Below are 110,774 nucleotides of genomic sequence, written 5' to 3' on the forward strand. Positions count from 1 at the left end.
ATCTGTTCTCGCCAGTTGAATGCAGAAACTACTTCACAGCAGCAGGGTATGGACTCACTTGAACGTCCGATGCTCTAGGAACGGCGGTGACCTGCATGTTGAGGTGGTTGGCAACGTCGCGCAGCGTTAGTTGGCGCTCGTAGTAGCCTTGGAACACCAGACGGGTGAAGTTGCGGCCGAGTTGGCTGAGTACGACTAGATGACGCTCAGGGCCGCCGCTACTCTTTTTCTCCGCCAGCGCGTCATATTCCGCCTGGAAGCTGACCCGGCGGCTTTCGTAAAACGCTCTGGTGGTCCGATTGAGCGTCAACAGCCGGCGCAAAATGACCTCACGGCTAACTCCGAAGCGGGCGGCTAAGGCCACCAACTCATCGTCGGCCCAGGTCATGTCCTGGCCTTTGGCGCGGACCAACGGCTCGCCAAGCAGCCAATCACTCGGAACCAGGGTGGCGGCGGCGACGGCGTTGCAGAACTGCTCGACCTCCGCGCTGGCTGGCTCAGGCGCGACGAAGTCGAGGCCGCTGATGCCGCTAGCCCTCACAACCAGATGGCAGAACTCGTGCAGCAAGGTGAAGGTCCGCCCATTGGTGCGGTCCCTGGAGTTGATGAGAATGATGGGCAGTTTGGTTTCGGCGATAGCAACGCCGCGCATCTCGGTGAGCGCCAGGCGAGGGACCATGAACACCAGCACATCCTTGGCCTCGATGGCCGTGCGCCAGTTGTCAAACGCCTTGGCCCGCCAGCCTTGCTGGTCGGTCTGCTTGACGCCGAGATAGGCACGAATGGCTGTAGAGAGCTTCTCCACGTCGTCGTTGATGGTTGCCTGAAGCTTGAAGTCCCGCACCGGCTCACCCACGTCGTTACGCAGCTCAAGTGCCAGTTCGCGGCGCTCACGCGCCTGGCGAATGGCCCACTCCAAGCCGGACTTGAAGGCATCCTCGGGAGTTTCACGTAGTCGCCGAAAATCCTGAATCGGCTGAAAATCGTGTGGTGGCTCATTGAGGTAGAAAATCGCCGGGGCGCGTTTGTAGAAATTCGCGGCCGCCAAAAATTGCGGGAAGGTCAACTGCTTCTCTCCGGCTTCGCAGGCCAGGAGCTTGTCCAAACTCACACCCATGCCTTCGGCCACCACCTCGGGGCTGAGGCGGGCCTGCTCCCGAGCCCATCGCAGAATGGCCGGGTTGATGTAGGCGAGGGTGCTCTTGGTCATGGTCGCTTTTACTCTAACACACAGCTGTCAATATGGCCGCCGCAACTCTTCATCGGGTTAATGCGCTTGAGGGCACGGGCGTTGCATCGGGTCGTCTACTCGTATCGACCGGAACGGCGTTTCTTGTAGGTAGGGTCGCGCTGCCGCGAATGCTCTGGCTTGAACGACCAATGCCTGAATTCCGCAAAGATAAGATTTGCCCGTCTTGTGGCTATGAACCAGCGCCGAACCCCGAGTGGCTGAGTTCACGGCGGAATTCTGATTTGAAAGCGCTTCCGGTACCTACGGACCAAATGTCCGCTCCCCTCCGGTTCAATCAATTTCAACACACCCACCACTCCTGCTGAAAAATCAGATCTTCTGGTCGTGCGGCAGCGGTGCGGTTGCCTTTTCCAGCCACGCCAGCGTCTCGCCATCGAGCATTGGTCCGATCTCGGCCAGCACGCGGGCGTGGTATGTGTCGAACCAATGCAGCTCGTCGCGCGTCAAGAGGTCCGATCGCACCAGCCTGGTGTCGATCGGCGCCAGCGTCAGTGTCTCGAAGCCGTGCATGGCGATGTCGCCGCCCTCTATCGGCTCGGCCGGTGTCACCAGAATGAGGTTCTCGATACGGATGCCGTAAGAGCCTTCTTTGTAGTAGCCCGGCTCGTTGGAGACGATCATGCCTGCCAGCAGCTTTTCGGTGCCGGTCTTTGCGATCCGCTGCGGGCCCTCGTGCACGGCCAGATAGGAGCCGACGCCGTGGCCGGTGCCATGGGCGAAATCGCAGCCATGTTTCCACAGAGCCAGGCGCGCCACGGCATCGATCTCCGAGCCGCGCGTGCCCGGAGGAAAGCGCAGCATGGAAATGCCGATCATGCCCTTCAGCACCAGCGTGAAGCGTTCGCGCATTTCCTCGGTCGGCCTGCCGATCGGCACGGTGCGGGTGATGTCGGTGGTGCCGTCCTGGTACTGTCCGCCGGAATCGAGCAGGAACAGCTCGCCAGACTGAAGTTTTCGGCTGGTGGCGCGGGAAACGCGGTAGTGCATGATGGCGCCGTTTGGACCGGCGCCTGAGATGGTGTCGAAGGACACGTCGCGCAGCGGCATCTGCGTTTCCTCGCCGGTCCTGCGGCGGCACTCCTCGAGCTTGGTGACGACCGCGATCTCGTCGAGCTTGCCGGGTTCTTGGCGGTCGAGCCAGCAAAGCAGCTTGGCGACGGCGGCGCCATCGCGGCGATGCGCGGCGCGAGCGCCGTTGATCTCGGCCTGGTTTTTCGTCGCGCGTGGAATGCGGGCAGGATCGGGTGCTGTGATGACGGTGCCGCCATTGTCCTCGACCAGCATCCTGAGCTTCTCCGCCGCCAGAACTGGGTCCAGCGCGATCTTCGCGCCACCCTTGGCCAGAGCTGCGATAACAGCTTCGAATTCACCGGGTTCGTGCAATTCGGCGAGCTGCGTCAGATAGGCCGCGACGATGCGCGAAAACTTGCGCTGGTCCATAAAGAGCAGGTTCGACCCGTCGGCGGCGAGCACGGCAAAGCCGAGGGCCAGCGGCGTGTGCGGCACGTCGCCGCCACGGATGTCGAAGGCCCAGGCAATGGAGGACGGGTCGGTCAGCACGGCATGGGTGGCGCCATCCTTGCCGATGGCCTCGGCCAGCCGCGTTAGCTTGTCCTTGGCCAACTCGCCGGCAAAGGCGATCGGATGGAGCTCGACCGGCGCCAGCGGTGGTTCGGGTTGGTCCTTCCAGATGGCGTCAATTGGATTCGTCTCGAGCGGCACTAGTACCGCTCCCGATTTTTCAGCCGAAGCTTTTAGCGCTTTCACGTCGCTAATCGTCTGCAGCCAGGGGTCGAAGCCAAGCCGCACGCCCTTGCCGAGATTGTCCTTGATCCAGGTGGGAGGCGGATTGTCGACCAGGCTTTCGATCGAGAAGATGTCGAGATCGACCTCCTGGCGCACCTGCAGCGTGTAGCGCCCGTCGACGAACATGATGGCGCGGTCGCCAAGCACGATGGCGACGCCGGCCGAGCCGCTGAAGCCGGTCAGCCATTTCAGCCGCGCCGAACGGTCGGCGACATATTCGCCCTGATGCTCGTCGGCACGAGGCACGATGAAGCCATCCAGCCCGTTGGCCGTCAGCCATTGACGCAGCAACGCCACACGCGGCTTGCCGACGGCGGGATCGCCGGCGGAATCAAAGGTCTGGAACATCTGGCCTCTCCTCGGATGTTGGCGCGACCGTAGCGCATGACCCCGAAAATCGGAATCGACTTTTTGCTACGCTGATCTTCGGTCCGGAGAAAATCAGCACAAGATCAAAGTGCTACAGCGTCAGCCGCCTGACAACTCGGTGGGGTTTGGTCCAGCAGCATCGCTTTTGCGCATAGACGCCATGCAGAATCAGCGATTTCAAAAAGGTCAGCATAGCTTACCTTTTTGATGTGGAGGAACGAGTCTTATTGCCCTGCAAAGGAGACCATCATGTCCACGATTTCAGCCAGACGCGGATTTTTCAGAAGCGCTGTGAATGCTCTCATCGAAGCGCGCCAGCGCGAAGCGAGCCGCTATGTGAGCGGCGTTCTGCTTGGCTTTGACGACGAAACGCTGAAAGCGCACGGCTACGATCGCGAAGAACTGAAGAAAGCGGCAAGGTCGCGCTACGTCTGAGCGAATTTACCGCCTGCGTTTGAAGGCGCTGCTCGTCACCGCTTGAGGTGAATCGTCACCCAGCCTTCGCGATGCAACGTCCTGACATGGCGGAACTGCTGGCCGACATAGGCCGAAATCACCGCGTCGCGCTGCCGGTCGAGGATGCCTGACAGCACGATCGAGCCGCCTAAGACGATATGCCCGGCCATTTCTGGCGCCAGCCGCATCAGCGGCCGCGCCAGTATGTTGGCGACGATGAGGTCGAAGGGGCCGCGAGCGGCAAAGATCGGATGGTGGAAGCCCGGCGCCGTCACCGTTTCGACGAGCGCCTTGACTTGGTTGAACCGTGCATTGGCGCCCGCGACTTTGCTGGCGACCGGATCGATGTCGGTCGCCAGCACCGGAATATGCGCGAGCTTGGCCAGCGCGATGGCCAGCACGGCGCTGCCGGTGCCGAGGTCGAGCGCGCTGCGCGGGCGCTCGCGCCGCACGACCTGTTCCAGCATTTCAAGGCAGCCGGCGGTAGTGCCGTGATGGCCGGTGCCGAAGGCGAGGCCCGCTTCGATCTCGATGGCGAGCTCGCCGCTGTGGCGCTTCCTGCGGTGATGCGCGCCGTGAACGAAGAAACGGCCGGCGCGCACCGGCGTCAGTCCCTCCAGCGAACGCGTCACCCAGTCGATATCAGGCACGGGCTCGCGCGCAATCGGCCTCGACAGTGTAAGCCCGGCAAGAATCTCATTCACGCGCGCCTCGACGGCATCGACATCGCCGTCGGCATAGAGCGACACTTCGTGAATGTCGCGATCCTCATCGACTTCGAGGATGGCAATCGGCAGACCCTCGTCCTCGAAGGCCGTTTCGAACGCCGCGAAGATACGGTCGGCATCGATCTTTCCAGTGGTGAAATAAAGCCGCGTTTGGGTCATCAAAAGGTGTTTTTGTTTGAGCATGATCTTTTCCGAAAATCGGTCTCACTTTTCGCTGTCGCGGACCTTCGGTTCGGGATCATGCTCTAACCTTCCGTCGCCAGCCGCTTGAGCTTGGCGATGGCGGTGTCCGGGCTTTCGCCATAGGCGATAGTGCCGGCGAAATCGCCTCTGGCGTTGAGCAGCAGCACCGAAGCGGTGTGGTCCATCGTGTAGTCGCCGTTGCCGGTATCGACCTTCTTCGAATAGATGCCGAAGGATTTGGCCATGGCGTGGACCTTGTCCGGGTCGCCAGTGATGCCGAGGATGCGGTCGGAGAAATTACTGATATAGGCGTTCATGATTTCGGGCGTGTCGCGCTCCGGGTCGACCGAGACGAAATAGGCGCGCAGGTTCTTGCCGTCGTCACCCATCGTCTTCAGCCAGCCGGCCAGTTCGAACAGCGTGGTCGGACAGACTTCCGGGCAATGGGTGAAGCCGAAGAAGACGACGCTGGGGTGGCCGCGAAAGGCAGCTTCGGTGACCGGAGCGCCCTTCTGGTCGACCAGCGTGAACGGCGCGCCAAACGGCTCGCCGCCATAGTGCCCGCGGTACCAGTCGAAGGTGAGCCAGCCGATACCCGCCGCCATCAGGACGAGAATGCCGACCAGTATTGAACGCATCATCAGTTGGGTGTCCGTCGTGGATTTCATTGGCACCGTATCGGCGCAAAAGCTTGTTCGGCGAACACTCTTAGCGGTTTGATCTCACGCGCGCAAAGATGTCGCGTTGCCGCAACCGCTTTCCCGTCAAAAAATGATCCGCTTGCAAAGCGCTGCAGCCTGTCCCACCTGAGGTGGCAAAACTCGAACTGCAGGAGGCTTCGTTGCAACGACTGATTGGGCAAGGACTGATTGGGCGAAAACTGATCGGCGGCGCTTTGGCCGCATGCCTTGTCATCGGTGCCGGTGCGGCTGTCGCCCAGGAGGTCGGCAAGGTCGGCGTCGACTGGCTCGGCAACGACATCATCGTCGAGGCGATCAAGGATCCGAAGGTCGAAGGCGTGACCTGCCACGTCTCCTATTTCGACCGCGGCGTGATCGATCGCCTGCAGAAGGGCAACTGGTTCGAGGATCCGTCGGATTCCTCGATCTCGTGCCGCCAGACCGGGCCGATCACCATCAGCGACATCGACATGAGCGAGGCCGGCGAGGAAGTGTTCAAGCAAGGCATCAGCCTGATCTGGAAGAAGCAGGTGGTGAACCGCATCTACGACAAAACCAATGAGACCCTGATCTATCTATCGCATTCGCGCCAGGTGCAGGATGGTTCAGCGAAAATGTCGGTCACCACGGTGCCGCTCTATGGCCAGAACGTAGTGTGGACCAACGGCAAGCCGAAATAGGCACTGGAAACAGGTGACGGACGATTGGTCCCGCTTGCGGGACAAATCGCTCGGGCGTAAAGCCGCCGGCATGGACCGTCCCGAAAACCTTGTCCTGAAAGATCCCGAACCGCGCATCCACCCGACCGCGGAATTGAAGGCGTGCAAGCTTGGGCGCTACGCCTCGATCGGCGAGCGAGTCATCCTGCGCGAAGTCATAGTGGGTGATTTCTCCTATTTCGAGCGCCACGCCGAGGCGATCTACACGACCATCGGCAAGTTTTGTTCGATCGCTGCTAACAGCCGGATCAACGCGCTGGAGCATCCGATTGAGCGGTTGACCCAGCACAAGGTCAGCTACCGCCCGAACGAATATTTTCGCTGGCTGGGTGTCGATGCGGCGTTTCGGGAACGGCGGCGGGCGAAGTCCGTCACCATCGGCCACGACGTCTGGATCGGCCATGGCGCGGTGATCATGCCTGATGTGACCATCGGCAATGGCGCCATCGTCGGCGCCAATGCGGTGGTGACGCGCGACGTTCCTGCCTATGCGATTGCCGCCGGCGTTCCGGCCAGGCAATTGCGCCAACGCTTCGAGGCGGACATCGCCGCGCGGATCGAAAGCCTTGCCTGGTGGGACTGGCCGGTCGAGAAACTGGCCAAGGCAGTCCCCGAGATGCAGGCAATACCGATCGAGGCCTTTCTCGATCGCTGGGAAAACGAAATACCCTGATCTTGCGGGCGCGTGCACGGTTATGTCCGTGAAATCTCTCCGTGCAAGGGAACCCGGAGCGATTGCCGGTTGTTTCTCTTGCCATGATCGAGAAGCTTTTCACTAGAATTGCCAACACGGTTGCCCATCTCGCCGGTATGCCGCTGACATTTGCCTCCTGCTGCCTGATCATCCTGATCTGGGCGGCGACCGGGCCGATTTTCGGCTTTTCGGACACATGGCAACTCATCATCAACACCGGCACCACGATCATCACCTTCCTGATGGTGTTCCTCATCCAGAACACCCAGAACCGCGATGGCGCGGCGATCCAAGCGAAGCTCGACGAGCTGATCCGGGTCGGCAAAGCCCACAACCACTTCATCGGCATCGAGCATCTGACCGAATCCGAGGTCGAGGAGATTCGCGCCAAATGCGAACAAGCGGCGAAGCGCCATGACCGGAAGATCGCCGACATTGCTGCCAAGAAGGCCGCTGGTCAAAAACGCGGTGCTAAAGATCAAGCCGCCTGAGCTCAGCGCTTCATAAACGCCGCGAAAGCGTCCTTGTGGTCCGGATGCCAGCGCGACAGGGCGGGGCGGTTCTCGATGATGTCGCCGATCGCCCAAGCCATGCGCTTTTCGTCCATGGGCCGTGTCGCCTCGTTGTCGGGGCACAGGATGTAGAAGTCGCCACGCACCAGCGAGGCCAGCATGAAGTCGACCACCTGCTCGCCGGTCCAGGCACCGGCGGGCTTTTCGGTCGCACCCTCGATCAGGCCGGTGAAGGTGAACCCCGGAATGAGCAGATGTGCCGCAACCTTTGCGCCGGGCTCGTTGCGCAGCGCATGTGCCAAGCCTTCGGTGAAGGTCTTCACGCCTGATTTAGAGACGTTGTAGGCAAGATTGCCGGGCGGCGTGGTGATGCCTTGCTTGGAGCCGGTGTTGACGATCAGGCCCGGCCCTCCGGCCGCCAGCATGCGCGGCACGAAGGCCTCGACGCCATGGACGAGGCCCCAAAAATTGATGTCCAGCAGCCGTTTCCAGGCGTCGCGGTTCTCCCAAGGTTTGCCGGGATTGTTGCCGACGCCGGCATTGTTCATCAACAGCGACACGCCGCCGAAGGCACCGAACGTCTTTTCGGCCAGCCGGTCGACTTCGTCGGCTTTCGAGACGTCGGTCGCAACAGCAAGTACCGCGCTGGCGCCGGCAATCGTGGCAACGGCGCCGGCAGCCTCATCGAGCCGCGCGCCGCCAATATCGGCAAGCACGATTTTCAGGCCCATTGCAGCCAGCCGCTTGGCCGCGGCAAGGCCGATGCCGCTGGCGCCGCCGGTGATGACAGCAACGTTGCCGGAGGCAAGGGCAGGCAAGGCGGTCTGGATTTCGGTGTCGGTGGTCATGGGCAATAGTATCCTCGTTCAAGTTGCGCCGAACTTAGCGCGGCGAGGGGCTCGCGCAAGCCCGCTTTGGCGTCCTTGGGTTGACCACATCGGCAGGCGCTGCGCATGCTGTCCGTGTAAGAAGGAGATTACCGATTGACCGACTGGATCGAGATCCTGAAAGAACAGACCGCCACCGGCGACCAGATGAGCCGCGAGGTGCCGCAAATGCTAGCCAATCCCGACATCAGCGAAGCGCAAGTGAAGACGCTGTTTTCGGCGCTCGAAAAGCAAGCGGAATTCGTCGAGAAGCTGCGCATGGCGCTGGAAAAATTCGGCCATGATTTTTCGGTGATCAAGGCGGCCGAGCGGTTGGAGGAACGCTATGCCGACCTTGCGGCCTCGGTGGCGGAAAAGCTGAAAGCGATGCGGGAATAGGCATACCTATTTTTCGACCAGCCTCTCGAACCGCCTGTCCGGTACGAACCAGATCATGGCAACCAGCACATAGAACGCGACGCTGATCCATTGATTGACGAAGGCCAGCGGAATGGCGGCGATGAGGATTACCGAGATCTTTTCCTTGCGGTCGGCGCCTACCGCTCTGGCGAAGGCAGTGTCGTGGCCATGCAGCCGGTGCAGCATGACGACCAGAATGAAGTAGGCGGCCGCGCAAAGCGCCAGGACAACACCGTAAACGGCGACAGGCACCGGCGCGAAATGGTTTTCGCTCATGAATGCGGTGGTGACGGGCATCAGCGACAGCCAGAACAGCAGATGCAGATTGGCCCACAGCACGCGGCCATCCACCCGCTGCACGGTGTGGAACATGTTGTGCAAATTGTTCCAGTAGATAGATGAAGGACAGCACGTAGCTGAGAAACGTGGGCCATAGAGGTGCCAGCACGGAAAACTCCGCGCCATGCGGCACCTTCAACTCGAGCACCATGATGGTGAATTTCCTCTACTGCGCCTGGCTCATCCTAGGCGATCGAAGTGGCTGGAGGGAAGACCTGGGCGCTGTCGTTCAGCCGTTCGGCGTCTCGGGCGAAAGATGCGCGCTGGCACGGCATGCCGAGGCCGGTGTCGGCGGCTCGCCGGCGACCGGCCTGTCTCCCTCCTGCATGGGCCGTTTTTCTGAGCGAGGCTTTTCGTCAAAAATCTCTCACACACCGGTCACAAACCCGTCCAGCACGCGTTTCTGGCCGGCCTTGTCGAAATCGATGGTCAGCTTGTTGCCTTCGATGGCCGAAATGTTGCCGTTGCCGAATTTCTGGTGGAAGACGCGGTCGCCGACGCTGAAGGCCGACGGCTTGTCGGCGACGGATTTGGCGACCAGCTCGCCGTCGATGGTGCGACCCTTGATCGAGGTGCGGCCGGCGCCGTAGCCGCTATCGGTTTCGCCATAGCCGATGCGCTCGACCTGGTGGCCGGAACGCGAGCCCCAGTTGCGGTCGGTCGCCTCGGTGCGGTTCTGCTGCGCGCGCTGCCAGCCCGGCGTCGCATAGGTGCTGGAGAAGGCACCCGATTTCTCGGTGCCGCCTGTATTGCCGCCAACATTGTCGAAGCGCGAAGCGCCATAGGGATTCTGCCTTCCTGCCCCCTGGCCGCCCCGCCCGGACGCGAAGGAGCCGCCGCCATAGGAATTGCTGTAACCGCCATAGGAGTTGCCGCTTTCGGCGACCTCGACATGGGCTTCCGGCAATTCATCGAGGAAGCGCGACGGGATGGTGGATTGCCACAGGCCGTGGATGCGGCGGTTGGAGACGAACCACAAATGCAGGTTCTTCTTGGCGCGGGTCAGCCCGACATAGGCCAGCCGCCGCTCTTCCTCCAGCCCGGAGCGGCCGCCCTCGTCGAGCGCGCGCTGATGCGGGAACAGTCCTTCCTCCCAGCCGGGCAGAAAAACGGTCTCGAATTCGAGGCCCTTGGCCGAATGCAGCGTCATGATGTTGACGGCGTCGAGCTCGGCGTTTTGCTCTGCGTCCATCACCAATGCTACATGTTCGAGGAAGGAGCGCAGCGATTCGTACTCCTCCATGGAGCGGATCAGTTCTTTGAGGTTTTCCAGCCGGCCGGGAGCTTCCACCGAGCGGTCGTTCTTCCACATGTCGGTGTAGCCGCTCTCCTCGAGAATGGTCTCGGCGAGCTCGGTGTGCGGCGTTGTCTCCAGTGCCTTCTGCCAGCGCTCGAAATTGGCGGCGACTTCGCGCAATGCTGCGCGCGGCTTCGGCTTCAGTTCGTCGCTCTCGGCGAGTTTTTCCGCAGCCTCCAGCATCGGGATGCGCAGCGCCCTGGCGGTGTCGTGGATCTGGCGGATGGTGGCTTCGCCCAACCCGCGCTTCGGCACGTTGACGATGCGCTCGAAGGCGAGGTCGTCTGCCCCTTGGGCGACGACGCGGAAGAAGGCCAGCGCGTCGCGGATTTCGAGGCGCTCGTAAAAGCGCGGGCCGCCGATGACGCGATAGTTGAGGCCGAGGGTGACGAAGCGGTCCTCGAATTCGCGCATCTGGAAGGACGCGCGGACAAGAATGGCCATGTCGTTGAGATTGTGCTTCTGCCGCTGGTAGGCCTCGATGGTTTCGCCAACGGCACGGGCCTCCTCCTCGGAATCCCAGGCGGCATGGACGTGCACCTTCTCGTCGTCCTCGGCGATCTTTTCGGTGAACAGCGTCTTGCCGAAGCGGCCCTCATTGTGGGCGATCAAATGGGAAGCCGTGCCAAGGATATGCGCGGTGGAGCGGTAGTTGCGCTCCAGCCGGATGATCGTGGCGCCGGGGAAATCCTTGTCGAAGCGCAGGATGTTGTCGACCTCGGCGCCGCGCCAGCCATAGATGGACTGATCGTCGTCGCCGACGCAGCAAATATTTACTTTGTTATCGCTCACGGGCTGTTCCGCGCCTGCCGGCGCGGGCCCTCCGCGAGGGCCTCGCAACGGCTCGGACGGACGGTCGTCCTTGCGGCCTTCGACCGGAATTCCCGATTCATCCTTCGGACTTGCCGGTCTATAGCTACCCGCCTCCGTTCTATCCGGAACTCCGGAAAGACTTGGAACGCCACCACCCGGAGAGCCACTTCGTGGTGGTTGCGGCCCGCCCGGCCGCTGCGCCAGAAGGCGCAGCCACATGTATTGGGCGGTGTTGGTGTCCTGGTACTCGTCGACGAGGATGTATTTGAAGCGCTTGTGGTATTCCTTCAGCACGTCCGGATTGGCGCGGAAGATGCGGATCGGGTGGCACAGGAGGTCGCCGAAGTCGCAGGCGTTCAGCGTTTTCAGCCGCTCCTGATAGGCCTTGTAGAGCTCGCGGCCCTTGCCGTTGGCGAAGGCGCGGGCGTCGCCCTCGGGAATGTCGGCGGGGCCAAGCCCCTTGTTCTTCCAGCCATCGATCATCTGGGCGAACTGCTTGGCCGGCCAGCGCTTGTCGTCCAGCCCTTCGGCCTGGATGAGCTGCTTGATCAGGCGCACGACGTCGTCGGTGTCGAGGATGGTGAAGTCGGATTTGAGCCCGGCAAGCTCGGCGTGTCTGCGAAGCAGCTTCACGCCAATCGAGTGGAAGGTGCCGAGCCACGGCATGCCCTCGACATTGCCTTCCCCGATCAGCAGGCCGATGCGCTGCTTCATCTCTCGCGCCGCCTTGTTGGTGAAGGTGACGGCGAGGATTTCCCTGGGGTAGGCCCTATGAGTCGCGAGGATGTGAGCGATACGGGTGGTCAAGACGCGCGTCTTGCCGGTGCCGGCCCCGGCCAGCACCAGAACCGGACCTTCGGTGGTTTCCACCGCCAGCCGCTGCTCGGGGTTGAGCCCGTTCAGATAATCGGGTGCATCGTTGTGGCCGCTGCGGGCAGCCATGGCGCGCGCGGCAATGCCCGACGGGGCCGCGGGCCGCGCGTTCGGTTCGTCAAAAAAAGGCATATCTTCCGAAAAGCCGGACATCTCCCCCGAATGTAGTGATTCGGCAGCGAAAGGCCAGAAGTGTCTCCGTTTTGTTCTCAATCCAGGGCCGGAACCTACAAACGGGTAGATTTAACCCACCGACGTCGTGGAGCGCTGCATGCCGGGCCTCACTCATCCGTGACTGGACCATGCGCGCTTCTATCTTATCTTGCGCGGCGGACATGTTCCCGAAGCCGAGGAGAGCGCCATGACAAAACCGAGCCCTGCCAGCCCAGCCGTCACGACACCCACCATTACCCAGGCGATGATCGACGCCTATGACGAATACACGCACCTGACGCTCGACCGGCGGCGCTTCATGGAACAGTTGACCAAGCTTGCCGGATCAGGTGCGGCGGCGACCGCAATTGCGCCGCTGCTGGCAGCGAATTCGGCCCGGGCAGCGATCATTGCCGAGGACGATTCACGCGTGACGGGCGAGGACATCAGCTACCCCGCCAGCGGTGGCGAGATGAAGGGCTACCTGGTCAAGCCGGCCGGCCAGTCCGCTAAGCTCGGCACCGTCATCGTCGTGCATGAGAACAGGGGGCTCAATCCGCATATACGCGATGTGGCGCGGCGCGTGGCGCTGGAAGGATTCGTGGCGCTTGCCCCGGACTTCCTGTCACCGCTCGGCGGCACGCCGGCCGAGGAAGACAAAGCGCGTGAGCAGTTTTCCAAGCTCGATCCGGCGCAGACCATCGCCAATGCGGTCGCAACGGTCGCTTTCCTCAAGGGATACGCGGACGGCAACGGCAAGGTCGGCGCGGTCGGCTTCTGCTGGGGCGGCGGCACGGTGAACACACTGGCTGCCAACGCTCCGGATCTGGCTGCCGCTGTCGCCTATTACGGCATGCAGCCGAAGGCCGAGGATGTGCCGAAGATCAAGGCGGCGCTGCTGCTGCATTATGCCGGGCTCGACACCCGCATCAATGCCGGTATCGACGCCTTCAGGAAGGAGCTCGATGCAGCCGAGGTCGAGTACACGATCTATGTCTATGAAGGCGCCAATCATGCCTTCAACAATGACACGTCCGCGGCCCGCTACGACAAGAACGCGGCGGACCTCGCCTGGGGCCGGACGATCGTCTTTCTCAAGGAGAAGCTTGCCTGATCATGCATTTGCCGGTTTGTGAAAAGCGACGCCGGCCACCACCAGCGCGATGCCGATGCAATCGGTAGGGCTGGGTATCTGGCGGAGCACGATGACGCCGATCAGCGTGGCGGTGACCGGCAGCAATGACAGCATCAGCGCGAAGCTCGATCGCGGCAGCCGCGACATGGCAAGCTGGTCGCAGATATAGGGGATGACCGACGAGCAGATGCCAACGCCGATGGCGGCGAGGAGTAGAGGCGGCGCCGAGAAAGCCGGCAGCGCATCGGTGAAGCCGATCGGCAGCACGATGACGAAGGCGACCGCCATGGCGGCACCCAGGCCGGCGATGCCGTCGCCAGCGCCGGCGCGGGCGACGCGATGGCCAAGCACGATGTAGGCAACGAACAGCGCGCCGTTGAGGAAGGCCCAGAACAGGCCGATCGGGTCGCTTGACCATTTGACATCGATCAGCAGGAAGGTGCCGGTGACGGCAACGGCAAGGGCTGCGAGATTGCGCGGGCTTCTGAGGCCGACCAGCGCAACGCCGATGGTGCCGACGAATTCGATCGCCGCGACCAGCGAGATCGGCAAACGGTCGAGCGCCAGGTAGAAGGAGCAATTCATCACGCCGAGGCAAGCGCCAAAAGCGAGAAGCAGCAGTCGTGTCGGCCGGTCGGCGCGGGCGAAGACCGTCCAGGGCCGGGTCAGCGGCGCGAAGACCAGGACGGCCGTGACGATGCGCAGCCAAGCCATGCCGAGCACGCCGACATGCGGGAAAAGCAGCACGGCGAAGGCCGGCCCGAGGTAGTGGAATATTGCGCTGACGCCGAACCAGACGTGCGGCGGCAGCGAGGTCGCCAGCTTGCCAAAGGCAGGGCCGGCGAGCGCAGGGCGTGCAGCTGGGGCTTGCGTTCGATCTTCCACGCGATCATTATCGCAGGTGATCTTTCCGGTTTATATGGATAATGACCAGCCACAGAGATCATTGATTTTCCAAAACCAAGGAGTTTTTCCTGAAACGCCTTCGAAACGAAAATGCCGATCTGGATGCCACCGATCTGAAAATCCTGCGCCTGCTGGAAAACGATGCGCGCACCAGCACCGCCGAACTGGCGCGCGCGGTCGGCCTGTCGGCGCCGAGCGTGGCCGAACGCATCCGGCGGTTGCAGGAGAGCGGCGTGATCGAAGCCTATACGGTGCGGATCAATCCGGCGGCGCTCGGCATGAAGCTGTCGGCATGGCTGCGGATCAGGCCGGTGCCGGGACAACTGGCCGTGGTGGCCGAGATCATCCGCGAGTTGCCGGAAATCGCCCAATGCGACCGGGTGACCGGCGAGGACTGTTTCATCGCGCTGGCGCATGTCGGCTCGGTGGCCGAACTCGAGCGGGTGATCGACCGCATCATTCCGTTTGCGATGACCAACACCGCGATCATCCAGTCGTCACCGGTGGTGGCGCGTTCGCCGCTGGAGGCAGTGAAGCGGCAGCCCTGACGGTTAAGGAATTAAGCGCTGCCGTCAGGCATGCCCGCGTTTCATCCGCGCCTGCTTCAGGATGGCGCGCCAGCGGATCATGGCGAAGGGGATCGGCTCGTTGTTGTTGGCGATGTGAAAAATCTCGTTGTTGAGGTTCTTTAGCGAGCGCCAGAAATCATAGTCTGTGATGCGTGGGTCGGCCGCCAGCCTGTCCGCCTCGACCTTAATATCGGTTTTCATGCACGTTCCCCGAACCGCTTCATCCCCCGCCGCTCGTGCGGACGGTTTTCGAACGCCGCGCTGAGTCGTTCAACGCGTCAATTCGGCTTGTTCACGTTAAAACCTTGGTAAGGTTAACGGCGGTCGGACTGCGGTTCAAGCGTCTTGCGACGAATACCGATCGAACGGCCGGCGCGCTCAGGCATCGGCAACGCCGCATGGGCGGCGCGCATGGCTTCGACCTTGGCCAGGACATCGGCCGGGAAGGGCGCCACCTTCGGTCCGGACATGTCGACATGCAGCGACAATGATTCGGAAGTGGCAGCGAGCCAGCCGTCGACATGACGAATTTCCTGGTAGGCCCTGAGCCGCTTGTCGTCGTGGTCGAGGAGTTGGAAGGAGACGGCGACTTTGTGCTCCAAATGCAGCTCCTGCACGTAGCAGACATGCACTTCCGCCGTGTAGATGGTGAGGCGACGGTCCTTGGCATAGTTGGGCCCCATCCCCATCATTTCGAACGCTTCGTCGGAGCAGCGGTCGAACAGCACGTTGTAATAGGCCATGTTGAGATGGCCGTTGTAGTCGATCCAGTCCTTCTCAATGTCCATGGCACGAGAGACGAAGGGGGCAGGGGTGGACATCGAAAACTTCCTTCTCGCTGGACAGGACGTGGTTGGTGAGACTACCCATCCATAAGTCCATAACAAGGGTGGACACTGGTCCATTCGCGGAGGAATCGATGGCTCTGAGCGACCTCAATCCGGTCGAGCGCAACGACGAAGGTATCGCCGCCGTGCTCGGCATTCTCAAGCAGCGGCTCGGTGAGCGGTTCCAGACCGGCCAGGCGATCCGCGCCCAGCACGCGCATACCACCACTTACATCCCAACCCAGGCGCCGGATGGCGTGGCGTTTCCGGAGACGACGGCGGAGGTGCAGGAGATCGTGTCGGCCTGCGCCGCGCACCGCGTGCCGGTGATCGCCTTCGGCGTCGGCTCCTCGCTGGAGGGCCATACCAACGCGCCGGGCGGCGGCATCTCTGTCGATACGTCGCGGATGAATCGCATCCTCGCTGTCAACCCGCAGGATCTTGACTGCACGGTCGAGCCCGGTGTGACGCGCGAGGATCTCAACCGGCACCTGCGCGACACCGGCCTGTTCTTTCCGATCGATCCGGGCGCCAATGCCTCGCTCGGCGGCATGGCGGCGACGCGGGCGTCGGGCACCAATGCCGTGCGCTACGGCACGATGCGCGAGAATGTGTTGTCGCTGACGGCGGTGATGGCCGACGGCGAGACGGTGACGACCGGCAAGCGCGCAAAAAAGAGCTCGGCCGGCTACGATCTGACGCGGCTGCTGATCGGCTCTGAAGGCACGCTCGGCATCATCACCCAGCTGACGCTGAAGCTACAGGGCATTCCGCAGGCGATTTCCGGCGGCGTCTGCCCGTTTCCCAGCGTCGAGGCGGCCTGTAATGCGGTGATCGCGACAATCCAGATGGGCATTCCGGTGGCGCGCATCGAACTGGTCAATGCGCTGCAGATGCGGGCGATGAAGAGCTATTCGAAACTCGACTATCCCGAAAGCCCGTGCCTGTTCGTCGAATTCCATGGCAGCGACGCCGGCGTTGCCGAGCAGGCCGAGACCTTCGGCATGATCGCCGAAGAATATGGCGGCGGACCGTTCCTGTGGACCAGCGTCGCCGAGGAGCGGACGAAGCTGTGGAAGGCCAGGCACGACGCCTACTGGTCGTCGCTGACGCTGCGGCCGGGCGCCAAGGGGCTTTCGACCGACGTCTGCGTGCCGATCTCGCGCTTTGCCGAATGTGTGACGCAAACCGAGGCCGACATTGCTGAAATGGGACTGATTGCGCCGATCGTCGGCCATGCCGGCGACGGCAATTTCCATGTGCTGGTGCTGATGGACACGGACGATCCGAAGGAAATCGCCGCAACGGAAGAGTTCGTCGCGCGGCTGAACATGCGGGCGATCGGCATGGATGGAACCTGTACCGGCGAGCACGGCATCGGACAAGGCAAGGTCGGCTTCCTGCGCCATGAACTCGGCCACAGCGTCGACATCATGCGCACGATCAAGCAGGCGCTCGACCCGCTTGATATCATGAACCCTGGGAAGATACTGCCCGCCGACTAGAGCCTTTTGCGCTTGGGGCGATCGATTTGCCTCTTTATCAACACGCTGATGCGGGTAGAGTGCGGCTGATTTTCAATCGACTGCTCGGAGCTGATGCTCGCACGCCTGTTCGTGATCTTCGGTGGCTTTTTCGTGCTGGTGCTGTGTGCGGCGCTGGTGGTGCCGTACTTTGTCGACTGGGCGGGCTACCGTGCCGATTTCGAGCGCGAGGCGAGCGCCATTCTGGGCCGCAAGGTAACCGTTCAGGGCGATGCAACGGCGAAACTGCTGCCGTTTCCCTCGGTGACCTTCTCGAACGTCACCGTTGCCGGCGGCCCCGGCGGCCGGCCGGCAATGACCGTCGAGACCTTTTCGATGGATGCCGAACTGGCACCCTTCCTGAGCGGCGAAGTGCTGATCTTCGACATGCGGCTGGTGCGGCCGAGGGCGACGATCGACATAGCCGCCGACGGCACGGTCGACTGGGCGATCCGCCCGTCCTCGCCCTTCGATCCCAGCCAGATCTCGATCGAGAAGCTGACGGTGACGGAGGGAGAGATCGCGCTGCGCCATGCCGCTGGCGGGCGCAGCCATCTGCTTTCGGAGATCAATTCGACGATCTCTGCCAGATCGCTGGCCGGACCTTGGCGGATGGATGGTTCGCTGCGGCTCGACGGCCTGCGCAGCACTGTCATCGCGTCCACCGGCAAGGCCGGGGGCGACGGACAGATGCGGCTCAGGCTCAAGGCCGATCCGGACGCCTATCCGCTGGTCATCGAGGCCGACGGCAATGCGGGCATCGTCAACGGCGCCGCGATCTATTCGGGCCAGTTCAAGGTCACAAGTTCTGACAAGAATGGCGCCGACAAGCGTTTGGCGCAGCTTAACGGCACCGACGGTGAGATGATGAAGGCCAGCGCGGCCAAGCCGGAGCCGGGGTTCAGGCTGAACGGCAAGTTCTCGCTCGATCACCAGAAGCTTGGTGTCGACGAATTCCGCTTCGAGACCGGGCCGCTCGACAATCCCTATACCGCCGACGGCAAGGCTGCCGTCGAGCTTGGGCCGAATCCAAGCTTTTCGATCGAGGCTGATGGTGCTCAGGTGCAGTTCGATGAAGCCGTCGGCGCCGCGGCCGGGCTGACACTATCCGAGCGTGTCGCGGCACTGGAGCAGGCGCTGCTCGACCTGCCCAAGCCGACCATACCGGGCACCGTCGAGGTGAAGCTGCCGGCGGTGGTGGCCGGCGACACGACGGTTCGCGACGTGCGCCTTTCCGCCGAGCCGGCCGATGCTGGCTGGTCGGTGAAGTCGCTGGCCGCGACGCTGCCCGGCCGCGCCAGACTGGAAGCAAACGGAATGCTCCGAGTCGAGGATCATTTCGGCTTCACCGGCTCGCTGCTTCTGGCCGTCGCGCAGCCTTCCGGCTTTGCCGCCTGGCTGTCGAGGGATGTCGACGAAGCGATCCGCCGGCTGCCGGCCGCCGGCTTCAAGGCCAAGGTCGACCTGACCGGTAAGCGCCAGGCCTTCAGCGACCTCGAGCTCGTTCTCGGCAAGGCGAAATTTTCCGGTCGCATCGATTCCAGCCAGCCCGACGACGCCAGGCCATCGGTACTGATGCGGCTCGAAGGCGGCGAACTCGATGTCGACGGCCTCGCCGCCTTCGCCTCGATCTTTATCAGCGACAAGGGCGCCAACCGTTTTTCCGACCGCGACCTCGATTTCCAGATCAAGGCCGGGCCGGTCAGTGCCGGTGGGCTGACCGCCGATACGGTCGATACGGCGCTCAGGCTGCGCGACGGGCTGCTCGAAATCGACCGGCTCTCGGTTGGCGGGCTTGCCGGCGCCTCAATCAGCGCCACCGGCCGGATCAAGGATTTCCCAGTGAGTCCGACCGGCAAGCTCGACGCGTCCGTGGTCGCCGTCGACCTCAAGCCGCTGGTCGATGTCGCGGCGCAGCACTATCCGGAAAATGCCGTGCTGAAGAGGCTGGCGGGGCGCGTCGCGGCCTATCCCGAGCTGTTGCAGGATGCGCGCGTCGATCTGGTGACGAGTGCCGCTGCCAACGGCGATGGCACGACAGGCCTGGCGGTCAGCGCGCAAGGCAAGGCCGGCGGTTCGGCGTTTTCGGCGTCGCTGTCCGGCAAAGGGGTGGCCGACCGGCTTCTCGAGGCGCCGGTGTCGCTGACCTTCAACGCCAGGAATACCGACGCCACCGCACTTCTGGCGCTTTACGGCCTACCGGCGTTGCCACTCGGCATGCTTGGCGAGGCGACCACCGATGTCTCGGCAAAAGGCACGCTTGGCGGCGGTATGGCGACGAGCTTCAACCTCATCGGTAACGACTTCAAGGCCGGTTTCGACGGGACATTCGCCGGCACGCCACAAGGCCCCACCGTTAAGGGCAAGGTCAGTCTGGAAGCCGCCGACATCGAGCCGTGGCTGATGACGACAGGCGTCGGCTTGCCGGGCATGGGGACAGGCATGTCGACGTGGCTTGCGGCCGACGCCGATTTTGGCAACGGCCTTCTGGTTCTGTCCGGCCTCAGCGGCGCCATCAACGAGGCGGCGGTTTCCGGTGACGTCAATGTTGATGTCAAGGACGGGCTGCCGCATCTTGCCGGCGCGCTGCTACTCGATGAGCTGGATCTTGATCCGATGGCGGTGGCACTGTTTGGTGACCAGGCCTTCCTGGGCGCCGGCAGAGCTTGGCCGAACGCCCCGTTCAGCCAGAAGTCCAGCCTGCCGTTCACCGCCGAACTCGACCTGACGACGGCATCGCTGGTCGCCGGCCCGCTTGCCACGGCCTATGACACGGCGCTTTCGCTGAAGCTCGACCAGGAAGGCATCCGCGTTTCGGACCTCAAGGCAAAATTCGCCGGCGGTACGCTTACCGGGCTGTTCGAGATGAAGAACAATGACGGCACCGGGCTTTTCTCCGGCCAGATGAAACTTGCCGGCGCCGATCTGGCCGCCGTGCTGCCGCAGGCCGGCATCAGCGGAAGCGGCGATTTCTCGACGGCGCTCTCGACCAGCGGCAAATCGGTCGATGCGATGGTTGCGGCGCTGTCCGGTTCTGGCACGGCGGCGCTGAAAGGCCTGACCATTGCCGGCGTCAATCCTGACGCCTTTGGCGCTTTCATCGCTAAGGCCGACGCGATCGGGCGCCATATCGATGCGGCCAAGACCGCCGGCTTTGCGCCGCAGATCGTCGCGGACGGCAGTTTTCCGGCTGGGGATACCGACATCGCCTTCACAATTGCCGGCGGCACGCTGAGGGCACCGCCGGTCAATCTTGAAAATCCGGCGGCGAAGCTGTCCGCCGACATCACGGCGGACCTGAACGCCAGCACGGTCGCCGCCAGCGGTTCGATCACTTATCGGCCCGGCGACGAAGCGCTGGTCGGCTCCGACCCGACTGTGAATTTCAGCGTCGACGGGCCGTTCGGCGCCGCGAAGCGGCAATTCGACAGTGAGCCGCTGGCGCAGTTCTTGACCCAGCGCGCGCTGGAAAAAGAGCAGCAGCGGGTCGAGGCCATGCAGGCGGCGCTGCTTGAACAACAGCGGCTGCGGCGCGAGGTGCGTTACTACGCGGCCCTGCAAGCCGAGCGTGACAGGGCAGCCGAGGAATTGCGCAGGCGGCAGGAGGCGGCGCGGCTGCAAGCCGAGGCAGATGCCAGGGCGAAGGCCGAAGCCGAGGCAAAGGCTCGAGCCGAAGCGGAAGCGAAGGCCAAGGCGGATGCGCAGGCGAGGGCTGAAGCCGAGGCCAAAGCCAAGGCCGAGGCCGAGGCCGAGGCGGAGGCGAGGGCGAGGGCTGAAGCGGAGGCTAAAGCCAAGGCCGACGCGGAGGCGGACGCAAGGGCCAAGGCGGATGCCGAAGCGAAAGCCAGGGCGGCGCAAAAAGTGGCCGACGAGGCGGCGAAAGCCGAAGAACAGCAACGCCGGAAAGCTGAAGAGGCGAGGCGGATCGCTGCGGAAGAAAAGGCAAAGCTCGACGCCCAGCGCAGGGCGGCCGCTGAGCAGGCGCAGAAAATCGAGCGCGCGCCCCAGCCGCCAGCCAATGACAACCCGCCGCCAGCAGAATCCGCGCCAAAACCCACGCTTGAACCTTCGTCGATCGACAATCTGCTGAAGTCGCTGGGCGGCGGATAGCTCCATCTGGAGCCTGTTCCATCCCGATTGACCATGATCTTATCCGAAAACCGGTCCCCGCTTTTCGCTGCGCTGACTTTCGGTTCGGGGTCATGATCTACAAAGAACTTTTCATCCCCCGCTTCGCCCAATCCAAGACGTAGAGCCTAAGCGCCGAGGACAGGTTGGCATCGCGCGGCCGGGCCTCGTCGATCTCGGCGACGAGAGCGGCGAGCGTCAGTTTGCGCGCGGCCGCGATGGCGACGAGATCGTCGAAAAATGGCTTTTCGAGCGAATAGCTGGTGCGATGGCCGCGAATGGTCACTGAGCGTTTCTCGACCGGGCTCACCGGACGTGACTCATTTCACTTCAAGCATCGGATTTATCCGAAAACCGCGGCGCACTTATCGGTCCGATACCAGGGGAATTCGGATCGCCCGAGGCTTCGCGGCGATGGCCGGCGACAAACTTTCCTGCCTTGTCGGCGATCAGACGGTCACGCTCCCGGTCGGCCTTGGAGCGGCCGTGCAACGTCCGGTTCTGTTCGGCCAGGCGTTCCTTCTCGGCTCGTGCCTTTTGCTTGCGGGCCTGGCGGAGATTGACGATGTCGGCCATGTCGCGCGGCCCGTCGGATCACTTCTTGCGGAAGGCGTCGAGCGACACCACTTCGGCGCCCTTGGCGGCGGCGTCGGCTGCGGCAGGCTTCTTTTCGGCCTCAGCGGTCTTCTTCTTTTCCGGCTTTTTCTCGGCGACGACGGCCAGCGGTTCGGAAGCCGGCTGGCCGGCCAACTCCTCTTCTGCCGAGGTCTCCGTCTTCACGTCGAATTCGAGCTCGAAATTGACGGACGGGTCGTAAAAGCCGCGCACGGCCGAGAACGGGATTTCCAGCTTTTCCGGCACGTCGGAGAAAGACAGCCCGACCTCGAAGCCGGTGTCGGTCACCTTCAGGTCCCAATACTGGAACTGGATGACGATGGTCATCTGTTCGGGATAGCGCTCGCGCAAGCGGGAAGATACGCGCACGCCCGGGGCGCCGGTCAGGAAAGTGATAAAGAAATGATGGTTGCCGGGAAGGCCGGTGCGCGCGACCTCGGCCAGGACCTTGCGCATGACGCCGCGCAATGCCTCCTGGGCCAGAATGTCGTAGCGGATGTGGTCGTCGGCCATGTGGCTGTCGGGTTCCGTTGAATCGTCCGCATAGCTGTAATCAAGCTTGAGCGCGGCGTAAACCGGATATAGACGCCGGCAGCGCAGATGCGAGAGGGCATGCCTCAGATTTGATCGCTCAGGCGCCAGCGAGCACGCTGTGCTTTTGCGCATCGGCCGCCGGCTACCGCTTGCCGAAGGCGCGCAGGAAGGTGCGCACGCCATGTGTCGCCGATTGCAGCACCTCATCATCGGTCGGCGTGCCGCCGAGCATGAAGGTCGTCTGCAACTCGGCATTGGCAAGGGCTAGAAACTGGCGTGCCGCGACGTCGGGGTCCTCGATGTCGAGGAAACCGGCATGGGCGAGGCGGGCGAAACGGGCGGCGATAGCCGGCCATGTCCTGCCCGGTCCCTGTTCGCGCCATTCGGCAAAGAGCTCGGGATAGCGCTCGCCCTCGGTCTGGATCAGCTTGCGCAGGAATTTTCCGTCGCGGTTGCAGATACAGTTCTGGTTCATGCGCACAGCAAAAGCGATCAGATCGGCCTCGAGATCCTTCGGCTGGTCCGGAAAGGTGGAAATGGTGGCGAAGATGCCGGCATTGCAGCGCTCGGTCAGGTCGCGGACGATGGCGACGAAGAGTTTCTCCTTGTCACCATGGTGATTGTAGATCGTCTGGCGCGAAACGCCGGCCTCGGCGGCAATCATGTCGATATTGGCGCCGGCGAAGCTTTCGCGGCAGAACACCTCGCCGGCGGCGTCCATGATGGAGACGCGCTTGGCCTCGTGGCCGCGTGGCGGGATGGTGTCAGGAGAAACGTTGAGCTTCATGAAAACTATATAGAGGTGATTGACGAATTAGACAAGAGTGTCTAAATTTGTGGACTTACCACGAAAGAGCTTTCGCTCCGCACAAGAAGTCGGAATTTCATGGGGTGGAACGTCCTTGCATTACACGCCGGCCCGCGGCGACAAACCAGATTTGAAAGAAACCCGCTATCATGAGTCCTCAATTCTTCCGCATCGCGATCGTGCTCGGTCTGTTGACGGCCATCGGTCCGTTTGCCATCGACATGTATCTTCCGGCGTTGCCTTCGATCGGTGCGGATCTGCAGGCAAGCACCGCTGCCGTGCAGATGAGTTTGCTGATCTTCTTCCTGTCCATGGGGTTTGGCCAGATCGTCGTCGGACCGATCTCCGACATGGTCGGACGCAAGCTGCCGCTCTATGGCGGCCTCGCACTGTTCATGGTCGGCGGCATCGGCTCGGCGCTCGCTCCCTCGATCGAATGGCTGATCGCCTTCCGCCTCCTGCAAGGGCTCGGCGCCAGCGCAGGCATGGCGGTGCCGCGCGCCATCGTGCGTGACCTGCACACCGGCACCGACGCTGCCAAGCTGATGTCGCTCTTGATGCTGGTGTTTTCGGTGTCACCGATCCTGGCGCCGCTGACCGGTAGCGTCATTATCGAGAATTTCGGCTGGCGTGCCGTGTTCTGGACGGTAACGGGTGGGGCGGTGCTCGCCACCATCCTGCTGGCGACCTCGCTCAAGGAGACGCGGCCGGTCGAGGCGCGTGCAGGCAGTTCGTTCGGCACCGCGCTCTCGGCCTACCGCTTCCTGATGGGCGACCGCAACTTCCTTGGCCTGGCGTCTATCGGCGGCTTCGGGATCGCGAGCTTCTTCGTCTATTTGTCGAGCTCGTCCTTCATCCTGATCGACCATTACGGACTGTCGCCGTCGGTCTACAGCGTGTTCTTCTCGATCAACGCGGTCGCCTTCATCGGCATGTCGCAGTTAACGGGGCTGCTGTCCGAACGGTTCGGGCTAAGGCCGGTGGTGCGGGTCGCGGTGGTCGGCTATGCGACGACGATGGTGGTGCTGTTCGCGGTGATGGCGTCCGGCGTCGACCGGCTCGACGTGATGGCGGTGCTGCTGTTCGTCGGCTACGGGTTTCTCGGCCTGGTGATCCCGACGACTTCGGTGCTGGCCATGGAGGAGCATGGCGCAATCGCTGGCACGGCCTCGGCGCTGATGGGCACGCTGCACTTCGCCATCGGTGCGGTCGCCATGGGCATCGCCGGCGTGTTCTTCGACGGCACGCCGCTGCCAATGGTGGCCGGCATCACGCTTTGCGCGGTGATCTCCTTCATGCTGGCCAAGGTGACGCTCGGCCGTGGGCGGGAGGTTGTCGAAGCGCCGGCAGAGTAGATGCTTTCCAGCGAGAGCATGAAAAAGGCCGGGTCAGTCCCGGCCTTTTTCACGTGTGGGCTCAAGCTGCAAGCCCGCCTCGGAGCGCAGCTCCCAGGACAGCAAGACAGCGTCGCGAAGGGCATAGCCGCGTTCAGCAAGCCTGCTGCCGTTTATCGTATCGAAGGGCGAAAGGTGGGAATCGAAGGGGGAGAAGTGGAGGTTTCTGTTGCCAGGTACCTCCGAACCCCGCCTAGAAGTGCGAACCACTAGGGCTTGAATTGAAGCTGTCGCACCGCTTACGCGGCGAGACGTGCTTCCGCATAGTTGTCGTTGGCAACTATAAGTTTAGCCCGATAACGGTGGTACAATGCCGGGCAAAAGTACGATCTTTACACCTTCGTCGATCCTATTTCGCCCCCAGCAAAAGCCGCTCTTATAAGAGCGGTTTTTGGTGGAGGCGCCGGGTACCGCCCCCGGGTCCGAACGGCTTATTTCATCGCCTGTTTATCGCCATAGTCGGTCGAGCCGACGAAACAGATATAGGGACCGATGGTGGAAAATGAAAGGCCTCAATTGATGCTTTGTCGCTGTGTCAAACAGCAGCGCGAAGGCTTGACTTGTCACCGGCCTCAACCGAAGCTTTGCGGCGGTGAGGAGTTACCGACTTAGCGCACATTTTGCGGCAGCGCGCCACAACCTCTCATCAACCGAACCCGTGCCGCTGAGGAGGGGAATTTTGATGGCCGATTATCTCGCAGACGTGAAGAAGTACGACGCCGCGGCAGATGCCGACGCGGTCGCCAAGATCGTGAAGCATTTGGGCATTGCGCTCAGGAATCGGGATTCCTCGCTGGTGTCCTGCACGGATCCCAAGGAACTGGATCGCGTCAAGGCCAACTGGGTTGCCAAAAAGCTTGGCGTCGCCGACGGCAGCAAGGCGGACGCGGCCATCGAAAAGACTTGCAAGGCGATGGAGGCCGACAACACCAAGAGCCGCGTGACCTTTTATTATCTGGTCGCCAAAGATCTGGGTAAGCTCGCCAGCCTCTGAGGATCGCATGTCAAGTTTCGGACGCTGGCCGAACGTCAGCGCTGCCCCTCACCTGCCTGCCGGCATCCTCTCCCCGTATAGAGACGGGGAGAGGGACGCTGTCATTGATGGTTTCGCCAATCACCAGCGTTGCAGGACGGGCGCCGCCGTTGCGGTCAGCTCTTTCTCCCCGTCTCTATACGGGGAGAAATGCCCGGCAGGGCAATGAGGGGCGGCGCAAACGTCCGCTACTGGGGGGAAAGCGACACTTGTGCCGTTCTTGTGTGTTCGGCCGGCTGTCTGGCAGCTATAATGCATGCGTAACCCGAATCGAGCAGAAGCCGATGCGCCAATATCTCGACCTTTTGAAGCACGTGCTGGAAAACGGCGCCGATCGCGGCGACCGCACCGGCACCGGAACGCGCTCGGTGTTCGGTTATCAGATGCGCTTCGACCTTGCGCGCGGCTTTCCGGTCACCACCACCAAGAAGCTTCACCTGAAGTCGATCGTGCATGAACTTCTGTGGTTCCTGGCCGGCGATACCAACACTAGATATCTCAACGCCCACGGCGTCTCGATTTGGGACGAATGGGCCGACGAGAATGGCGACCTCGGCCCGGTCTATGGCAAGCAATGGCGCTCCTGGCCGGACGGCCATGGCGGCACCATCGACCAGATTGCCAATCTCGTGAAGGAGATACGCAAGAATCCTAATTCCCGACGGCTGATCGTTTCGGCGTGGAACCCGGCCGAAGTGGAAGCCATGGCGCTGCCACCCTGTCATTGCCTGTTCCAGTTCTATGTCTCGGAGGGCAGGCTTTCCTGCCAGCTCTACCAACGTTCCGCCGATATCTTTCTCGGCGTGCCGTTCAACATCGCTTCCTATGCGCTGCTCACTCTGATGGTGGCGCAGGTGACGGGGCTGAAGCCCGGCGATTTCGTCCATACGCTGGGCGATGCGCATCTTTACGCGAACCATTTCGAGCAAGCGCGCGAACAGTTGCGGCGCACGCCCAAGGCGCTGCCGACGTTATGGATCAATCCGGAGGTGAAGGACCTCTTTGCCTTCCGCTTCGAGGATTTCCGGCTGGAAAATTACCTCGCCGATGCGACGATCAAGGCGCCGATCGCGGTGTGAGCCGCAAACGTCGGGCTTTTGCACGTCGCGCTGTATCCACTGCTATTTATCGTGAGCGGTGGCGGCAACACGCATGCCATTGGCGGCGCCAATGTCTGGGCTATTGTCCGGGGCTATGTCTGGCAAAATCTCTTTCCTTGTTATATTCAGGTGAATATATCGATTGGATGGCTCGCGCCGATCGGATTTTCAAGCCCAGGGGAGTGTCGTGCTGGTGCGGAAGGGTTTCGGATTGAAGGCGGCCGCCATTGGCGGTCTCACGACGATGTTGATCGCCGCCATGCCGGTTGCCCATGCGGATGACAGGCTGATCGTCTTCGCCGCCGCAAGCATGAAGAACGCGCTGGATGCCGTGAACACCGCCTGCGCGGCCGATGTCGGCGAGGCAGCGACCATTTCCTATGCGGCAAGCTCCGCATTGGCCAAGCAGATCGAGGCCGGCGCGCCAGCCGACGTCTTCATCTCAGCCGACCTCGACTGGATGAGCTATCTGTCCGACCGGAAGCTGACCAAGCCGGATACCGAAGTGAAATTGCTCGGCAACCAGATCGTGCTGGTGGCGCCGAAGGACTCGGCGGTCGACACCAGGATCGTAAAGGGTTTTGATCTTGCCGGGCTGATCGGCGACGGCAGGCTTGCCATGGGCGATTTCAAAGCGGTCCCGGCCGGCAAATATGGCAAGGCCGCACTTGAATCGCTCGGCGTCTGGTCCTCGGTCGAAGGCAAGTTGGCACAGGCCGAGAATGTGCGCGCCGCGCTCAAGCTGGTCTCGACCGGTGAGGCAGCGCTCGGCATCGTCTACGCCACCGACGCGCATGCCGAGCCCGGCGTCAAAGTGATCGGCACCTTCCCGGAGGATTCGCACCCGCCGATCGTCTACCCAGTTGCCGAGATGGCGGATTCGAAGGACAAGGATGCGCCGGCATTCCTGAAATGCCTGCAGTCCGCCAATGCAGGCGAGCTCTTCAAGGCGCAGGGTTTTACGGTTCTTACGCCGAGCAACTGAGGCACGACGCCAAAAGATGAACTGGCTGCTGGACCTCACTCCCGACGAATGGAATGCGGTCCGGCTGTCGATCAAGGTGGCGACAGTGGCGATGATCGCCAGCCTGCCGCCCGGCATATTGATCGCGCTTGTGCTCGCCCGTGGGCAATTCTGGGGCAAGACGCTGCTCAACGGGCTGGTGCATCTGCCGTTGATCCTGCCGCCGGTGGTTGTCGGCTATCTGCTGCTGCTCTCCTTCGGCAGGCGCGGCCCGGCCGGGGCGTTTCTGGCCGAGCATTTCGGCATTGTCTTCTCTTTCCGCTGGACGGGTGCCGCACTGGCCTGCGCCGTCATGGGCTTTCCCCTGATGGTGCGGGCGATCCGGCTGTCGATCGAGGCGGTCGACCGCAGAATCGAGGCGGCGGCCGGAACGCTTGGCGCCAATCCGCTGTGGGTGTTCGGGACGATCACGCTGCCGCTGATCCTGCCCGGCCTGATTACCGGCGCGATCTTGTCTTTCGCCAAGGCGATGGGCGAGTTCGGCGCAACGATCACATTCGTTTCCAACATCCCCAACGAGACGCAGACGCTGCCGTCAGCGATCTACACGTTCACGCAGGTGCCGGGCGGCGATGCCGGCGCGCTCAGGCTGACGCTGATCTCGTTCATCATCTCGATGGGAGCACTTGTCGCGTCGGAGGTGCTGGCGCGGCGCGTCGGCAAGCGGATGGACATCGAATGACGGTCGTGGTCGACATCAGCCATCGGCTTGGCGATTTTGAGGTCGACGCCCGCTTCGAGAGCGCCGGGCGGCTGACCGCGCTGTTCGGGCCCTCGGGCTCCGGCAAGACGACGCTGATCAACATGATTGCCGGATTGATCCGGCCTGACAAAGGGCGGATCGAGGCCGACGGCCGCGTGCTGGTCGATACGGATGCGGGCCTGTTCGTGCCGAAGCACAAGCGCCGCATCGGCATGGTATTCCAGGACGCGCGGCTGTTTCCGCATATGAGCGTGGCCAGCAATCTGCGCTACGGCCGCTGGTTCACGCCGATGGCGGAACGCTATGCGGACATCAATGCAGTGGTCGACCTGCTCGGCATCGGTCCTTTGCTCGACCGGCGTCCGGCAAAGCTTTCCGGCGGCGAGAAACAGCGCGTGGCGATCGGCCGGGCGCTGCTCGCCAGTCCCAGATTGTTGCTGATGGACGAGCCGCTGGCTTCGCTCGATGATGCCCGCAAGGCAGAAATCCTGCCTTATATCGAGCGGTTGCGCGACGAGACGAAAATCCCGATCGTCTATGTCAGCCACTCGGTCTCGGAAGTGGCGCGGCTGGCAGGCGATGTGGTGGTCCTGGCGCAAGGCAAAGTCGCTGCTTGCGGCCCGACTGGGGCGATCATGCAGCGGCTCGACCTGTTACCGGCGGAAGAGCGCGGCGAGGGCGGCGCGGTGTTGGACACCGCGGTGCTGCGCCACGACGAAGTCTTTGGCATGACCGTTCTTGGCTCGGCGGCGGGCGAGATCCGCGTGCCGCTTCTGGCAGTGCCGGTCGGTGCGTCGGTGCGCATCCGCATCCGTGCCCGCGATGTGATGATCGCCACCGAACAGCCGACGGGTCTCAGCGCGCTCAATATCTTGCCGGGCATGATCGTGGCGATAGCGCCGGGCGAGGGGCCGACGGTCGAGATCGGCATAGACTGCAATGGCGCAACCGTGCTTGCCCGGGTCACCGAGCAATCGCGACAGACGCTGAAACTCCGGCCCGGCCGAAACGTCTACGCGGTGATCAAGACGGTGAGCTTCGACCGGGCGAACACAAGCGTCGGCTTGCCTGTCGAGGCGGATGGATGACCGGCGGATGATGTCGCTATATCATTTTAGAATAGCGGTATCGCCGAAGAGCTTCTAGGATGCGGCGTGACTTCGGAGGAGCAAATGCCGTCGCTGAGCTTGCGGATAAACCTCGATCCTGAAGGGCGCATCGGGCCGGGCAAGATCGAGCTTCTTGAGCAGATCGCCGCCTTCGGCTCCATCTCGGCTGCGGCGCGCGGCATGGAAATGTCCTACAAACACGCTTGGGATCTGGTCGAGGACATGAACCGGGTGTTCGGCAAGCCGCTGGTTGCGGCGCAGACCGGCGGGAAAAAGGGCGGCGGCGCCCAGTTGACGCCGGTGGGGCTTGCGGTGGTCAGCCGCTTTCGCGCCATCGAACGGGCTGCCGCCTCCGCGGCGGCGGCGCATATGGAAGCGTTACAGGCGGAGATCGATGCTGGATGAGATTGGCGGAATCTGTACCGGCCGAGCCTACTCCTCCGGCTCGCCGGGCTTGCGCAGCAGATAAGTGTCCATGATCCAGCCCTTTTTCCGCCGGGCTTCGTCGCGGGTCTTCACGATCTCGTCGCCGACATCGCCGAGGCGGCCGGAAATGAGAATCTCGTCGGGCGTGCCGAGATGGGCGCCCCAATGGATGACGAGGTCCTTGTCGTCCAGCGTGTTGAAGGCGCATTTGCCGTCCAGCATGACGAGGGTGCTGCCGGCATTGTCGGGCAAACCTTCCTCGGTAAGCCGGCGGCCGGTGGTGATCTGAATTGCGTCGCCGATGCGGTTCAGCGCGATCTTATGGCCGGCGGCGAGCGCCTGGACAGCAGTGATGCCGGGGATCACCTCGAGCTCGAACCCGACATTGCCTCTCATGCGCACACGCTCCAGGATGCGCAGCGCGCTGTCGTAGAGCGAGGGATCGCCCCAGATCAGGAAGGCGCCGCAGCCATCTTGCGAAAGCTCCTCGTGGATCAGGCTTTCATAGATCGCGGCGATCGCCTCGTGCCAGTCATCGACGGTCGAGCGATAGGAGGGTGCCGGCTCGGCCCGCACCGGCACGTCGAATTCGACGCGACGCGAGTTTGGATTGGTGACGAATCGGTCGCAGATCTGGCGGCGCAGTTCTGCGAGATCGTTCTTCTTCGCGCCCTTGTCGGGAATGAACAGCACGTCGGCGCGGTTCAAGCCGTCGATGGCCTGCACGGTCATGTGGTCGGGATTGCCGGCGCCGATGCCGATGACGAGAAGCTTGCGCATGGGCGAACTCCTGCCCGATCGGAGCGTTGGTGTCCAGACGAGCCTGGCAAGCGCCGACGATTGCGCGGAAGCGCTTTGAAACTCCACATTGAAACGGCTAGAGCGACGTGCGTCCACTTGGACGCACAAGTACGCTCTAACACCTTAAATCCTCGCATCGTGCTTTCCGAAAATCGATTCCGATTTTCGGGCCGATGCGATAGAGTCATACCGGCATCTCGCCAAGGGAGCTTCCATGTTCCGTTATGTTCTGACCGCAGCGCTGGCGCTCTCGGCCACGCCCGTATTCGCCAATGATTCGATCGCCGAATTGGGAACGGGCGGCCTGATCCTGTCGCGCAGCGATGCGGTCGCCATGGAGAGCGAGGACCTCTACATCTCGCCGGAAAAGGTGACGGTCGACTACGTCTTCCGCAACAACACCGACAAGGATGTCGACGCGATCGTCGCCTTTCCGATGCCCGACATCGAAGGCGATCCGAACGAGATGCCGGCGATCCCCGACGGCCAGAGCGACAATTTCCTCGGCTTCGAGGTGACGATCGAGGGCGTGGCGGCAAAACCGCAGCTCGAGCAGAAGGCGTTTGCACTCGGCATCGACATCAGCGCCGATTTGAAGGCGCAAAACGTGCCGTTCTACCCGTTCGGCGACGCCGCCAGGGCGGCATTGGCAAAGCTGCCGCAAGCGATTGCCGACGACTGGGTCGATCGCGGCCTCATCATCGAGGACACCGCCGACGACGGTTCGGGCATGAAGACCGTTTATGTGCCGTTCTGGCAATTGCGCTCGACCTACTGGTGGCGCTCGACCTTTCCAGCCAATAGGGCAGTGCACGTCGCCCATCGTTACAAACCGAGCGTCGGCGGCACGTCCTCGGTCAGCTTCTTCTATGACGGCCAGTTCCAGGGCCAATACGCCGCCTACAAGACCCGCTACTGCATGGACGGCACGTTCGAGAATGCGATCCGCAAGGCGGCGAAGGGCAATCCCGACGGCACTCCGAGATATTTCGAAAACCGCATCGCCTATATCCTGACCACTGGCGGCAACTGGGCGACGGGTTCCATCGGCAAGTTCAAGCTGACTATCGACAAGGGCGATCCGAAGAACATGGTCTCGTTCTGTGGCGAAAACGTCAGGAAAGTCGGGCCGACGCGTTTCGAGATGACGGCAGAGAATTTCTACCCTGAGCACGATATAGATATATTGCTGCTGGTGCCTTCGAGCGATGGCGGGAGCGGCGGCTGATGGACGTCGCGATCTATGTCGCCATCGCCGAAAACGGCGTGATCGGGCGTGATGGCGGTTTGCCGTGGCGGCTTTCCAGCGATCTCAAGCGGTTCAAGGCCGACACGATGGGCAAACCTATCATCATGGGTCGCAAGACCTATGAAGGCATCGGCCGGCCTCTGCCTGGCAGGCTCAATATCGTGGTGACCCGCGACAAGGCCTGGCGCGCCGAGGGTGTCGAAATCGTGCATTCGCTCGACGAGGCGATCAGCCTGGCGAAGGTGCGCGGGCGCTGCATGGCCGGTGCCGACGAAATCTGCATCATCGGCGGCGGCGAGATCTATAGCCAGGCGCTGCCGCTGGCCGACCGCTTGCATGTCACCCATGTCCTTGCCGCGGTCGACGGCGATGCGCATTTCCCGCCGATCGACCCGGATTTGTGGCACATTGTTCGCTCGCAGGACGTTCCGGCCGGTGAAAAGGATAGTCATGCGACACGCTATTCGGTTTACGAGCGACGCCGCGACGTGCATTGAGAGACATTAAAGGGTCGCGACGGTCCAAAACGGACGGTGACGACGACCGATCGCGTTGAAAGCGTGCCGTCGCATCCCTATAGAAGAACAACACTGGATTTTGCGTCGTCAGGCCGGCGCGTGAGGGAGCGAAAGGACATTCATGCCCTGGAATGACAAAAGCGGCGGTGGCGGCGGCCCATGGGGCGGCGGCAACAATCCAGGACCCTGGGGGCAGGGACCAAAGGGGCCTAGCGGTCCGCAGGGCTCCCCTCCCGATCTCGAAGACATCATCCGGCGCGGCCAGGACAGGTTGCGGCGTGCTTTGCCGGGCGGCGGTGGCGCCAGCCCAGCCGTGTTCGGGCTGATCGCGGCGGCGCTTGTGGTGCTGTGGGCGTTCAAGGCGGTCTATACCGTGCAGCCCGACGAGGTTGCGGTCGAACTCAGATTCGGTGTGCCAAAGGCGGAGTTCTCGCAGCCAGGCCTGCATTTCCATTGGTGGCCCATTGAGACGGTCGAGACGGCCAACATTGCCGAACAACTCGTCAACATCGGCGGCGGCACGGCCTCCGGCAACGGTTCAGGGCTGATGCTTTCGGGCGACCAGAACATCGTCAACGTCCAGTTCTCCGTGGCCTATCAGGTCTCCGATCCGAGGGCCTATCTGTTCGACGTGTCCGATCCTGACGGCATGCTGCGGCAGGTCGCCGAAAGCGCCATGCGTGAAGCTGTCGGCCGGCGGCCGGCGCAGGACATCTTCCGCGATGATCGCGAGGGCATTGCGGCGTCCGTGCGCGAAATCATCCAGACGACGCTGGACGGCTATAAGGCCGGCTTGAACGTCAACGCGATTTCGATCGAGGATGCCGCACCGCCGCGCGAAGTGGCCGACGCGTTCGACGAGGTGCAGCGCGCCGAACAGGACGAGGACAAGTTTGTCGAGCAGGCCAACCAGTATTCCAACCAGAAGCTCGGCCAGGCGCGCGGCGAGGCAGCACAGATCCGCGAGGAGGCGGCCGGCTACAAGAACCGGGTCGTGCAAGAGGCCGAAGGCGAGGCGCAGCGCTTCATCTCGGTCTATGACGAATACGCCAAGGCGCCGGATGTGACGCGCCAGCGGCTTTATCTGGAAACGATGGAGAGGGTTCTGAGGGATTCCAGCAAGGTCATTATCGAGCAAGGCAGCGGACCAGGGGTCGTTCCCTATCTGCCGCTGCCTGCACTGCAGCAGAAGGCGCCGGCGCCGGTCCTCGGAGGAACCCAGTGATGGCCAACCGTCTTCCCATCATCGCCGTCATTGCCGCGGTTATCCTGTTCCTGCTCTATTCGTCGGTCTTCGTTGTCAATGCGCGCCAGCAGGCGCTGGTGCTCAGGTTCGGCGAAATCGTAGACGTCAAGAGCCAGCCGGGCATCTATTTCAAGGCGCCGTTCGCCTTCTTCGATGCCGACAGCGTGCAGTTGATCGAAAACAGGGTGCTGCGCTTCGACCTCGACAACATCCGCGTTCAGGTTTCAGGCGGCAAGTTCTATGAGGTAGACGCCTTCATCGCCTATCGGATCTCGGATCCGCGCGTGTTCCGCTCCGCGGTATCCGGCCAGATCGAACTGGCCGAGGCACGGTTGAGGACGCGTCTCGACGCCGCCTTGCGCCGTGTTTACGGCTTGCGCGACTTCGAGGCGGCGCTCTCGGAAGAGCGAGCCGTGATGATGCGTGAAGTGCGCGATCAGCTGAGGCCCGACGCCACGTCGCTCGGCCTGCAGATCGAGGATGTCCGCATCCGCCGGACCGATTTGACGGCGGAAGTCTCGCAACAGACATACGACCGCATGAAGGCTGAGCGTCTGGCCGAAGCCGAGCGGCTGAGGGCGCGCGGCAACGAGGCGGCGCAGCGCATCAGGGCTCGCGCCGACCGCGAAGTGGTGGAGATCGTCGCCGAGGCCCGGAGAGAGTCTGAAATCCTGCGCGGTGAAGGCGAAGCTCAACGCAGCGCCACCTTCGCGAACGCCTACCAGCGCGATCCAGCCTTCTTCGACTTTTACCGGTCGATGAATGCCTACGGCACGGCGCTGGACAATACCGGGACGACGATGGTGCTGTCGCCGAATTCGGAATTCTTCCGTTTCTTCCGCAATCCCTCCGGCGCGGAGACGCCGGCAGCGCCTGCTGGATCAGCAGCGCCTCGTGCTTCAGCAGCACCTGCTGCACCGGCAGCGCAGCCAGGCACCGGCCAGTAAAGGCCGGTGCAGGACTTTCTGGCGGCAATAGGCTTGGTTCTCGTCGTCGAGGGCCTGGTCTATGGCGGCTTTCCCGGCCTCGCCAAGAAACTTGCCGGCGAAGTTCTGTCGATGCCGGAGAATGCGCTGCGGGTCGCCGGGCTGGTTGCCATTGCCGTTGGCGTCGGTCTCGTCTGGCTGGTGCGGGGTGGATGACGGTTTATGATTTCGGGATAACGGAGGTTTTATCCTCCGCCGATAGCCATAGCCGCAAACGTGCCGTATTTCTTGCCAACATGGTTCGACGCAGCGTTTTCGGCGAGCGCTTTTCTTCTCAGAGACACCGGGAGACTTCTCGATGACATCCAACAGGTTTTTGCGCGCGGCGAGGCGGACGTTCACCGCGGGTGCTGCAGCACTTCTTATCGGCGCCGCTACAGTCCCGTCGCTGGTGACGCCTGCGGCCGCCGCCGACGGCCCGGCTTCGGTCGCCGATCTCGCGCAGGGCCTGCTCGGCGCCGTGGTCAACATATCGACCTCGCAGAGGGTGAAGGGCACCGAAGGCCCGGGCGCGGTGCCGATGCCGCAGCTTCCGGAGGGCTCGCCCTTCCAGGATTTCTTTGACGATTTCTTCAAGAACCGTCCCGGCGAACAGGGCAATCCCTCGCAAAAGGTGCAGTCGCTGGGCTCCGGCTTCGTGGTCGACGCCGAGCAGGGCATCGTGGTGACGAATAATCACGTGATCGCCGATGCCGACGACATCGAAGTGAATTTCTCCGACGGCGTGACGCTGAAGGCGACGCTGGTCGGCACCGACACCAAGACCGACGTGGCGGTGCTGAAGGTCGATCCGAAAGGGCACAAACTGACGGCGGTGAAATTCGGCGATTCCAGCAAGATGCGCGTCGGTGACTGGGTGATGGCGATCGGCAATCCGTTCGGCCTCGGCGGCACCGTGACGGTCGGTATCGTCTCGGCCCGCAACCGCGACATCAATTCCGGTCCCTATGACGACTTCATCCAGACCGATGCGGCGATCAACCGAGGCAATTCCGGCGGACCGCTATTCAACAGCGACGGCGAGGTGATCGGCATCAACACGGCGATCATATCGCCGTCCGGCGGCTCGATCGGCATCGGTTTTTCCATTCCCTCGCAGCTTGCGTTGGGCGTCGTCGACCAGCTCCGTCAGTTCGGCGAGACGCGGCGCGGCTGGCTCGGCGTGCGCATCCAGCCGGTGACGGACGACATTGCCGAAAGCCTCGGAATGGCCACCGCTAAGGGCGCGCTGGTCGCCGGCGTCATCAAGGGCGGGCCTGTCGACAACGGCACCATCCTGGCGGGCGACGTCATCATCAAGTTCGACGGCAGGGACGTCAATGAAATGCGCGACCTGCCGCGCGTTGTCGCGGAGAGCACGGTCGGCAAGGCTGTCGACGTGGTCATCGTGCGCAAGGGCGTCGAGCAAACCGTGAAGGTGACGCTCGGCCGGCTCGAGGATGGCGAAAAGCTTGCCAGCGGCGAGAACGGCAACACCGAAAAGGACAATGGCGACGAGGCGCCTGCCGTTTCGACGGCTTCCGTGCTTGGCATGACCGTTGGCGAGCTCAACGATGAGACGCGGACGAAATTCGGCATTGCCGCCGAAGTCTCCGGCGTCGTCATCACCGACGTCGCTAAGGATTCGGCCGCTGCCGAACGCGGCATCCAGGCCGGCGAGGTGATCACCGAGATCGCGCAGGAATCGGTCGCCACGCCCAAGGATGTCATGGATCGGATCGCTGCGTTGAAGGAGCAGGGACGCAAGAATGCGCTGCTGATGCTGGCGTCGAAGTCAGGCGAATTGCGCTTTGTGACGATCCGGATGGACTGAGTCCCGTAAAGGCTGCAACACTTTGATTTGGAGGGAAAGGGCGGCTAGCGAGCCGCCTTTTTTCTTGCTCGCCAGTCATTGGCTGTCAGCCTGTAGAACACATGCCGCTTGAGCATGGCGTGGCTGTTCGGAACGCCGGGGTGGTCGAAATCTCTGGCCGGGTCGGCGACCATACCCAGGCGTTCCATGACGGCGGTGGACCGGCTGTTATCCCTAACGGCGAAGTTTCCTCGAGGCCAAGCGTTTCGAAGCCATAGGCGAGCCAGGCTTCGGCTGCCTCGGTGACATAGCCATGGCCCCAGAATTCGGGCGCCAGCCGCCAGCCGATCTCGACTGTGCCGGCAGGCAGGAAGGGCAAATGATCGGTGTCGAGGAGGCCGACGAAGCCGATGCATTGGCGCGTTTCAATTATCTCGGCGGCAGCGAAACCGTAGCCATCCTCGGCGATCCAGGCGCGGAACTCGTCCATTTTGGCGTCCGCGGCAGCGCGGTCGCGGCGAAATGGAAAGAATTCCATGACACGTTCGTCGGAATTGATGCGGTAGAAGAGCTCACGGTCGCGATCCTCCCAGTTGCGCAGGATCAGGCGCTCGGTGCGGATCGGCGTCACTCCACAAACTCTTCCCGCCGGTAGCCCTGCAGATAGAGCAGCGCGGTCAGGTCGCCGTGGTCAATGCGGAATTTTGCCTCCGCCGCCACGACCTGCTTGGCATGAAGTGCCACACCGGTGCCGGCAAGGCGGATCATGTCGAGGTCGTTGGCGCCATCGCCGACAGCAATGGCGTCGGCGGTGGTCAGCCCGAGGCGCGCCGAAATCTCGAGCAACGCGTCGGCCTTGGCGGCACGCCCCAGGATCGGCTCGGCCACCAGCCCGGTGAAGCGGCCATCCTGCTCGATCAGGCGGTTGGCGCGGTTCTCCTGAAAGCCGAGCATGGCGGCGATGCGTGAGGTGAAGACGTTGAAGCCACCCGACACTAGTGCAGTCCACGCGCCGTTGGCCCGCATGGTCTGGACAAGCGCGCGGCCACCGCAAGCCAGCGTCAGGCGATTGGCGATGATGCGGTCGACCACGGCAGTGTCCAGGCCTTTCAGCAGCGCTACCCGCTCGCGCAAGGCCGGCTCGAAAGCGATCTCGCCATTCATCGACCGCGCCGTGATGGCGGCGACGTAATCCTTGACGCCGATCTCGTCGGCGAGCTCGTCGATGCACTCCTGGTCGATAACAGTCGAATCCATATCGGCGATGAGGATTTTCTTCCGCCTTCCCTCGGCCGGCTGGACGATCACGTCGACCGGTTCGGGTGCGAGCACGGCGCGCAGGCTGGCGGTCGTTTCAGCGGCTTCCGCCGTCTCGGGCAAAGCGAATTCACAGGCGATGCCTTCGGCCAGCCAGCGAACAGTGCTTGCGCCGGCCGACCGTGACGCCATATTCGCAAGCGCCGGCGACAATGCGCGGCCGGCGGGACGGGACACAAGCGTGGCGATCAGCGGCATCGAAAATTCCGGCGGGCAGGCGGGCGAGGGCCGCGTTAAGAACGCGATCCTGATAGCCGGGCCGACCGCCAGCGGCAAGTCCGCCCTTGCGCTCGACCTCGCCGAGCGCAAGGACGGCGTCATCGTCAACACCGATTCCATGCAGGTCTATTCGGTGCTCGACGTGCTGACGGCGAGGCCGACTGCTGCCGAACTCGCTCGCGTCCCGCATTTCCTCTACGGACATGTCCATCCCTCCACCGCCTATTCCACCGGAGCCTGGCTGCGCGACGTGATGAAGCTCATCGACGACGGTGCGTTCTTCGAACGGCCGGTCGGCACGTTCCTCGAACGGCCGGTGATTTTCGTGGGTGGTACCGGCCTCTATTTCCGGGCGCTTGCGGAAGGCATTTCGGAAATGCCCGACATTCCGCAGTCGATCCGTGATCGCTGGCGCTACGAACTCCAGGAGCAGGGCGCAGCCAAGCTGCACCGCATCCTGCTGCGCGAGGATTCCGCAGCCGGCATGATGCTGAAGCCGACCGACGGCCAGCGTATCGTGCGGGCGCTGGAGGTGCTCGACGCGTCGGGCCGTTCCATCCTGGAATGGCAGGCGGCGCGCGGCCGCCCACTGATCAACAGGGCCAGCACCCGCTTCTTTGTGATCGAGCCGGACCGGGCGGTGCTGGTGGAGCGGATCGAGGCGCGGTTCGACCGCATGCTGGAGAAGGGCGCTCTCGACGAGGTCAGCCGGCTGACCGGTCTAGGCCTCGATCCCGATTTGCCGGCGATGAAAGCGATCGGCGTTCGCGAACTCCAGGCCGCAATGGCCGGCGAGCTGAGTTTTCCCGAAGCGATCGAGTGCGTGAAGGTCGCGACGCGACAATATGCCAAGCGCCAGGCGACCTGGTTCAGGCATCAGTTGGGTCCGGAATGGCTGAGATTGCGCCCCGGTGATCGTGTGGAATCCGCGATCTCGGATCCTCTTTCCAGTGCAACCTGAAAAGTTGATTTTGAGGGGAGACTTCCCGTCGAAGTTGTCCTAATTAACCCTCCGTAAGCCCGTCCATGCCATAACGTCTTTGGGAATTTTCCAACGGGGAGCAGATGCGTTTTCACAAGGCGGAATCAGCCTTTTTCGTCTTCATCTTCGTGATCCTGGCCGCCGGCCTGGTGACGCTTCACGCCTATGGGCTTCTGCAAGCCTTCGCCGAAGAGGTTCACAAACCCGCCAGGGTCGACGAGATCATCTATCTCAACAAGCTATTGTTTGGGACTGGCGTTCTTTTGGCGACCGCCCTGTTCTTCGGCATTTTCTTCATCTACCCACTGATCCGCAAGCAGGCGACGGAAGAAGGCAAGCTGCGCGCCATGACGGTTTCGCTCAGCGCCCGTTCGGAAACGCTGGAGCATGCGGCGCTGACCGACAGCCTGACCGGTATGCAGAACCGGCGCTATTTCGACGACGCACTGAAGGAATATCTCGAGGAATTCCGCCGCATCGAGAAGCCGGTCGGGCTGATGATCCTTGATCTCGACCATTTCAAGCAGGTCAACGACACGCACGGCCATGATGTCGGCGACGAGGTGTTGCGGGCGGTTGCCAGCTGTCTCAAGGACATGACACGCTATCACGACGTGGTGGCGCGCCTGGGTGGCGAGGAGTTCGCAGTGGTCACGCCCAACATGGACGCTGAACTTCTGTCCAAATTCGCCGAGCGCATCCGTAAGGCGATTGCCAACATGTCTATACTGTCCGGCAATGTCCGGTTGAAGATCACCACGAGTGTCGGCCTTGCCGTGTGGGACCGTAAGGAAACCGCCGAAGAGTTCTATCGCCGCGCCGACCGCCAGCTGTATGAGGCCAAGAGGCAAGGCCGAAACCGCGTCTGCGCCTAAAATCCCGGAGAAGAATTCATGAGGCCGGCCGACTGACGCAGCTTTCTCGACTTCCGGTGCTCATGGACTCAAATGTCCACTCCGCTCCGGGTTCTCGAAAGCCACGTCATTCGATCCGGCCTGATGAATTCCCTTCCGGGATTGCCCCGGTTTCTTAGGGGACAGGGCTTTAACTTTGGAAGCGCTTTAGCCTCACAGGCTAAAGCCGCCCGGCTCAATCGTTCTGCGGGCGTAGACCAAAGGTTGCCGGCTTGAGGCCATAGCGCATGTCGAAATCGTCGTCGGGTTGGACGCGCGCGACAGGCGGCTTGCGGTAGTCGCGATCGCCGGCCTGTCGGCCGGAATCCACGACTTCGGCGAAGGCCATCGCCTGCTGCGGTTTCGGTACGTTGCGCAGCCTTTCGACGATCGCCACCAGATCGACATCATTGCCGGTTTCGGACGGCAAGGCTTCCTCGCGCTTGGCCGTGCCGGGAATCAGCTCATCGGATATTTTTTCGAACTTCAGCCGCATGGTCGTCGCCACGCCCTCACCGAAGGCGATGGCTTCGCGCTGGCCCATCGAAGACAGGAATGCCAGCGTCGAGGCTGAGGAGTCGGCGATCGCCGAGCGGATGATCGCCTGGTCCTGCTCATTGGCAAGCCGCATGGCGAAAAAGGTCGAGCACTGCGATAGGATGGTGGGATCGAGCTCGCCCGGGCGCTGGGTGACAATACCGAGGTAACAGCCATATTTGCGGCCTTCCTTGGCGATGCGCGACAGGGCGTGTCGGGTCGGCGCAAAACCAAGGCGCGGATCGGCCGGCATGTAGCGATGTGCTTCCTCGCACAGCAAAAGCAGCCGCAGCCGGCCTTCGCTCCACAGTGCAAGGTCGAAGGCCAGGCGCGCCAGAACCGAACAGACGGAATTGACCACTTCCGACGGCATGCCGGCCATCTCGAAGCAGGTCACCGGGCGCCCGTGATGCGGCACGCGGAAAATATTGCCGATCGTCTCGTGGATGGTATCTTCGATCAGCCGCGAGTTGAACATGAAGCGGTAGCGGGGATCCGAGGCTGCCGATTCGATGCGCGTCTTCAGCGATTTGAGGGTGGGGCGGTCGTTCTTGCTTTCCAGCAGTCCCATGCGCTCGTCGATCTGCTTGATGAGATCGACAACGCGATAGGGCACCGGCGTGTCCGCGGTCAGTGCATCAGTGCCACGCCTGAGATACGTGCCCGAATTCGGGTTGCGATACAGGTTCTTGGCTGCGGGAATGAGATCGCGCAAAGCATCGACCTCTTCCGGCACGGTCTCGCGCCCGCGAAACAGCACTTCGGCAAATTCCTCGAGCTTGAACATCCAGAAGGGTAGGTCCAGCGTCGTCGAATCGACCCTGACGCAGTGCTCGGGCAAGGACGCGGCGAACTCGTTGTGCGGGTCGAGGATGAGGACGCGCAGGTCCGGCCGGGCGGCGATCGATTTGCGCAAAAGCAGCGAGACGGCGGTGGATTTGCCGACGCCTGTGGTGCCGACAATGGCGAAATGGCGCGCCAGCGTGTCGTCGATGGCGATGTTGGCGTCGATCGCCTCATCCTGTGACAGCGTTCCGATGGTGATCGAATGACGTCCGGCGAGATCATAGACCGCTTGCAGGTCGCGGCTGCGGATGCGGTGGGCCATGGCGCCGATATGCGGATAGGTGGTGATACCGCGGTCGAAAATCGGTCTGGCGCCGGGCTCGGCGCCGTCGCGAACCTCGCCGATGAGCTCGATACTGACCTCGATCGGGTTCTGGCCCGCATTGCTCCAGGCGCGATCCGACTTACCGATCTCGTAGACCAGGCCGACGGTTCGCGTGGCGCCAAGGTTGATGGAGATCATCTTGCCGACGCTCCAATGGCCGGTCACCGTGCCTTCGACATCGGTGGCATGGGCGCTGATGGTGGCGCGCGCGCCGTCGCACTGGACGACATTGCCCAGAATGCGCTTGTCGTTCTGCTCCGCCTTGCGGCGCTCCTGTAAAGTCGGCTCTCCGACGGAGGCTTCGCGGTCGACGAACATGGACAGGCTGTTTCCCATTTCCCCAGGCGACCGACCTTACATCGATGGGGTTAAGGTGGGGTGAGGCCGGATGGTGTAAGGGCCATTAAGCCATTCGTGAAAAATGAATCGATCGGCCCCTTACTCGATCCGAAAATTTCTATATATCGGATAGATGACTGATATAGCGAACGAAATCTCCTCGACCATCGGCAGGCGAATACGCTCCGAAAGAGCGTTGAGGAACTGGTCGCTGGCGGAGCTCGCGAACCGCTCCGACGTGTCGAAAGCCATGCTCAGCACGATAGAGCGCGGCAAGACGAGCCCGACCGCAGCACTTCTCGTGCGCATCGCCGCGGCCTTCGGCATGACGCTTTCCACCCTCATCGCGCGGGCCGAACTGCAAGGCGGGGGGCTGCTTCGCGAAAGCGACCAGCCGCTCTGGCGCGATCCCGCCACAGGCTATGTCCGGCGGCATCTTTCGCCGGTTTCGGATATGCCGCTCGAACTGATCCGGGTTCAATTGCCGGCGGGAGGCAAGGTGAGCTTTCCGGCAGCGTCCTATGCCTTCATCAGACAGCAGATATGGCTGATTTCCGGACGGCTGGAATTCACCGAGGGCGACATCGTCCACAGTCTCGAACCGGGTGACTGCCTGGCGCTTGGCGCGCCGTCGGATTGCAGCTTCCACGCTCCGGGACCGGCCGCCGCCGACTATCTGGTCGCGCTGGCCAGAGGCTGAGGCAATGATGCGTCGCCCCAAACGCACCGACAATGGCGGGCCGCCTCTTGACGACTATGCGGGGCCGCCATGGGGCAAGGGCGACGCCTACATCTTCCTTGCCTGGCAGGCGGCCCACGCCAAAGCCTGGAAAGCGCCAAGCCGTGACGTCGTGTTGATGCGGCTGGACAAGGCCGAGCGGCTGGGCCTGACCTATGAGGAATATACGCTCGAACTGCTGGAGCGCGGGCGCCATCTGCAGGAAGAGGATACGGAGCGCATCGCGGAAATCCGTCGAGCCAGGAAGCGAAGGCGTGTCAGTCATTTCGGCTGATGACAGGCCGCATCTTTATGGCCGACCGACGCTTACGCATTCACAGCCATTTTCAACTCCCTCCAAGGATATTTGCACGCATGAGCTCGGTCGAAATCAAGGCGCTGACACAAACTGCGGAAACGCAGGCAATGCTGGTCGATATGTTGATCGAGACGGTTGCGGCTGGTGGATCGGTCGGTTTCATGTATCCGCTGGCGCCGGACGCGGCGGGCGCTTTCTGGAACAAGTCGCTTATGGCGGCTGCCAGAGGCGAAAGAGCTGTGCTCGGCACCTGGGACGGCGAGGCTCTGGTCGGCACCGTTACCTTGCTGCTCGACTGTCCCCCCAACCAGCCGCACCGGGCCGAGATCGCCAAGCTGATGACCCGCGTCAATCATCGCGGCAACGGCGTGGCCACCCGCCTGATGCAGGCGGCCGAAGGCCTCGCTGTGGAAAAAGGCCGCACGCTGCTGGTCCTGGATACAGCGACAGAAGAGGGTGCTTCCGGTCTCTATGAGAGGCTGGGATTCACGCTTGCCGGTGAGATACCGGACTATGCATTGAAGCCGCAGGGCGGACTGACCGGCACGCTTTTCTACTGGAAGCGCATCGGCCAGTCCCGGTGACAACCCCGAATTTCTATCCCGTGTGGTGGACCTCCGGGAGCCCGTAGACAGGCGTTGCGATGCCCTCGTGCCTTGCTTTCAACTGCAGCGACAGGAACTGCGAATAGTGGCGTGACTGGTGCAGATTGCCGCCATGGAACCAGAGTGCTTCCTGTTGCGTCGGCTTCCACATGTTGCGCTGTTCGCCCTCCCAAGGACCGGGGTCCTTGGTGGTGTTCGAGCCGAGACCCCAGCACTTTCCGACTTTGTCGGCGACATCTTTCGAGATCAGCTCCGCCGCCCAGCCGTTCATCGAACCGTAGCCGGTGGCATAGACGATGACATCGGCCGGCAGCTCGGTGCCGTCGCTGAACAGGACCGAATGTTCCTTGATCTCGGCCACGTCGACCCCGCTCTTCAGCTTGATGGCGCCGTCGATGATGAGTTGGGAGGCACCGATGTCGATGTAGTAGCCGGAACCGCGCCTGAGATATTTCATGAACAGGCCGGAGCCGTCATCACCCCAGTCGAGCATGAAGCCGGCCCTTTCCAGCCCCTCGTAGAAGGCAGCATCGCGCTTCTTCATCTCCTCGTAGAGCGGGATCTGGAATTCATGCAGGATCTTGTAGGGCAGGGAGGCGAAGATCAGATCGGCCTTGGCCGTGGTCATGCCGTTTTGCACGGCTGCTCCGAATAGAGCGCTCCGAGCCCGACATCCATCAGCGTGTCGGATTTGACGATGTGCGTGGTCGAGCGCTGTACCATGGTGACGTCGACGCCGGCTTCCCAGAGTGCGGCGCAGATATCATGCGCGGAATTGTTCGAACCGATGACGACGGCCTTCTTGCCAACGTAGCTGTCCGGACCGGGATGTTTCGCGGAATGGTGCTGATCGCCCTTGAAATTCTCCATACCCTTGAACTTCGGGATGTTGGGCCGGCCCGACATGCCGGTGGCCAGCACCAGCTGCTTCGGCTTCAGCGTTATGTCCTTGCCATCGCGATGGACGACGACCGTCCATTCCTTTTTCTCGTCGTCATAGGTGGCGCTCTTGGCCTGCGTGGAGGACCAGTAGTTCAGCTCCATGACCTTGGCGTACATTTCCAGCCAGTCGCCGATCTTGTCCTTGGGCGAGAAGACCGGCCAGTTCTTCGGAAAATCGATATAGGGCAGATGATCGTACCAGACCGGGTCGTGCAGGCAGAGGGACTTGTAGCGCTTGCGCCATGAATCGCCGGCGCGCTCGTTCTTCTCGACGATGATGGTCGGCACGCCGAGCTGCCGCAACCTGGCACCGAGCGCGATGCCGCCCTGGCCGCCGCCGACGATGAGCGTGTGGGGCTGACGAACAAAGCCGAGTTCAGTCGCCTCCTTCTCGCGCTCCTCCTTCCAGGTTGGACGATTTTTGCCGTGGCCATGCTTGGCGCCCAACGGCCGGGCGAAGCCGGCGGGTTCCTCATGGCCCTTCAGCTCGACCATGGTGGTGAGCAGCGTCCAGATCTTGCCGTTCTTCAGTCTGATATGGCCGAAGCCGCGCGCAACCTCCGTTTCGAAGCTGATCCAGCCCTCGAGCAGCCCGTCGCTCTCGGTGGCGTCTTCGCCCTTGGCGATCGCCCAGTTCGAAGGTCTTGTCTTCGCCAGCTGGCTCGTCAGCATGTCGTGCACCTGGTTGCGACCTTCCACGGTCTTGATGTTCCAGGTGAAGGTCACCAGGTCGCGCAAGTAGCAGTCTTCCTGAAAGCACCCGACCGCCTTGCCGATGTCGCCCGCGGCAAGCGCTGCGCCGAATTGGTCGAGCAGGTCGGACAATTTCTTAGCTGGGGCCTTGTCGAGCATCAATTTCCTCCCGTGAAGTCCTGGTCGTCATCGTGGCTTTGCCGGACCCTCCCAGCCCGGTTGACCCGAGTATCGCGGCAAACTGTGCGCCGCGTCACGTCGTCAAATAGTTCGGCGTGGTTTCAATGGCTTATCGGGATAATTGCGGGCCTTGGTACTGCCCGCGATCGTACCGGAGCGGTGTCTTGTGGCGAAAATAGCTGACTCAATGCGATGATGGTCAACTGACGCGTCTGATGCGGGCAACGGGTTCAAACCCTTTTAATGCCGTGTCACATTCACCGTTGACAGCGGCGCAAAACCAATTCTATTGTCCGCCACCATGAAAACGGCACTCATTCTCGTAGTAGGAAAGCGCGTGGGCAAGGCGGTGTAACCGCCGGGCGAAAACCTCCCATACGCAGACACAGGCTCCCTCGGGGGCCTTTTTTATTGCCCGAAACACGACTAAACGACCAGCAATCGCCCGATGGCGGACAGTACGGGACCAGACCGATGAGCAGTGGACAGAACGAGCGGCGCGAAATGACTGGCGCCGAAATGGTGGTGCAGGCGCTGAGGGACAATGGCGTCAAGCATGTTTTCGGCTATCCGGGCGGCGCGGTTCTCCCGATCTATGATGAAATCTTCCAACAGGACGAGGTCGAGCACATCCTCGTCCGTCACGAGCAAGGCGCGGGCCATGCGGCGGAGGGCTATGCGCGCTCGACCGGCAAGGCCGGCGTCATGCTGGTGACATCGGGGCCGGGAGCCACCAACGCGGTGACGCCGTTGCAGGATGCGCTGATGGATTCGATCCCGGTGGTCTGCCTGACCGGTCAGGTGCCGACCTCGCTGATCGGCTCGGACGCATTCCAGGAATGCGACACGATCGGCATCACGCGGCCCTGCACCAAGCACAATTGGCTGGTGAAGGACGTCAACGAGCTCGCGGCAATCATCCACGAGGCTTTTCACGTCGCAACGACAGGACGTCCCGGTCCGGTCGTCGTCGACATCCCGAAGGACGTGCAGTTCGCCAAGGGCATCTATGTGCCGCCACAGACGGCGCCGCGCACGAGCTATCAGCCTAAGGTCCAGGGCGACCTGGAAAAGATCAAGGCGGCGGTCGAGCTGATGGCTAACGCCAAAAGGCCAATCCTCTATACCGGCGGCGGTGTCATCAATTCCGGCCCGGAAGCCAGCCATTTGCTGCGCGAACTGGTCGACCTCACCGGCTTCCCGATCACCTCGACGCTGATGGGCCTGGGCGCCTATCCGGCGTCGGGCAAGAACTGGATGGGCATGCTCGGCATGCATGGCACCTACGAAGCCAATATGGCGATGCATGATTGCGACGTCATGGTCTGTATCGGCGCGCGCTTCGACGACCGCATCACCGGCCGGCTCACCGCGTTCTCGCCGAACTCGAAGAAGATCCATATCGACATCGATCCGTCGTCGATCAACAAGAACGTCCACACCGATGTGTTCATCATCGGCGACGTCGGCCGGGTGCTGGAGGATCTGGTGCGGCTGTGGCGGGCGACCGCCAAGGCCGACAAGAAGGCGCTGCACCCATGGTGGGAGCAGATCGCGAAATGGCGGGCGCGGGATTCGCTCGCCTATAAGATGAACCACGACGTGATCATGCCGCAATATGCCGTCCAGCGGCTCTACGCGCTGACCAAGGACATGGACACCTACATCACCACCGAGGTCGGCCAGCATCAGATGTGGGCGGCGCAGCATTATCATTTCGAGAAGCCGAACCGCTGGATGACCTCCGGCGGGCTCGGCACGATGGGCTACGGCCTGCCGGCGGCGCTCGGCGTGCAGATCGCGCACCCGGATGCGCTGGTCATCGACATTGCCGGCGACGCCTCGGTGCAGATGACGATGCAGGAGATGAGTGCCGCTGTGCAGCACGAAGCGCCGATCAAGATCTTCATCCTCAACAACCAGTATATGGGAATGGTGCGGCAGTGGCAGCAGCTTCTGCACGGCAACCGGCTGTCGCATTCCTACACCGAAGCGATGCCGGATTTCGTCAAGCTTGCCGAAGCCTATGGCGGCCACGGCATCCGCTGCGAGAAGCCGGACGAGCTGGACGACGCGATCAAGGAGATGATTTCGGTGAAGAAGCCGGTGATCTTCGACTGCCGGGTGGCCACGCTTGCCAACTGCTTCCCGATGATCCCGTCGGGCAAGGCGCATAACGAGATGCTTCTGCCTGACGAGGCGACGGACGAGGCGGTGGCCAATGCCATCGACGCCAAGGGCAGGGAACTGGTGTAACGCCTAACGCCCAAGCCGAGGCAGGGCTGTCGGAAGAAGCCGTGTGGAAACAGAAAAACAGCTCAAAAGTTTGAAATCGAGATATGTCATGAACGCACAGCTTCAACCGACCGGCTCAGCCTACTTTATCGCCAAGGAAACGGAAAAGCCGGAGACTCACACGCTTTCCGTGCTGGTCGACAACGAGCCGGGCGTGCTGGCCCGGGTCATCGGCCTGTTTTCCGGACGCGGCTACAACATCGAGAGCCTGACGGTTTCCGAAACCGAGCATGAGAAGCATCTGTCGCGCATCACCATCGTGACGCGCGGCACGCCGCATGTGCTGGAGCAGATCAAGCACCAGCTCGAGCGCATCGTGCCGGTGCACCGTGTCGTCGATCTCACCGTACGCTCGCATGAGCTCGGCCAGGACCGGCCGCTGGAGCGGGAGCTCGCGCTGGTGAAAGTGGCCGGCACGGGCGAAGGTCGCGTCGAGGCGCTGAGGCTGGCCGATGCCTTCCGCGCCAGCGTCATCGACGCCAACACCGAGCATTTCATCTTCGAGATCACCGGCAAGGGCTCCAAGATCGACCAGTTCATCGCCATCATGAAACCGCTCGGGCTGGTCGAGATCTGCCGGACCGGCGTGGCGGCGATGAACCGCGGCCCACAGGGGATGTAATCATCCGGCGCTTAGGGTCCAGTGCTCTGGCACCGCCTGTATTTATTCTGTCGCGTTGATCCTGACCTTCTGGCCCGGCTGCCGCCGTAAGGTGGCCTTTGTGCGTCTGAGGTAAAAGGACAACATTGCTGACCTGCTTGGGAGAAGCCAATGACCCTCGATGCATTTCTTGCCCTGCTGGTCTATGCCTTCGTGACTTCGATCACGCCGGGTCCGAACAACTTCATGCTTTTGGCTTCCGGCGTGAACTTCGGTTTCGCCAAAACCATTCCGCACATGCTGGGCATCAGCATCGGCTTCCTTGTGCTGTTGCTTGCCGTCGGCTTCGGTCTGGGCGTGGTGCTGGCGGCATTTCCGGTTCTGCACACCGGATTGAAGATCGCGGGCGGCGTCTACCTGCTCTATCTCGCCTGGAAGATCGCTGTGTCGCGTTCGCTCAGCGGAAAGGACGAGGCCAAGTCGCGACCGATGCGGTTCATCGATGCGGCAGCGTTCCAGTGGGTCAATCCGAAGGCGTGGGTGATGGCGATCACCGCCATGGCCGTCTATGCCATTCCGGAGCATCCGTTTCTCTCGGTGGCGTTGATCTCGATAGCGTTCACCGTCGTCAACCTGCCGAGCGTTTCGGTGTGGGCAGGTTTCGGCACGGCGCTGCGCGGTTTTCTGTCGGATCCGGTACGACTGAAATGGTTCAACATCGCTATGGGCGTGCTGCTGGCGGCGACGCTGTGGCCGATGCTTCGGTAGTTGTCGCTTTGTTGTGCACTGCTTCGGCGCCTTCTATTCTATTTGGTGAAACCGCGGCACGAGGCTGCGAGTTACACCAGATATGACCACCGAACCACGGCGTGTCGAAGGCTTCTTGAAGTTGCAAGGCGAGCCGCAGAGGGCGGCAGCGGAATAGAAGCCGCAAGGTCGTCGGTGCGCCCGATGTCTGCTGGCCCAAGATGCGGCGCTTGCGGTGGGATGCTTGCAGCCGTAATTTGCGGCGATGTCCCACAGCCACAATCACGATCACGACAACGAGCTTGATCCTTTTGCCGCCCGGGTGCGCGCGCTGGAGACGATCCTCACCCAGAAAGGGCTGATCGATCCGGCTGCGATCGACGTGATCGTCGACACCTATGAGACAAAAGTCGGCCCGCGCAACGGCGCCAAGGTGGTGGCCAAGGCGTGGGTCGAGCCGGACTTTGCCGCCTGGCTGAAACGCGACGCGACGGCGGCGATCGGCTCGCTCGGCTACACCGGCCGGCAGGGCGAGCACATGCAGGCGGTCTTCAACACGGCGGACACGCACAACCTCGTCGTCTGCACGCTGTGTTCCTGCTATCCGTGGTCGGTGCTCGGCCTGCCGCCGGTCTGGTATAAGGCGCCGCCCTATCGTTCGCGCGCGGTCATCGATCCGCGCGGCGTGCTCGAGGAATTCGGGCTGATCTTGCCGGCAACGACAAAGATCCGGGTGTGGGATTCTACCGCCGAGCTGCGTTACCTGGTCGTGCCGATGCGGCCGAAGGGCACCGACGGCTGGAGCGAGGAGCGGCTGGCGGATCTGGTGACGCGCGACGCGATGATCGGCACCGGACTGGCGCGGGAGCCGGCATGAACGGGCCGCAGGATCTCGGCGGGCAGATGGGGTTCGGGCCGGTCGCGCCCGAAAAGGACGAACCCTGTTTCCATGCCGACTGGGAAAGGCGGGCGCTTGGCGTGACCTTGTGCGCCGGCGCCATGGGCGCCTGGACCATCGACGAGAGCCGGCATGCGCGGGAATCGCTGCATCCTGCCGACTATTATGGCTCGAGCTACTACGAGATCTGGATCAAGGCGCTCGAGACCTTGCTGAAGCGGCACGGCTTCGTCAGCGACCGCGATCTGGCCGCGGGCAAGGCGGTTGATCCAGCGGCGACGCCAAAACGGGTGCTGAAGTCCGAAAACGTGCCGGCGGTGCTGGCCATGGGCGGCCCCTGCGACCGGCCGGTTGCCACACCGGCGCGGTTCATGGCGGGCGACCTCGTGCGGACGAAGAATTTTCATCCGACCGGCCACACAAGGCTGCCGCGCTACGCACGCGGCAGGCAAGGCGTCATCGAGGCGATACGCGATGGTTTTGTCTTCCCCGATACCAATGCGCACGGCGAGGGCGAGAACCCGCAATGGGTCTATACGGTGGCTTTCGACGGCGCCGAAATCTGGGGCGAGGGCGCCGACCCGACGCTGACCGTGTCGATCGACGCTTGGGAGAGCTATCTTGAGCCGGCGTGAGGCGAAGTCGGCCACCGCCACGCTGCCGGCGGGCGTCGATGCGCCGGTGTTCGCAGAGCCATGGCAAGCGGAAGCCTTCGCCATGACGGTCGCGCTGCACGACAAGGGCCTGTTTTCCTGGAGCGAATGGGCGGACGCCTTGTCCGCCGAGGTCAAGAAGCCGGGTGCCGCAAGCGATGGCCACGATTATTACGAGCACTGGCTGGCGGCGCTGGAAAATTTGCTGTCGGCCAAAGGCGTTGCCGGCAAGGGCGATGTCGATACGCTGGCCGCCGCCTGGGAACGCGCGGCACACGCAACACCGCACGGCAAGCCGATCCTGCTCGAGAACGATCCCAGCCCGACCGAAGGTCGTGGCGGCCCGACCGGCTAGGTCGTGGCGGCTCGACTTCGTTCTCTTTACGTTCCGATCTCTGCCTGATAGCTTGTGTAATCGGGGCGATTGGCCCGCCGCCGATGATCTTGGTGGCGGTAGTCGTCGGCCTTGTCTTTCCCTCGCGAATCCGGTCTCTCGCGCTGATGGAATTCTCTCCTCAACAGGACGATGCGCTGAAAGCGGTCGCCACCTGGCTCAAGGCCGGAAAGCCGCAGCTCTTCCGGCTGTTCGGCTTTGCCGGTACCGGCAAGACGACGCTGGCGCGCTATTTTGCCGAGCATGTCGACGGCCAGGTGCAGTTCGCCGCCTTCACCGGCAAGGCGGCGCAGGTGCTGCGTTCCAAGGGCGCGGTCAACGCCCGCACTATCCATTCGCTGATCTACCGGCCGAAGGGCGAGGAATCGGTGGCGGACGAGGTGACCGGCAAGACTTCGATGTCGCCAACCTTTTCGCTCAACCGGCAGAGCCCGATTTCGCGGGCCAAGCTCGTGGTCATCGATGAATGTTCGATGGTCGACGAGCAACTCGGCCGCGACCTGATGAGTTTCGGCACGCCGATCCTGGTTCTCGGCGATCCCGGCCAGTTGCCGCCGATCTCGGGCGGCGGCTTTTTCACCGACCATGAGCCGGATATTCTGCTCACCGAGATCCACCGCCAGGCGCGCGACAACCCGATCATCCGGCTGGCGCTGGACGTGCGCGAGGGCCGCGAATTCATGCGCGGCGACTATGGCACGGCGCAGGTGATTGGCAAGGAAGACGTCACCCAGGAACTGGTGCTGAAGGCGGACCAGGTGCTGGTCGGCACCAACAGGACGCGGCGTCGCTATAATCAGCGACTTCGCGAACTGAAAGGGTTCAATGCCGACTTTCCACAAGCGGGCGACAAGCTCGTCTGCCTGCGTAACGACCCGGCCAAGGGGTTGCTCAACGGCTCGTTGTGGAAAGTAATGACCTCGTCGCGCGAGACGGTGAAACCCGGCATCAATTTGCTGGTCTCACCGGAGGAGGACGATCCGGACCGCGGCGTTGCCAAGATCAAGCTGCTTAAAGCGGCGTTCGAGGACCCGGACGCCGACATTCCCTGGCAGCAGAAAAAGCGCTTCGACGATTTCGACTATGGCTACGCGCTGACCGTGCACAAGTCGCAAGGCTCGCAATGGAACGAGATCGTGCTTTTCGACGAAAGCTGGGCGTTCAAGGAAACCCGCCAGCGCTGGCTCTACACCGCGATCACGCGCGCGGCCGAACGGCTGACGATTGTCAGATAGGGTCGATCCCGCGTCACCATCATGACCCTGCTGGCATCACCGGCGCACTAATCGGCTTGGCACCCAGCCATTCCCAGGCGGCCGCTTCGTCCTCTGCCTCGAAATGCCTGATCTCGACGGGCGAGGAGCCAGGCAGCAAGCTCTGTGCGCTGGGTACCCAGTTCGGCTCGCCGACCGCAGCGCAGCGGCCGACATGCTCCACGGCATGGGCCGTTCCCTGTTCAAGCGTTTCGTCCGACACTTCGGCCCAATCGACGCCTTCATGGTCGATCAGGCGCACCATCACATCGATTTTCGGGTGCAGCGCGTAGGCCGCCTCCAGCAATCCGAACAGGTTTTCCGCATCGGCCGCCGTGACATGGCCGACGACGTCGATGGCGAACAGGTCGTCGCGGTCGGTGTCGATGCGGCGAACCGCCGGCACGTCTTCAAGATAATTCACGGGTCTTCCTCTTGCTGGATATTATACCTCCCTCTGGAACACCGGAAACCCCCTGTCTGTTCCCGCCAAAGGCGGTATAGATGGCCGCAAATACATCCGGACCCGAGAAGCCATGCCTGCAAAACTCTCCGTCAATCTCAATGCCATTGCCATGCTGCGCAACCGGCGCGACCTGCCGTGGCCAAGCCTCATCGGGCTCGGGCGCCTGGCGCTGGCCGAGGGCGCGCATGGCCTGACCGTGCACCCGCGGCCCGACGAGCGGCACACCAGGCATTCCGACTTGCCGGAGATCAGGGCGCTGATCGACGACGAATTCCCCCAGGCGGAGTTCAACATCGAGGGCTATCCGAGCGAGGATTTCCTGGCGCTTGTGGAAAAGCACCAGCCGGAGCAGGTGACGCTGGTGCCCGACGACCCTGCCCAGGCCACCTCCGACCATGGCTGGAACTTCGTCGCCGAGACGGCGTTCCTGACACCGATCGTCAAACGCCTGAAAAAGGGGGGCTTTCGCGTGTCGTTGTTTTCCGACCCGGATCCGGCAGGCATGAAGGCCGCGCGCGACACCGGCGCCGACCGGATCGAGCTCTACACCGGTCCATATGGCAGCTATCATTCCGATTCGGCAAAAGCGGCGAAGGAGCTGGAAAGATTGGGAAAAACCGCGGATGCCGCGCTTGCCGCCGGGCTTCAGGTCAATGCCGGGCATGATCTGGTGGTGAACAACCTGCCGGCGTTGGCAAAGCGCATCCCGGCATTGGCCGAAGTGTCGATCGGACATGGGTTGACAGCCGATGCGTTGGAGTATGGCATGGCCGGTACGGTCAAAAGATTTCTGAGGGCCTGTGGGTGGTAGAGATGGAAGCCTCGCTTTGCGGACATGGCAGCCATCACGTTGGGGCACTTGATATTGCATCGCAGCAAGCGTAGAGCACCGCGCGCTTATCGGAGTGTCGTCCATGGCCCTTACCAACAGTGGTAGTGAGGCAGAACCCGTCGAACAATCAAGCCATCCTGAGGTCGAAAAGCACAGTACCAAGGTTTTGATGCTGGGCGCGCTGGGCGTGGTCTATGGCGATATCGGCACCAGCCCGATCTATGCGCTTCGCGAAGCACTGCATGCTTCGTCCGGCACCGATCCGCGCAGTGCCGTTCTGGGCATTCTGTCGCTGATCGTCTGGGCACTGACGATTATCGTGACAATCAAGTACGTCGCCTTCGTGCTTCGGGCGGATAACAAGGGTGAAGGCGGTACCCTGTCGCTTATGGCGCTGGCGCGGAAAGCCTATCCGGCTGGTTCCGGCATCATTCTTGTCATCGGTCTGTGTGGAGCCGCACTTTTTTTCGGCGACGCGATCATAACGCCGGCCATTTCGGTGCTTTCAGCGGTGGAAGGGCTGAGCGTCGTGACCCCGGCGTTCGATCCATATGTGGTTCCCATTACATTGGTGATTCTTGCCGTCTTGTTCGCCGTGCAGCGCTTCGGGACCGGCAGAGTGGCCTCGGTTTTCGGGCCGGTGACGGGGCTCTGGTTCCTGGCGATCGGCATTGCCGGACTGATGCACATTAGCGACGATCCGTCGGTGCTTTTGGCAATCAACCCCTATTATGCTGTCGCCTACCTTGCCGAGGCCAAAGCGGGCGCGTTTCTCACCGTCGGCGCGGTTTTCCTGGCGGTTACCGGTGCCGAAGCGCTTTACGTCGATCTCGGACATTTCGGTCGCCGACCAATCGTGCTGGCGTGGTTCTGGATTGTCTTTCCCTGCCTGCTGCTCAGCTATTTTGGGCAAGGCGCATTCGTTCTTGCTCACGGCGGCGTGCCCGACAATCCGTTCTTCCAGATGCTGCCGGATTGGGCACTGATACCGATGGTCGGGCTCGCAACGGCGGCGACTGTCATCGCCAGTCAAGCCGTTATCTCCGGGGCGTTTTCGCTGACCCGGCAAGCGGTGCAGCTCAATCTTCTGCCCAGAATCGAAGTTCAGCATACTTCCGAGATGCAGCTTGGCCAGATTTACATGCCACGCGTGAACCTCATTCTCGCGCTCGGCGTAATGCTGCTCGTCGTCGGCTTTGGCAGTTCGAGTTCGCTCGCTTCCGCCTATGGAATCTCGGTGACAGGCGAGATGCTGATGACGACGATTTTGCTGTTCGTGGTGATGCGGTGGCAATGGAAATGGCAGACCGCGCTCGCTGCGACGCTGGCGCTGCTGTTTGGCACGATAGACACGGGCTTCTTCCTGGCGAATATTGTGAAATTCATGGAAGGCGGATGGGTTTCAATCGCTGTCGCCTGCATCATGGGGCTGATCATGGGGACCTGGATACGCGGCAGCCGCTATCTGTTCGACAAGACGCGCAGGAACGAGATTCCGCTCGATTTCCTTGCCGCCAATTTGTTGAAGAAGAAGCCGCAGCTGGTGTCCGGCACGGCCGTGTTCCTGACCAGCGATCCGGTCAGCGCGCCGACTGCGCTGATGCACAGCCTGAAGCATTACAAGGTGCTGCACGAACAGAACGTCATTCTTTCGGTGGTGACGGCGCAGCAGCCGAAGGTGCCCGATAGCGAGCGGGTCAAGATGGAAACGATCAACGAACTGTTCATGCGGGTGACGCTGACCTTCGGCTATATGGAGCAGCCCAACATCCCGCGTGCGCTGGCGATCTGCCGCAAGCAGGGCTGGAAGTTCGACATCATGACAACGTCCTTCTTCCTGTCGCGGCGCTCGCTCAAGGCGTCACCCAATTCCGGCATGCCGGTGTGGCAGGACAAGCTGTTCATCGGGTTGGCGCGCACGGCAGCGGATGCGACCGAGTATTTCCAGATCCCGACCGGACGTGTGGTTGAGATCGGAACGCAGGTGGCTATCTAGGGGCGGCGCAAAATAATGAGCCGTTCCGTTGCGATCCTTCGCGCCCCCCTCTGTCCTGCCGGACATCTCCCCCACAAGGGGGGAGATCGGCAGCTTCGGCCTTACATTCTTCCTGCGACGCTGAAGATTGGCGAAAGCCTCGGTGACGGCCAATCTCCCCCCGTGTGGGGGAGATGTCCGGTAGGACAGAGGGGGGCGCTGTCCCGCCGGCTTCGAAAGTCCGGCACTCTCATCTCTGGCTCAGCCGGCCAGAGCTGCCTTGTTCGCCTCGAGGAAATGCCTCAACGATTTCGGTTTCCTGCCTGAAAGTGTCTCGATCGCGTCGGTCACCATGCCGATGCGGCCGGAGCGCGTGTTGGTGTCGAAGGAAGTGACGACGGGGGCGAATCCCTCGGGAACGCCTGATGCCTTCAGGCCCTCGGTCAACGCCTCGTCCGAAAGCTGGACGACCTCGATGGGCTTGCCGGTGACGTCGGTCACCAGCGCTGCGATCTCGGCGACCGTATGGGCCTGCGGACCCGTTAGCGTGTAAGTGGTGCTTTCCGAAACGCCCGAAGCAAGGCCGGCGGCGATTGCCGCGGCCATATCGTCGCGAGCGCCATGGGCGATGCGGCCGTCGGCCGCCGATGTGTACCACTGCCCCGAGGCAATGGCGTGCGGCAGCGACATGAACAGGTTCTCCTGATACCAGCCGTTGCGGAAGATCGTGTAGGGGATGCCGCTCGCCTTGATCGCCTGCTCGGTACCGTAGTGATCGCCCGCAAACAGCACCGGCGATCCCGGCTCGGGATTGGGCATCGAGGTGTAGAGCAGATGCGAAACACCGGCCTTCTTGGCAGCTGCGACTGCATTCTCATGCTGCTTGAGGCGCTTGCCCCCAAGGTCGATCTCGCCGGTCGAGATGATCAGGACCCTGCCGGCGCCCTTGAATGCCTCGACGAGCGACGCCGTGTCATCGAAATCGGCTTGCCTGATGGCAACGCCGCGCGTCGCCAGGGCGGCGAGGTTTTCCGGATTACGGGTGGCGGCGATGATGCGTGCGGGCGGAACCTTGAGCGTGTCCAGCAGATGATGGATGACGCCGCGGCCGAGCTGGCCGGAGGCGCCGGTGACGAGAAGGGTTTCGGTCATGGGAAGTCCTGTCGGTGCGCCGGAGCGGCGGGTGCTTATATAAGTCTCAAAAAGAGACCAGCACTAAAATAGGAATTGACCGATCTCCGTAAAGAAGGCAGTTTTGCGGGAGGTAGGCAGGCGCAGGGAACCAGCGATGGACGGCAAAATCGTCGGTCTGAGATCGAAACTCGAGATTTACAAAGCGGGCAGCGGCGGGGGCAACATTGCGGACTGTCCGGTTCGCGATGTGATCCAGGGTATCAGCAACAAATGGAGTTCGCTGCTGATGATGGCGCTGGCCGAAAAGCCCTACCGGTTCGGCGAATTGCGGCGGCTGGTGCCCGACATTTCACAGCGCATGCTCACCCAGACGCTGCACGATTTGCAGCGCGACGGCTACGTCCATCGCGAGGTGTTCCCGACCAAGCCGCCGAGCGTCGAATACAGTCTGACCGATCTCGGACGCTCGATGTTCGGACCCCTGCACCAGCTGCTCCAGTGGGCCGAGCTCAATCATGGCGCTGTGCGCGACGCGCGGAACGCTTTCGACGCTACCGAGACCTAACCATCAATGCCAGGAGTGGCAATGCCAAGAGCGACGGCTTGATTTGGCGATACCGCTGAAGATCGATGGTGGCTGGAACCGTGGTCGATCCGTTCAGGCGGATCGGGATCAAGGAAGCGCAGTGGCCGCCTCGTTGCGGCGGGTGAGGTTCGAAAGATGTGAACCCTTCGCTTGCAGGAATGCAAGAAGGCGCTGTGGGTAATCCGGGGCGACAGCGTCCTTCACCGACTTGCGTTCGTGCAATCGCTTCCGCCAGGCCTCGACACGCGGCTTTCCGCTCAGGATGCCGAAATCGCCGATCCGATCGAAGGCGTCGAAATAGCGGAAGATTGGTCCATAGACAGCATCGACCAATGAAAAGCACTCGCCGGCGAACCATGGCCCAGCTCGGCCAGCCGCCAGTTCTATTTCGAGACGATCGAACATTGCCGACAGACCTTGGCTTTCGGCAAGGAAGGCGGCCTCGCTCGGTGCAGAATAGAGTCGGCCGATGGCGTTGAGGATGGCCGAACCGAACTCGATCCAGGCGCGATGCCGGGCACGGGCCAGCGGGTCGGGAGGGTGGAGTGGGTTGGCCAGCGTTTCCTCAAGGAATTCGAGGATGACTGCCGATTCGAAGATCGCGGTTTCCACGCCATTCTGCTGGACGCGCAACAGCGGTACCTTGCCGAGGGGCGATATCGCCTTGAACCAGGCCGGCTTGTTGGCGAGATCGATGGTGAGGCGTTCGAACGGCACGTCCTTTTCGGCGAGCGAGATCGCCGCACGCTGCACATAGGGACAAAGGTGATGGCTGACGAGAACGAGCTTGTCGGTCACCAGGCTGCCCGTCTCCGGGATGTCGGCGACCTTGCAGATTTCATGTTTCATGGCAGTGCTCCGATATCAATGCAGTTGCATCTATATAAATGCAATTGCATCGACTGTCAATCTTGATGCAATTGCATCTATCGCCTATACTGCAATCATGACGGAGAAAGCCGACCCTTCGCCCGCGGCCATCAAAGCCTGGGCCCGCCTGATGCGCGTTTCGCGCCAGCTGGTGGAAAGAGCCGAAGACGCGTTGAAGGACAGCAGCTTACCGCCGCTTGCCTGGTACGACGTGCTGCATGAGCTTGCCGAAGCGGGCGAGGGCGGCTTGCGGCCGTTCCAGCTGATCGAGCGCACACTGTTTGCGCAATACAACATCTCCCGGCTACTGGCGCGGCTCGAAGCGGACGGGCTGGTCGAGAAGCTCAGGGTTGCCGATGACGGTCGCGGACAGACGGTCCGCATTACGGGGAAGGGGCGCGAGACGCGCCGCCGCATGTGGGCCGTCTACGGACGATCGATCGCGGAGCTGGTCGGTGCCAAGCTTTCCAATGATGACCTGGAAACCCTGTCGGCTCTGCTTGGACGGCTACGCCATCCGGCCATGCCGGAGTGATGTGGCCCTTGGCGCTGAAGATCGGTTGTAGCGACGTCAGGCACTACCCCAGAGGAATGCCAGTGCCGCCAGAACGCCAAGCGCGACGCGGACCAGATGCAGATTACCCCATTTGACGATCAATGCCCGGGCCTTTGGATTGACGGCGGCCGCGTCCATCGCCTCCAGCAGTCGGTTTGTCGGCATCATTGCGATCAGCGTCCATGGCCAGGGCAGGATGATCAGCACCGCCCCGACCAGATAGGCGAGACTGCCGGTCTGCCACCGGGCAACGACACCAAGAACACAGGCGACAACGGCGATCGACGCCTGCATAGCGGCGCCGCGCTTGTAGGCGGGCTGCCATTCCTGCAGCAGTGCACGGTCATCGAGGCGAAGCCGCGCCGGCTGCTCGGCGACGCTGATGTAGATGGCGGCGCCAGCGAAAGCGGCGGTAACAGTCAATGCAAGCAGGCCGACGAGCATTTTTCTCTCCGCGCCACGCCGTTCCTGTAAGGCCGTTTCAGTGAAGGCCATTCCGGTTTGGAAGACGTCAAAAACGGAGATAGTGCTTGCACCGTTTTCGACAATACGCCATAAATGCACCGAACCGTAACGTACGGTACGGCCTTGAGCGAACGTCGCCATCATCGAGCAGGAAAAGAGTTTGTTGCAGGCAAGCGTTGACATCGACACCGGTGAAGCGCTGACGGAGCGGCAGAAAGCCGTGCTCGACGCCGCACTTCGCCTGCTGGTCGAGGAGGGCGATCAGTTGACCATGACCGCGGTGGCGCGGCGGGCGAGCTGTTCCAAGGAAACGCTCTACAAATGGTTCGGCGATCGCGACGGGCTTTTGACAGCAACGGTGCAATGGCAAGCGTCCAAGGTGCGAGTGGTGCCGGTCGACCGCAGGGGGCTCGACCTTGCTTCGCTGACGGCGAGCCTCGAGCGCTTCGCTTCGGATTGGCTCAAGGTGATTTCCAGCGACACCTCGATCGCGCTCAACCGGGTGGCGGTTGGCCGTGCCGGCCCAATCCGGCGCAAAGACGGCAAGGACGATCTTGGCGCCATCGTGCTGGAGAACGGCCGCTTCGCGCTGGCCCGGCGCCTGAAGCCGGTGCTGGAGGCCGGCCGGCAGGCCGGGATTATCGAGTTCTCGGATGCCGAAACGGCATTCCGCACCTTTTTCGGGCTGGTCGCCCGCGATGTGCAGATCCGCCTTCTGCTGGGCGACCGGCTGGAATTGACTGATGCGGGGATCGGCGGCGATGCCGTCCGGGCGACGCAGCAGTTTCTCGCTCTTTATGGAGCAAAAACCGGGCCGCAAGGCCCCCTAGAGCCGGATGATTTTAGGTCAAGTCGACCTGAAATCTGAATCCGGCTCTAAATCAAAGAGATAGAGCATGATGTCGTCCGAAAACCGCTTCACACTTTTCGGCATCATGCTCTGAATTCAAAACGGGAAGGAAAGAAAAATGCGTGTCTATTACGATCGCGACGCCGATCTCAACCTGATCAAGGGCAAGAAGGTAGCCATCATCGGTTATGGCAGCCAGGGCCGGGCGCATGCGCTCAACCTCAAGGATTCCGGCGTCAAGGATATCGCCATCGGCCTCAAGGCCGGCTCGGCAACCGCCCAAAAGGTCGAGGCCGACGGGCTCAAGGTGATGAGCGTGGCGGAAGCCGCCAAATGGGCCGACCTGATGATGATGGCGACGCCGGACGAGCTGCAGGCCGACATCTATAAATCCGAGATCGCACCGAACATCCGCGATGGCGCGGCGATCGCCTTCGCCCACGGCCTCAACGTGCACTTTGGCCTGATCGAACCGAAGGCCTCGGTCGACGTCGTCATGATCGCGCCGAAGGGGCCCGGCCACACGGTGCGCGGCGAATACCAGAAGGGCGGCGGCGTGCCGTGCCTGGTCGCCGTCAACCAGGATGCTTCGGGCAATGCGCTCGATCTGGCCCTATCCTATGCCTGCGGCGTCGGTGGCGGTCGTTCGGGCATCATCGAGACCAATTTCCGCGAGGAATGCGAGACCGATCTGTTCGGCGAGCAGGTTGTGCTGTGCGGCGGCCTGGTCGAACTGATCCGCGCTGGTTTCGAGACGCTGGTGGAAGCCGGCTACGCGCCGGAGATGGCCTATTTCGAGTGCCTGCACGAGGTCAAGCTGATCGTCGACCTGATCTATGAAGGCGGCATCGCCAACATGAACTACTCGATCTCGAACACCGCCGAATGGGGCGAATATGTTTCGGGCCCGCGCATCATCACCGCCGACACCAAGGCCGAGATGAAGCGCGTGCTGAAGGATATCCAGACCGGCAAGTTCACCTCGGAATGGATGCAGGAATACCGCGCCGGCATGTCGCGCTTCAAGGGCATCCGCCGCAACAACGACAGCCACCAGATCGAGGAAGTCGGCGCCAAGCTGCGCGCGATGATGCCGTGGATTTCGAAGAACAAATTGGTCGACAAGGCCAAGAACTGATCGAAAGCCACATTTATTTCCTTGCGCGTCCTCGGGCTTCGTCCTGCGGGCGCGCGGGAGATTTCGAAGAACAAGCTGGTCGACAAGGCCAAGAACTAATTTGCAATTTCATCATTGCACAGAAAAGCCGGCGGTGTGGTCCGCCGGCTTTTTGTGTCCTGGATCTGTTGTTCCGGATACGAATTTGCGAATTAACGTTTTAGCCGTAGTGCCAGTGGGGCTTTGGCTCGGTGCCGGTGAACATGATGCCGATGCGGTCCTCGCGGCGCCAGCGGACCACTGCTTTGTAGGCGATGCCGTCGGTCGGCACATAGAGCAGGAACTCGTCGGGCACGCGTGCGTCGATCGAGACCTTCAGCTCGGCGCCGCCGTCATGCATGTTGCGCACTGTGCACGTGACCTCGGAATTGGTCATGCCGGTCAGGATCGTCGCGCCCTTGAAGACGCGCTGCCTGCGTTTGTCCCTGTTTTCGTCTTCAGCCATCGCGCGCCCAATCCCCGGCGATCGTCGCATTTCATGTGGTGCGATCGGCAAGGTAATTAGGCCTGCCTGATAAACATAGCGTTATCATCGCTCAGAAAGGGCGGAAAGAGCTTCACAAGAAGTGGGCCAAATGAAAACGGCGCCCCGACGCGCGGCGCCGTTTCGAGTTGACCAGTCGCTCCGCTCAGCTGTAAGGGGACCAGCACTGCTGGCGCGGACCGCCATAGGGCTGGAACGTGTTGTCCCAGGCGCGATATGACCGGTAGCGGTCGTAGCACCAGCGGACATGGGCGCTGGAAAGTCTTTGTGTGCGATACTGACGCCGGCGCGGGTAGTAGCTCGGATCATAGTAGCTCGGCCCGCTATAATAGTTGTAGGCGGGCAGCCCGAGGCCGAGGCCGAAAAAGATCGCGGAATCGTTGAAATGACGGCGATGATGACGACGGTGGCGCCAGCGCCAGTCGTCGTTGTCGCCACGCCATCTCCAGGCTTCGTTGCGACCGCGCCATCTCCGATGATCACCGCCGCCCCGCCACTCCCGGGCGCCGTGCCGATTGCGCCAGCGCCATTGGCTCTGCAACCGCCTGTCGTTGCCGCCGGCCCAACTCTCGCGGACCGGCACAATGTCGGGGGCGACAGCGTTGGCCGGCACCGGCAGTACGGATCTGGCAATTGGGCCGGCAAGCGAGGGGGCCGACAGGCCGGCCAGAAGACCCAGCGCCAGCAGCCCGGATCGGACAGAAAAAGAAAAGAGCGGTTTCATTGCACTCTCCAAGAGACTTCAGGCCCCACGCCCGGCGAGGAACAATGTCATTCATGGAACTTCGCGCCTGAACGGAGGATGAACGGAAAGGTTTCGTCAACCATGACGGGCAGGGCAGGCCCTTGTTTTCGAGCGCGCATGTGGGCAAAGGTCACCGCCATGTCGCTGCGCCTCGCCACCTTCAATGTCGAAAACCTGATGAACAGGTTCGATTTTTCCGGATACCGCAACCAGCTCAACGAAGATCGCACGCTGGCGCTGTTCGACATCCAGAGCGAGGCCGAATACAAGATGCTGGAGCAGGCGCGGGCGATCGCGCAATCCGACGATACGCGGCAATTGACGGCGCTGGCCATCGCGGCCACCCGCGCCGACATCATCTGCATGCAGGAGGTCGACAATATCGAGGCCCTGAAAGCTTTCGAATATGGCTATCTGTTCAAGATGGTCGGGCATGGCTACCGGCAGAAATACACCACCGCCGGCAATGATTCGCGCGGCATCGACCTCGCCGTGATGATGCGCAACGAGACCGCGCAGGGCCAGCCGATCGAATTCGTGCGCATGACAAGCCACGCCTATGTCACGTTCGAACAGTTCGGCCTGCACACGCCGGAACTGGCAGCGTTTGGGCATCAGGCCAACCAGCGCATCTTCCGGCGCGACTGCCTGGAAATCGACCTGACTGTCGGCGGCGTGCCGCTGACGCTTTATCTGGTGCATTTCAAGTCGATGGGCTCGCCCCGCAACGGTCTCGACGGGCGCCAGGCGACAATGCCGCTGCGCATGGCCGAGGCGCAAGCGGTGCGCCGGATCATCGAGGAGCGTTTCGGTGGGGATCACGCTGCTGACAAAAGCTGGGCGATCTGCGGCGACATGAACGACTATCGCCAGCGCGTGAAGATCTCCGGCGACGCCTTTGACGGCTACCGCTTCGAGGTGATCGATGAGAGCCAGTCCTGCCTCAACGTGCTCACCACCGGCGGCTTTTGCGAGAATGCGGTCGAGCGACGCCCGGAGATGGATCGTTGGACTTTATATCATACGCGCGGACCGCAAGAGCGGCATCTGTGCCAACTCGACTACATTCTGTTGTCGAAGGGTCTGGCAGCCAAGAACGCGACGGCCGTTCCCGACATCATCCGCAATGGCCAGCCCTGGCGCACGATTTTTCCGGCGGGCCAGGAGGTGGACCGCTTTCCGCGTGCCGGCTGGGACCGGCCGAAGGCGTCGGATCATTGTCCGGTGGCGATCACCCTGGACATAGGTTGAGGATCGTTCCGTTGAGCTTCGACCTGCCGCGCAACATCATCTTGCCGGTCGACGCCGTCGACGTCAGGCTCGACCCTGGCCCGCATCCGTTCGAACGCGACAATGCACAAGCGATCGCCGAGAATTGGCGGCGCGAGACCGCGGCCAATCCGGCGCTGTTCGACGGCACCGTGGTGCTGCTTTCGGCGCTCAGTTATCGCGACAACAGCCTCGTCGGCCGCTGCCATGCGGTGCGCTACTCGACCTTCATGCTTTGGCGCGGCAACCGGCAGGTGGCTGGGGCCGAGCACGCCTATGCCCATGCCATGCTGGTCGCCGGCGACAATGCGCTGGTGGCGATCCGCATGGCGCGGCACACGGTCAATGCCGGCCGCGTCTACTTCGCCGCCGGCTCGTTCGAGCCGACCGATTTCCGCGACGGCCTTGTCGATGTCGATTTCAACATGATCCGCGAAGTGCGGGAAGAAACCGGCCTCGACCTTGCCGACGTGACACGCGGCAGGCGCTACTATGCCCTGTCGACGGCAACCGGCACGGTGATCTTTCGCCGCTATCGCGAGACGGCATCCGCCGACGAGGTCGCGCAGCGCATTAGTGCCTTTGTCGCGGCCGAGGCAGAGCCGGAAATCGACGGGCCTGTCATCATCCGCAATGCCGATGACCTGCCGGACGGGCTTATGCCGCACATGAAGCCACTGATCGAGTGGCATTTTGCCGGCAAGGACTAACGTATCGACCGAAAATCGGAATCGATTTTCGGAAAGCACGAAGCGCAGATTCTTCAACGTGTTAGAACGTACTTTTGTGCGTTCAAGTGGGAGCACGTCGCTCTAACGACGCATTTTGTTTTCGACGGTTTTGCGGTCGTTGCGGGCGGCGACGAAAAACAGCATGACGCCGATACCCAACAGCGCACCCATCGCCGTTCCCATCGTCTGACCGACAACCTGCTGGAAATCGGCGGTGACATGATCGGGGTTGGCCATGCCATAGCTGGCCAAGTACCACCAAAGGCCCGCCAATGCAGCCTCGATGATCACCGTCACCAAAGCCACTCGCTCTTTCCTGCTCATCCCACTATTCCCCCCATATCGCCCAAGGCGATTGCTATCACCGCGGATTGTTTCGCGACAGAGGCAGGGTGAGGGCAATGTCAATAATTTTGGGGAACGGCTGAAGGGCGGCGCACGCTCCGCCGCGCTATTCATGCCTGAGCGCGTCGATCGGATCGAGCCGCGCGCCGCGCAGGGCCGGGAAGAAACCGAACACCATGCCGATCAGCGCCGAGAAGCCGACAGCGAGCAGGATCACTGCCGGGCTTGGCGCAAACGGGATCGCCAGCGTCAGCGAGGCGAGGCCGGCCAGCGCCAGGCCGATCAGGATGCCGATGATGCCGCCGAGCAGCGACAGCACGGTCGCCTCGACCAGGAACTGGATGAGGATGTGCTTTTCATGCGCGCCGATGGCCAGCCGGATGCCGATCTCGCGAGTGCGCTCGGTGACCGACACCAGCATGATGTTCATGATGCCGATGCCGCCGACCAACAGACTGACGCCGGCGACCGCGCCCAGCATGCCAGTCATCGTCGTGGTGGCGCTCGCCATGGCGTCGGCGATCTGGGTCATGTCGCGTATCGAGAAATCGTCTTCGCGGTCCGGCGTGATGCGGCGTGTGTCGCGCAAAATGTCCTCAACGCGTGGCAGCAGCTCGGTGGTCGGCGTCCGGTCGTCGGCGGCGACGTAGATCGAGTCGATATCGCGGTTGCCTGCAATGCGCCGTTGATAGGCGACGAGCGGCATCAGCACCACATTGTCCTGGTCCTGGCCGAAGCCGGTGTAGCCCTTCGGCTCGAGCAGCCCGATGATCTTGCACGAGGTGCGGTTGACGCGAATGATCTCGCCTTCGGGGTCGCCGGCGCCGAAGAACTGCTGGCGCACGGTTTCGCCGATCAGGCAGACGCCGGTACCCGAGCGGATTTCCGAATCGCTGAACGGGCGGCCCGAAACCAGCTTCCAGTCGCGCGCATCGAGATAGGCGCTGTCGGTGCCTGTGACACCCGACGTCAGACTTTCGGTGCCGAAGATGACGCGGACCTGCTTTTGCGAGGCGGGCGAGATGGCGCGGGCGCCGCTCAGATGGGTGACAAGCGCGGCAAGTTCCTTGCTGCCGAGCGGACGGGTGGCCTGGTCGAGTCCTCCGGGTCCGGCCGGGCGGCCGGGACGAACAACGAGCAGATTGCTGCCGAGCTTCGAGATATCGGCCTTTACCTTTTCGGTGGTGCCCGAGCCGATGGTGAGCATGGCGATGACGGCGGCGACGCCGATGACAATGCCGAGCAGCGTCAGGAAAGAGCGCAGCACGTTGCGGCGGACCGAAAGCAGCGAGAGGCGGACGGTTTCCCAGATCATGGTTACACCACCTCGAGATTCATCGCGTCGGAGGCGACGTGGCCATCAAGGAAGCGAACAGTACGCTCGGCATAACCAGCGACGTCGGCCTCGTGCGTAACCATGGCGATGGTCAGGCCAAGCTCGGTGTTCAGCCGCGTCAGGAGCTCCATGATCTCGTGCGTGCGGGCGGTGTCGAGATTGCCGGTCGGCTCGTCAGCGACGAGCAGTGTCGGCCTGGTGACGATGGCGCGCGCGATTGCCACGCGCTGCTGCTGGCCGCCGGAAAGCTCGGCCGGCGTGTGGTGCTCGCGGCCGACAAGGCCGACTTCGTCCAGCGCCTTCATGGCGAGGTCGTGACGCTCGCGGGCGGCGACGCCGCGATAGATCAGCGGCAGCTCGACATTCTCCACTGCCGTGGTGCGCGGCAGGAGATTGTAGCCCTGGAAGACGAAGCCGACATAGAGATTGCGCAGCATGGCGCGGCGGTTGCGGTCGAGGCGGCCAGCATCGATGCCCATGAAGCTGTAGGTTCCGGCGGTCGGCGTGTCGAGGCAGCCGATGATGTTCATCGCCGTCGATTTGCCGGAGCCGGACGGTCCCATGATGGCGACGAATTCACCGCTGCGGATGGCGAGGTCGACGCCAGCCAGCGCATGGACCGTGGCCTCGCCGTGGCCATAGCTTTTCCAGACCTTGTCGAAGGTGATGAGCAGCGAGCCTGACATGATTTCAACTCCGCTGCTGCGCGGTGATGACTTGCGCACCTTCTTCGAGACCGGAGGTGATCTCGGTCAGTTCGCCATCGGTGGAGCCGATCTTGACGTTGACCGGCCGAGGCCGGCCATTCTCCAGCACGTAGAGCGTGCGCGAGCCGTCGGTAGGCTGCGCCGTCGCCTGGCGCTGGCGGTTGCTGCCGGGACGGCCCATGCGGCCCGTGAACAGGTCGCTCAGGCTCCACCCGCGGGCGGCTGTTTGCGCCGGCCGATAGCGAAAGGCGATGGCCGGCACCGTGAGCACGCCCTTGGCCTGCTTGGTGACGACCGAAACGGTGGCAGTCATGCCGGGCCGCAACAGAAGCTCGTTATTATCGACCTCGAACCGCGCGTCGTAAGTGACGACGCCGTCGGTGGTGATCGAAGCATAGGAGATGTCGCGGATCTCGGCATCGAACGGCCGTTCCGGAAAAGCGTCGACGGTGAAGCGGGCATGCTGGCCAGGCTTGACCGCGCCGATGTCGGCCTCGTCGACCGCTGCCTTCAACTCCATGTTCCTGAGGTCGGCGGCGATGACGAACAGCACCGGCGCCTGCAGCGAGGAGGCAACCGTCTGGCCGGGATCGACCGAGCGCGTCAGAACGATGCCGTCGATGGGCGCATAGATGGTGCTCTTGGCGAAGTCCGTCTGCTGTGCCTTGAGATCGGCATTGGCGATGGCAAGACTGGCTTTGGCGCTGTCGAGCGCTGCCTTGGAGCGGTCGCGCGTCGCTGTCGCAGCTTCAAGCGACTGGTCCGTCGCCATGCCGCGCTTGGTGAGTGCCGCCGCGCGCACAAGCGCCCTTTCATTTTCGGTGAGGGTTACGGTGGCGGTCTCGACATTGGCGGCCGCCGCCTTGGCGGAAGCCTCGGCGCGCTCGATCTGCACCTCCAGCTTGGCGGTGTCGAGCGCCGCCAGCACATCGCCCTTCTTCACCTGCTGGTTCTCGCTGACCGCGACCGAGCGGACGACGCCGGACAGTTCGCTTGAAATGTCGACCTGGGTGAGGGGCTGCAGCGTGCCGGTGGCCGATACTTCGACCGTGAGATCGGCAACAGCGGCCGGCGCCGTGGTATAGACGACCTTGGCTGGAGACGCGGCGTACCATTGGTAGCCGGCGAAGCTTGCGGCGATGACGACCAGCACAAGCATGCCATAAAGCCAGCCGCGACGCCGATTCTTCTTCAGACCCAGGTGGTCAAGCCCGAGTGCCGTCTCTATGTCGGAGGTGGATTCCGTCTTTGGCAGATTGACAATCTGGTCCACGCCGGACCCCTATAAACAGTGATGATCCCATCAGTGCACAGATCAGGCCTAATGGTTCAAATATCAAATTAAATTTCGCCCATGTTGGGATTGAGGCAGAAGGCTTTCTACAATGCTGACCCGGAATTACTTACTCTATGACGTGTTCACCACCGAGCGGCTGGCCGGCAATCCGCTGGCCGTCGTGCTTGACAGCAAGGGGCTGGACACGGCCGCGATGCAGGCCACCGCACGCGAATTCAACCTGTCGGAAACGGTCTTTGTGCTGCCGCCTGATAATCCCAAGCACCGCGCCCGCATCCGCATCTTCACGCCCGATTATGAGATGCCGTTCGCTGGCCATCCGACTGTCGGTTCCGCGATCGCGCTTGCCGAAATGGCTGGCGATGGCGACACCGCCGGCATTTTTGTCCTGGAAGAAAACATCGGCCCGGTGCGCTGCGCCGTCAGCAAGCATGATGGCGCTACTTTTGCCGAGTTCGACCTGGCCAAACTGCCGGAGCCACTGGAACTTGTCGCTGACCCCGAGGCGATCGGCGCGGCACTTGGGCTGGGGCCACACGAAGTCGGCTTCGAGAATCACCGCGTCTCATTCTGGTCGGCCGGCGTGCCTTATGTGACCATCCCGGTCGCCGACCTTGAGGCCGCCGCCCGGATAAAGCTGGACAACCAGGCGTGGTCGGAACTGGCGCCCCGCAAGAGCGAATGGGCCTTCGCCAGCCCGTATGTCTACTGCCGCGAGACGGTGAACCACGATAGCGCCTTCCACGTCCGCATGATCGTGCCCGGCAGTCCCTCCTATGAAGATCCGGCGACCGGTTCGGCGGCCGCCGCCTTCGCCGGCGCGATCATGCATTTCGACGGCCCGCGAGACGGGGTCTCGCGACTGTGGATCGAGCAAGGGCTGGAGATGGGCCGGCCTGCGCGCATTCGCCTCGAACTGAATGTCGAAGGCGGCAAACTCGCCGCCGCCCGCATCGGCGGCCATGCGGTAAAGATGGCGGAAGGCAAGCTGTTTGTCTGACCAAGTGCGGCACTTCGGCGATTTGTCGGGAAATGAATCCGGCAGGGCTGGACATGGCGGATGGCGGCGGCTATATGCCCGCCGACGCTGGTTTTACCGGCGAGTGGGTGCGTAGCTCAGTTGGTAGAGCAGCTGACTCTTAATCAGCGGGTCACAGGTTCGATCCCTGTCGCACCCACCAAAGATTTCAAAGACTTAGGTGGAAAAGGCCCTGGAACACAGGGAGAATGTGGGACGGCTTTTGCCCGTCCCACGTCCCACGTGAGATATCAATCATTTCTCCGACACCCCAGCCTCAGCAAAACTTGCCATGCGGGCGTGGCATTCGAGCGCCGAGCGGACGATGTTGACGGCGAGGCAGGCGCCGGAGCCTTCGCCGAGCCGCATGCCGAGATCGAGCAGCGGCGGCAGGCCGAGGGCTTCGAGCAGCCGGCGATGGCCGGATTCGGCCGAGACATGGGCGGCGAGCGTGTGGGCGAGGCTGGCGGGGTGCAATCTTGCCAGGGGTGCGGCGGCGGCGGTGCAGACGAAGCCGTCGAGCAGCACCGGTACGCCGTGATGGCGTGCGGCTAGCGTAGCGCCAAAGATGGCGGCGAGTTCGCGCCCGCCAAGGGCTGCCGCGACCATCAGCGGGTCGGCAAGGGCCTCGGCGTGGCGCTTGAGGCCGGCCTCGATGGCGGTGATCTTGCGCACCAGGCCAGCATCGTCCACGCCGGTGCCGCGCCCGGTCCATTTTTCCGCGCCGCCGCCGAACAGGGCGGCTGAAATGGCTGCCGCCGGCGTGGTGTTGCCGATGCCCATCTCGCCGAAACAGACGAGGTCGAGGTCTTTCGTCACGGCGCCGTAGCCGGCCGAGACGGCGGCCAGGAAGGCCTTATCGTCCATCGCCGGCACTTGCGTGAAATCGCTAGTCGGACGGTCGAGCTCGAGCGGAATGACGTCGAGTTCGGCGCCTGCGATGCGGGCGAGCTGGTTGATGGCGGCACCGCCGCCGGCGAAATTCGCGACCATCTGCACGGTGACCTCCGACGGGAAGGCGGACACGCCCTGTGCGGTGACGCCGTGGTTGCCGGCAAAGACGAAGACCTTGACGCGGTCGAGCTTCGGCATGTCGCGGCCCTGCCAGCGGGCAAGCCAGGCGGCGATGCTCTCCAATCGGCCAAGACTGCCTTGCGGCTTGGTTAACGTGTCCTGGCGGCGGGCGACAGCATTTGCTGCGGCTTCGCTGCCGGCGGGCAGATCGAGGCAGGCCGCGCGCAATTCATCAAGCGATTTGAAAGGCATGGGGGCAAAGTCTCCGAAACAGAGTCAGGAAAGGGAAACGGAAGCAACGAGCAGGGTTGCGATCTCGCCAAACTGTTGCAGCGCGCCGACCGTATCGCCGGTCTGACCACCGATCTGATTGCGGCACAGCGCGCGGAAGGCGGCAAACAACAGGCAAAGCACGATGAATGCGGCGACGGCGCCACCGAACCCTAGCGCCAGCAGCGCGACGGCGCCGAGCACGGCACCGGCAATGGCGGTTTCGGCCGACACGGGGCCTGCATCGACGGAGAGGCCGTCGCTGCGCGCCGGCGGCAGCAGATGCATGAAAGCGCCAAACAAGCCGCGCGAAGCGGCATGCGCGGCGATGAGAGCGACGAGAACTTGCACCGGGCCGGTGAATTCCGAAAGCACGCTCCAGCGGATCAGCAGCGACAGAGCGAGCGCGCAGGCACCATAGGCGCCGATGCGGCTGTCGCGCATGATCTCCAGTTTTTTCTCGCGTGTCTTGCCGCCGCCGAAACCGTCGGCGACATCCGAAAATCCGTCCTCATGCATGCAGCCGGTGGTGAGCAAGGTTGCGGCCAGGGCAAGTGCCGCTGCCGGGCCTGCGGCAAGGCCGAGCCATATGCCGACAGCGTAGGCGAGCGCGCCGATGACCGCGACGGCGAGGCCGGCGACCGGCGCTGCCCAGATCGCAGCGGCAAGGCTGCGGTCCCGAAAATCGACGACCGGCAGCGGCAGCCGGGTGAAGAAGACGAGGCAGAGCGCGATGTCGCTAGAAGTTTGCCTGAGCGAGACGGTCATTCGCCTCTCGCAATCGCATGGAAGAACGTGCCGCTGACGTGGCCGCGGCGGTAACCGGAGGCGCCGAGCGGATTGCCCTGGCCGTCAGCGAGGTCGGCCAATGGCTCGTCATTGCCAGTCGCGCTCATCTGCGCATAGTGGAATTCGTGGCCGCGGATCAGCGTGCCCTGGGCTCCGAGGGGGCAATGGGCGCGCAGCCGCGCCTCGCGGTAGCCGAGATTCATCTTTCGCTTGGCAAAGCTGGTCGAGTGACCGAGCAGGCCGAGCATCCTGTGCGTCTCTCCCGATGCATCCTCCAGCGCTTCACCGAGCACCATGAAGCCGCCGCACTCGCCATGCACCGGCCGCGTTGCCGAAAACGCCTCAATGCCGGCCCTGAAATTCGCAGCCGCCGCGAGGCTACCGGCGTGAAGCTCGGGATAGCCGCCGGGCAGCCAGCAGACATCGCAATTGTCGCCGGGCGGTTCGTCGGCGAGCGGCGAAAAGGGGACGATTTCCGCCCCGGCTTTGCGCCAATGCGCCGCGACATGCGGATAGAGAAAGGTGAAGGCGGCATCCTCGGCCAGCGCGATGCGCTGTCCGGGCGGCGGCAGCGCGCCGCTGAAACTGCCGGGAGCGGGCGCAAGTGGCGCCGCCAGCGCCATGATGGCGTCGAGGTCGAGCGAGCGCTCGACCATGTCGGCCAGACGGTCGAGATGCAGCATCAAATTCTCATATTCGCCGGCCTGGACGAGGCCGAGGTGGCGCTCCGGCAGGTTAAGCGATGGATCACGCAGGATCGCCCCGACCACCGGCAGATCGAGCGCTTCGATCGCGTCGCTGCAAAGCCGGCGGTGACGCTCGCTGCCCAGCCGATTGAGCACGACGCCGGCCATGCGCACATCGGGGTCATAGGTAGCAAAACCCTTGGCGACGGCCGCCGCCGTGGTCGACTGCCCGGAAACGTCGAGCACCAGCAGCACCGGCAGGCCGTAAAGCCGGGCAAGGTCTGCGGCCGAGCCGGTGCGGCCCGGAGCCGCGGGAATCCCGTCGAACAGGCCCATCGCACTTTCGAGGAAGACGAAATCGGTATCTTGCGTCGCGTCACTGGCCAGTGCGTTGAGCAGCGCAGGCGGCATCGCCCAGCTGTCGAGATTGACGCCGGAAAGGCCTGTCGCAGCGGTGTGGAAGCCGGGGTCGATATAGTCCGGTCCGGACTTGGCGCCGCGCACTTTCAGGCCGCGCCGGGCGAGTGCGCGCAGGATGCCGATGGTGACGCTGGTTTTGCCCGAGCCCGAACGCGGCGCGCCGATGATGATCGCGCGGGTCATGGCTCGCCCGTCAATGCCGCGCGCATCGCGACGATGCCGCCGATCACGATCAGCGCCGGCGCGGCAAGTCCGGCGGCAGCCGCTTCATCGGCGATGGTGGCGAGCGTGGCGACGACGATACGCTCCTGCGGCGTCGTCGCGGCAACGATCACCGCCGCCGGCGTCGACGGCGCCAGGCCGCCCTCGAGCAGCGAGGCTGATATCAGCCGCAGATTGGCCATTCCCATATAGACCACGACCGGCTGGCCGGTGCGGGCGATTGCCGCCCAGTCGAGATCGTCATCGGTGCCGGCAGCATGGCCGGTGGCCAGGATCACCGCCTTGTTGATGCCGCGCATGGTGGCCGGGATGCCGGCTCCAGCCAGCGCGCTGAGACCTGAAGTCAGGCCGGACAGGATGCGGAACGGGATGTTTTCGCGCGCCAGCGCCAGCGCCTCTTCGCCGCCGCGGCCAAAAATATAGGGGTCGCCGCCTTTCAGCCTGACGACGCGCCGGCCCTCGCGCGCCAGCCGAACCAGCAGAGCGGTAATGTCGTCCTGCTTCATCGACGGCTGGCCGCCGCGCTTACCGACATAGAAAAGCTCCGCGGCCTCAGCGACAGCGACAACATCGGGCGAGACCAGCGCGTCGTAGACGAGAGCATCGCACTGCCCAAGTGCCGCCAGGACTTCCAGCGTCAGGCAGCCGGGATCGCCGGGGCCGGCGCCGGCCAGCCAGACATGGCCAGGCGGCAGCTGGCGCGGCTTGAAGTTCAGCCGGGCCAAAGCCTGTTCGATTGTGGTGTTTCCACCTCTGTTTCCGGTGCCGTCGTTCACAGTCCGTCCCGTCCGCGAAAACGCCGCTGATAGTGGGCGTCGTAGAGTGAACTCTCGCCAAAGCCTTCCGCTGCCAGGGAGCGGCCGACGAAGATGATCGCCGTGCGTTCCATCGGATCGGCGGCCAATTGCGCCTCGATCGTCGCCAGCGTGCCGGTCAGCACGCGCTCGTCCGGCCAGGAAGCACGGAAGACGACCGCCACCGGGCAATCGGTGCCATAGAACGGCGTCAGTTCGGCGACGACACGGTCGATGGCGTGAATGGCAAGGTGGATGGCCAGCGTGGCGCCGGTGCGGCCGAAGCCGGCCAGCGTTTCGCCGGGCGGCATTTTCGAAGCACGGCCGGAGATGCGGGTCAGCACCAGGCTTTGCGCGACCTCGGGAATGGTCAGTTCGCGGCGTAGCGCTGCCGCGGCAGCGGCGAAGGAGGGCACGCCCGGCGTCAGCGTATAGGCGATGCCGTGCTTTTCCAGCCGGCGGATCTGCTCGGCGACGGCGCTCCACACCGACAGGTCGCCGGAATGCAGGCGGGCGACATCGTGGCCGGCCTGGTGAGCCGCCAGGTATTCGGCCTCGATCTCGTCGAGCGACATCGGCGCGGTGTCGATCAATTTCGTGCCGGGCGCGCAGTGCTGCAGCAGTTCTGGGGCGACGATCGAGCCGGCATAGAGGCAGACCGGGCAGCTTGCCAGCAGTCTGCTGCCGCGCAAGGTGATAAGGTCGGCCGCGCCCGGCCCGGCGCCGATGAAGTGGACGGTCATGCCGCGTCTCCGCTGATGGCGATGGCGCAGGTGACCGGGCCGAGGACAGTGCGCGGCCCAAGCAGTTTCGCGCTTTTTCCGGCGGCGGCAAGCGCAGAGGCTTCGGAAACCGACGGCGTGCCGGCACGCTCCTGCGACAGGCTCGAGCGGCTGATTGCGCGCGACAACGCGGCCCTGAGCGCATCGTCCTCGACAACGACCACTGGCAGGGCGAGTTCGCGCCCCGCAGAGAAGATTGCCTGCTCGTCCTGCTTCAGAGAAGCGGTGGCGAGCGCCGAAAGCGCCGTCATCGCCAGCCCATGCGCTTCCAGCGCTGCTTCTATCGCCGCAAGAACGTCTTGCACACTCACGCCTTTGCGGCTGCCGATGCCCGCGATCATCATGGCTTGACCCAGCTCCATTGGGTGACCGGCATAGCCGGCCGCCATGCCTGCATCGAACCAACCGGTGAAGCACGGGATATAGAGATGCGGGTGAGATCGCCGCCGAGCGCGGCGTGACGGGCGAGAAGCAGCGCCTCCATCTCCAGCGTCACCGCGTTTGCGACCAGCCGGCCGCCAATACGCAGGGCCTCGATGGCCGCGCCCAGCACGCCGGTATCGCTGCCGCCGCCGCCGATGAAGATGGCATCGGGCGTGCCTAGCTTGGCAAGCGCCTTTGGTGCCGAACCTTCGACCACGACAAGACCGGGCACGCCGCAATGTGAAGCATTGCGGTGGATGCGGGCGGCGCGGGTTGGATCGGCCTCGATGGCAGTGGCGCGCATGGAGGGATGGGCCAGCATCCATTCGATGCCAATTGAGCCCGAGCCGGCGCCAATGTCCCACAGCAATTCGCCGCGCCTGGGGGCGAGGGCGGACAGGGTGATGGCGCGGATCTCGCGCTTGGTGATCTGGCCGTCATGCTCGAACAAATGATCGCCAAGGCCCGAGGTCAGCGGCAGGATGCGTGCCTCCGAAGTTGAGTCAACTTCGATGGCCAGCACGTTGAGCGGGTTGATCTTTTCGAGGTCGAAGGCGTCGGCTCGAACAGAACGCAGCCTTTCGTTCGGGCCGCCCAGCGCCTCCAGAATGGTCAGCCGCGAGGCACCGAAGTCGAGTTCAGTCAGCAGGCGCGCAATCGCTGCCGGCGCGTCGCTGTCCGCGGTCGGCGCAAGGATCCGAGTGCCCGGATGCAGCAGCGGCCGGATCAGGTCGAGCGAGCGGCCATGCAGCGAAATGGTCTCGATGTCCTGCAGCGCCCAGCCGAGGCGGGCGGCGGCCAGCGACATGGCCGAAGGCGCAGGAATCACCTGCATCTCTTCGGAAGGAATCTTGCGAGCAAGGGTGACGCCGACACCGTGGAAGAACGGATCGCCCGACGCCAGCACGCAGACGCGTCTGCCGGAAAGCGCCAGCACGTCGCGCATCTCGGCATCGAAAGGGGTCGGCCAGGCGCGTGCTTCGCCTTTGGTGAGCGATGCGACAAGGGCAAGGTGGCGCGTTCCGCCGAAGACGAATTCGGCCCCGGCGATCAGCCGCTTGGCCTCTTCGCCGAGACCCGCTACACCGTCCTCGCCGATGCCGACGATTGTGAGCCATTTTGAGTTGAGCTTGGCGCCGCGCGGACCCTCAGCAGGCATGATGACCCACCGCATTCTGATCCTCGGCGGAACCACCGAAGCCCGGCAACTGGTGGGAAAGCTGGCCGCGCGCGCCGATGTCTCGCTCACGCTGTCGCTGGCCGGCCGCACTGAAAGCCCGGCGGCGCAGGGCGTGCCAACGAGGGTGGGTGGTTTCGGCGGCGCCGATGGGCTGGCGGCGTATCTCCGCGAGACCGACGTTGGGCTGCTGATCGACGCCACGCATCCCTATGCGGCGAAAATCTCCGCCAATGCCGCGGAAGCGGCGCATAGGGCCGGCGTGCCGATCGTTGCGCTCAGGCGCCCAGGTTGGGAGCCAGCCGAACGCGACCGCTGGACGCTCGTCGATGGAGTAACCGACGCGGTGAAGGTGCTGGGATCGGCTCCACGCCACGTCTTCCTGGCGCTCGGACGGCAGGAGGTCGCCGCCTTTGAGGCCGCACCCCAACATCATTATCTCATCCGCAGCGTCGATCCGGTCGAGCCAAGGCTCGCTGTGCCCGATGCGATCTATCTCTTGGCGCGCGGGCCGTTCCGGGAAGCTGACGAACGTGCACTGCTTCTGGAACACCGCATCGACGCCGTCGTCTCCAAGAACAGCGGCGGCGAGGCGACCTACGGCAAGCTCGCCGCAGCGCGGGCACTCGGCATCGAGGTGGTGATGATCCGCAGGCCGGCGCTGCCGGATGTCCCGTCGGCGGAAACCGTCGAAGCGCTCGCAGAAATGGTCGGTCATTTTCTGGTCAGTCATTTTCTTGGGCCCGCTGCCGAACGCGGCGTATAGACCAGCGCCGGTTTTTCACCGCGCTTGATGATCCTGGTTTCCGGCGAGCCGATGATGATGCAGGTCGCCATATCGGCCTTCTCGGCATCGGCGTCGGCCAGCAGAAAAACCTCGATGCGCTCGTCGGGACGGCCGGCGGCGCGGCCGAAGACGACCGGCGTGGTGCCGGGCAGGATCGCAGTGAGGCATTCGAAGGCGCGGCCAAGCTGCCAGGGGCGCGCCTTGCTGATCGGGTTGTAGAGCGCGATGACGAAACCGGCGCCCGCCGCCGCCAGCAGCCGCAGTTCGATCAGGTCCCAGGGCTTCAGATTATCGGACAGCGAGATGGCGCAGAAATCATGGCCGAGCGGTGCGCCGATGCGGGCAGCGACTGCGAGCATTGCGGTGATGCCCGGCAGCATCGCGACGTCGACGGCACGCCATTCGGCCGGGCCGGCCTCGATCGCCTCGCAGACGGCTGCCGCCATGGCAAACACCCCGGGATCGCCGCCCGAGACGACGGCGACATCGTGGCCCTGCGCGGCCATCGCCAGCGCGTCCTTGGCGCGGGATAGCTCTTCGCGATTATCAGAGGCGACGCGGGTCTGGTCGGGGCGCAGATCGAGCCGGTCGAGATACGGCTTGTAGCCGTAGAAGAATTTTGCCTCGGCGACGGCGCGGCTCGCTTCCGGCGTCACCTGGTCGGCACTGCCGGGCCCAAGGCCGATGACGGTCAGGCGGCCGCTCATGCTTCGGCTCCCGATGCGGCGGGCCGGCCGGACCAGCCGGCGACCAGCACGATGGCGAAGTAGGGCGCCTTATCGTCCTGCTTGTCGGCCAGCCGCATCGAGACGCCGCCCGACATGGTGCCGCGCTCGACATAGATTGCCCGCGCCAGCTTGTCCGTTGCCTCCAGCGCGCGCCTGATCTTGGGCAGGTTACGGCCGACCTTCATGATGACGGCGGCGTCGGTATCGGCGAGGCGGCGGCTCAGCTCGAATTCGCTCATTGTGCCCGGCAGCACGGTCAGCACATCGTCACCCTGGACGATCGGCAGGCCGGTCGCCGACCAGCAGCCGGACATCGCGGTGACGCCGGGAATGACCTCGGTCGGGAAGCGGTGCGCCAGCCTGACATGCAGATGCATGTAGGAGCCGTAGAACAGCGGGTCGCCTTCCGAAAGCACCGCAACCGTTCTGCCGGCGTTGAGATGCTCGGCGACTTTTTTGGCCGACTCCTCGTAGAAATGCGTTATCTGCGACCGGTAATCGCTGTGATCCTTGTCGATTTCGGTGGTCACGGGATAGAGCAGCGGCAACTCTATCAAATCCGGGCGAAAATGTGCGCCGACGATGGCACGCGCATTGCTGTTGTTGCCGCGCTTGGCGAAATGCGCGACCACGTCGGCCTCGGCCAGCGCGCGCACGGCTTTGAGCGTCAGCAGTTCGGGGTCGCCGGGACCGGTGCCGACGCCGACAAGCCGGCCTTTTAGAATCGCGTTCACAGGCCCGGCCTCGCCAATGCGTTGAGTGCTGCAGCGGTCATGGCGCTGCCGCCCAGCCTGCCGCGCACGATGGCGTAGGGCACGCCATAGGAATTCTCGGCCAGCGCGTCCTTCGATTCGGCAGCACCGACGAAACCGACCGGCATGCCGATGATAACAGCCGGTTTCGGCGCGCCGTCGCGCAGCCTTTCCAGCAGGTAGAAAAGTGCTGTCGGCGCATTGCCGATGGCAACGACCGAACCGGCCATGCGCTCGCCCCACAGGTCGATGGCAGCGGCCGAGCGGGTGTTGCCGATCTTTTTCGCGATATCAGAAGTTTGCGGATCGCGCAGCGTGCAGATCACCTCGTTACCGGCCGGCAACCGGGCGCGGGTGACGCCATGCGAGACCATCTCCGCGTCGCAGAAGATCGGTGCGCCGGCCGCCAGCGCCTTGCGCGCGGCGGCGACGAAATCCTCCGAAAAAACAAAATGCCGCGCGGCTTCGACCTGACCGCAGGCGTGGATCATGCGGATGGCGACATCGGCCTCGGCATCGGAAAAGCGCGACAGGTCAGTCTCGGCGCGAATGATGGCGAAGGAGCGCTCATAGATCGCCGTGCCGTCATGGATGTAGTCGTATGCGGTGTGGGCGGGCATGTTCATTCCTGTCGGTAGAGTTCGGTGACACCGGCCGAGCCAAGCCTTGCCAGGCAGGCAGCGGTCGTCTCGCCTCGAAGTCGTGCGCGGCGGATCGCTGCGGCAACGCGGCCAACGCCGCGCGCGGCGTCATAGCCTGGCCTGTATCCGGCAGGAAGGGCCTTTGCCGTCCCGTCCACGACAAGACCGGCTCCGTTTTCGCCGCCGACCAGCGTCAGCGCCGCCGGGCCGGGATGGGCACAGCCCTTGGCGCAGCCGGAAATGTGCAGGGTGAGCGAGGAATCGAGGAGGTCGCGGTTTTCTGCGGCGATGGTCTCGGCGATGTCGCGCGTCGCGATCCGGCCGGAGGCGCAGGCCGGCGCACCCGGGCAGGCGGCGATTTTCGTGCGCGGATCGGCGGCATCGGTGACGAAGCCGAGAGCGGCGGCGGCTTGCTGGAGTGAGGGGCACGTGGTCGGTGAAAGGCCGAGGAAAAGCAGCGCGCGGCCAGGCGCCAGGCGGATTTCGGCCGCGCCAAGGGTGATGGCGTGTTGCGTGAGATCGATGAGTTTTTGCGCTGGCATGCTGCCGAAGGGCAGGCCGACGCCGAGAGCGGTGCCATCTGTCAGATCGAAAACGCCAATGGGCAAGCGAGCCGGCACAGGAAGGCGCTCTACGGCGCCCCCCTCTGTCCTGCCGGACATCTCCCCCACTTGGGGGGAGATCGGCAGCTTCGCCGCCGGCTCCCCCTCGGCACCTTTGGCGATTGGCGAAAGCGGAGGCCAGGGCGCAATCTCCCCCCTCGTGGGGGAGATGTCCGGCAGGACAGAGGGGGGCGCGAAGGAATGCCAACTTGCGAGAGATCTTACCTGCCGCCGCGTCAAGTCGCGTGCGTGGGCTTCGCGGCCTTTTTCGGCAACCATTCTGAGCATCGCGACTGCAATATCGCGGGCCGCATCGTCTCCCACCGTAACGAGCGGCTTCGCATTCTGCCCATCACCCGCGACAGACACCTGCCACCTGATTCCCGCATTGGTGCGCGTTGCAACGAGCCGCACATCGGCCGTCACCGCATCCATTGCCAACTGTCCGCCGCCGTCGATGATCACCGAAACCTTCGGGCCAAGGCGCGGCGGAAGGCCGGCTTCTTCAGCCGCTGCACGAATACGCTCAGCCAGCGGACGCGGGTCGGCGATTTCCTGCGGATCCAGCCCCGCCAGCGGTCCGGTCTCGACCGGCACGCCGGTGCGCACGGCGATGCCGAGCGCGTCGACCTCCGCCGCCAGCAACCGGGCGCTTGCCGGCGTCAGGCCACGGATCTGCAGGCTGCCGCGTGCGGTCAATTCCATGATGCCGTTGCCGTGCCGCAAGGCGGATTCACCGAGTCCGATCAAGGATTTCGGCGAGAGTCCTCCAGCGACCGGGTTAAGCCGCACCAGAAGGCCGTCGCCGGTCTGCATCGGCGCGGACAGAGCAGGGCAGGCGCCGCGGCGGGAGAAGGCGTTCATGCCGCCACCCCCTGGGCCTGGGCCTCGGCAATCAAGGCGGCGAGATCGTCATCGATGGAATTGCGCAGCGGATGCCAGAGACCGCGTCGCCGTGCCGACAGGAAGCGCTCAGCGATGATTTTCGCGGCGGAAGGGTTTTCGCGCAGGATGAAGTCACGAACCACGGGATCGCCGAGATAGGCGTCGTGCACGGCCTCGATCAGCGTGCCCGATATGGCATGGGTGGTTTCGGCGAAACCGACCAGCCGGTCGACCGTTTCAGCGAATTCCGAGGCACCGCGCGGGCCGTGACGCATCTGGCCTGATATGAAGCGCGGGTTGACCGCGCGGGCGCGAACTACCCGAGATACGGCTTCTCCAGCCGAGCGCGGCTTCGGCTTTTGCGGGTCTGTGGTATCGAGAACGATGACGTCGGCGTTCTTGCCGAGTGCCGCAAGCGCCGCTGAAAAACCGCCGATGAAGGCGACATCGGCGGAGCCTTCCAAAATATCGCGGCCGGGGTCGTCTCCGGTATGGACGAGAAGGTCGGCCTCGGCGATACGGTCCTCAAAAGCGCCTGGCGCTGAAATACCTTCGCCCTCAGCGCCGCCATAGGCATGCGAGGTGGCCTCGAGATAGGCGCGGCCGATCTCTTCGCGCGCGGCCCAGTCGCCGCTCGACAGCAAATCCTCGACGCCGGCGCCGTACGTGCCGGGCGAGGTGCCGAAAATGCGCGGGCTGACCTTTCCGTCTGCGCGGGTTTTTGCAGCAAGCGGGTTTTCGGACGCGTCCTCGTCGCGGGCGGCGACGGCGTTGGCGGCCGCATCGATCAGGGCGATCTGGGTCGGGAACATGTCGCGGAACAGGCCTGAAATGCGCCAGGTGACATCAACGCGCGGGCGGCCAAGGGTGGCCGGCGGCAGCACCTCGATGCCGGTGACGCGGCCGGTGGTGGAATCCCATTGTGGCCGGCAGCCCATCAGCGCCAGGCCTTGCGCGATTTCCTCGCCGCCGGTGCGCAGCGAGGCGGAGCCCCAGAGGTCGATGACCAGCGAGCGCGGCCAGTCGCCATGCGATTGCATGTAGCTGCGCAAGACCTCGTCGGACGCCGCTCTGCCGAGCTCGAAGGATGTCGGCGTCGGCATGGTGCGTGGATCCGATGTGAACAGATTGCGGCCGGTCGGCAGGACGTCGCGCCGGCCACGCGCCGGTGCCCCGGCCGGACCGGCAGCGACATGGCGGCCGTCGAGGGCCGCGAGGAGCGCTGCCTTCTCGGCTGCGGCACTTTGTTTGCGCAGCGGATCGGTTTCGCTCTCGGGCGAACGGCCATAGATATGCAGGCCGTCCTTGATGGCGAAATCCTTGAGATCGCAGAGCCAGGCATCAATGCGGCGCAGCGCTTCGTCGGGCGCGTCGGTAGTGGCGACGCCAGCTTCGGAGGCAAGGCCGGTCTTTTCAGCGGTTTCGACGATCAGCTTGGCCAGGCGGTCGCGGCGGCGGCGGTCGAGCCCGTCGGCCTGGGCATATTCGTCGACCAGCCGCTCAAGCTGCTGCTGGTTTTCGTCAAGCCCGGCGCCGGTCAGCGGCGGCGGCAAATGACCGAGGGTGACGGCGGCAATGCGCCGCTTGGCCTGCGCGGCCTCTCCCGGGTTGGAGACGATGAACGGATAGATGACGGGCAGGGGGCCGGTGACGATCTCGGGAAAACAGGTTTCGCTCAGCGCCACGGTCTTGCCGGGCAACCATTCCAGCGTGCCATGGGCCCCGACATGGACGAGGGCATGGACACCGACCGTCTTGCGCAGCCAAAGGCCGAAAGCGATCAGCGCATGATGGGGAGGCAGCGTCGGGTCGTGGTAGTCGGCGCGGCGGTTCGTGGAGCGCCCGCGATCGGGCGCCAGCGCCACGGTGATGTTGCCGAAGGTGGCGGCGCGGAAGGGGAAATTTGCAGAAGAAGGCGCTTGAATACCCCCCTCTGTCCTGCCGGACATCTCCCCCTCAAGGGGGGAGATCGGCAGTTCCGCCGACGGCTCTTCCTTAATATCCTCGGTAATTGGCGAAAGCAGCGACGACAGCGCAATCTCCCCCCTTGAGGGGGAGATGTCCGGCAGGACAGAGGGGGGTGCCTCGCACAAAACTGTCTCATCTTCCGCATTCCCCCAAGCCGCCTCTACCGCAGCGATTGCAGCCGTCGGCAATTCCTTCGAGAACGTCAGATACTCCTTCAATGCCAACCCTTGGCCGCCCTTTTCCAGCATCTCCAGCAACTCACGCGGCGTTTGCGGAATCCCTTCAACGGCGTAGCCCTGTTCGCTCAGGTCATGCAGCATTGCCAGCACGCTGGACGGCACGTCGAGGCCGACGGCGTAGCCGGTGCGGCCGGGTGCGCTCGGATAGTCGGGGATCAGGAAGGCGAGCTTGCGTTTTTCGCGCGGCGTGCGCTGCAGGCGAACGAACGCCTCGACACGGTTCGCCACCTGCGCGACGCGGTCCGGCTCCGGCCGGTTGGCGAAAGCGCGGAAGGCCAGCGCCGGCTCGGTTTCGACCTCGCCCTTGAAGGAAATGGCGCCGGCAAGGATGCGGCCGTCGAGTTCGGGCAGGACGACATGCATGGCGAGGTCGGCGGGCGCCAGGCCGCGCTGATTATTTTGCCAGATGTCACGGCGTGTCGTCGCGACGATGACCTGGAAGACCGGCACGCCGGCGCGGTCGAACAGGGTTTCGATGCCGGGTTCAGCACCGGAGGCGAACGCCGTCGCGGTGATGATGGCGGCAGGCTTCAGCGTGGCAAGCGCGGTCTCGACAAAGGCGAGCGATGCCGGGTCCTTGAGGCTGGAGACGAAGATGGGGACGGGGATCATGCCGCGCTGCCCGAGCGCTTCGAACAATGCATCGATGGGCGCGACATCGGCGGCGAGCAGCATCGAGCGGTAGAACAGAATTGGCACGACGTCACCCTCCCCCTCGAGGGGAGGGTGGCCCGCAGGGCCGGGTGGGGTCGTTGCGGCAGTGCTCGACGTTTTTTGCTGTTGGCGCACTTCATAGGCGACCCCACCCCCGGCCTGCGGCCGGACCCTCCCCTCAAGGGGGAGGGGGACGTCGCGCTCGACGACCCCCGTTCCCGGCTCATAATAGCCCGCCTTCGGCACGATAACCGGCTCCACGACCGCCGTGTCCTGTCCCGCCAGCCGCGCCAGCCTCTGCACCAGCGCCGTCATATTCTCCGGGCCGCCTTCGCGAAAATAGCCGAGCAGGCCGTCGAGTTCTTGGCGCGGCAGCGTCGAGCATTCGATCAGCCGCAGATCCTCGTCGCGGCATTCGCCGGGCAGCAGCGCCAGTTTTATGCCGCGTGCGCGGGCGGTCGAGGCGAGCTGGTCGCAGCCATAGCGCCACCAGTCGTAACCGCCGAGGATACGAACCAAAATAACCCTCGCGTGCCGGGCGACGCTGTCGATCCAGAGGTCGACGGACATGGGATGGCGCAGGTCGCGTAGAGCCGCCAGCCGCATCGACGGCAGGCGATCGGCGTCCGCCTTCCACGCTGCTGCCAGCCCGGCCAGATCGCTGTCGGTGAAGGACAGCGCTATGACATCCGCAGGCGTCTGCCTGAGATCAACAGGCTCGGCGAGATCGTCGAGCGAGGCGGATGTGGTGGTGAGGATGTGCATCGCGGCTCGTGCCTGAGATCAGCCGGCGAGGATACGCTCAATCGCCGGGCGGTTCAGCCCCTTCAGTCCGATGACCACGAGGCGCGAGCGGCGGTCGTCGTCGGAAGTCCAGGCGCGGTCGTAATAGTGATTGACGCGCGGACCGACGGCCTGCAGCAAGAGCCGCATCGGCTTGCCGCCGACTTCGACGAAACCCTTGACGCGCAGCACGTTTTCTTCCTCCGCCGCCGTGGCGACACGCAAAGCCAGCTCATCGGGATTGGCGATCGACGGAATGTCGACGACGAAGGAATCGAAGTCGTCATGCTCGTGGTCGAGTTCGTCGTCGTGGTGGGTCTTGCGGTTCTCGATGTCGTCCTCGACGGCAAGGCCGAGGCCGAGCAGCACAGACGGATCGACCTTACCTTGCGAGGTCGGCACGATCTTGACGGCGCGCGCGGTGTGCTCGCCGATGATGGCATTGGCGCGGGCCGAACCAGCGGCGTCCATCAAGTCGCTCTTCGACAGTATGATCAGGTCGGCGCAGGCCAGCTGATCCTCGAACACCTCCTCGACCGGATCGTCATGGTCGAGCGTCTCGTCCTGCGCGCGCTGCGCCTGCAGGGCGTCCATGTCGTTGGCGACGCGGCCATCAGCCAGCGCCGGTCCGTCGACCACGGCAATGACGCCATCGACAGTCACCCGGCTCTTCACCGTCGGCCACTGGAAGGCCTGGACCAGCGGCTTGGGCAGAGCGAGCCCTGAGGTTTCGATCAGGATGTGGTCGACCTTCGGCGTCAGCGACAGGATCTGGTCGAGCGCCGGGACAAAGTCGTCGGCGACGGTGCAGCAGATGCAGCCATTGGCCAGCTCGACGATATTTTCCTCGGGGCAGGTGTCGATGCCGCATCCCTTGAGGATCTCGCCGTCGATGCCGATGTCGCCGAACTCGTTGACGATGATGGCCAGCCGCTTGCCGCCGGCGTTTTCGAGCAGATGGCGGATCAGCGTCGTCTTGCCGGCGCCGAGGAAGCCGGTAACGACGGTGCAGGGCACGCGGGAGACGGAAGCGGTCATATCTGGTCCTTCAAAGGTCGAGGGGAGGGATGCGGGCGACAAGGCCGCGCTTCAGGCAATCGGGGCGGCCGCGCCATGGAATGAGGCCGTCCGTCGAGGTGGCGAAGAGCTTTGCGCCAGTGACGAGATCGGCGCCGCTTGTCGTGGTCAGGTCGCCGAAGACATAGCTCCAGCAGCCGTCGCGCAGGATCGCGGCGCTCAGCCGGCGCTTGCAGTTGCCGAGGCATTCGACGCTGCGGATACGGATATTTTCGCCCGAAGCGGCGCGGCGCGTGTCTTCGGCCAGCAATTCGCCGGCGCGGGGATGGGCGTCGGAGCCGGTCTCATCGCGGCAGGAGGCGCAAACGATCACAGTGACGCCGGCCAAGGCATCACTATCGCCGGACAATGCGCCCGCTGTCTCAGCCAAAAAACTGCTGTCGCGTTCCAAATCAGGCTCCTTGCCCGGAAAACCCGCCAGGCGATCGGATTCTTATGTCCTAGACGGCAGGTCTCCTGGCTCGCGGGTCATCGCCTTGGTGCCGCCTTCCCGGGACCGTCCCAGTGGTTTTCGGCCTTGGCTCGTCGCTTACAGTTGCGGGGACAGCCGCGGATTTGAAATCGGAATTTCGCACCGCATTCCCTCTTGGCTCCTCCCTTTGCCGAGAGGAGACCGTCTAAACCGGATTTAGGCTTGTGGAGGCAGTCGTGTCAACGCATGGTTCCGACACGCGAGGGAAACGCTTCAGGGCAATTTTCGATGTCGCGCCGCCCCTCATTGCCCTGCCGGGCATTTCTCCCCGTATAGTGACGGGGAGAAAGAGCTGGTCGCAACGGCGGCGCCCCTCCTGCAACGCTGGTGATTGGCGAAACCATCGATGACAGCGTCCCTCTCCCCGTCTCTATACGGGGAGAGGATGCCGGCAGGCAGGTGAGGCGCAGCGCCGACATCGAGATCCGTTACGAACCCGCGACATCCGCCAGCGCTGGACCCAAATCGCCGGCCAGCGTCACTTCGATGCGTTCCAGGCCGAGCCAACCCTGCATCAGCTTCAACTCCTCGAAGAGTTCGGCGGCGCTTTGCGGCGGGGCGCCGGGCTCGGCATAGGCGGCATGGACGCGCAGCACGCCGGCCGGGCGGTCAGCCTTGAGGTCGATGCGCGCCACGATCCTTTCGCCGAGCAGGAACGGCAGCACATAATAGCCATATTGGCGTTTTTCGGCAGGGGTGTAGATCTCGATGCGATAGCGGAAACCGAACAGTCTTTCCGTGCGCGCTCGCTCGAAGACGACCGGATCGAACGGCGCAAGCAAGGCGCGCGTCTCGATCTTGCGCGGCAAACGGGCGTCCTTGTGAAGATAGGCAGGCTTGCTCCAGCCTTCGACGCGAACCGGCAAAAGGTCGCCTGCCTCGACCAGTTCCTCGATGCGGCCCTTGATGTCGGCGGGAGAGAGGCGGAAATAGTCGCGCAGGTCGCCCGCTGTCGCGACGCCGTGGGCGCGGGCGGAGATGCGCAGCAATTCGCGGTGCGCATCCTCCGGGGAGGGCACCGGCAAAGCAAGCACTGCCGGCGGCAGCACGCGCTGCGGCAGATCGTAGAGCCGCTCGAAGCCACGACGCGACGCCGTGGTGATACGGCCGGCCCAGAACAGCCATTCGAAAGCGTGCTTGGCGTCGCTCCAGCCCCACCAGCCGCCGTTTCCCTTCTGGCCTTCGAGGGCGGATGCGGCGACCGGCCCTCGTTCGACGACCTCGCGATAAATGTCTTCAATGTAGGCGGCGCGTTCGCGGCCCCACTTGGCCAGTCCGTTATACATTTCCTCGCCACGTTCGGCCCGCTCCATGCGCCAGCGCATCAGCGGATAGGTCTCGACCGGCAGAAAGGAGGCTTCGTGCGCCCAATATTCGAAGACCGTGCGCTTGCGCGTCACGGCGGCGTTGTCGAGCAGCGCAAGCGGGTAGGGGCCAAGCCGCGAATAGAGCGGCATATAATGGGCGCGCACCACCGCACTGACGGAATCGATCTGCAGCAGGCCGGTACGGCCAAGCACACGGGCCAGATGGCGGCGATCAGGCGTGCTGTTAGGGCGAGGGTCGGCAAACCCCTGTGCGGCAAGCGCGATGCGCCGGGCCATGGCGAGCGAGATTTTTTCCTTCATGCAGACGGCACTCTGTTGGCGTTCGACCAAGGTTGGGGCGAATGATTCCGCGTCATGCTAGCAGGGTTTTGGCGGCATCTATGTCAGGAGAGAAAACTGGAGTAAAAAGTGAAGGAAATCAAACAGGAGCGGATCAGACCAGTTTATCCGCATATGCTGCCAAGCACCGTGTTTTGAACAAGGTTTGACTTGCTTCGCCGAAAGCCCTGCGCTAACCCTCGCCGCGTTGCAGCATAGAGCCCCCTAAAACGGTTCAGTGGTTAAACTGTCACGCTTCCGCAAGTGGGTCCGGTGCTGTAATCAGAGTGGATTGGCCGCCAACGGAAAGCTGCAGCATGAACGCATTGTTGAGTTCGTACCTGCCCATCGTCCTGTTCATCGGCGTGGCGCTGGTCGTCGGCCTGGCGCTGCTTGCCGCACCCTTCCTGGTGGCCTACCGCAACCCAGATCCGGAAAAGCTTTCCGCCTATGAGTGCGGCTTCAACTCGTTCGATGACGCCCGCATGAAGTTCGACATTCGCTTCTACCTGGTGTCGATCCTGTTCATCATCTTCGATCTGGAGGTGGCCTTCCTGTTTCCGTGGGCAGTGTCTTTCAGCCAGATCGGCATGCTCGGATTCTGGTCGATGATGGTGTTTCTGGCTGTGCTGACCATCGGCTTTGCCTATGAATGGAAAAAAGGAGCGCTGGAATGGGATTGAGCGACAATTCCGGCACGCTCGTCGCGCCGAAGCCAAAAGGCATTCTCGACCCCAGCACCGGAAAGCCGGTGGGGGTGAATGACCCTTTCTTCCTCGAGATCAACAATGAGCTGGCCGACAAGGGTTTTCTCGTCACCTCGACCGAGGCGCTGATCACGTGGGCGCGCAGCGGCTCGCTGATGTTCATGACCTTTGGTCTCGCCTGTTGCGCGGTCGAAATGATCCACACCTCGATGCCGCGCTATGACTCGGAGAGGTTCGGTGTTGCTCCTCGCGCGTCTCCGCGCCAGTCCGACATCATGATCGTCGCCGGCACGCTGACCAACAAGATGGCGCCGGCGCTGCGCAAGGTTTATGACCAGATGCCGGAGCCGCGCTACGTCATCTCGATGGGCTCCTGCGCCAATGGCGGCGGCTATTACCACTATTCCTATTCGGTGGTGCGCGGCTGCGATCGCGTCGTGCCGGTCGACATCTACGTGCCCGGCTGTCCGCCGAGCGCGGAAGCGCTGCTCTACGGCATCCTTCTGTTGCAAAAGAAGATCCGCCGCACCGGCACGATCGAGCGGTGAGCGGGATGATGAGCCTGAATGAACTCTCGACCTATCTCGGCGAGAAGCTTGGCGGCCGGATTGGCGATGCAGTGTTTGCCTATGGCGAACTTACCATCTCGGTCGAGCCGCACGATCTGATCGAGGTGGTGAGCTTCCTGCGCGACGATCCAAAATGCCAGTTCATCTCGATCATCGACGTCTGCGGCGCCGATTATCCATCGCGGGCCAAGCGCTTCGACGTTGTCTATCACCTGCTGTCGCCGAAGCAGAATATTCGCATCCGCATCAAGGCCCAGGCCGACGAAGAGACGGTGGTGCCGTCGATCACTGGCGTTTATCCCGGCGCCGACTGGTTCGAACGCGAAACCTACGATCTCTATGGCGTGCTGTTTTCGGGCCATCCCGATCTCAGGCGGATTCTGACCGATTACGGCTTCGAGGGTCATCCGCTGCGCAAGGATTTCCCGCTGACCGGCTTCGTCGAGGTGCGCTACGACGACGAGGCCAAGCGGGTCATCTACGAGCCGGTCGAGCTCAAGCAGGAATTCCGCAATTTCGATTTTCTCAGCCCTTGGGAGGGGACGGATTACGTCCTTCCAGGCGACGAAAAAGCCAAGACGAATTGAGACGCCAGAATGGCTGAAACCTCCGTCCGTAATTTTAACATCAACTTTGGACCTCAACACCCTGCAGCGCATGGTGTTTTGAGGCTGGTTCTTGAGTTGGACGGCGAAGTCGTCGATCGCGTCGATCCGCATATCGGGCTGTTGCATCGCGGCACTGAAAAGCTGATCGAAGCCAAAACCTATCTGCAGGCCGTGCCCTATCTCGACCGGCTCGACTATTGCGCGCCGATGAACCAGGAGCATGCCTTCGCGCTTGCCGCCGAGCGTCTGCTCGGCATCGAGGTGCCGAAACGCGGCCAGCTGATCCGCGTGCTCTATTGCGAGATCGGCCGCATCATGTCGCACATCCTCAATGTGACGACACAGGCGATGGATGTCGGCGCGCTGACGCCGCCGCTTTGGGGCTTTGTCGAGCGCGAAAAGCTGATGGTGTTCTATGAGCGGGCCAGTGGCTCGCGCATGCATGCAGCCTATTTCCGCCCCGGCGGCGTCCACCAGGACCTGCCGCAGAAGCTGGTCGAGGATATCGGCAACTGGATCGACCCCTTCCTGAAATCGCTCGACGATCTCGACGCACTGCTGACCGGCAACCGGATCTTCAAGCAGCGCAATGTCGACATCGGCACCGTCTCGCTGGCCGACGCCTGGGCCTGGGGTTTTTCTGGCGTCATGGTGCGCGGATCCGGCGTCGCCTGGGATCTGCGCAAATCGCAGCCCTACGAATGCTATGCCGAGATGGATTTCGACATTCCGATCGGCAAGAACGGCGACTGCTACGACCGTTATCTCGTGCGCATGGAAGAGATGCGCCAGTCGGCGAAAATCATGCGCCAGTGTGTCGACCTGCTGCTCGGCAAGGAAAGCACCGGGCCGGTGTCAAACCTCGACGGCAAAGTCGTGCCGCCGAAGCGCGCAGCGATGAAGCGGTCGATGGAGGCGCTGATCCATCACTTCAAGCTCTACACCGAGGGCTACCGCGTGCCGGCGGGCGAGGTCTATGCGGCGGTCGAAGCGCCGAAGGGCGAGTTCGGCGTCTATCTGGTCTCCGACGGCACAAACAAGCCCTACCGGTGCAAGCTGCGCGCGCCCGGCTTCGCCCATCTGCAAGCCATGGATTTTTTGTGCCGCGGCCACATGCTGGCCGACGTCACCGCCGTGCTTGGCTCCCTCGACATCGTGTTTGGTGAGGTCGATCGCTAAATGTCAGTCCGCCGTCTCGCAGAAGCCAGCCTCCAGCCAGCCGCCTTCGCCTTCAACCGGGCGAATGCGGCAGCGGCGAAGCAATGGATCAAGAAGTATCCGAAGGGCCGCGAGCAATCGGCGATCATCCCGTTGCTGATGCTGGCGCAGGAGCAGGAAGGCTGGGTGACCAAGGCGGCGATCGAGACGATCTCCGACATGCTCGGCATGCCCTACATCAGGGGGCTCGAAGTCGCGACCTTCTACACGCAGTACCAGCTCAATCCGGTCGGCACCCGCGCGCATATCCAGGTCTGCGGCACCACGCCCTGCATGCTGCGCGGCTCGGAAGCGCTGATGGACGTGTGCCGCTCAAAAATCCATCACGACCAGTTCCATACCAACGACAAAGGCACGCTCTCGTGGGAAGAGGTGGAATGCCTCGGCGCCTGCGTCAACGCGCCGATGGTGATGATTTTCAAGGATACGTTCGAGGACCTGACGCCGGAACGGCTTGCCGAGATCATCGATCTCTATGATGCCGGCAAGGGCGCCTCGGTGACGCCGGGGCCGCAGAACGGCCGCACCTCCGAGCCGATCACCGGCCTGACGACGCTGAAGAGCGAAAAGGCGATCCTGAAGACGACCCGCGACAGGGAAGCCAAGGCGGCAGCGAAAGCCGCCCAGGAAGCAGCGGCGACTGCCGCCGCCGCGTCGGCTGCCCCGGCCGCGCAGGCACCGGCTGCCCCCTTTGCGCCGTCGAAAGCCAGCAAGCCGAAGACCGATGCGCCCGAAACCAGCCCGGCGCTGGAGACGCCTTCTCCTGCAAAGGTCGCACCAGAGACGGAAAAGGCGGCGAGCGTCAGAGCACCGCGGCATTCGGCCGCCAATGCCAACAAGGCCGCGCCGGAAGTCGAAAAGGTTTCGAAACAGCGCAGCGGTCCCAAGACCAAGGCTGAGCCAGCGGCTGCTTTCAAGGCGCCGGAGTTGAAGGAAGCGCCGTTCGGCGCTGCCGGCAAAAAAACCGCCAAGCCTGCCAAGCCTTCGCTTGAGGACAAGAACCGTCCGGCCGGCATCGCAAAGCCTGCACTGGTCGACGATCTCAAGCTGATCTCAGGCGTCGGCCCGAGAACCGAAGGTATCCTGCATTCGCTTGGCATCTTCACTTACGCGCAAGTCGCGTCCTGGAAGAAGGCCGAGCGCGAATGGGTCGACGGCTATCTCAGTCTCCGTGGCCGCATCGAGCGCGAAGACTGGGTCAAGCAGGCCAAGGCGCTCGCCAAGGGCGGGGTCGCCGAATATATCCGCGTCTTCGGCAAGAAACCGGTCTGAGGAACGAACAATGCTTCAGGACAGAGACCGCATCTTCAACAACATCTACGGCCGCTTCGACAAGTCGCTGGCCGGCGCGATGGCGCGCGGCGCCTGGGACAACACGCCAGGCATCATCGCCAAGGGGCGCGACTGGATCGTCAACGAGATGAAGGCATCAGGCTTGCGCGGCCGCGGCGGCGCCGGCTTTCCCACCGGGTTGAAATGGTCGTTCATGCCCAAGCAGAGCGACGGCCGGCCGAGCTATCTCGTCGTCAACGCTGACGAATCCGAGCCCGGCACCTGCAAGGACCGCGACATATTGCGCCACGATCCGCATACGCTGGTCGAGGGCTGCCTGATCGCCGGCTTCGCCATGGGCGCGGTCGCCGCCTACATCTACGTGCGCGGCGAGTTCATCCGCGAGCGCGAGGCGCTGCAGCGCGCCATCGACGAGGCCTATGAGGCCAAGCTGATCGGCAAGAACAACACGTCAGGCTATGATCTCGACATCTACATGCACCATGGCGCCGGCGCCTATATCTGCGGCGAGGAAACGGCGCTGCTCGAAAGCCTCGAAGGCAAGAAGGGCCAGCCGCGGCTGAAGCCGCCGTTTCCGGCCAATGTCGGCCTCTATGGCTGCCCGACGACGGTCAACAATGTCGAGTCCATCGCCGTGGCGCCGACCATCCTGCGCCGCGGCGCTGCCTGGTTCTCGTCCTTCGGCCGGCCCAACAATGTCGGCACCAAGCTGTTCTGCGTTTCGGGCCACGTCAACACTCCGTGCACCGTCGAAGAGGCGATGTCGATCCCGTTCCGCGAACTGATCGAGACGCATTGCGGCGGCATTCGCGGCGGCTGGGACAACCTGCTGGCGGTCATTCCGGGCGGCGCTTCGGTGCCGTTGGTGCCGGCGGAGCAGATCATCGACGCGCCGATGGATTTCGATGCGCTGCGCGACCTGAAATCGGGCCTCGGTACCGCGGCTGTCATCGTCATGGACAAATCGACCGATGTCGTGAAGGCGATCGCGCGGCTTTCCTATTTTTACAAGCACGAGAGCTGCGGCCAGTGCACGCCGTGCCGCGAAGGCACCGGCTGGATGTGGCGGGTGATGGAGCGGCTGGTGCGCGGTGAGGCGCAGAAGCGTGAGATCGACATGCTGCTCGACGTGACCAAACAGGTCGAAGGCCACACGATCTGCGCGCTGGGCGATGCGGCGGCGTGGCCGATCCAGGGCCTGATGCGGCATTTCCGCGGCGAGGTGGAGCGGCGTATCGACGAGTTTTCGCGCAATGCGCACCGGGCAGAGCCGGTGATGGTGGCGGCGGAATAGAGACGAATTCGAAATACGGGCGAGTGCCCGATTTGAAATACGGGCGAGTGCCCGATTTGAAATACGGGCGAACGCCCGATTTGAGATACGGGCAAGTGCCCGATCTGAGGAAGCAGGCCGGGGCATACGGAAGAAACGACCAGGAGACCACCTATGTCGCTGAATTCGAGACCCGATCATTTGATGCCAGATTTGGACCCGATCGAGAAGATGAACCAGGACCTGACCAGGATGATGCCGAAGGAGATGGCGAGCGCCATCAATCTCCTGGCGCACCCTGTCGCGGGTGCGGCAGCGATGTCGGCGCTCGGCATCGGGCTTGCCAATCATGCCTTTGGGGTGTGGATGGGCGTGCTCTCGGGCGCAGCCGAGGCCTCGCAGCGGCTCTTCCAGCCGATGGTCGACGATTTCGATGCCAGGATCGAACGCTTTTCGGAAACAGGGACAAGCTCCTCGACCAAGGCGCGGGCGGCGACGAAAACCTTGATCGCCGAGGCGAAGTCCTTCGCCAGGGACGTGAATGACATAGCGGCGAACAGCATGGATGATGCACCGAGCGTGGTGGATGCGGCTGCCGCCCCGGCCGGGTTGATGCCCGAGGATTTCAAGCAGCCCAAGGCCATGGATCGCCCGGAAAATCCGGCCGACCTCAAGGCGATATCGGGCATCGGGCCGAAGCTGGAAGAGGTGCTGAACGGCTTGGGCATCTGGACTTACGGCCAGATTGCGGCATGGACGCCGGAAGAGATCGCCTGGGTCGACGATTATCTGTCGTTCAAGGGCCGCATCGGTCGCGACAATTGGCTTGGCCAGGCGGCGGTGCTGGCCGCGGCCAAACATTGAATTCAATGCCGGGCGCGGTTTCGGCTGCGCCCCGGAAAGAAAGATTGCGGAATGTCCGCAGGGGTTTGAGACGACATGGCAAAGCTCAAGGTCGACGGGAAAGAGATTACTGTACCCGACCACTACACGCTGCTGCAGGCGGCCGAGGACGCTGGCGCGGAAGTGCCGCGCTTCTGCTTCCATGAGCGGCTGTCGATCGCCGGCAATTGCCGCATGTGCCTGATCGAGGTGAAGGGCGGGCCGCCCAAGCCGCAGGCGTCCTGCGCCATGGGCGTGCGCGATCTGCGCCCCGGCCCGAATGGCGAAACACCGGAAATCTTCACCAACACGCCGATGGTCAAGAAGGCCAGGGAAGGTGTGATGGAATTCCTGCTGATCAACCATCCGCTCGATTGCCCGATCTGCGACCAGGGCGGCGAGTGCGACCTGCAGGACCAGGCGATGGCATTCGGCGTCGATTCCTCGCGCTATCACGAGAACAAGCGGGCGGTCGAAGACAAGTATATCGGGCCGCTGGTCAAGACGATCATGAACCGCTGCATCCATTGCACGCGCTGCGTCCGCTTCACCACCGAAATCGCCGGCATTTCCGAACTCGGCCTGATCGGCCGCGGCGAGGACGCCGAGATCACCACCTATCTCGAAAGCGCGATGACCTCGGAACTGCAGGGCAACGTCATCGACCTTTGCCCGGTCGGTGCGCTGACCTCCAAACCCTACGCCTTCCAGGCGCGGCCGTGGGAACTGACCAAGACCGAATCCATCGACGTGATGGACGCCGTCGGCTCGGCGATCCGCGTCGATTCGAGAGGCCGCGAGGTGATGCGCATCCTGCCGCGCACCAACGAGGCGGTGAACGAGGAGTGGATTTCCGACAAGACCCGCTTCATCTGGGACGGCTTGCGCACTCAGCGCCTCGACCGGCCATACGTCCGCAAGAACGGCAAGCTGACCCCGGCAAGCTGGGCCGAGGCTTTCTCCGCGATCAAGGAAGCGGTGTCGAGCACCGCACCCGACAAGATCGGCGCCATTGCAGGTGATCTCGCCGCCGTCGAGGAGATCTATGCGCTGAAGCTGCTGATGGCCTCGCTCGGCTCGAAGAACACCGACTGCCGCCAGGATGGTGCCGCGCTCGATCCGTCGCTCGGCCGAGCAAGCTATATCTTCAACCCGACCATCGAGGGCATCGAGCAGGCCGACGCGGTGCTGATAATCGGTGCCAATCCGCGCTTCGAGGCGTCCTTGCTCAACGCCCGCATCCGCAAGCGCTGGCGGGTCGGCAACCTGCCGGTCGGCGTCATCGGCGATGTCGGCGACACGCGCTATGACTATGAGCAGCTCGGCGCCGGAACGGAATCGCTGAAGGATCTGGCCGACGGCAACGGCAAGTTCTTCGAGGTGCTGAAGAAGGCCACGCATCCCCTTATTATCGTCGGTCAAGGCGCGCTGGCACGGGCCGATGGCGCGGCCGTGCTTGGCCAGGCGGCGAAGCTCAGCCTGGCCGTCAACGCCGCGAGGGCCGACTGGAATGGCTTTGCCGTGCTGCACACTGCGGCGGGGCGTGTCGGCGGTCTCGATGTCGGATTCGTGCCGGGCGAGGGCGGCAAGAACGTCGCCGGCATGCTGGGCGATATGGACGTGCTGTTCCTGCTCGGCGCCGATGAGATCGACATGGCCAAGACCGGCGGCGCCTTCGTCGTCTATATCGGCACGCATGGCGACCACGGCGCGCACCGCGCCGACGTCATCCTGCCGGGCGCCGCCTATACCGAAAAGTCGGGCACCTACGTCAACACCGAGGGCCGCGTGCAGCAGACCAACCGTGCCGGCTTCGCACCGGGCGATGCGCGCGAGGACTGGGCGATCCTGCGGGCGCTGTCGGATGTTCTGGGCAAGAAGCTGTTGTTCGATTCACTGCCGCAGCTTCGGGCAAAACTCTATGGCGAATACCCGCATCTCGCCCGCATCGACCAGGTCGCGGCCGGCAACGCTGACGATATCGCCAAGGTGGCGAAGCTCGGCGGGCGGCTGAACAAGGGCACTTTCATCTCGCCGGTCAAGGATTTCTACCTGACCAACCCGATCGCGCGGGCTTCCGCCGTGATGGCGGAGTGCTCGGCGCTTGCGAAAAACGGTTTTAGGCAGGCGGCGGAATAAGCATGGACACCTTCTTCTCCTTCTACGTGCTGCCGACGCTGCTCATCCTGTTGAAGTCGGTCGTGCTGATCGTGGTGCTTTTGATCTTCGTCGCCTACATCCTGTACGCGGACCGCAAGATCTGGGCGGCGGTGCAGTTGCGCCGTGGCCCGAACGTCGTCGGCCCATGGGGCACGCTGCAGGCTTTCGCCGACCTTCTGAAGTTCGTGTTCAAGGAACCGGTGATCCCGTCCGGCGCCAACAAGGGCGTTTTTCTCCTGGCGCCTTTGGTTTCGGCGGTTTTGGCGATCTCGGCTTGGGCGGTGATCCCGGTCAATGAGGGCTGGGCGATCGCCAACGTCAATGTCGGCATCCTCTATGTCTTCGCCATCTCCTCGCTCGAGGTCTATGGCGTGATCATGGGCGGCTGGGCGTCTAACTCGAAATACCCGTTCCTCGGCGCGCTGCGCTCGGCGGCGCAGATGGTGTCCTACGAAGTCTCGATCGGCTTCGTCATCGTCACCGTGCTGCTTTGCGTCGGTTCGCTCAACCTGTCCGACATCGTGCTGTCGCAGCAGGACGGGCTGGGCACAAGGGTTGGCCTGCCCAACACCTTCCTCGACTGGCATTGGCTGTCGCTGTTCCCGATGTTCGTCATCTTCTTCATCTCGGCGCTGGCCGAAACGAACCGCCCGCCTTTCGACCTTGTGGAAGCCGAATCGGAACTCGTTGCCGGCCATATGGTCGAATATTCGTCGACGCCGTTCCTGCTGTTCTTCCTCGGCGAATATGTCGCCATCGTGCTGATGTGCGCGCTGGCCACCATCCTGTTCCTCGGCGGGTGGCTGCCGCCCTTCGACTTCGCTCCCTTCACCTGGGTGCCGGGTCTGATCTGGTTCGTGCTCAAGGTCTGCCTGGTATTCTTCATGATCTCCATGGTGAAGGCTTTCGTGCCGCGCTACCGCTACGACCAGCTGATGCGGCTCGGCTGGAAGGTCTTCCTGCCGATCTCGCTGGCGATGGTGGTGATTGTCGCCGCGTTCCTCAAGATCACGGGGTTTGCGTGATGTCCGCTCTAGCCCAAGCCGCAAAGTCGCTGCTCCTGCAGGACTTCGTCAGCGCTTTCTTCCTGTCGATGCGCCAGTTCTTCGCGCCGAAGGAGACGATCAACTATCCGCACGAAAAGGGGCCGACCAGTCCGCGCTTCCGCGGCGAGCATGCGCTGCGCCGCTATCCGAACGGCGAGGAACGCTGCATCGCCTGCAAATTGTGCGAGGCGATCTGCCCGGCGCAGGCGATCACCATCGAGGCCGGCCCCCGCCGCAACGACGGCACGCGCCGCACGGTGCGCTATGACATCGATATGGTGAAGTGCATCTATTGCGGCTTCTGCCAGGAGGCCTGCCCGGTCGACGCCATCGTCGAGGGGCCGAATTTCGAATTCGCGACGGAGACGCGCGAGGAACTCTATTACGACAAGGACAAGCTGCTGGCCAATGGCGACCGCTGGGAGCGCGAACTGGCGCGCAACATCTCGCTGGATGCGCCGTACCGCTGACATTTGACGCATGGACGGGGCGAAGGGCCTCGTCTAAGGAACACGCGGCTTCGGCAACCGAAGGCGGAACGAAGCCACACAACAAACAGGACGAACGTCCTGTTTGGACAGGAACCCGAGGGAACCCATGCTGAATGGACTAGAGGCGGCCTTTTTCTACCTCTTCGCCTTTGTCGCGGTGGCGTCGGCGTTCATGGTCATTTCGGCGCGCAATCCCGTGCATTCGGTGCTGTTCCTGATCCTGACCTTCTTCAACGCTGCAGGCCTGTTCATGCTGACCGGCGCCGAGTTCCTGGCGATGATCCTGCTCGTCGTCTATGTCGGCGCGGTCATGGTGCTGTTCCTGTTCGTGGTCATGATGCTCGACGTCGACTTCGCCGAAATGAAGGAAGGTGCCCTGCAATACGCGCCGATCGGCGCGCTGGTCGGGCTGATCCTGGCGGCTGAGCTGATCGTCGTGCTCGGCGGCTATTCGTTCGCGCCGCAACTGGCCGCGACGGTTTCAAAGCCCATTCCGGACCTTGCCGCGCGCTCGAACACGGCAGCGCTCGGTGACATCCTCTATACGGACTACCTCTATTATTTCCAGATTGCAGGCCTTGTGCTGCTGGTCGCCATGATTGGTGCCATCGTGCTGACGCTGCGCCACAAGCCTGGCGTCAAGCGGCAGTCGATCGCAGCCCAGGTCGGCCGCACGCCGGCAACTGGAATGGAAATCCGCAAGGTCAAGACGGGCGAAGGAATCTGAGATGACCGTCGGCATTGCACACTATCTGACCGTATCGGCGATCCTGTTCACGCTCGGCGTGTTCGGCATTTTCCTCAACCGCAGGAACATCATCGTGATCCTGATGTCGATCGAGCTGATCCTGCTCGCGGTCAACATCAATTTCGTCGCCTTCTCGGCAGCGCTCGGCGACCTCGTCGGACAGGTGTTCGCACTGTTCGTGCTGACGGTCGCAGCGGCTGAAGCCGCCATCGGCCTCGCCATTCTCGTCGTCTTCTTCCGCAACCGCGGTTCGATCGCGGTCGAAGACGTGAACATGATGAAGGGTTGACGGAAACCACCATGTATCAGGCCATCGTCTTCCTTCCTCTGCTCGGCTTCCTGATCGTCGGCCTGTTCGGCACGTCGCTCGGCGCCAAGGCTTCCGAATACATCACCTCCGGCTTTCTGGTGATATCAGCCGTACTGTCGTGGGTCGCCTTCTTCGCCGTCGGCTTCGGCGAGGGCGAGGTGTTCACCGTGCCGGTGCTGCGCTGGATCCAGTCGGGCGGGTTGGAGGCCGCATGGGCGCTGCGCATCGACACGCTGACGGTGGTGATGCTGGTTGTCGTCAACACGGTGTCGGCGCTGGTCCACATCTACTCGATCGGCTACATGCATCACGACCCGAACCGGCCGCGCTTCTTCGCCTATCTGTCGCTGTTCACCTTCGCCATGCTGATGCTGGTGACGGCCGACAATCTCGTGCAGATGTTCTTTGGCTGGGAAGGGGTCGGCCTCGCCTCGTACCTGCTGATCGGCTTCTGGTACAAGAAGCCGTCGGCCAATGCCGCCGCGATCAAAGCCTTCGTCGTCAATCGCGTCGGCGATTTCGGCTTTGCGCTCGGCATCTTCGGCGTGTTCGTGCTGTTCGGCTCGGTCAATCTCGGCACCATATTCGCCAATGCAGCGACGTTCGTTCCGGCCGAAGGCGCCCCCGAGGGCGCAGCCGTGCTGACCTTCCTCGGCTATGCCCTCGACAAACAGGCTGCGATGACCGTCGTCTGCCTGCTGTTGTTCATGGGCGCCATGGGCAAGTCGGCCCAGGTGCCGCTGCACACCTGGCTGCCGGACGCCATGGAAGGCCCGACCCCGGTCTCTGCGCTCATCCATGCCGCCACCATGGTGACCGCCGGCGTGTTCATGCTGGCGCGGCTGTCGCCGCTGTTCGAACTGTCGCATTCGGCGCTGATCGTGGTCACCTTCATCGGCGCCTTCACCGCCTTCTTCGCGGCGACCGTCGGCCTCGTCCAGAACGATATCAAGCGCGTCATCGCCTATTCGACCTGCTCGCAGCTCGGCTACATGTTCGTGGCGCTGGGTGTCGGCGCCTATGGCGCGGCGATCTTCCATCTGTTCACGCATGCCTTCTTCAAGGCGCTGCTGTTCCTCGGCTCCGGCTCGGTGATCCACGCCGTCTCGGATGAACAGGACATGCGCAGGATGGGCGGCCTCAGGACGCTCATTCCGAAGACCTACTGGATGATGGTGATCGGCACGCTGGCGCTGACCGGCGTCGGCATTCCGGTGACGGTGATCGGCACCGCCGGCTTCTTCTCCAAGGACGCGATCATCGAAAGCGCCTTTGCCGCGCACAATCCGGTCGCCGGCCTTGCCTTCGTGCTGCTGGTCGTCGCCGCCTGCTTCACCAGCTTCTATTCCTGGCGGCTGATATTCATGACCTTCCACGGCCAGCCGCGGGCGAGCCACGAGGTCATGCACCACGTCCATGAATCGCCGCCAGTCATGCTGGTGCCGCTATACATCCTGGCGGCGGGCGCGCTGTTCGCCGGCGTGATCTTCCATGGCGCCTTCATCGGCGAGGGCTATGCCGAGTTCTGGAAGGCGTCGCTGTTCACGCTGCCGGAAAACCACATCCTGCACGACATCCACGAAGTGCCGTTGTGGGTGAAGCTGGCGCCGTTCGTCGCCATGCTGATCGGTTTTGCGATTGCGTGGCAATTCTACATCCGCGCGCCGGAGATGCCGAAGAATTTGGCGGCGCAGCATCGCGGGCTTTACGCCTTCCTGCTCAATAAGTGGTATTTCGACGAGCTCTACGACTTCCTGTTCGTGCGGCCGGCAAAACGCCTGGGGCACTTCCTATGGAAGACCGGCGACGGCACCGTCATCGACGGGCTTGGTCCTGACGGCGTTTCGGCGCGCGTCGTCGACGTCACCAACCGGGTCGTCAAGCTGCAGACCGGCTATCTCTATCACTATGCCTTCGCCATGCTGATCGGCGTTGCCGCATTCGTCACCTGGATGATGCTCTGATGACCGCCTGGCCGATCCTCTCGCTGGTCACCTTCCTGCCGCTGGTTGGTGTGCTGTTCATTCTGCTGATCAATGACGACAGCGAAAATGCGCGCCGCAACATCCGCGCCATCGCGTTGTGGACGACGAGCATCACCTTCATCATCTCGCTGTTCATCTGGACCGGCTTCGACAATTCGGAGCCTGGCTTCCAGTTCGTCGAGAAGTTTGCCTGGCTGGATTCCGGCATCTCCTACCATATGGGCGTCGACGGCATCTCCATGCTGTTCGTCATCCTGACCACCTTCCTGATGCCGCTCTGCATCCTGGCTTCGTGGGAATCGATCGAGAAGCGCGTCAAGGCCTACATGATCGCCTTCCTGCTGCTGGAGACGCTGATGATCGGCGTGTTCTGCGCGCTCGACATCGTTTTGTTCTATGTCTTCTTCGAAGCCGGCCTGATCCCGATGTTCATCATCATCGGCGTGTGGGGCGGCAAGCGGCGCGTCTATGCCTCGTTCAAGTTCTTCCTCTACACGCTGGCCGGCTCGGTGCTGATGCTGCTTGCCATCATGGCGATGTTCTTCCAGTCCGGCACCACCGACATCCCGACGCTCCTGACGCACAACTTCCCGGCCTCCATGCAGACCTGGCTATGGCTCGCCTTTTTCGCCTCCTTCGCCGTGAAGATGCCGATGTGGCCGGTGCACACCTGGCTGCCGGACGCCCATGTCGAGGCGCCGACGGCCGGTTCGGTGATCCTGGCCGCCATCCTGCTCAAGATGGGCGGATACGGCTTCCTGCGTTTTTCGCTGCCGATGTTTCCGATCGCCTCGGAGATGTTCGCGCCGCTGGTCTTCGCGCTCTCCGTCGTCGCCATCATCTACACCTCGCTGGTGGCGCTGATGCAGGAGGACATGAAGAAGCTGATCGCCTATTCGTCGGTCGCCCATATGGGCTTCGTCACCATGGGCATCTTCGCGATGAACCAGGAAGGCGTCCAGGGGGCGATCTTCCAGATGCTGTCGCACGGCCTCGTGTCAGGCGCGCTGTTCCTCTGCGTCGGCGTCATCTACGACCGCATGCACACGCGCGACATCGACGCCTATGGCGGGCTGGTCAACAACATGCCGAAATACGCGACCGTGTTCATGATCTTCACCATGGCCAATGTCGGCCTGCCCGGCACCAGCGGCTTCGTCGGCGAGTTCCTGACCATGCTCGGCGTGTTTCGGGTCAATACCTGGGTGGCGTTCTTCGCCGCCACCGGCGTCATCCTGTCGGCGGCCTATGCGCTCTGGCTCTATCGCCGGGTGATCTTCGGCGCGCTGACCAAGGACAGCCTCAAGGGCCTGCTCGACCTGTCGGCGCGCGAGAAGGTGATCATCTATCCGCTGGCCGCGCTGGTCATCTTCTTCGGCGTCTACCCGGCGCCGGTCTTCGACGCGACGGCCGAATCGGTCAAGGCGCTCGTCACCAATGTCACCACATCTATCGACACCGCGCAGACCGCGGCGGCGAACTGACTGAGAGGTTTGCGAACCATGACGCCGGACCTTCTCTCCAGCCTGTCGCTCTCGACGCCAGAGCTGATCCTCGCCGTCGGCGCCCTGGCGCTGCTGATGCTCGGCGCCTATTCGCGCGCGAACACCACCACCACGGTGAGCGGCCTTGCCGTCGCGGTCCTAGTGGTTGCCGGCGTCTGGACGATCTTTTCCACCGGGCAGGGCAACGCTTACGGCGAAGCCTTCGTCCAGGATCCCTTCGCCCGCTTCATGAAGGTGCTGGCGCTGATCGGGTCGGCGGTGACGCTGGTCATGTCGATGCGCTTCGCCAAGGCGGAGCATTTCGACAAGTTCGAATATCCGGTGCTGATCCTGCTGTGCACGCTCGGCATGATGCTGATGATCTCAGCCAACGGCATGATCGGGCTTTATCTCGGCCTCGAATTGCAATCGCTTGCAATCTACGTGCTGGCGGCGATCAACCGGGACAATCTGCGCTCGACCGAGGCGGGGCTGAAATATTTCGTCCTCGGCGCGCTGTCCTCGGGCATGCTGCTTTACGGCATCAGCCTCGTCTACGGCTACACCGGCAACACTGGGTTCCAGGAAATCGCCACGGCGCTGGGCGGCGGCGAACGGCAGCTTGGGCTCGTCTTCGGCCTGGTCTTCGTGCTGGCCGGCCTCGCCTTCAAGATATCGGCGGTGCCGTTCCACATGTGGACGCCCGACGTCTATGAAGGCGCGCCGACGCCGGTGACGGCCTTCCTCGCGGCGGCGCCGAAGATGGCGGCGATGGCGCTGATCGTGCGCGTCACCATGGGCGCGTTCAAGCCGATCGCCGCCGACTGGCAGCAGATCATCGTCTTCATCTCGATCGCCTCGATGCTGCTCGGCGCCTTCGCGGCCATCGGCCAAACCAACATCAAGCGGCTGATGGCCTATTCCTCCATCGGCCATATGGGCTACGCGCTGGTCGGCCTCGCTGCCAACAGCCAGGCCGGCGTGCGCGGTGTTGCCATCTACATGCTGATCTATCTGGTGATGACGCTCGGCACCTTCGCCTTCATCCTCGCCATGCGGCGCAAGGAGGGCAATGTCGAACAGATCAGCGATCTCGCCGGCCTTTCGTCGACCAATCCGATCATGGCGACGATCCTGACGATCCTGATGTTCTCGCTGGCCGGCATCCCGCCGCTCGCCGGCTTCTGGGGGAAGTGGTACGTGTTCCTCGCCGCCATCAACGCCAACCTCTACGCATTGGCGATCATCGGCGTGCTGGCCTCCGTGGTGGGCGCTTATTATTATCTGCGAATCATCAAGATCATGTGGTTCGACGAACCTGTCGGCGGCTTTGTGCCGATGGCGACCGAGCTTCGCGTCGTGCTCGGCGCCTGCGGCGCCTTCGTGCTGTTCTACGTGCTGATCGGCGGGCCGATCGGCACCTATGCCGAAGCCGCCGCCAAGACATTTTTCTGACGGGATGGCATTTCGGCTGGCTCCAACAGCGGCGTCGGAAGGGTTCCGACTCGAGGCACATGACACGGTCGGTTCCACCAATGCGCTGGCGCTGGGCCATGCGCGGGCGGGGGATCCGGGCAAGCTCTGGGTCGTTTCAAAAAAACAGGAAAGCGGGCGTGGCCGGCGCGGCCGGGTCTGGGCAACGCCCGAGGGCAATCTGGCGGCGACGCTGCTGGTGGTCACCAATACCGAACTTCGCTTGGCCGCGACGCTCGGCTTCGTCGCCGGCCTGGCGCTGGCCGACGCGCTCGACGCCATCGTGCCGAAGGGCAGGATCGCAATCGGCCTCGACGGCGGCAGCGATGGAAAAAACCGTTTCGAGCTGAAATGGCCGAACGATGTGCTTGCCTCTGGCGCCAAGCTTGCCGGCATCCTGCTGGAATCGGCGACCCTCGAAGGCGATCGATCCGCTGTTGCAGTCGGCATCGGTGTCAATGTTGTGGCATACCCTGAGGATTTGCCTTATCCCGCGACATCGCTTAGCGCGCTGGGCGCCGCTTGCGATGCCGAGACGGTGTTTCTGGCGCTGTCGGATGCCTGGAGCGAGAATGCGCGGCTGTGGAATGATGGCCGCGGACTTTCCGCCGTCAGGCGGCGCTGGCTGACGCGCGCGGCAGGGCTTGGCGGGCAGGTTGCTGTCAGAATTGACGGTAATGTGGTGCGCGGCACGTTCGAGACCATTGACGAGGACTGCCGTTTCGTGATCCGCGACGATGAGGGTTCTGTTCTGACGATCGCCGCCGGCGATGTGCATTTCGGTGCGGTCGCGTCGGCCCAGGTTTGACGGGCCCAGATTTGACGGGCCCAGATTTGACGGACCGGTTTTGACGGGCCCCAGTTTTGAAGGGCCTGGCTTGACCGGCCAGGAAAGGAAAGATCATGGCGACAGCGGAAAACGCCGAACTCGTCTTCGTGCCGCTCGGCGGTGTCGGCGAGATCGGCATGAACTTCGCTCTCTATGGCTACGGCCCGGCCAATGCGCGCGAATGGATCGTCGTCGATGTCGGCGTCACCTTTCCCGATGCCAGCCTACCCGGCGTCGACCTGGTGCTGCCCGACACGCGCTTCATCGAGGAGAACGTCGCCAATCTACGCGGCATCATCATCACACACGCGCATGAGGACCATTACGGCGCGCTGCTCGACACATGGCCGAAGCTCAAGGCGCCGGTCTGGATGACGCCGTTCGGCGCCGGATTGCTGGAAGCCAAGCGGCAGGGCGAGCAGGGCGCACCGAAGATCCCGGTGACGATCTACCGCGCCGGCGAAAAGTTCAGCGTCGGCCCGTTCGAGATCGAGGCCATCCCGGTCGCGCATTCGATTCCCGAGCCGATGTCGCTGGCGATCACCTCGCCGGCCGGCACCGTCATCCACACCGGAGACTGGAAGATCGATCCGGCGCCGACGATCGGGCCGATGACCGACGAGGCCCGCTTCCGCGCCTATGGCGACAACGGCGTGCTGGCGCTGATCTGCGATTCCACCAATGCGCTGCGGGAAGGGGAGTCGCCGTCGGAAGTGGCGGTGGGGGAGGGCCTCAAGGGCGTCATCCAGAGCGCCAAGGGCCGCGTCGCGGTCACCACTTTTTCCTCCAATGTCGGGCGCATCGTTTCCATTGCCAAAGCGGCACGCGATGCCGGCCGCCAGTGCCTGGTGCTCGGCCGCTCTCTGAAGCGCGTCATCGATGTTGCCGGCGAACTCGGCTACATGGATGGGCTGCCCGAATTCATCGCCGAGGAGGATTTTGGCTTCATCCCGCGCGAAAACCTCGTCATCATCTGCACCGGCAGCCAGGGCGAGCCGCTTGCGGCATTGGCAAAACTGTCGCGCGAGGAGATGAAATCGGTGTCGCTGACAGCAGGCGACACGGTGGTGTTTTCCTCGCGCACCATTCCCGGCAACGAGAAGGGTATCCTCGAGATCAAAAACCGCCTGATCGATCTCGGCATCAAGATCATCGAGGACGGCGATGCGCTGGTGCATGTCTCCGGCCATCCGCGCCGCAGCGAATTGCGCAAGATGTACCAATGGGTGCGCCCGCAGATCGGCGTGCCGGTGCATGGCGAGGCGGCGCATCTGGTGGCGCAGGGATCCCTGATGTCGGTCTCAGGGATCGGCCAGGTGGCGCAGGTCCGTGACGGCGACATGCTGCGGCTCTATCCCGGTGCGGCGACGATCATCGACCAAGTGCCGTTCGGCCGCATCTACAAGGACGGCAGGCTGATCGGCACCGACCAGGCAATGGGCATTCGCGACCGGGGCAAGCTGTCTTTCGCCGGCCATGTCGCGGTCAACGTCGTGCTCGACGACAAGTATGAGCTCGCCGGCGATCCCGATCTGGTCGCAATCGGCGTCGCCGAGGCCGATGCCCGCGGCGAGAGCCTGGAAGACCTGATGATCGATGCGGCAATCGGCGCCGTGGACTCCATCCCCCGTCAGCGCCGAAGAGATCTCGACCTCGTGCAGGAGGCAGTGCGCCGCGCCGTCCGCGGCGCCGCCAATGAAGCCTGGGGCAAGAAGCCGCTGGTGACAGTGTTCGTCACAAGGTAAGGGAATAGGGGAGTAGGGCAGTACGGCAGTAGGGGGAGAAAGTAGTTTTCCCTACTCCCATACTGCCCTACTGCCTTACTGCCCTGAGGAAAACCTATGCTCGGACGCCTGAATCATGTCGCGCTTGCCGTGCCGGATCTGGCCGCGGCGACAGCAGCCTATCGCGACACGCTCGGCGCTCGGGTGACCGCGCCGCAGGCGCTGCCGGAGCATGGCGTGACGGTGGTGTTCGTCGATGTCGGCAACACCAAGATCGAATTGCTGGAGCCGCTCGGCGAGGGTTCGCCGATCGCGGCATTCCTCGAGAAGAACCCCTCGGGCGGCATGCATCATGTCTGCTATGAGGTCGACGACATTCTTGCCGCGCGTGATCACCTCAAGGCCAGCGGCGCCCGTGTCCTGGGCGACGGCAACCCGAAGACCGGCGCGCATGGCAAGCCGGTGCTGTTCCTGCACCCGAAGGATTTCTTCGGCACGCTGGTCGAACTGGAGCAAGCATGAGCTGGGTTTCGTTTATCGCCCTGTTCTTCATCACCTGGTGGGTGGTCCTGTTCGCCGTCCTGCCGTTCAGCATGAGAACGCAGGACGAGGATGAGGACGTGACGCTGGGCACGGTGCATAGCGCGCCGCGCGGACCGCATATGCTGCGCGCCGTGCTGCGGACGACGATCGCCACGATGGTTCTTCTTGGCATCTTCTATGGCATTACGAGGGGGCTCGGCCTCGGTGTCGACGACATCCCGCACATCGTGCCGGATTTCAGCCAGAACCCCGAAAATTAGACCGCCGGGCACGGCTGTCCACATCCTGCATGTGAGCACCAATCCGGGCCGGAGGCCGATGCAGGTTTTCGAACCCGCTCTGCTGACGTTGGGTAAGGTGGCTTGGCAATTCGTCGTGCTAAGCGAATGATTGCACAAAAAAAATGCAAGGCACGAGGCCTTGCAATTTAAACGCGTCCGATCTGTTTCCGGTGTCCGGCGGCAGCGAGTAACCGCGCCTAGATCGCATCCTCCCAAGACTTTGACCGCGTAGGAGGGCAGATTTCTTTCCGCCCTCTCGGTTATCGGGGCACATTAGACCAAGGCGGGTGAAAATGTCACGCAGAATTTTGCCTGGAAATAAGCAATCTCGTGCTGCAGTGCACAATAGTGTGGCAGGCGTTGCTTGCGAAACGACCAGCAAGGCGGATGAGGCACAGCGGCGCCTTTGCGACGCCGCAATGGGCGCCCTGGGGCGGGTTTCCATTCCGTCATGAAATGGCTATGAAGCCGGGGCAAGCAAGCCTGCGCTGCGCCGATTCCGGTGCGGCAATCCTCTCTCTCACGGATCAGTCCATGCGTTTGTCGCGCTATTTCCTGCCTATCCTCAAAGAAAATCCGCGCGAGGCCGAAATCGTCTCGCACCGGCTGATGCTACGCGCCGGTATGATCCGCCAGCAGGGGCAAGGCAGTTTTTCCTGGCTGCCGCTCGGCAAAAGGGTGCTGGACAAGGTCTGCCGGATCATTCGCGAGGAGCAGGACCGGGCCGGCGCGCTCGAGATCCTGATGCCGACCATCCAGTCGGCCGAGCTGTGGCGCGAAAGCGGCCGCTATGACGACTATGGCAAGGAGATGCTGCGCATCAAGGACCGGCAGGACCGGGACATGCTCTACGGGCCGACCAACGAGGAGGTGGTCACCGAGATTTTCCGCGCCTATGTGAAGTCCTATAAGGATCTGCCGCTCAATCTCTATCACATCCAGTGGAAATTCCGCGACGAGGTGCGGCCGCGCTTCGGCGTCATGCGCAGCAGAGAGTTCCTGATGAAGGACGCCTATTCCTTCGATCTCGATTTCGAAGGCGCCAAGGCGGCCTATAACAGGATGTTCGTGTCCTATCTCAGGACATTCACGCGCATGGGGCTGCAGGCAATCCCGATGCGTGCCGACACCGGGCCGATCGGCGGCGACCTCAGCCACGAATTCATCATCCTGGCCGACACCGGCGAGAGCCAGGTCTATTGCCATCGCGATTATCTCGCTCTTGCTGTGCCGGGCGCGGACACGGACTTCTCCAACGATGACGCGATCGGCGACATCGTCAAGACATGGACGACGCCCTATGCCGCGACCGACGAGATGCACGACGAGGCGGCGTGGGAGAAGGTTGCGACGAGCGACCGGGTCTCGGCGCGCGGCATCGAGGTCGGCCACATCTTCCATTTCGGCGACAAATATTCAAAGCCGATGGGCGCCAAGGTGACCGGGCCCGACGGCAAGGATCATTTTGTCTCGGGGGGTTCCTACGGCATCGGCCCGACGCGGCTGGTCGCGGCGATCATCGAGGCCAGCCACGACGACAACGGCATCATCTGGCCGGAGGCGGTGGCGCCTTTCGACATCGGCCTGATCAATATGAAAGCCGGCGACGCCGACTGCGACCGCGCCTGCGACGAGCTCTATGCGGCGTTTGTCGCCGTCGGCAAGGACGTGTTCTACGACGACACCGATCAGCGGCCGGGCGGCAAGTTCGCCACCGCCGACCTGATCGGCTTGCCGTGGCAGGTGATCGTCGGGCCGCGCGGCGTGGCCGCCGGCGAGATCGAGATCAAGAACCGCAGGACTGGCGAGCGTGAGACGCTGCCGATCGCAGACGCGAAGAAGCGCTTCGGTTTTGCCGCATGAGTGAAGCGGCAGCAGCGAAAACCCCGACCGCCGGAGCTTTTTCCGTCTTCGAACGCATGGTGGCGTGGCGCTATCTGCGCTCGCGCCGCAAGGAGACGGTGATCTCCGTCATCGCCTCGATCTCCTTCCTCGGCATCATGCTGGGCGTCGCCACGCTGATTGTCGTGATGGCTGTCATGAACGGGTTTCGCGCCGAGCTCCTGACGCGCATACTCGGCGTCAATGGCCATCTGATCGTGCAGCCGCTCGACATGCCGCTGGAGGACTATGCGCAGGTCGCCGGCCGCATCAACGGCGTGCCCGGCGTCCAGTACGCCATTCCGCTAATCGACGGGCAGGTGCTGGCGCAAGGCAATATCGGCGGCGGGTCGGGGGCGCTGGTTCGCGGCATACGCGGCGAAGATCTGGGCAAGATTTCAATCGTCGCCAGCAATATCAAGCAGGGCTCGATCACAGGCTTCGACACAAGCGAGGGCGTCGCCATCGGCAGCCGCATGGCCGACAATCTCGGTCTTGTGCTCGGCGACACCATCACGCTGATCGCGCCCGACGGCGATGTCACGCCGCTCGGCACGACACCGCGCATGAAGGGCTATCCGGTCACGGCGATCTTCGAAGTCGGCATGTCGGAATATGACAGCTCCATCGTCTACATGCCGTTTTCGGAAGCACAGCTCTATTTCAACATGGATGGCCGAGCCCAGGCGATCGAGATCTATGTCGACAATCCCGACAATGTCGATGCGCTGAAACCGAAGGTCGAGGAGGCGTCGCAGCGGCCGATCACCATGGTCGACTGGCGAGAACGCAACAGGACATTCTTCGATGCGCTGCAAGTGGAGCGCAACGTCATGTTCATGATCCTGACGCTGATCGTGCTGGTGGCGGCGCTCAACATCATTTCGGGCCTTATCATGCTGGTGAAGGACAAGGGCCACGACATCGCCATCCTGCGCACCATGGGCGCCACGCGCGGCGCGATCCTGCGCATCTTCCTGATGACGGGGGCGGCGATCGGCGTGGTGGGCACCCTCGCCGGCGTCCTGCTCGGCGTCGTCATCTGCCTGAACGTCGAGCGCATCCGCCAATTCTTCTCCTGGCTGGCCGGCGAGAGGCTGTTCAATCCCGAGCTCTACTTCCTGAGCCAGTTGCCTGCCCGCATGGACGCCAGCGAGACGATCTCGGTGGTGCTGATGGCGCTGGTGCTGTCGTTCCTGGCGACGCTGTTTCCGGCATGGCGCGCGGCCAGGCTCGATCCGGTCGAAGCGCTGAGGTACGAATGATAGCCGAGGCCATTATCGAGCTGAAGAGCGTCGAGCGGCACTATGTGCAGGGGCCGCGCAAGCTGACCATCCTCAACGGCGCCGATTTTTCGCTGAAGCGCGGCGAGATCGTGGCGCTGGTGGCGCCTTCGGGCACCGGCAAATCGACGCTGTTGCACACCGCCGGACTGCTGGAGCGGCCAGACGCCGGCGACGTGATTCTGGCAGGCCGCGCCTGCGGACGGCTTTCCGACGACGAGCGCACGGCGATCCGCCGCAACGATGTCGGCTTCGTCTATCAGTTCCATCACCTGCTGCCGGAGTTCACGGCGCTGGAAAACATCATGATGCCGCAACTGATAAAAGGGCTGACGCGCAAGGAGGCTGCCGAGCGTTCGGCGCAACTGCTCGACTACATGCAGATCGGCAAGCGCGCGCAGCACCGGCCGTCCGAATTGTCCGGCGGCGAGCAGCAGCGCGTCGCCATCGCGCGCGCCGTCGCCAATGCACCGCTGGTGCTGCTGGCAGACGAGCCGACCGGCAACCTCGATCCGGTCACCGCCTCCTATGTGTTCGAGGCACTGGGAGCGTTGGTCCGGCAATCGGGCCTGGCGGCGCTGATCGCCACCCACAATCACGAGCTTGCCTCGCGCATGGACCGTCGCGTCACGCTCGCCGACGGCAAGGTTGTTCCGCTTTAGGTGTACCGATATTCAGGCGACGCCCGCCTGCGAACGGCTGATATCTGTTCCGGCATTCGCGTACCCACGATACGCTCCATTCCGGTTCTCGGAACCCGCCCAATCTGGTGGCTTCGCCCGTCTTCGACTCCGGCGCGGCCTGACATGAATCTCGACACCTAACGGGCTGAGCGTGCCGTCTGGCCGCATTTTCCCCACGCAGCCCAGCGCGGAAACGGCAGAAATCCGCCTCTCAACCTTTCCTTAACCCTGCCGAACTGAGCGTCCGAAATTCCGCGGCATGCTCGCATTGTGGTCGTTGACATTCGAACAAAATTAGAACAAAATA

General features: G+C 63.1%; 107 protein-coding genes, 1 tRNA gene, 1 other RNA gene, 3 pseudogenes and 1 riboswitch. Of the genes and pseudogenes, 67 read left to right on the forward strand and 45 right to left on the reverse strand.

Features of this window, described 5'->3' with window-relative positions:
* Window positions 1–28 precede the first annotated feature (28 nt).
* On the reverse strand, window positions 29–1,210 hold the full coding sequence (locus tag AC0L25_RS01950) for an ImmA/IrrE family metallo-endopeptidase (RefSeq protein WP_473593978.1): 1,182 nt from the start codon (window positions 1,208–1,210) through the stop codon (window positions 29–31).
* A 351-nt stretch (window positions 1,211–1,561) separates the two neighbouring features.
* Window positions 1,562–3,406, reverse strand: coding sequence for an aminopeptidase P family protein (locus AC0L25_RS01955; RefSeq protein ID WP_473593979.1), 1,845 nt, complete (start codon window positions 3,404–3,406; stop codon window positions 1,562–1,564).
* A gap of 270 nt (window positions 3,407–3,676) precedes the next feature.
* Here AC0L25_RS01955 and AC0L25_RS01960 point away from each other — a divergent pair, with 270 nt between their 5' ends.
* A complete protein-coding gene (locus tag AC0L25_RS01960) occupies window positions 3,677–3,862 on the forward strand; it encodes a hypothetical protein (RefSeq protein WP_352952476.1) in 186 nt (61 codons plus the stop codon).
* A 35-nt stretch (window positions 3,863–3,897) separates the two neighbouring features.
* On the opposite strand, the gene AC0L25_RS01965 is transcribed toward AC0L25_RS01960, so the two are convergent.
* Together AC0L25_RS01965 and AC0L25_RS01970 are read right to left on the reverse strand one after the other, a co-directional pair.
* On the reverse strand, window positions 3,898–4,770 hold the full coding sequence (locus AC0L25_RS01965) for a 50S ribosomal protein L11 methyltransferase (protein ID WP_473594114.1): 873 nt from the start codon (window positions 4,768–4,770) through the stop codon (window positions 3,898–3,900).
* 86 nt (window positions 4,771–4,856) lie between these two features.
* Window positions 4,857–5,435: an SCO family protein gene (locus AC0L25_RS01970; protein WP_473593980.1), complete on the reverse strand. Its 579-nt coding sequence runs from the start codon at window positions 5,433–5,435 to the stop codon at window positions 4,857–4,859.
* A gap of 200 nt (window positions 5,436–5,635) precedes the next feature.
* On the opposite strand from AC0L25_RS01970, the gene AC0L25_RS01975 reads away from it, so the two are divergent.
* The 3 genes from AC0L25_RS01975 (at window position 5,636) to AC0L25_RS01985 (ending at window position 7,378) form a co-directional block, all read left to right on the forward strand.
* Window positions 5,636–6,154: a CreA family protein gene (locus AC0L25_RS01975; protein WP_473593981.1), complete on the forward strand. Its 519-nt coding sequence runs from the start codon at window positions 5,636–5,638 to the stop codon at window positions 6,152–6,154.
* A 70-nt stretch (window positions 6,155–6,224) separates the two neighbouring features.
* On the forward strand, window positions 6,225–6,866 hold the full coding sequence (locus tag AC0L25_RS01980; protein ID WP_473594115.1) for a DapH/DapD/GlmU-related protein: 642 nt from the start codon (window positions 6,225–6,227) through the stop codon (window positions 6,864–6,866).
* Between the two features lie 83 nt (window positions 6,867–6,949).
* Complete coding sequence (locus AC0L25_RS01985; RefSeq protein WP_473594116.1) at window positions 6,950–7,378, forward strand: low affinity iron permease family protein; 429 nt, start codon at window positions 6,950–6,952, stop codon at window positions 7,376–7,378.
* 2 nt (window positions 7,379–7,380) lie between these two features.
* On the opposite strand, the gene AC0L25_RS01990 is transcribed toward AC0L25_RS01985, so the two are convergent.
* On the reverse strand, window positions 7,381–8,247 hold the full coding sequence (locus AC0L25_RS01990; protein WP_473593982.1) for an SDR family NAD(P)-dependent oxidoreductase: 867 nt from the start codon (window positions 8,245–8,247) through the stop codon (window positions 7,381–7,383).
* 135 nt (window positions 8,248–8,382) lie between these two features.
* Here AC0L25_RS01990 and AC0L25_RS01995 point away from each other — a divergent pair, with 135 nt between their 5' ends.
* Window positions 8,383–8,664, forward strand: coding sequence for a hypothetical protein (locus AC0L25_RS01995; protein WP_095494736.1), 282 nt, complete (start codon window positions 8,383–8,385; stop codon window positions 8,662–8,664).
* 6 nt (window positions 8,665–8,670) lie between these two features.
* On the opposite strand, the pseudogene AC0L25_RS02000 reads toward AC0L25_RS01995, so the two are convergent.
* Both AC0L25_RS02000 and AC0L25_RS02005 read right to left on the reverse strand, forming a co-directional pair.
* A pseudogene (locus tag AC0L25_RS02000) lies at window positions 8,671–9,175 on the reverse strand (TMEM175 family protein).
* 216 nt (window positions 9,176–9,391) lie between these two features.
* Window positions 9,392–12,160 carry an ATP-dependent helicase gene (locus AC0L25_RS02005; RefSeq protein WP_473593983.1) on the reverse strand — a complete coding sequence of 923 codons (2,769 nt, stop codon included), beginning with the start codon at window positions 12,158–12,160 and terminating at the stop codon, window positions 9,392–9,394.
* A gap of 208 nt (window positions 12,161–12,368) precedes the next feature.
* Between AC0L25_RS02005 and AC0L25_RS02010 the strand changes: the two genes are divergently transcribed.
* Entirely contained in the window at window positions 12,369–13,274 is a 906-nt protein-coding gene (locus AC0L25_RS02010) for a dienelactone hydrolase family protein (RefSeq protein ID WP_473593984.1), read from the forward strand.
* On the opposite strand, the gene AC0L25_RS02015 is transcribed toward AC0L25_RS02010, so the two are convergent.
* The gene (locus AC0L25_RS02015; RefSeq protein WP_473593985.1) at window positions 13,275–14,180 is read right to left on the reverse strand and encodes an EamA family transporter; all 906 of its coding nucleotides are present in this window, start codon (window positions 14,178–14,180) and stop codon (window positions 13,275–13,277) included.
* An 89-nt stretch (window positions 14,181–14,269) separates the two neighbouring features.
* On the opposite strand from AC0L25_RS02015, the gene AC0L25_RS02020 reads away from it, so the two are divergent.
* Window positions 14,270–14,749 (forward strand): Lrp/AsnC family transcriptional regulator, encoded by a 480-nt coding sequence (locus AC0L25_RS02020; protein ID WP_473594117.1) that lies wholly within the window; start codon window positions 14,270–14,272, stop codon window positions 14,747–14,749.
* A 24-nt stretch (window positions 14,750–14,773) separates the two neighbouring features.
* On the opposite strand, the gene AC0L25_RS02025 is transcribed toward AC0L25_RS02020, so the two are convergent.
* Both AC0L25_RS02025 and AC0L25_RS02030 read right to left on the reverse strand, forming a co-directional pair.
* The gene (locus AC0L25_RS02025; protein WP_023676715.1) at window positions 14,774–14,971 is read right to left on the reverse strand and encodes a hypothetical protein; all 198 of its coding nucleotides are present in this window, start codon (window positions 14,969–14,971) and stop codon (window positions 14,774–14,776) included.
* A gap of 113 nt (window positions 14,972–15,084) precedes the next feature.
* The gene (locus AC0L25_RS02030; protein WP_473593986.1) at window positions 15,085–15,591 is read right to left on the reverse strand and encodes a thioesterase family protein; all 507 of its coding nucleotides are present in this window, start codon (window positions 15,589–15,591) and stop codon (window positions 15,085–15,087) included.
* 98 nt (window positions 15,592–15,689) lie between these two features.
* Between AC0L25_RS02030 and AC0L25_RS02035 the strand changes: the two genes are divergently transcribed.
* Both AC0L25_RS02035 and AC0L25_RS02040 read left to right on the forward strand, forming a co-directional pair.
* Complete coding sequence (locus AC0L25_RS02035) at window positions 15,690–17,102, forward strand: FAD-binding oxidoreductase (RefSeq protein WP_473593987.1); 1,413 nt, start codon at window positions 15,690–15,692, stop codon at window positions 17,100–17,102.
* 93 nt (window positions 17,103–17,195) lie between these two features.
* The gene (locus AC0L25_RS02040; protein ID WP_473593988.1) at window positions 17,196–21,230 is read left to right on the forward strand and encodes an AsmA family protein; all 4,035 of its coding nucleotides are present in this window, start codon (window positions 17,196–17,198) and stop codon (window positions 21,228–21,230) included.
* Between the two features lie 97 nt (window positions 21,231–21,327).
* On the opposite strand, the gene AC0L25_RS02045 is transcribed toward AC0L25_RS02040, so the two are convergent.
* The 4 genes from AC0L25_RS02045 to AC0L25_RS02060 form a co-directional block, all read right to left on the reverse strand.
* Window positions 21,328–21,558, reverse strand: a complete 231-nt coding sequence (locus tag AC0L25_RS02045) for a ribbon-helix-helix domain-containing protein (protein WP_473593989.1) — start codon at window positions 21,556–21,558, stop codon at window positions 21,328–21,330.
* A gap of 20 nt (window positions 21,559–21,578) precedes the next feature.
* On the reverse strand, window positions 21,579–21,824 hold the full coding sequence (locus AC0L25_RS02050; RefSeq protein WP_473593990.1) for a DUF4169 family protein: 246 nt from the start codon (window positions 21,822–21,824) through the stop codon (window positions 21,579–21,581).
* An 18-nt stretch (window positions 21,825–21,842) separates the two neighbouring features.
* Window positions 21,843–22,376 (reverse strand): SspB family protein, encoded by a 534-nt coding sequence (locus tag AC0L25_RS02055; protein ID WP_095494717.1) that lies wholly within the window; start codon window positions 22,374–22,376, stop codon window positions 21,843–21,845.
* 163 nt (window positions 22,377–22,539) lie between these two features.
* A complete protein-coding gene (locus AC0L25_RS02060) occupies window positions 22,540–23,184 on the reverse strand; it encodes a TetR/AcrR family transcriptional regulator (RefSeq protein WP_473593991.1) in 645 nt (214 codons plus the stop codon).
* 170 nt (window positions 23,185–23,354) lie between these two features.
* On the opposite strand from AC0L25_RS02060, the gene AC0L25_RS02065 reads away from it, so the two are divergent.
* On the forward strand, window positions 23,355–24,560 hold the full coding sequence (locus AC0L25_RS02065; protein ID WP_473593992.1) for a multidrug effflux MFS transporter: 1,206 nt from the start codon (window positions 23,355–23,357) through the stop codon (window positions 24,558–24,560).
* Between the two features lie 194 nt (window positions 24,561–24,754).
* Here AC0L25_RS02065 and ssrA read toward each other — a convergent pair.
* Window positions 24,755–25,111, reverse strand: a transfer-messenger RNA (tmRNA) gene (ssrA, locus tag AC0L25_RS02070).
* 170 nt (window positions 25,112–25,281) lie between these two features.
* Here ssrA and AC0L25_RS02075 point away from each other — a divergent pair.
* From AC0L25_RS02075 to AC0L25_RS02100, 6 genes are all read left to right on the forward strand, one after another.
* The gene (locus tag AC0L25_RS02075; protein ID WP_352960265.1) at window positions 25,282–25,593 is read left to right on the forward strand and encodes a DUF2853 family protein; all 312 of its coding nucleotides are present in this window, start codon (window positions 25,282–25,284) and stop codon (window positions 25,591–25,593) included.
* A gap of 323 nt (window positions 25,594–25,916) precedes the next feature.
* Window positions 25,917–26,711 carry a thymidylate synthase gene (locus AC0L25_RS02080; RefSeq protein ID WP_473593993.1) on the forward strand — a complete coding sequence of 265 codons (795 nt, stop codon included), beginning with the start codon at window positions 25,917–25,919 and terminating at the stop codon, window positions 26,709–26,711.
* Window positions 26,712–26,922: 211 nt separating this feature from the next.
* Complete coding sequence (gene modA, locus AC0L25_RS02085) at window positions 26,923–27,717, forward strand: molybdate ABC transporter substrate-binding protein (RefSeq protein ID WP_473594118.1); 795 nt, start codon at window positions 26,923–26,925, stop codon at window positions 27,715–27,717.
* A 16-nt stretch (window positions 27,718–27,733) separates the two neighbouring features.
* A complete protein-coding gene (gene modB / locus AC0L25_RS02090; protein WP_473593994.1) occupies window positions 27,734–28,438 on the forward strand; it encodes a molybdate ABC transporter permease subunit in 705 nt (234 codons plus the stop codon).
* Window positions 28,435–29,547 (forward strand): molybdenum ABC transporter ATP-binding protein, encoded by a 1,113-nt coding sequence (modC, locus tag AC0L25_RS02095; protein WP_473593995.1) that lies wholly within the window; start codon window positions 28,435–28,437, stop codon window positions 29,545–29,547. The genes modB and modC overlap by 4 nt, the downstream gene beginning before the upstream one ends.
* A gap of 84 nt (window positions 29,548–29,631) precedes the next feature.
* The gene (locus tag AC0L25_RS02100) at window positions 29,632–29,973 is read left to right on the forward strand and encodes a winged helix-turn-helix domain-containing protein (RefSeq protein ID WP_029351372.1); all 342 of its coding nucleotides are present in this window, start codon (window positions 29,632–29,634) and stop codon (window positions 29,971–29,973) included.
* A 27-nt stretch (window positions 29,974–30,000) separates the two neighbouring features.
* Here AC0L25_RS02100 and cobF read toward each other — a convergent pair whose 3' ends face one another.
* Window positions 30,001–30,774 carry a precorrin-6A synthase (deacetylating) gene (cobF, locus tag AC0L25_RS02105; RefSeq protein ID WP_473593996.1) on the reverse strand — a complete coding sequence of 258 codons (774 nt, stop codon included), beginning with the start codon at window positions 30,772–30,774 and terminating at the stop codon, window positions 30,001–30,003.
* 235 nt (window positions 30,775–31,009) lie between these two features.
* Here cobF and AC0L25_RS02110 point away from each other — a divergent pair, with 235 nt between their 5' ends.
* The 6 genes from AC0L25_RS02110 (at window position 31,010) to AC0L25_RS02135 (ending at window position 36,607) form a co-directional block, all read left to right on the forward strand.
* Window positions 31,010–32,023: a DUF4424 domain-containing protein gene (locus AC0L25_RS02110; protein ID WP_473593997.1), complete on the forward strand. Its 1,014-nt coding sequence runs from the start codon at window positions 31,010–31,012 to the stop codon at window positions 32,021–32,023.
* The gene (locus tag AC0L25_RS02115) at window positions 32,023–32,541 is read left to right on the forward strand and encodes a dihydrofolate reductase (RefSeq protein WP_473593998.1); all 519 of its coding nucleotides are present in this window, start codon (window positions 32,023–32,025) and stop codon (window positions 32,539–32,541) included. Before AC0L25_RS02110 ends, AC0L25_RS02115 begins: the two co-directional genes overlap by 1 nt.
* Window positions 32,542–32,683: 142 nt before the next feature.
* Window positions 32,684–33,787, forward strand: coding sequence for an FtsH protease activity modulator HflK (gene hflK / locus AC0L25_RS02120; protein WP_352960252.1), 1,104 nt, complete (start codon window positions 32,684–32,686; stop codon window positions 33,785–33,787).
* Complete coding sequence (hflC, locus tag AC0L25_RS02125; protein WP_473593999.1) at window positions 33,787–34,755, forward strand: protease modulator HflC; 969 nt, start codon at window positions 33,787–33,789, stop codon at window positions 34,753–34,755. The genes hflK and hflC overlap by 1 nt, the downstream gene beginning before the upstream one ends.
* A 6-nt stretch (window positions 34,756–34,761) precedes the next feature.
* The gene (locus AC0L25_RS02130) at window positions 34,762–34,950 is read left to right on the forward strand and encodes a DUF2065 domain-containing protein (protein WP_127316894.1); all 189 of its coding nucleotides are present in this window, start codon (window positions 34,762–34,764) and stop codon (window positions 34,948–34,950) included.
* A gap of 142 nt (window positions 34,951–35,092) precedes the next feature.
* Window positions 35,093–36,607: a DegQ family serine endoprotease gene (locus AC0L25_RS02135; RefSeq protein WP_192355699.1), complete on the forward strand. Its 1,515-nt coding sequence runs from the start codon at window positions 35,093–35,095 to the stop codon at window positions 36,605–36,607.
* A gap of 44 nt (window positions 36,608–36,651) precedes the next feature.
* Here the strand turns inward: AC0L25_RS02135 and AC0L25_RS02140 are convergent.
* Window positions 36,652–37,217, reverse strand: a pseudogene (locus AC0L25_RS02140) (GNAT family N-acetyltransferase).
* Complete coding sequence (gene serB / locus AC0L25_RS02145) at window positions 37,214–38,101, reverse strand: phosphoserine phosphatase SerB (RefSeq protein WP_473594000.1); 888 nt, start codon at window positions 38,099–38,101, stop codon at window positions 37,214–37,216. The pseudogene AC0L25_RS02140 and the gene serB overlap by 4 nt, the downstream one beginning before the upstream one ends.
* Between serB and miaA the strand changes: the two genes are divergently transcribed.
* Both miaA and AC0L25_RS02155 read left to right on the forward strand, forming a co-directional pair.
* Window positions 38,091–39,083, forward strand: coding sequence for a tRNA (adenosine(37)-N6)-dimethylallyltransferase MiaA (gene miaA / locus AC0L25_RS02150; protein ID WP_473594119.1), 993 nt, complete (start codon window positions 38,091–38,093; stop codon window positions 39,081–39,083). The genes serB and miaA overlap by 11 nt on opposite strands.
* A 104-nt stretch (window positions 39,084–39,187) precedes the next feature.
* On the forward strand, window positions 39,188–39,979 hold the full coding sequence (locus AC0L25_RS02155) for a GGDEF domain-containing protein (protein ID WP_352952510.1): 792 nt from the start codon (window positions 39,188–39,190) through the stop codon (window positions 39,977–39,979).
* Between the two features lie 214 nt (window positions 39,980–40,193).
* Here AC0L25_RS02155 and AC0L25_RS02160 read toward each other — a convergent pair whose 3' ends face one another.
* Complete coding sequence (locus tag AC0L25_RS02160; RefSeq protein ID WP_473594001.1) at window positions 40,194–42,023, reverse strand: ATP-binding protein; 1,830 nt, start codon at window positions 42,021–42,023, stop codon at window positions 40,194–40,196.
* Window positions 42,024–42,177: 154 nt separating this feature from the next.
* Between AC0L25_RS02160 and AC0L25_RS02165 the strand changes: the two genes are divergently transcribed.
* The 3 genes from AC0L25_RS02165 (at window position 42,178) to AC0L25_RS02175 (ending at window position 43,665) form a co-directional block, all read left to right on the forward strand.
* Window positions 42,178–42,744 (forward strand): helix-turn-helix domain-containing protein, encoded by a 567-nt coding sequence (locus tag AC0L25_RS02165; RefSeq protein ID WP_473594002.1) that lies wholly within the window; start codon window positions 42,178–42,180, stop codon window positions 42,742–42,744.
* Between the two features lie 4 nt (window positions 42,745–42,748).
* Window positions 42,749–43,057 carry a hypothetical protein gene (locus tag AC0L25_RS02170; protein WP_473594003.1) on the forward strand — a complete coding sequence of 103 codons (309 nt, stop codon included), beginning with the start codon at window positions 42,749–42,751 and terminating at the stop codon, window positions 43,055–43,057.
* Between the two features lie 80 nt (window positions 43,058–43,137).
* Window positions 43,138–43,665 (forward strand): GNAT family N-acetyltransferase, encoded by a 528-nt coding sequence (locus tag AC0L25_RS02175; protein WP_473594004.1) that lies wholly within the window; start codon window positions 43,138–43,140, stop codon window positions 43,663–43,665.
* Between the two features lie 13 nt (window positions 43,666–43,678).
* Here the strand turns inward: AC0L25_RS02175 and AC0L25_RS02180 are convergent.
* Window positions 43,679–45,480, reverse strand: a pseudogene (locus AC0L25_RS02180) (NAD(P)/FAD-dependent oxidoreductase).
* A gap of 495 nt (window positions 45,481–45,975) precedes the next feature.
* Between AC0L25_RS02180 and AC0L25_RS02185 the strand changes: the two are divergent.
* The 7 genes from AC0L25_RS02185 (at window position 45,976) to AC0L25_RS02215 (ending at window position 52,324) form a co-directional block, all read left to right on the forward strand.
* Complete coding sequence (locus tag AC0L25_RS02185; RefSeq protein WP_473594005.1) at window positions 45,976–47,757, forward strand: acetolactate synthase 3 large subunit; 1,782 nt, start codon at window positions 45,976–45,978, stop codon at window positions 47,755–47,757.
* Between the two features lie 88 nt (window positions 47,758–47,845).
* Window positions 47,846–48,418, forward strand: a complete 573-nt coding sequence (gene ilvN / locus AC0L25_RS02190; RefSeq protein ID WP_029351349.1) for an acetolactate synthase small subunit — start codon at window positions 47,846–47,848, stop codon at window positions 48,416–48,418.
* Window positions 48,419–48,568: 150 nt separating this feature from the next.
* Window positions 48,569–49,165, forward strand: a complete 597-nt coding sequence (locus AC0L25_RS02195; protein WP_473594006.1) for a LysE family translocator — start codon at window positions 48,569–48,571, stop codon at window positions 49,163–49,165.
* A gap of 244 nt (window positions 49,166–49,409) precedes the next feature.
* Window positions 49,410–50,021 carry a nitrile hydratase subunit alpha gene (nthA, locus tag AC0L25_RS02200; RefSeq protein ID WP_473594007.1) on the forward strand — a complete coding sequence of 204 codons (612 nt, stop codon included), beginning with the start codon at window positions 49,410–49,412 and terminating at the stop codon, window positions 50,019–50,021.
* Window positions 50,018–50,677 carry a nitrile hydratase subunit beta gene (gene nthB / locus AC0L25_RS02205; protein WP_473594008.1) on the forward strand — a complete coding sequence of 220 codons (660 nt, stop codon included), beginning with the start codon at window positions 50,018–50,020 and terminating at the stop codon, window positions 50,675–50,677. The genes nthA and nthB overlap by 4 nt, the downstream gene beginning before the upstream one ends.
* Window positions 50,664–51,050 carry a nitrile hydratase accessory protein gene (locus AC0L25_RS02210; RefSeq protein WP_473594009.1) on the forward strand — a complete coding sequence of 129 codons (387 nt, stop codon included), beginning with the start codon at window positions 50,664–50,666 and terminating at the stop codon, window positions 51,048–51,050. The genes nthB and AC0L25_RS02210 overlap by 14 nt, the downstream gene beginning before the upstream one ends.
* Window positions 51,051–51,196: 146 nt before the next feature.
* Window positions 51,197–52,324, forward strand: a complete 1,128-nt coding sequence (locus AC0L25_RS02215; RefSeq protein ID WP_473594120.1) for an ATP-dependent DNA helicase — start codon at window positions 51,197–51,199, stop codon at window positions 52,322–52,324.
* Window positions 52,325–52,343: 19 nt separating this feature from the next.
* On the opposite strand, the gene AC0L25_RS02220 is transcribed toward AC0L25_RS02215, so the two are convergent.
* On the reverse strand, window positions 52,344–52,766 hold the full coding sequence (locus tag AC0L25_RS02220) for a SpoIIAA family protein (protein WP_473594010.1): 423 nt from the start codon (window positions 52,764–52,766) through the stop codon (window positions 52,344–52,346).
* A 112-nt stretch (window positions 52,767–52,878) separates the two neighbouring features.
* Here AC0L25_RS02220 and AC0L25_RS02225 point away from each other — a divergent pair, with 112 nt between their 5' ends.
* Both AC0L25_RS02225 and AC0L25_RS02230 read left to right on the forward strand, forming a co-directional pair.
* Window positions 52,879–53,619 (forward strand): pyridoxine 5'-phosphate synthase, encoded by a 741-nt coding sequence (locus tag AC0L25_RS02225; RefSeq protein WP_473594011.1) that lies wholly within the window; start codon window positions 52,879–52,881, stop codon window positions 53,617–53,619.
* A 103-nt stretch (window positions 53,620–53,722) separates the two neighbouring features.
* Entirely contained in the window at window positions 53,723–55,636 is a 1,914-nt protein-coding gene (locus tag AC0L25_RS02230; protein ID WP_473594012.1) for a potassium transporter Kup, read from the forward strand.
* A 240-nt stretch (window positions 55,637–55,876) separates the two neighbouring features.
* On the opposite strand, the gene AC0L25_RS02235 is transcribed toward AC0L25_RS02230, so the two are convergent.
* Window positions 55,877–56,767 (reverse strand): SDR family oxidoreductase, encoded by an 891-nt coding sequence (locus AC0L25_RS02235; RefSeq protein WP_473594013.1) that lies wholly within the window; start codon window positions 56,765–56,767, stop codon window positions 55,877–55,879.
* Between the two features lie 136 nt (window positions 56,768–56,903).
* Between AC0L25_RS02235 and AC0L25_RS02240 the strand changes: the two genes are divergently transcribed.
* Window positions 56,904–57,314 carry a winged helix-turn-helix transcriptional regulator gene (locus AC0L25_RS02240; protein ID WP_473594014.1) on the forward strand — a complete coding sequence of 137 codons (411 nt, stop codon included), beginning with the start codon at window positions 56,904–56,906 and terminating at the stop codon, window positions 57,312–57,314.
* 108 nt (window positions 57,315–57,422) lie between these two features.
* Here the strand turns inward: AC0L25_RS02240 and AC0L25_RS02245 are convergent, their stop codons facing one another.
* Window positions 57,423–58,184, reverse strand: coding sequence for a glutathione S-transferase family protein (locus tag AC0L25_RS02245; protein ID WP_473594015.1), 762 nt, complete (start codon window positions 58,182–58,184; stop codon window positions 57,423–57,425).
* A gap of 97 nt (window positions 58,185–58,281) precedes the next feature.
* Here AC0L25_RS02245 and AC0L25_RS02250 point away from each other — a divergent pair, with 97 nt between their 5' ends.
* Window positions 58,282–58,740 carry a MarR family winged helix-turn-helix transcriptional regulator gene (locus AC0L25_RS02250; RefSeq protein ID WP_473594016.1) on the forward strand — a complete coding sequence of 153 codons (459 nt, stop codon included), beginning with the start codon at window positions 58,282–58,284 and terminating at the stop codon, window positions 58,738–58,740.
* Window positions 58,741–58,776: 36 nt separating this feature from the next.
* On the opposite strand, the gene AC0L25_RS02255 is transcribed toward AC0L25_RS02250, so the two are convergent.
* Window positions 58,777–59,205 carry an anthrone oxygenase family protein gene (locus AC0L25_RS02255; RefSeq protein WP_473594017.1) on the reverse strand — a complete coding sequence of 143 codons (429 nt, stop codon included), beginning with the start codon at window positions 59,203–59,205 and terminating at the stop codon, window positions 58,777–58,779.
* Window positions 59,206–59,389: 184 nt separating this feature from the next.
* Between AC0L25_RS02255 and AC0L25_RS02260 the strand changes: the two genes are divergently transcribed.
* Both AC0L25_RS02260 and ilvC read left to right on the forward strand, forming a co-directional pair.
* Entirely contained in the window at window positions 59,390–60,094 is a 705-nt protein-coding gene (locus tag AC0L25_RS02260; RefSeq protein WP_473594018.1) for a TetR/AcrR family transcriptional regulator, read from the forward strand.
* A gap of 100 nt (window positions 60,095–60,194) precedes the next feature.
* Window positions 60,195–61,214 carry a ketol-acid reductoisomerase gene (gene ilvC / locus AC0L25_RS02265; protein WP_258123577.1) on the forward strand — a complete coding sequence of 340 codons (1,020 nt, stop codon included), beginning with the start codon at window positions 60,195–60,197 and terminating at the stop codon, window positions 61,212–61,214.
* A 199-nt stretch (window positions 61,215–61,413) separates the two neighbouring features.
* Here ilvC and AC0L25_RS02270 read toward each other — a convergent pair whose 3' ends face one another.
* Window positions 61,414–61,698, reverse strand: coding sequence for a PilZ domain-containing protein (locus AC0L25_RS02270; protein ID WP_029352109.1), 285 nt, complete (start codon window positions 61,696–61,698; stop codon window positions 61,414–61,416).
* 184 nt (window positions 61,699–61,882) lie between these two features.
* Window positions 61,883–62,461 (reverse strand): BA14K family protein, encoded by a 579-nt coding sequence (locus AC0L25_RS02275; RefSeq protein WP_473594019.1) that lies wholly within the window; start codon window positions 62,459–62,461, stop codon window positions 61,883–61,885.
* A gap of 159 nt (window positions 62,462–62,620) precedes the next feature.
* Here AC0L25_RS02275 and AC0L25_RS02280 point away from each other — a divergent pair, with 159 nt between their 5' ends.
* On the forward strand, window positions 62,621–63,733 hold the full coding sequence (locus AC0L25_RS02280; RefSeq protein WP_473594121.1) for an endonuclease/exonuclease/phosphatase family protein: 1,113 nt from the start codon (window positions 62,621–62,623) through the stop codon (window positions 63,731–63,733).
* A gap of 11 nt (window positions 63,734–63,744) precedes the next feature.
* On the forward strand, window positions 63,745–64,461 hold the full coding sequence (locus AC0L25_RS02285; protein ID WP_473594020.1) for a hypothetical protein: 717 nt from the start codon (window positions 63,745–63,747) through the stop codon (window positions 64,459–64,461).
* A 102-nt stretch (window positions 64,462–64,563) separates the two neighbouring features.
* Here AC0L25_RS02285 and AC0L25_RS02290 read toward each other — a convergent pair whose 3' ends face one another.
* From AC0L25_RS02290 to AC0L25_RS02305, 4 genes are all read right to left on the reverse strand, one after another.
* Entirely contained in the window at window positions 64,564–64,806 is a 243-nt protein-coding gene (locus tag AC0L25_RS02290) for a hypothetical protein (RefSeq protein ID WP_473594021.1), read from the reverse strand.
* A gap of 127 nt (window positions 64,807–64,933) precedes the next feature.
* Entirely contained in the window at window positions 64,934–66,142 is a 1,209-nt protein-coding gene (locus tag AC0L25_RS02295; protein WP_473594022.1) for an ABC transporter permease, read from the reverse strand.
* Window positions 66,143–66,144: 2 nt separating this feature from the next.
* Window positions 66,145–66,849: an ABC transporter ATP-binding protein gene (locus AC0L25_RS02300; protein WP_473594023.1), complete on the reverse strand. Its 705-nt coding sequence runs from the start codon at window positions 66,847–66,849 to the stop codon at window positions 66,145–66,147.
* Window positions 66,850–66,853: 4 nt separating this feature from the next.
* Entirely contained in the window at window positions 66,854–68,143 is a 1,290-nt protein-coding gene (locus AC0L25_RS02305) for an efflux RND transporter periplasmic adaptor subunit (RefSeq protein WP_473594024.1), read from the reverse strand.
* Between the two features lie 112 nt (window positions 68,144–68,255).
* On the opposite strand from AC0L25_RS02305, the gene AC0L25_RS02310 reads away from it, so the two are divergent.
* On the forward strand, window positions 68,256–69,167 hold the full coding sequence (locus tag AC0L25_RS02310; protein ID WP_473594025.1) for a PhzF family phenazine biosynthesis protein: 912 nt from the start codon (window positions 68,256–68,258) through the stop codon (window positions 69,165–69,167).
* A 105-nt stretch (window positions 69,168–69,272) separates the two neighbouring features.
* Window positions 69,273–69,348, forward strand: a tRNA-Lys gene (locus AC0L25_RS02315).
* 92 nt (window positions 69,349–69,440) lie between these two features.
* Here AC0L25_RS02315 and cobT read toward each other — a convergent pair.
* Genes cobT through cbiE form a run of 7 tightly spaced genes read right to left on the reverse strand, consistent with a single transcriptional unit; the run spans window position 69,441 to window position 75,744 of the window.
* Window positions 69,441–70,451: a nicotinate-nucleotide--dimethylbenzimidazole phosphoribosyltransferase gene (gene cobT / locus AC0L25_RS02320; RefSeq protein ID WP_473594026.1), complete on the reverse strand. Its 1,011-nt coding sequence runs from the start codon at window positions 70,449–70,451 to the stop codon at window positions 69,441–69,443.
* A 24-nt stretch (window positions 70,452–70,475) separates the two neighbouring features.
* Complete coding sequence (gene cobS, locus AC0L25_RS02325; protein WP_473594027.1) at window positions 70,476–71,237, reverse strand: adenosylcobinamide-GDP ribazoletransferase; 762 nt, start codon at window positions 71,235–71,237, stop codon at window positions 70,476–70,478.
* Window positions 71,234–72,547: a cobyrinate a,c-diamide synthase gene (locus tag AC0L25_RS02330; RefSeq protein WP_473594028.1), complete on the reverse strand. Its 1,314-nt coding sequence runs from the start codon at window positions 72,545–72,547 to the stop codon at window positions 71,234–71,236. The genes cobS and AC0L25_RS02330 overlap by 4 nt, the downstream gene beginning before the upstream one ends.
* A complete protein-coding gene (gene cobA, locus AC0L25_RS02335; protein ID WP_473594029.1) occupies window positions 72,544–73,362 on the reverse strand; it encodes a uroporphyrinogen-III C-methyltransferase in 819 nt (272 codons plus the stop codon). The genes AC0L25_RS02330 and cobA overlap by 4 nt, the downstream gene beginning before the upstream one ends.
* Window positions 73,359–74,123, reverse strand: a complete 765-nt coding sequence (gene cobM, locus AC0L25_RS02340; protein ID WP_473594030.1) for a precorrin-4 C(11)-methyltransferase — start codon at window positions 74,121–74,123, stop codon at window positions 73,359–73,361. Before cobM ends, cobA begins: the two co-directional genes overlap by 4 nt.
* Window positions 74,120–74,506 carry a cobalamin biosynthesis protein gene (locus AC0L25_RS02345; RefSeq protein ID WP_473594031.1) on the reverse strand — a complete coding sequence of 129 codons (387 nt, stop codon included), beginning with the start codon at window positions 74,504–74,506 and terminating at the stop codon, window positions 74,120–74,122. The genes cobM and AC0L25_RS02345 overlap by 4 nt, the downstream gene beginning before the upstream one ends.
* Window positions 74,503–75,744 carry a precorrin-6y C5,15-methyltransferase (decarboxylating) subunit CbiE gene (cbiE, locus tag AC0L25_RS02350; protein WP_473594032.1) on the reverse strand — a complete coding sequence of 414 codons (1,242 nt, stop codon included), beginning with the start codon at window positions 75,742–75,744 and terminating at the stop codon, window positions 74,503–74,505. Before cbiE ends, AC0L25_RS02345 begins: the two co-directional genes overlap by 4 nt.
* Window position 75,745: 1 nt before the next feature.
* Between cbiE and AC0L25_RS02355 the strand changes: the two genes are divergently transcribed.
* Window positions 75,746–76,528 (forward strand): cobalt-precorrin-6A reductase, encoded by a 783-nt coding sequence (locus AC0L25_RS02355; protein WP_473594033.1) that lies wholly within the window; start codon window positions 75,746–75,748, stop codon window positions 76,526–76,528.
* Here the strand turns inward: AC0L25_RS02355 and AC0L25_RS02360 are convergent.
* The 8 genes from AC0L25_RS02360 to AC0L25_RS02395 all read right to left on the reverse strand — a co-directional run bounded on the left by AC0L25_RS02360 (window position 76,492) and on the right by AC0L25_RS02395 (window position 86,978).
* Window positions 76,492–77,256 carry a precorrin-3B C(17)-methyltransferase gene (locus AC0L25_RS02360; protein ID WP_473594034.1) on the reverse strand — a complete coding sequence of 255 codons (765 nt, stop codon included), beginning with the start codon at window positions 77,254–77,256 and terminating at the stop codon, window positions 76,492–76,494. The genes AC0L25_RS02355 and AC0L25_RS02360 overlap by 37 nt on opposite strands.
* A complete protein-coding gene (locus tag AC0L25_RS02365) occupies window positions 77,253–78,011 on the reverse strand; it encodes a precorrin-2 C(20)-methyltransferase (protein ID WP_473594035.1) in 759 nt (252 codons plus the stop codon). The genes AC0L25_RS02360 and AC0L25_RS02365 overlap by 4 nt, the downstream gene beginning before the upstream one ends.
* Window positions 78,008–78,655 carry a precorrin-8X methylmutase gene (locus AC0L25_RS02370; RefSeq protein WP_473594036.1) on the reverse strand — a complete coding sequence of 216 codons (648 nt, stop codon included), beginning with the start codon at window positions 78,653–78,655 and terminating at the stop codon, window positions 78,008–78,010. Before AC0L25_RS02370 ends, AC0L25_RS02365 begins: the two co-directional genes overlap by 4 nt.
* Window positions 78,652–80,136, reverse strand: coding sequence for a precorrin-3B synthase (gene cobG, locus AC0L25_RS02375; RefSeq protein WP_473594037.1), 1,485 nt, complete (start codon window positions 80,134–80,136; stop codon window positions 78,652–78,654). The genes AC0L25_RS02370 and cobG overlap by 4 nt, the downstream gene beginning before the upstream one ends.
* Window positions 80,133–83,783, reverse strand: coding sequence for a cobaltochelatase subunit CobN (locus AC0L25_RS02380; RefSeq protein ID WP_473594038.1), 3,651 nt, complete (start codon window positions 83,781–83,783; stop codon window positions 80,133–80,135). Before AC0L25_RS02380 ends, cobG begins: the two co-directional genes overlap by 4 nt.
* Before the next feature lie 18 nt (window positions 83,784–83,801).
* Window positions 83,802–84,839, reverse strand: a complete 1,038-nt coding sequence (gene cobW / locus AC0L25_RS02385) for a cobalamin biosynthesis protein CobW (protein ID WP_473594039.1) — start codon at window positions 84,837–84,839, stop codon at window positions 83,802–83,804.
* 10 nt (window positions 84,840–84,849) lie between these two features.
* Window positions 84,850–85,269, reverse strand: a complete 420-nt coding sequence (locus AC0L25_RS02390) for a DUF1636 family protein (RefSeq protein WP_473594040.1) — start codon at window positions 85,267–85,269, stop codon at window positions 84,850–84,852.
* A 38-nt stretch (window positions 85,270–85,307) separates the two neighbouring features.
* A riboswitch (cobalamin riboswitch) is annotated at window positions 85,308–85,511 on the reverse strand.
* A 267-nt stretch (window positions 85,512–85,778) separates the two neighbouring features.
* A complete protein-coding gene (locus AC0L25_RS02395) occupies window positions 85,779–86,978 on the reverse strand; it encodes a winged helix-turn-helix domain-containing protein (RefSeq protein WP_473594041.1) in 1,200 nt (399 codons plus the stop codon).
* Window positions 86,979–87,313: 335 nt separating this feature from the next.
* On the opposite strand from AC0L25_RS02395, the gene AC0L25_RS02400 reads away from it, so the two are divergent.
* From AC0L25_RS02400 to AC0L25_RS02505, 22 genes are all read left to right on the forward strand, one after another.
* Window positions 87,314–87,679, forward strand: a complete 366-nt coding sequence (locus AC0L25_RS02400) for an NADH-quinone oxidoreductase subunit A (protein ID WP_023798850.1) — start codon at window positions 87,314–87,316, stop codon at window positions 87,677–87,679.
* On the forward strand, window positions 87,670–88,251 hold the full coding sequence (locus AC0L25_RS02405) for a NuoB/complex I 20 kDa subunit family protein (protein ID WP_473594042.1): 582 nt from the start codon (window positions 87,670–87,672) through the stop codon (window positions 88,249–88,251). Before AC0L25_RS02400 ends, AC0L25_RS02405 begins: the two co-directional genes overlap by 10 nt.
* Before the next feature lie 5 nt (window positions 88,252–88,256).
* Window positions 88,257–88,859 (forward strand): NADH-quinone oxidoreductase subunit C, encoded by a 603-nt coding sequence (locus AC0L25_RS02410; protein ID WP_473594043.1) that lies wholly within the window; start codon window positions 88,257–88,259, stop codon window positions 88,857–88,859.
* Between the two features lie 9 nt (window positions 88,860–88,868).
* Window positions 88,869–90,059 (forward strand): NADH-quinone oxidoreductase subunit D, encoded by a 1,191-nt coding sequence (locus tag AC0L25_RS02415; protein WP_473594044.1) that lies wholly within the window; start codon window positions 88,869–88,871, stop codon window positions 90,057–90,059.
* On the forward strand, window positions 90,060–91,370 hold the full coding sequence (locus AC0L25_RS02420; RefSeq protein WP_473594045.1) for an NADH-quinone oxidoreductase subunit E: 1,311 nt from the start codon (window positions 90,060–90,062) through the stop codon (window positions 91,368–91,370).
* A 10-nt stretch (window positions 91,371–91,380) separates the two neighbouring features.
* On the forward strand, window positions 91,381–92,685 hold the full coding sequence (nuoF, locus tag AC0L25_RS02425) for an NADH-quinone oxidoreductase subunit NuoF (protein WP_473594046.1): 1,305 nt from the start codon (window positions 91,381–91,383) through the stop codon (window positions 92,683–92,685).
* A 153-nt stretch (window positions 92,686–92,838) separates the two neighbouring features.
* A complete protein-coding gene (locus AC0L25_RS02430) occupies window positions 92,839–93,528 on the forward strand; it encodes an NADH-ubiquinone dehydrogenase (protein WP_473594047.1) in 690 nt (229 codons plus the stop codon).
* A gap of 75 nt (window positions 93,529–93,603) precedes the next feature.
* The gene (gene nuoG, locus AC0L25_RS02435; RefSeq protein WP_473594048.1) at window positions 93,604–95,685 is read left to right on the forward strand and encodes an NADH-quinone oxidoreductase subunit NuoG; all 2,082 of its coding nucleotides are present in this window, start codon (window positions 93,604–93,606) and stop codon (window positions 95,683–95,685) included.
* A gap of 2 nt (window positions 95,686–95,687) precedes the next feature.
* Entirely contained in the window at window positions 95,688–96,731 is a 1,044-nt protein-coding gene (gene nuoH, locus AC0L25_RS02440; protein WP_473594049.1) for an NADH-quinone oxidoreductase subunit NuoH, read from the forward strand.
* Window positions 96,731–97,222 (forward strand): NADH-quinone oxidoreductase subunit NuoI, encoded by a 492-nt coding sequence (gene nuoI, locus AC0L25_RS02445; protein WP_023798861.1) that lies wholly within the window; start codon window positions 96,731–96,733, stop codon window positions 97,220–97,222. The genes nuoH and nuoI overlap by 1 nt, the downstream gene beginning before the upstream one ends.
* Window positions 97,223–97,349: 127 nt before the next feature.
* Entirely contained in the window at window positions 97,350–97,970 is a 621-nt protein-coding gene (locus AC0L25_RS02450; protein WP_473594050.1) for an NADH-quinone oxidoreductase subunit J, read from the forward strand.
* Window position 97,971: 1 nt separating this feature from the next.
* The gene (gene nuoK, locus AC0L25_RS02455) at window positions 97,972–98,280 is read left to right on the forward strand and encodes an NADH-quinone oxidoreductase subunit NuoK (protein WP_006335669.1); all 309 of its coding nucleotides are present in this window, start codon (window positions 97,972–97,974) and stop codon (window positions 98,278–98,280) included.
* Window positions 98,281–98,291: 11 nt separating this feature from the next.
* Window positions 98,292–100,265: an NADH-quinone oxidoreductase subunit L gene (nuoL, locus tag AC0L25_RS02460; RefSeq protein WP_473594051.1), complete on the forward strand. Its 1,974-nt coding sequence runs from the start codon at window positions 98,292–98,294 to the stop codon at window positions 100,263–100,265.
* Entirely contained in the window at window positions 100,265–101,770 is a 1,506-nt protein-coding gene (locus AC0L25_RS02465; protein ID WP_473594052.1) for an NADH-quinone oxidoreductase subunit M, read from the forward strand. Before nuoL ends, AC0L25_RS02465 begins: the two co-directional genes overlap by 1 nt.
* Before the next feature lie 18 nt (window positions 101,771–101,788).
* Window positions 101,789–103,225, forward strand: coding sequence for an NADH-quinone oxidoreductase subunit NuoN (gene nuoN, locus AC0L25_RS02470; RefSeq protein ID WP_473594053.1), 1,437 nt, complete (start codon window positions 101,789–101,791; stop codon window positions 103,223–103,225).
* Between the two features lie 4 nt (window positions 103,226–103,229).
* Window positions 103,230–104,051, forward strand: a complete 822-nt coding sequence (locus tag AC0L25_RS02475; protein ID WP_473594054.1) for a biotin--[acetyl-CoA-carboxylase] ligase — start codon at window positions 103,230–103,232, stop codon at window positions 104,049–104,051.
* A 95-nt stretch (window positions 104,052–104,146) separates the two neighbouring features.
* Window positions 104,147–105,817 (forward strand): ribonuclease J, encoded by a 1,671-nt coding sequence (locus AC0L25_RS02480; RefSeq protein ID WP_473594055.1) that lies wholly within the window; start codon window positions 104,147–104,149, stop codon window positions 105,815–105,817.
* A gap of 96 nt (window positions 105,818–105,913) precedes the next feature.
* Window positions 105,914–106,318, forward strand: a complete 405-nt coding sequence (mce, locus tag AC0L25_RS02485) for a methylmalonyl-CoA epimerase (protein WP_095483449.1) — start codon at window positions 105,914–105,916, stop codon at window positions 106,316–106,318.
* The gene (locus tag AC0L25_RS02490) at window positions 106,315–106,599 is read left to right on the forward strand and encodes a DUF1467 family protein (protein ID WP_473594056.1); all 285 of its coding nucleotides are present in this window, start codon (window positions 106,315–106,317) and stop codon (window positions 106,597–106,599) included. The genes mce and AC0L25_RS02490 overlap by 4 nt, the downstream gene beginning before the upstream one ends.
* Before the next feature lie 555 nt (window positions 106,600–107,154).
* The gene (gene proS / locus AC0L25_RS02495) at window positions 107,155–108,483 is read left to right on the forward strand and encodes a proline--tRNA ligase (protein WP_473594057.1); all 1,329 of its coding nucleotides are present in this window, start codon (window positions 107,155–107,157) and stop codon (window positions 108,481–108,483) included.
* A complete protein-coding gene (locus AC0L25_RS02500) occupies window positions 108,480–109,766 on the forward strand; it encodes a lipoprotein-releasing ABC transporter permease subunit (protein ID WP_473594058.1) in 1,287 nt (428 codons plus the stop codon). Before proS ends, AC0L25_RS02500 begins: the two co-directional genes overlap by 4 nt.
* Window positions 109,763–110,446, forward strand: a complete 684-nt coding sequence (locus AC0L25_RS02505) for an ABC transporter ATP-binding protein (protein ID WP_352954235.1) — start codon at window positions 109,763–109,765, stop codon at window positions 110,444–110,446. Before AC0L25_RS02500 ends, AC0L25_RS02505 begins: the two co-directional genes overlap by 4 nt.
* Window positions 110,447–110,774 lie beyond the last annotated feature (328 nt).

It is taken from the genome of Mesorhizobium sp. WSM4813 (assembly GCF_055811555.1).

Excerpts from the sequence above, each read along its gene's own strand:
- AC0L25_RS01950 (WP_473593978.1), bottom strand. The coding sequence starts at position 1,210 with ATGACCAAGAGCACCCTCGCCTACATCAACCCGGCCATTCTGCGATGG.
- AC0L25_RS01955 (WP_473593979.1), bottom strand. The coding sequence starts at position 3,406 with ATGTTCCAGACCTTTGATTCCGCCGGCGATCCCGCCGTCGGCAAGCCG.
- AC0L25_RS01960 (WP_352952476.1), top strand. The coding sequence starts at position 3,677 with ATGTCCACGATTTCAGCCAGACGCGGATTTTTCAGAAGCGCTGTGAAT.
- AC0L25_RS01965 (WP_473594114.1), bottom strand. The coding sequence starts at position 4,770 with ATGACCCAAACGCGGCTTTATTTCACCACTGGAAAGATCGATGCCGAC.
- AC0L25_RS01970 (WP_473593980.1), bottom strand. The coding sequence starts at position 5,435 with ATGATGCGTTCAATACTGGTCGGCATTCTCGTCCTGATGGCGGCGGGT.
- AC0L25_RS01980 (WP_473594115.1), top strand. The coding sequence starts at position 6,225 with ATGGACCGTCCCGAAAACCTTGTCCTGAAAGATCCCGAACCGCGCATC.
- AC0L25_RS01985 (WP_473594116.1), top strand. The coding sequence starts at position 6,950 with ATGATCGAGAAGCTTTTCACTAGAATTGCCAACACGGTTGCCCATCTC.
- AC0L25_RS01990 (WP_473593982.1), bottom strand. The coding sequence starts at position 8,247 with ATGACCACCGACACCGAAATCCAGACCGCCTTGCCTGCCCTTGCCTCC.
- AC0L25_RS02005 (WP_473593983.1), bottom strand. The coding sequence starts at position 12,160 with ATGTCCGGCTTTTCGGAAGATATGCCTTTTTTTGACGAACCGAACGCG.
- AC0L25_RS02010 (WP_473593984.1), top strand. The coding sequence starts at position 12,369 with ATGACAAAACCGAGCCCTGCCAGCCCAGCCGTCACGACACCCACCATT.
- AC0L25_RS02025 (WP_023676715.1), bottom strand. The coding sequence starts at position 14,971 with ATGAAAACCGATATTAAGGTCGAGGCGGACAGGCTGGCGGCCGACCCA.
- AC0L25_RS02030 (WP_473593986.1), bottom strand. The coding sequence starts at position 15,591 with ATGTCCACCCCTGCCCCCTTCGTCTCTCGTGCCATGGACATTGAGAAG.
- AC0L25_RS02035 (WP_473593987.1), top strand. The coding sequence starts at position 15,690 with ATGGCTCTGAGCGACCTCAATCCGGTCGAGCGCAACGACGAAGGTATC.
- AC0L25_RS02040 (WP_473593988.1), top strand. The coding sequence starts at position 17,196 with ATGCTCGCACGCCTGTTCGTGATCTTCGGTGGCTTTTTCGTGCTGGTG.
- AC0L25_RS02050 (WP_473593990.1), bottom strand. The coding sequence starts at position 21,824 with ATGGCCGACATCGTCAATCTCCGCCAGGCCCGCAAGCAAAAGGCACGA.
- AC0L25_RS02055 (WP_095494717.1), bottom strand. The coding sequence starts at position 22,376 with ATGGCCGACGACCACATCCGCTACGACATTCTGGCCCAGGAGGCATTG.
- AC0L25_RS02060 (WP_473593991.1), bottom strand. The coding sequence starts at position 23,184 with ATGAAGCTCAACGTTTCTCCTGACACCATCCCGCCACGCGGCCACGAG.
- AC0L25_RS02065 (WP_473593992.1), top strand. The coding sequence starts at position 23,355 with ATGAGTCCTCAATTCTTCCGCATCGCGATCGTGCTCGGTCTGTTGACG.
- AC0L25_RS02075 (WP_352960265.1), top strand. The coding sequence starts at position 25,282 with ATGGCCGATTATCTCGCAGACGTGAAGAAGTACGACGCCGCGGCAGAT.
- AC0L25_RS02080 (WP_473593993.1), top strand. The coding sequence starts at position 25,917 with ATGCGCCAATATCTCGACCTTTTGAAGCACGTGCTGGAAAACGGCGCC.
- modB (WP_473593994.1), top strand. The coding sequence starts at position 27,734 with ATGAACTGGCTGCTGGACCTCACTCCCGACGAATGGAATGCGGTCCGG.
- modC (WP_473593995.1), top strand. The coding sequence starts at position 28,435 with ATGACGGTCGTGGTCGACATCAGCCATCGGCTTGGCGATTTTGAGGTC.
- AC0L25_RS02100 (WP_029351372.1), top strand. The coding sequence starts at position 29,632 with ATGCCGTCGCTGAGCTTGCGGATAAACCTCGATCCTGAAGGGCGCATC.
- cobF (WP_473593996.1), bottom strand. The coding sequence starts at position 30,774 with ATGCGCAAGCTTCTCGTCATCGGCATCGGCGCCGGCAATCCCGACCAC.
- AC0L25_RS02110 (WP_473593997.1), top strand. The coding sequence starts at position 31,010 with ATGTTCCGTTATGTTCTGACCGCAGCGCTGGCGCTCTCGGCCACGCCC.
- AC0L25_RS02115 (WP_473593998.1), top strand. The coding sequence starts at position 32,023 with ATGGACGTCGCGATCTATGTCGCCATCGCCGAAAACGGCGTGATCGGG.
- hflK (WP_352960252.1), top strand. The coding sequence starts at position 32,684 with ATGCCCTGGAATGACAAAAGCGGCGGTGGCGGCGGCCCATGGGGCGGC.
- hflC (WP_473593999.1), top strand. The coding sequence starts at position 33,787 with ATGGCCAACCGTCTTCCCATCATCGCCGTCATTGCCGCGGTTATCCTG.
- AC0L25_RS02135 (WP_192355699.1), top strand. The coding sequence starts at position 35,093 with ATGACATCCAACAGGTTTTTGCGCGCGGCGAGGCGGACGTTCACCGCG.
- serB (WP_473594000.1), bottom strand. The coding sequence starts at position 38,101 with ATGCCGCTGATCGCCACGCTTGTGTCCCGTCCCGCCGGCCGCGCATTG.
- AC0L25_RS02155 (WP_352952510.1), top strand. The coding sequence starts at position 39,188 with ATGCGTTTTCACAAGGCGGAATCAGCCTTTTTCGTCTTCATCTTCGTG.
- AC0L25_RS02160 (WP_473594001.1), bottom strand. The coding sequence starts at position 42,023 with ATGTTCGTCGACCGCGAAGCCTCCGTCGGAGAGCCGACTTTACAGGAG.
- AC0L25_RS02165 (WP_473594002.1), top strand. The coding sequence starts at position 42,178 with ATGACTGATATAGCGAACGAAATCTCCTCGACCATCGGCAGGCGAATA.
- AC0L25_RS02170 (WP_473594003.1), top strand. The coding sequence starts at position 42,749 with ATGATGCGTCGCCCCAAACGCACCGACAATGGCGGGCCGCCTCTTGAC.
- AC0L25_RS02175 (WP_473594004.1), top strand. The coding sequence starts at position 43,138 with ATGAGCTCGGTCGAAATCAAGGCGCTGACACAAACTGCGGAAACGCAG.
- AC0L25_RS02185 (WP_473594005.1), top strand. The coding sequence starts at position 45,976 with ATGAGCAGTGGACAGAACGAGCGGCGCGAAATGACTGGCGCCGAAATG.
- ilvN (WP_029351349.1), top strand. The coding sequence starts at position 47,846 with ATGAACGCACAGCTTCAACCGACCGGCTCAGCCTACTTTATCGCCAAG.
- AC0L25_RS02195 (WP_473594006.1), top strand. The coding sequence starts at position 48,569 with ATGACCCTCGATGCATTTCTTGCCCTGCTGGTCTATGCCTTCGTGACT.
- nthA (WP_473594007.1), top strand. The coding sequence starts at position 49,410 with ATGTCCCACAGCCACAATCACGATCACGACAACGAGCTTGATCCTTTT.
- nthB (WP_473594008.1), top strand. The coding sequence starts at position 50,018 with ATGAACGGGCCGCAGGATCTCGGCGGGCAGATGGGGTTCGGGCCGGTC.
- AC0L25_RS02215 (WP_473594120.1), top strand. The coding sequence starts at position 51,197 with ATGGAATTCTCTCCTCAACAGGACGATGCGCTGAAAGCGGTCGCCACC.
- AC0L25_RS02225 (WP_473594011.1), top strand. The coding sequence starts at position 52,879 with ATGCCTGCAAAACTCTCCGTCAATCTCAATGCCATTGCCATGCTGCGC.
- AC0L25_RS02230 (WP_473594012.1), top strand. The coding sequence starts at position 53,723 with ATGGCCCTTACCAACAGTGGTAGTGAGGCAGAACCCGTCGAACAATCA.
- AC0L25_RS02235 (WP_473594013.1), bottom strand. The coding sequence starts at position 56,767 with ATGACCGAAACCCTTCTCGTCACCGGCGCCTCCGGCCAGCTCGGCCGC.
- AC0L25_RS02240 (WP_473594014.1), top strand. The coding sequence starts at position 56,904 with ATGGACGGCAAAATCGTCGGTCTGAGATCGAAACTCGAGATTTACAAA.
- AC0L25_RS02245 (WP_473594015.1), bottom strand. The coding sequence starts at position 58,184 with ATGAAACATGAAATCTGCAAGGTCGCCGACATCCCGGAGACGGGCAGC.
- AC0L25_RS02250 (WP_473594016.1), top strand. The coding sequence starts at position 58,282 with ATGACGGAGAAAGCCGACCCTTCGCCCGCGGCCATCAAAGCCTGGGCC.
- AC0L25_RS02255 (WP_473594017.1), bottom strand. The coding sequence starts at position 59,205 with ATGCTCGTCGGCCTGCTTGCATTGACTGTTACCGCCGCTTTCGCTGGC.
- ilvC (WP_258123577.1), top strand. The coding sequence starts at position 60,195 with ATGCGTGTCTATTACGATCGCGACGCCGATCTCAACCTGATCAAGGGC.
- AC0L25_RS02270 (WP_029352109.1), bottom strand. The coding sequence starts at position 61,698 with ATGGCTGAAGACGAAAACAGGGACAAACGCAGGCAGCGCGTCTTCAAG.
- AC0L25_RS02275 (WP_473594019.1), bottom strand. The coding sequence starts at position 62,461 with ATGAAACCGCTCTTTTCTTTTTCTGTCCGATCCGGGCTGCTGGCGCTG.
- AC0L25_RS02280 (WP_473594121.1), top strand. The coding sequence starts at position 62,621 with ATGTCGCTGCGCCTCGCCACCTTCAATGTCGAAAACCTGATGAACAGG.
- AC0L25_RS02290 (WP_473594021.1), bottom strand. The coding sequence starts at position 64,806 with ATGAGCAGGAAAGAGCGAGTGGCTTTGGTGACGGTGATCATCGAGGCT.
- AC0L25_RS02295 (WP_473594022.1), bottom strand. The coding sequence starts at position 66,142 with ATGATCTGGGAAACCGTCCGCCTCTCGCTGCTTTCGGTCCGCCGCAAC.
- AC0L25_RS02300 (WP_473594023.1), bottom strand. The coding sequence starts at position 66,849 with ATGTCAGGCTCGCTGCTCATCACCTTCGACAAGGTCTGGAAAAGCTAT.
- AC0L25_RS02310 (WP_473594025.1), top strand. The coding sequence starts at position 68,256 with ATGCTGACCCGGAATTACTTACTCTATGACGTGTTCACCACCGAGCGG.
- cobT (WP_473594026.1), bottom strand. The coding sequence starts at position 70,451 with ATGCCTTTCAAATCGCTTGATGAATTGCGCGCGGCCTGCCTCGATCTG.
- cobS (WP_473594027.1), bottom strand. The coding sequence starts at position 71,237 with ATGACCGTCTCGCTCAGGCAAACTTCTAGCGACATCGCGCTCTGCCTC.
- AC0L25_RS02330 (WP_473594028.1), bottom strand. The coding sequence starts at position 72,547 with ATGACCCGCGCGATCATCATCGGCGCGCCGCGTTCGGGCTCGGGCAAA.
- cobM (WP_473594030.1), bottom strand. The coding sequence starts at position 74,123 with ATGACCGTCCACTTCATCGGCGCCGGGCCGGGCGCGGCCGACCTTATC.
- AC0L25_RS02345 (WP_473594031.1), bottom strand. The coding sequence starts at position 74,506 with ATGATGATCGCGGGCATCGGCAGCCGCAAAGGCGTGAGTGTGCAAGAC.
- cbiE (WP_473594032.1), bottom strand. The coding sequence starts at position 75,744 with ATGCCTGCTGAGGGTCCGCGCGGCGCCAAGCTCAACTCAAAATGGCTC.
- AC0L25_RS02355 (WP_473594033.1), top strand. The coding sequence starts at position 75,746 with ATGACCCACCGCATTCTGATCCTCGGCGGAACCACCGAAGCCCGGCAA.
- AC0L25_RS02360 (WP_473594034.1), bottom strand. The coding sequence starts at position 77,256 with ATGAGCGGCCGCCTGACCGTCATCGGCCTTGGGCCCGGCAGTGCCGAC.
- AC0L25_RS02370 (WP_473594036.1), bottom strand. The coding sequence starts at position 78,655 with ATGAACATGCCCGCCCACACCGCATACGACTACATCCATGACGGCACG.
- cobG (WP_473594037.1), bottom strand. The coding sequence starts at position 80,136 with ATGAACGCCTTCTCCCGCCGCGGCGCCTGCCCTGCTCTGTCCGCGCCG.
- AC0L25_RS02380 (WP_473594038.1), bottom strand. The coding sequence starts at position 83,783 with ATGCACATCCTCACCACCACATCCGCCTCGCTCGACGATCTCGCCGAG.
- cobW (WP_473594039.1), bottom strand. The coding sequence starts at position 84,839 with ATGACCGCTTCCGTCTCCCGCGTGCCCTGCACCGTCGTTACCGGCTTC.
- AC0L25_RS02395 (WP_473594041.1), bottom strand. The coding sequence starts at position 86,978 with ATGAAGGAAAAAATCTCGCTCGCCATGGCCCGGCGCATCGCGCTTGCC.
- AC0L25_RS02400 (WP_023798850.1), top strand. The coding sequence starts at position 87,314 with ATGAACGCATTGTTGAGTTCGTACCTGCCCATCGTCCTGTTCATCGGC.
- AC0L25_RS02405 (WP_473594042.1), top strand. The coding sequence starts at position 87,670 with ATGGGATTGAGCGACAATTCCGGCACGCTCGTCGCGCCGAAGCCAAAA.
- AC0L25_RS02410 (WP_473594043.1), top strand. The coding sequence starts at position 88,257 with ATGATGAGCCTGAATGAACTCTCGACCTATCTCGGCGAGAAGCTTGGC.
- AC0L25_RS02415 (WP_473594044.1), top strand. The coding sequence starts at position 88,869 with ATGGCTGAAACCTCCGTCCGTAATTTTAACATCAACTTTGGACCTCAA.
- AC0L25_RS02420 (WP_473594045.1), top strand. The coding sequence starts at position 90,060 with ATGTCAGTCCGCCGTCTCGCAGAAGCCAGCCTCCAGCCAGCCGCCTTC.
- nuoF (WP_473594046.1), top strand. The coding sequence starts at position 91,381 with ATGCTTCAGGACAGAGACCGCATCTTCAACAACATCTACGGCCGCTTC.
- AC0L25_RS02430 (WP_473594047.1), top strand. The coding sequence starts at position 92,839 with ATGTCGCTGAATTCGAGACCCGATCATTTGATGCCAGATTTGGACCCG.
- nuoG (WP_473594048.1), top strand. The coding sequence starts at position 93,604 with ATGGCAAAGCTCAAGGTCGACGGGAAAGAGATTACTGTACCCGACCAC.
- nuoH (WP_473594049.1), top strand. The coding sequence starts at position 95,688 with ATGGACACCTTCTTCTCCTTCTACGTGCTGCCGACGCTGCTCATCCTG.
- nuoI (WP_023798861.1), top strand. The coding sequence starts at position 96,731 with ATGTCCGCTCTAGCCCAAGCCGCAAAGTCGCTGCTCCTGCAGGACTTC.
- AC0L25_RS02450 (WP_473594050.1), top strand. The coding sequence starts at position 97,350 with ATGCTGAATGGACTAGAGGCGGCCTTTTTCTACCTCTTCGCCTTTGTC.
- nuoK (WP_006335669.1), top strand. The coding sequence starts at position 97,972 with ATGACCGTCGGCATTGCACACTATCTGACCGTATCGGCGATCCTGTTC.
- nuoL (WP_473594051.1), top strand. The coding sequence starts at position 98,292 with ATGTATCAGGCCATCGTCTTCCTTCCTCTGCTCGGCTTCCTGATCGTC.
- AC0L25_RS02465 (WP_473594052.1), top strand. The coding sequence starts at position 100,265 with ATGACCGCCTGGCCGATCCTCTCGCTGGTCACCTTCCTGCCGCTGGTT.
- nuoN (WP_473594053.1), top strand. The coding sequence starts at position 101,789 with ATGACGCCGGACCTTCTCTCCAGCCTGTCGCTCTCGACGCCAGAGCTG.
- AC0L25_RS02475 (WP_473594054.1), top strand. The coding sequence starts at position 103,230 with ATGGCATTTCGGCTGGCTCCAACAGCGGCGTCGGAAGGGTTCCGACTC.
- AC0L25_RS02480 (WP_473594055.1), top strand. The coding sequence starts at position 104,147 with ATGGCGACAGCGGAAAACGCCGAACTCGTCTTCGTGCCGCTCGGCGGT.
- mce (WP_095483449.1), top strand. The coding sequence starts at position 105,914 with ATGCTCGGACGCCTGAATCATGTCGCGCTTGCCGTGCCGGATCTGGCC.
- AC0L25_RS02490 (WP_473594056.1), top strand. The coding sequence starts at position 106,315 with ATGAGCTGGGTTTCGTTTATCGCCCTGTTCTTCATCACCTGGTGGGTG.
- proS (WP_473594057.1), top strand. The coding sequence starts at position 107,155 with ATGCGTTTGTCGCGCTATTTCCTGCCTATCCTCAAAGAAAATCCGCGC.
- AC0L25_RS02500 (WP_473594058.1), top strand. The coding sequence starts at position 108,480 with ATGAGTGAAGCGGCAGCAGCGAAAACCCCGACCGCCGGAGCTTTTTCC.
- AC0L25_RS02505 (WP_352954235.1), top strand. The coding sequence starts at position 109,763 with ATGATAGCCGAGGCCATTATCGAGCTGAAGAGCGTCGAGCGGCACTAT.